57 protein-coding genes and 2 pseudogenes (1 of these 59 only partly in view) are annotated in these 115,343 nt (G+C 51.1%); 14 read left to right on the top strand and 45 right to left on the bottom strand.

Annotated features, from left to right (window positions below; translation table 11 throughout):
- Positions 1-148 precede the first annotated feature (148 nt).
- The 5 genes from BMY63_RS11515 to BMY63_RS11495 are packed head-to-tail and all read right to left on the bottom strand — an operon-like array spanning position 149 to position 10,679.
- Positions 149-2,464, bottom strand: a complete 2,316-nt coding sequence (locus tag BMY63_RS11515; protein WP_091916996.1) for a DUF6055 domain-containing protein — start codon at positions 2,462-2,464, stop codon at positions 149-151.
- Between the two features lie 7 nt (positions 2,465-2,471).
- Complete coding sequence (locus BMY63_RS11510; RefSeq protein WP_091916932.1) at positions 2,472-3,470, bottom strand: DUF4859 domain-containing protein; 999 nt, start codon at positions 3,468-3,470, stop codon at positions 2,472-2,474.
- Positions 3,471-3,506: 36 nt separating this feature from the next.
- Positions 3,507-5,177 (bottom strand): RagB/SusD family nutrient uptake outer membrane protein, encoded by a 1,671-nt coding sequence (locus BMY63_RS11505; protein ID WP_091916930.1) that lies wholly within the window; start codon positions 5,175-5,177, stop codon positions 3,507-3,509.
- 43 nt (positions 5,178-5,220) lie between these two features.
- Complete coding sequence (locus BMY63_RS11500) at positions 5,221-8,208, bottom strand: SusC/RagA family TonB-linked outer membrane protein (RefSeq protein WP_256219011.1); 2,988 nt, start codon at positions 8,206-8,208, stop codon at positions 5,221-5,223.
- 50 nt (positions 8,209-8,258) lie between these two features.
- The gene (locus tag BMY63_RS11495; RefSeq protein ID WP_091916928.1) at positions 8,259-10,679 is read right to left on the bottom strand and encodes a glycoside hydrolase family 127 protein; all 2,421 of its coding nucleotides are present in this window, start codon (positions 10,677-10,679) and stop codon (positions 8,259-8,261) included.
- A gap of 241 nt (positions 10,680-10,920) precedes the next feature.
- Here BMY63_RS11495 and BMY63_RS11490 point away from each other — a divergent pair, with 241 nt between their 5' ends.
- A complete protein-coding gene (locus tag BMY63_RS11490; RefSeq protein WP_091916926.1) occupies positions 10,921-13,350 on the top strand; it encodes a glycoside hydrolase family 127 protein in 2,430 nt (809 codons plus the stop codon).
- 14 nt (positions 13,351-13,364) lie between these two features.
- Here BMY63_RS11490 and BMY63_RS11485 read toward each other — a convergent pair whose 3' ends face one another.
- From BMY63_RS11485 to BMY63_RS11435, 11 genes are all read right to left on the bottom strand, one after another.
- On the bottom strand, positions 13,365-13,733 hold the full coding sequence (locus BMY63_RS11485) for a hypothetical protein (protein ID WP_143065786.1): 369 nt from the start codon (positions 13,731-13,733) through the stop codon (positions 13,365-13,367).
- 188 nt (positions 13,734-13,921) lie between these two features.
- Positions 13,922-15,496, bottom strand: coding sequence for a tetratricopeptide repeat protein (locus BMY63_RS11480; protein ID WP_091916922.1), 1,575 nt, complete (start codon positions 15,494-15,496; stop codon positions 13,922-13,924).
- A gap of 189 nt (positions 15,497-15,685) precedes the next feature.
- On the bottom strand, positions 15,686-16,981 hold the full coding sequence (locus BMY63_RS11475) for an HlyD family secretion protein (protein ID WP_091916921.1): 1,296 nt from the start codon (positions 16,979-16,981) through the stop codon (positions 15,686-15,688).
- Between the two features lie 4 nt (positions 16,982-16,985).
- Positions 16,986-19,193: a peptidase domain-containing ABC transporter gene (locus BMY63_RS11470; RefSeq protein WP_091916919.1), complete on the bottom strand. Its 2,208-nt coding sequence runs from the start codon at positions 19,191-19,193 to the stop codon at positions 16,986-16,988.
- Positions 19,194-20,035: 842 nt separating this feature from the next.
- Positions 20,036-21,589 carry a TolB family protein gene (locus BMY63_RS11465; RefSeq protein ID WP_091916917.1) on the bottom strand — a complete coding sequence of 518 codons (1,554 nt, stop codon included), beginning with the start codon at positions 21,587-21,589 and terminating at the stop codon, positions 20,036-20,038.
- On the bottom strand, positions 21,586-23,136 hold the full coding sequence (locus BMY63_RS11460) for a DUF6057 family protein (protein WP_091916915.1): 1,551 nt from the start codon (positions 23,134-23,136) through the stop codon (positions 21,586-21,588). Before BMY63_RS11460 ends, BMY63_RS11465 begins: the two co-directional genes overlap by 4 nt.
- 8 nt (positions 23,137-23,144) lie before the next feature.
- Positions 23,145-24,656 carry a TolB family protein gene (locus BMY63_RS11455; RefSeq protein ID WP_177178439.1) on the bottom strand — a complete coding sequence of 504 codons (1,512 nt, stop codon included), beginning with the start codon at positions 24,654-24,656 and terminating at the stop codon, positions 23,145-23,147.
- 43 nt (positions 24,657-24,699) lie between these two features.
- The gene (locus BMY63_RS11450) at positions 24,700-26,439 is read right to left on the bottom strand and encodes a DUF6057 family protein (protein WP_091900080.1); all 1,740 of its coding nucleotides are present in this window, start codon (positions 26,437-26,439) and stop codon (positions 24,700-24,702) included.
- A gap of 70 nt (positions 26,440-26,509) precedes the next feature.
- The gene (locus tag BMY63_RS11445) at positions 26,510-27,256 is read right to left on the bottom strand and encodes a hypothetical protein (RefSeq protein ID WP_091916911.1); all 747 of its coding nucleotides are present in this window, start codon (positions 27,254-27,256) and stop codon (positions 26,510-26,512) included.
- A gap of 21 nt (positions 27,257-27,277) precedes the next feature.
- Positions 27,278-29,098 (bottom strand): RagB/SusD family nutrient uptake outer membrane protein, encoded by a 1,821-nt coding sequence (locus tag BMY63_RS11440; RefSeq protein WP_218141894.1) that lies wholly within the window; start codon positions 29,096-29,098, stop codon positions 27,278-27,280.
- Between the two features lie 80 nt (positions 29,099-29,178).
- On the bottom strand, positions 29,179-32,487 hold the full coding sequence (locus tag BMY63_RS11435; protein WP_091900077.1) for a SusC/RagA family TonB-linked outer membrane protein: 3,309 nt from the start codon (positions 32,485-32,487) through the stop codon (positions 29,179-29,181).
- An 816-nt stretch (positions 32,488-33,303) separates the two neighbouring features.
- On the opposite strand from BMY63_RS11435, the gene BMY63_RS11430 reads away from it, so the two are divergent.
- The 7 genes and pseudogenes from BMY63_RS11430 to BMY63_RS11400 all read left to right on the top strand — a co-directional run bounded on the left by BMY63_RS11430 (position 33,304) and on the right by BMY63_RS11400 (position 44,178).
- Positions 33,304-36,426: a SusC/RagA family TonB-linked outer membrane protein gene (locus tag BMY63_RS11430; RefSeq protein ID WP_091900076.1), complete on the top strand. Its 3,123-nt coding sequence runs from the start codon at positions 33,304-33,306 to the stop codon at positions 36,424-36,426.
- Positions 36,427-36,442: 16 nt separating this feature from the next.
- Entirely contained in the window at positions 36,443-38,242 is a 1,800-nt protein-coding gene (locus BMY63_RS11425; protein ID WP_177178438.1) for a RagB/SusD family nutrient uptake outer membrane protein, read from the top strand.
- A 232-nt stretch (positions 38,243-38,474) separates the two neighbouring features.
- Positions 38,475-39,353, top strand: a pseudogene (locus BMY63_RS12540) (family 43 glycosylhydrolase); the annotation flags it as partial.
- A gap of 522 nt (positions 39,354-39,875) precedes the next feature.
- Complete coding sequence (locus BMY63_RS12535) at positions 39,876-40,574, top strand: acetylxylan esterase (RefSeq protein ID WP_369807709.1); 699 nt, start codon at positions 39,876-39,878, stop codon at positions 40,572-40,574.
- A gap of 1 nt (position 40,575) precedes the next feature.
- A complete protein-coding gene (locus BMY63_RS11410) occupies positions 40,576-42,027 on the top strand; it encodes a family 43 glycosylhydrolase (protein WP_091916905.1) in 1,452 nt (483 codons plus the stop codon).
- Between the two features lie 72 nt (positions 42,028-42,099).
- On the top strand, positions 42,100-43,398 hold the full coding sequence (locus tag BMY63_RS11405; protein ID WP_091900073.1) for a putative DNA modification/repair radical SAM protein: 1,299 nt from the start codon (positions 42,100-42,102) through the stop codon (positions 43,396-43,398).
- Between the two features lie 9 nt (positions 43,399-43,407).
- Positions 43,408-44,178, top strand: a complete 771-nt coding sequence (locus BMY63_RS11400; RefSeq protein WP_091900072.1) for a TIGR03915 family putative DNA repair protein — start codon at positions 43,408-43,410, stop codon at positions 44,176-44,178.
- A gap of 25 nt (positions 44,179-44,203) precedes the next feature.
- Here the strand turns inward: BMY63_RS11400 and xyl3A are convergent, their stop codons facing one another.
- The 13 genes from xyl3A to BMY63_RS11335 all read right to left on the bottom strand — a co-directional run bounded on the left by xyl3A (position 44,204) and on the right by BMY63_RS11335 (position 70,611).
- The gene (gene xyl3A / locus BMY63_RS11395; protein WP_371113589.1) at positions 44,204-46,819 is read right to left on the bottom strand and encodes a xylan 1,4-beta-xylosidase; all 2,616 of its coding nucleotides are present in this window, start codon (positions 46,817-46,819) and stop codon (positions 44,204-44,206) included.
- 103 nt (positions 46,820-46,922) lie between these two features.
- Positions 46,923-49,403, bottom strand: a complete 2,481-nt coding sequence (locus tag BMY63_RS11390) for a glycosyl hydrolase family 95 catalytic domain-containing protein (RefSeq protein WP_091916901.1) — start codon at positions 49,401-49,403, stop codon at positions 46,923-46,925.
- Between the two features lies 1 nt (position 49,404).
- Entirely contained in the window at positions 49,405-51,867 is a 2,463-nt protein-coding gene (locus tag BMY63_RS11385; protein ID WP_091916899.1) for a glycoside hydrolase family 31 protein, read from the bottom strand.
- Between the two features lie 255 nt (positions 51,868-52,122).
- Positions 52,123-54,498, bottom strand: a complete 2,376-nt coding sequence (locus BMY63_RS11380; protein ID WP_256219010.1) for a glycoside hydrolase family 9 protein — start codon at positions 54,496-54,498, stop codon at positions 52,123-52,125.
- A gap of 820 nt (positions 54,499-55,318) precedes the next feature.
- Complete coding sequence (locus BMY63_RS11375) at positions 55,319-56,203, bottom strand: carbohydrate kinase family protein (RefSeq protein ID WP_091916898.1); 885 nt, start codon at positions 56,201-56,203, stop codon at positions 55,319-55,321.
- A gap of 4 nt (positions 56,204-56,207) precedes the next feature.
- Positions 56,208-57,368, bottom strand: coding sequence for an MFS transporter (locus BMY63_RS11370; protein WP_091900066.1), 1,161 nt, complete (start codon positions 57,366-57,368; stop codon positions 56,208-56,210).
- Positions 57,369-57,387: 19 nt separating this feature from the next.
- Complete coding sequence (locus BMY63_RS11365; RefSeq protein WP_091916896.1) at positions 57,388-59,061, bottom strand: glycoside hydrolase family 32 protein; 1,674 nt, start codon at positions 59,059-59,061, stop codon at positions 57,388-57,390.
- 39 nt (positions 59,062-59,100) lie between these two features.
- Positions 59,101-60,597: a DUF4960 domain-containing protein gene (locus tag BMY63_RS11360; RefSeq protein ID WP_091900064.1), complete on the bottom strand. Its 1,497-nt coding sequence runs from the start codon at positions 60,595-60,597 to the stop codon at positions 59,101-59,103.
- A 46-nt stretch (positions 60,598-60,643) separates the two neighbouring features.
- Positions 60,644-62,386: a RagB/SusD family nutrient uptake outer membrane protein gene (locus BMY63_RS11355; RefSeq protein ID WP_091900063.1), complete on the bottom strand. Its 1,743-nt coding sequence runs from the start codon at positions 62,384-62,386 to the stop codon at positions 60,644-60,646.
- A 20-nt stretch (positions 62,387-62,406) separates the two neighbouring features.
- Positions 62,407-65,520 (bottom strand): SusC/RagA family TonB-linked outer membrane protein, encoded by a 3,114-nt coding sequence (locus BMY63_RS11350; protein ID WP_091916894.1) that lies wholly within the window; start codon positions 65,518-65,520, stop codon positions 62,407-62,409.
- A gap of 192 nt (positions 65,521-65,712) precedes the next feature.
- Positions 65,713-67,212, bottom strand: a complete 1,500-nt coding sequence (locus BMY63_RS11345) for an AraC family transcriptional regulator (protein ID WP_255397449.1) — start codon at positions 67,210-67,212, stop codon at positions 65,713-65,715.
- A gap of 183 nt (positions 67,213-67,395) precedes the next feature.
- A complete protein-coding gene (locus BMY63_RS11340) occupies positions 67,396-68,964 on the bottom strand; it encodes a carboxylesterase/lipase family protein (protein WP_091916892.1) in 1,569 nt (522 codons plus the stop codon).
- Positions 68,965-68,988: 24 nt separating this feature from the next.
- The gene (locus BMY63_RS11335) at positions 68,989-70,611 is read right to left on the bottom strand and encodes a glycoside hydrolase family 43 protein (protein WP_091916891.1); all 1,623 of its coding nucleotides are present in this window, start codon (positions 70,609-70,611) and stop codon (positions 68,989-68,991) included.
- A gap of 87 nt (positions 70,612-70,698) precedes the next feature.
- On the opposite strand from BMY63_RS11335, the gene BMY63_RS11330 reads away from it, so the two are divergent.
- On the top strand, positions 70,699-71,721 hold the full coding sequence (locus BMY63_RS11330) for a DUF3667 domain-containing protein (protein ID WP_091916889.1): 1,023 nt from the start codon (positions 70,699-70,701) through the stop codon (positions 71,719-71,721).
- A gap of 40 nt (positions 71,722-71,761) precedes the next feature.
- On the opposite strand, the gene BMY63_RS11325 is transcribed toward BMY63_RS11330, so the two are convergent.
- The 10 genes and pseudogenes from BMY63_RS11325 to BMY63_RS11280 all read right to left on the bottom strand — a co-directional run bounded on the left by BMY63_RS11325 (position 71,762) and on the right by BMY63_RS11280 (position 89,149).
- Entirely contained in the window at positions 71,762-73,249 is a 1,488-nt protein-coding gene (locus BMY63_RS11325) for a carboxylesterase/lipase family protein (RefSeq protein WP_091916887.1), read from the bottom strand.
- A 221-nt stretch (positions 73,250-73,470) separates the two neighbouring features.
- Positions 73,471-74,544: a hypothetical protein gene (locus BMY63_RS11320; protein ID WP_143065784.1), complete on the bottom strand. Its 1,074-nt coding sequence runs from the start codon at positions 74,542-74,544 to the stop codon at positions 73,471-73,473.
- A 140-nt stretch (positions 74,545-74,684) separates the two neighbouring features.
- A complete protein-coding gene (locus BMY63_RS11315) occupies positions 74,685-76,397 on the bottom strand; it encodes a helix-turn-helix domain-containing protein (RefSeq protein ID WP_091916885.1) in 1,713 nt (570 codons plus the stop codon).
- 150 nt (positions 76,398-76,547) lie between these two features.
- Positions 76,548-77,498, bottom strand: a complete 951-nt coding sequence (locus BMY63_RS11310) for an alpha/beta hydrolase (protein ID WP_255397448.1) — start codon at positions 77,496-77,498, stop codon at positions 76,548-76,550.
- A complete protein-coding gene (locus BMY63_RS11305) occupies positions 77,495-79,336 on the bottom strand; it encodes an alpha/beta hydrolase-fold protein (RefSeq protein WP_091916883.1) in 1,842 nt (613 codons plus the stop codon). The genes BMY63_RS11310 and BMY63_RS11305 overlap by 4 nt, the downstream gene beginning before the upstream one ends.
- Positions 79,337-79,351: 15 nt before the next feature.
- On the bottom strand, positions 79,352-81,508 hold the full coding sequence (locus BMY63_RS11300; RefSeq protein WP_091900053.1) for a glycoside hydrolase family 31 protein: 2,157 nt from the start codon (positions 81,506-81,508) through the stop codon (positions 79,352-79,354).
- Positions 81,509-81,514: 6 nt separating this feature from the next.
- Positions 81,515-83,167 carry a family 43 glycosylhydrolase gene (locus BMY63_RS11295; RefSeq protein WP_371113590.1) on the bottom strand — a complete coding sequence of 551 codons (1,653 nt, stop codon included), beginning with the start codon at positions 83,165-83,167 and terminating at the stop codon, positions 81,515-81,517.
- A pseudogene (locus tag BMY63_RS11290) lies at positions 83,153-84,652 on the bottom strand (glycoside hydrolase family 97 catalytic domain-containing protein); the annotation flags it as partial. The gene BMY63_RS11295 and the pseudogene BMY63_RS11290, both read right to left, overlap by 15 nt.
- Before the next feature lie 72 nt (positions 84,653-84,724).
- Positions 84,725-86,893, bottom strand: a complete 2,169-nt coding sequence (xyn10D/fae1, locus tag BMY63_RS11285) for a bifunctional endo-1,4-beta-xylanase/feruloyl esterase (RefSeq protein WP_091916881.1) — start codon at positions 86,891-86,893, stop codon at positions 84,725-84,727.
- Between the two features lie 348 nt (positions 86,894-87,241).
- A complete protein-coding gene (locus BMY63_RS11280) occupies positions 87,242-89,149 on the bottom strand; it encodes a bifunctional carbohydrate acetyl esterase/feruloyl esterase (RefSeq protein WP_256219009.1) in 1,908 nt (635 codons plus the stop codon).
- Between the two features lie 322 nt (positions 89,150-89,471).
- On the opposite strand from BMY63_RS11280, the gene BMY63_RS11275 reads away from it, so the two are divergent.
- Entirely contained in the window at positions 89,472-93,458 is a 3,987-nt protein-coding gene (locus tag BMY63_RS11275) for a hybrid sensor histidine kinase/response regulator transcription factor (protein ID WP_091916878.1), read from the top strand.
- Positions 93,459-93,470: 12 nt separating this feature from the next.
- Here the strand turns inward: BMY63_RS11275 and BMY63_RS11270 are convergent, their stop codons facing one another.
- The 6 genes from BMY63_RS11270 to BMY63_RS11245 all read right to left on the bottom strand — a co-directional run bounded on the left by BMY63_RS11270 (position 93,471) and on the right by BMY63_RS11245 (position 109,044).
- Positions 93,471-95,966: a glycosyl hydrolase 115 family protein gene (locus BMY63_RS11270; RefSeq protein ID WP_091916876.1), complete on the bottom strand. Its 2,496-nt coding sequence runs from the start codon at positions 95,964-95,966 to the stop codon at positions 93,471-93,473.
- A 130-nt stretch (positions 95,967-96,096) separates the two neighbouring features.
- Positions 96,097-97,965 (bottom strand): glycoside hydrolase family 13 protein, encoded by a 1,869-nt coding sequence (locus BMY63_RS11265; protein ID WP_091916874.1) that lies wholly within the window; start codon positions 97,963-97,965, stop codon positions 96,097-96,099.
- A gap of 1 nt (position 97,966) precedes the next feature.
- Entirely contained in the window at positions 97,967-99,868 is a 1,902-nt protein-coding gene (gene pulA, locus BMY63_RS11260; protein WP_091916872.1) for a type I pullulanase, read from the bottom strand.
- 29 nt (positions 99,869-99,897) lie between these two features.
- Positions 99,898-102,114 carry a glycoside hydrolase family 97 protein gene (locus tag BMY63_RS11255; RefSeq protein ID WP_091916870.1) on the bottom strand — a complete coding sequence of 739 codons (2,217 nt, stop codon included), beginning with the start codon at positions 102,112-102,114 and terminating at the stop codon, positions 99,898-99,900.
- Positions 102,111-104,789 (bottom strand): 4-alpha-glucanotransferase, encoded by a 2,679-nt coding sequence (locus BMY63_RS11250; protein WP_091916868.1) that lies wholly within the window; start codon positions 104,787-104,789, stop codon positions 102,111-102,113. The genes BMY63_RS11255 and BMY63_RS11250 overlap by 4 nt, the downstream gene beginning before the upstream one ends.
- Before the next feature lie 232 nt (positions 104,790-105,021).
- Complete coding sequence (locus BMY63_RS11245; RefSeq protein ID WP_091916866.1) at positions 105,022-109,044, bottom strand: hybrid sensor histidine kinase/response regulator transcription factor; 4,023 nt, start codon at positions 109,042-109,044, stop codon at positions 105,022-105,024.
- A 269-nt stretch (positions 109,045-109,313) separates the two neighbouring features.
- Between BMY63_RS11245 and BMY63_RS11240 the strand changes: the two genes are divergently transcribed.
- The 4 genes from BMY63_RS11240 to BMY63_RS11225 all read left to right on the top strand — a co-directional run.
- The gene (locus BMY63_RS11240; protein WP_256219008.1) at positions 109,314-112,358 is read left to right on the top strand and encodes a SusC/RagA family TonB-linked outer membrane protein; all 3,045 of its coding nucleotides are present in this window, start codon (positions 109,314-109,316) and stop codon (positions 112,356-112,358) included.
- A 40-nt stretch (positions 112,359-112,398) separates the two neighbouring features.
- A complete protein-coding gene (locus BMY63_RS11235) occupies positions 112,399-113,964 on the top strand; it encodes a RagB/SusD family nutrient uptake outer membrane protein (RefSeq protein WP_091916864.1) in 1,566 nt (521 codons plus the stop codon).
- Positions 113,965-114,083: 119 nt separating this feature from the next.
- Positions 114,084-115,292, top strand: a complete 1,209-nt coding sequence (locus BMY63_RS11230; protein ID WP_091916862.1) for an esterase — start codon at positions 114,084-114,086, stop codon at positions 115,290-115,292.
- A 1-nt stretch (position 115,293) separates the two neighbouring features.
- Positions 115,294-115,343 carry the 5' portion of a beta-glucosidase family protein gene (locus BMY63_RS11225; RefSeq protein WP_091916860.1) on the top strand. The gene runs 2,314 nt beyond the window's last position, so only the first 50 of its 2,364 coding nucleotides appear in the window; its start codon is at positions 115,294-115,296; the stop codon falls past the right edge of the window.

Genomic DNA, 115,343 nt, shown 5'->3' with positions numbered 1-115,343 from the left:
GAAAAAGAGAATTGTCTGCATCAGACTGACATCATATAACGATTCTCTATCACCAAAAAACGGGGGCGGCCCGATGGATTCTCCTGAAGGAATCCTATCTGCCGCCCCCAACGACCTAAAAAACAAGGTACCTAAACAATTTATTATATTAGAAGTGTAGATTCAGAGTGATGACTGCCTTGTACTCCTTGCCGTCCTTGGTATAGACGAAGGTGGGCTTCATCGTATAGGTCTTGCCGGCCTCCACAGTGCCGGGCTTGAAGCCGACGGGGAAGAGGTAGCTGGTGCCACTATACTCATAATAGAGCTGGCCCTCGCCCCAGGTGGCGGCCATGCCCTCGGCATTGATCCATGGGCCGATGGCGTTCGTGCTGCAGGCGAAGCTGATGGTACCATCGGGCTGTGTCAGACCGACAGCCACCTTGCCTTCCTCGGGCACGACCTTATCGTCGGCGCGCTGTGCCATGGCTCCGAGAATCTCTGTGGGCTGCAGTCGGAAGGCCTTGGCCATCTGTTCGATGAGACCCTCGCCGAGCAAGTCGATCTCTGCAACCTGATATCCTTCGTAGGCCGCATCAAGACCGTTCAGGTCGAAGGTGAGGGCGACATCCTCCGGATTGCCGGCAGGAATCTCGACGAAGCCCTTCACACCCGTGTTCTCGAACTTCACGTTGTAAGGCCACTGCTGGTCGTTGGTCTCGTCGTCGTCCCAACCCTGGCGCTGGTAGTCTGTCGGGGTGGCCACGACTACGAGGTAGAGCTTGTCGGTGCCGGCCGGCACCTTCATCTCTGCCACAGCATTCTTTCCCTTGGCCATCGTGCCATAGGTGGTCTTGCCGCCGCTGACGGCCACGAAGCCGATACGGTAGGCCGACGATGTGTTGGTCTGCTGGTTGTAGGTGGTCACTGTGCTGATGGCATGACCATCGCCATCGACCACCTTACCGGCATCGCCACTGACGAGCGCACTGCCTGGGGTTACAGCCTTCAGGTCGGCCTTCACCACCGTACCTGCGGCGGGGGTGTTCAGCTCGATGGCGTTGAAGCCCGTCGTACCAGGACAATTGTCGTAGGTGGGCTGGAAGCCGCCGTCTTTCGGCAGCATATGGGTCGTGTAGTTTGTTGCATTGCTGTTCTGACCGAGATACTGGTGTACGGCGTCGAAGTCGTAGTTCACGCAACGGGCGGCATAGTCGTAGTACTCATCGTAGAACTTCTCCATGTCGCTGGCACAGAACAGACGGGCGTAGGTCTGGATGGGATCCTCGGGGAAGGTGCTCTCCTGCCAGATGCGTCCGTAGGCCTCGATACCATGCTTCTGTGTCAGGTAGTAGGGCAGCCAGTAAGAGGCATAGCGCATGAACTCGTGGTTGAAGTGACGGTGGTGCGAGCGGAGCCATACCGATACGTTGGCATTCTGTGTGAAGCACTCCTCGGGATAGTCCTGGAACGACTGCCACTGGGCGCACTGCTCCCAGTAGGCGCAGCCGCCGGCACCATTGGCGCCGAAGCCATAGCGGAAACCGCCGTTCATGCCATAGGCCGTCTCCTCGGCCTGACCGTTGAGCAGCTTGTCGCAGCCTGCCTGGTACTGGAACGAATGGCCGATCTCATGGGCGATGGTCGAGCCGGCGGGCTGACAGGTAGAGGGGTTCACCCAGAGGGCACCGATCTGGTTGTCATAGCCTGAGCCGGTGGCGAGCCAGTCTTCTTGATAGAGCAGGTAGATCTGCATCTTATATTTGTCGAGGTTGCTCTTGCCCTGACCCACGGTCACCATCTTCAACTTCTCCACGTTGGTGGTATAGAACTGCTCTGCCTTCTGCAGCAGGTCGTCGATATTGACGCGCAGGGCGGCAGGCACATCGCTGCCGTTAGGGTCGTAGCCGAAGCCTGGCTCCCAGAACACGAAGAAGTGCTCACTCTGCTTCATGCGCCAGAATGACCACTTGGCATCGTCGCGCAGCATATGGTCGACACCGCGCTCGAAGCCCTCGTTCCAAGTGCCCGGACAGATGTACTTGTCGAAGTTCTCTACTTGTGAGCGGTCCATGGTGTGGACGGCGTCGGGGTTCTGGTTCTGGTGGACGTTGATCACCGAGGTCTTGTCGCCGCAGCGGATCTCTATCTGTGCGTCGCGGTAGAACTCGGAGTCGTTCTTCTTCAGACAGAACGGCATCTTCACCTCTCCGGCATTGCCCGAGTTCACGGTCAGCGTGAGCCATTCGATCTTGGTGTTGGCGGCACGGGTGGTCACGTCGCTGACGCTGGCCGTCCAACTGCTGTTGGCGGTGAACGTGATGGAGCTCTCCACCTCGTCCCACTCGACGGTCTTATTCAGTTCACTCTCCGAGATGGTGATGTTGCCGACGATCACGTCGTCATCATCGGTACAGGCGGAGAGACCGAGAGCGACGAGCGCGACGAGGGCGCTCTTGCTCATGAGTCTGGATAGATTCTTCATATGATAGTTATTCAAATGTGGCATTTAATACAAACTCTATAAATCTGGTGGCATCGCTCTTGCTTGCATAGACAAAGTGTACTTTGGTTTTCGTGCCGGAAGGTACACCGGGGGCACGACCAATGCCAACGCTCTTGTCGTCAGCGTGAGTCTCAATATAGTAGAAGTTACCAGCAGCATAGCCGTTACCACTCCAGTTACATACCTTATGGTCTACGTCAACCCAGAGACCAATACCACCTGCTGTATAGCCGGATGATGTGTCCCAATTGCCGTTGTCGTCAGCAAGGTACATGGCAATGTCGTTCTCTGTGTTTGCAATCGTCGCGATGAAGTCTGCCGATGACATACCGAAGCAGGCATTGATGGCATTCTCAATAGACGTGAGATCGAACTCGTAGCTTGCATAGTCGCCGGCGGGAATGATGATATCCTGAATGATCGTGCCGGGGTCGGTAATAGAGAAGTTGACAGTAAAACGGACATACTGGTCGTAGTCCTTGCCGTTCACAACAGCAAAACCGACGTTGGCCGCCATCGAGAGACCTGCGGCAGACCCTTCGGGCACGTTCAGGACGAGAGCCTTGGCAGCTTTGTCGAGTTCGATGCTGGCCACACCGTCGTTGCCAACGACAGCGCCATTGTTATTATACCACCAGCCTTCGCCTTTGGTCATGGCACTCATATCCCATATACTGCGAGCTGTGTTGATGCTGTGGAACGCTACCTTGCCCGACTCGATGCCAGCCAGCATATCGTCGACCGTCATCTTCATCTTGGTCTGAATCTGCTCGGCATAGTCCTTCAGATAGACGGTCTTTGGAGTGACATGTCCCTTGCGGAACTCCGCATTCAAGGAAATGGTGGCATCGGCATCCGCACGGAGATAGGGCGACTCGTCGGGGCCATAGACGTGCTTGCTGACAGCATCCTCTGGGTCGTCGCTACAGGCAGTGAAACCCAAGGCGATGCAAGCCATTGCTATATATAATATGTTCTTTTTCATAACTTTGAATTCGTGAAATTAGTGTAATTTGTGGTCTTAATTCGCAGCTGTGTAGCCGGGGTTCTGCTTCAGCTTGGGGTTGCCGTCAAGGGCATCCTGTGGGATGGGGAACATGTCGGTATGGCGGTCGGCCTCGGGATCCTTGCAGAACCACGACTTGCCGCAGTACACGTTCATATTCGTACCCTTGATCATGAAGCGGATGATGTCGTCGCGGCGGTGTGCCTCGCACACGAACTCACGAGCCAGCTCGTCGAGCAGTCCGCCCAGTTCGATATCGTCGCCACCTTGGTATTTCTCTACCCAGTGGTCCTCGCCACCGAGCTCACCAGTATTCTCACGGTGACCGTAGTTGTACTTACTGCCTCCCTTTAGTTGGGCAGCTGTCACCTTGGCTTTGGCTGGGTCTGCCTTGAAGTTACGGGCACGCACCTGAGTGACCAGAGCGGCTGCATCGTCCTCAGTCTCACCGTTGTAGCCGCCTAAGCGGAGCAGGCACTCTGCCTTCATCAGCAGGGCGTCGGCATAACGGTAGTAGGGCACGTCGTCATAGCTCGAACCGAAGTCACCGCTCTTGATCTCATACTTCACCAGTCGCCAGCTCTCCATCGGATAGCAGCCAGGGTTGTCAATGCTGTGGAGTTCACGGGTGTAGTCGAGAGGCTCACCGTCAAGCAGGATGGGACTGCCGTCGAGGGCATACTGCGGACCACCGGTCCAACAGTTTTCCAGGCGGGTGTCGCCCTCCTCATAGATGTCGAGGAATTGCGGATAGACGATACCACCGCCTGTTGCCCAACCCGAGAAGTTCCAACGGGCGCGGCCTGCGTTGTGGATCCAGAGGTTGGCCATGAAGTTACCGCTGGCATACTTATTCTCGAACACGATACCAAAGATAATCTCGGGCGAGGTAGAGATATCCTCCATGAAGTTGTCGCTGTAGTTGGGAGCCAAGGCGAACTTACCCGAGTTGATGATGATGTTCAGACAGTCGATACATTTCTGGTAGTAGGAAGGATCCTTGGCCTCGGGGAACCACGCGTCGTGGTTCAGATAAAGCTTGGCCAACTGCATATATGCCGCATATTTGCTGAGCTTACCGAGTGACACGTCCTCGCCACAGTGCTCTGCCACGTCTTTCAACTCACGCTCAATCCATTGATAGGTCACCTCGGGAGCTGCCTGTTCAGGTGTCCAACCGTCGGGATGCACGAAGGTGGTGTCGAGTGGGATATTACGGAACAGGTCGAAAAGGTTGTAGTAGTACATGGCGCGATAGGCGCGTACCTGTGCCTTGATGAGCTCACTGCCAGACACCTGTTCGTTGGCAAGAATCTGGTTGCAGGCGTTGACGCCAGCATAGTTGTTACCCCAGTTCACGGAGAAATGTCCGATACCTGAGTTGAACTCATGTTTGTGCAGGGAGATATAAAGGTCGCCCCAGCCGATACCGATACGGTTGGGAATGCCCCACACGTCGGAGCTCTCGTCCATGATGTCGGCCATACCGAACCATCCCCAGTATACGTCGCGCAGACTGCTATATACGGGGGCGATGGTGGCTTCGAGGTCGGCATCCGTGAACTCGTACTTCTCGGAGGCCATACGGGAGTATATCGTCTCGTCCAAATCTGTACATCCGGCGATGGTCAGACCTGTAGCGCCCACCATAGCGGAAACGATGATTTTATTATATATTGCTTTCATAACTATAAACTTTGAACTATAAACTTTGAACTTTATGATTACTTTAGAACGTAACATTAAGACCGAAAGTAAAGGTATGGATGGTCGGATACTTGTCGCGCTGGTCGATACCCGAGTACCGGGGATCCCAGTTGGTGAGTTCCGGATCAAGTCCGTTGTAGGAAGTGATGGTGAACACGTTGTCGGCTGATGCGTAGGCACGGATTGCCTTCACGTATTTGTTCTCCTTCAGCGGGACATTGTAGCCTATGGTGATGTTTGAAAGCTTGAAGAAGTTACCATTGCTCAGGTAGTAGCTGACGAAGGTCTGCTTCTGTGCGGGCTTCAACACATTCCCGTCGCTGTAGGGAGCCTCGGCGGCGTCCTTCATGCGGTTGTAGGTCACGGCGTTGTTCTGATAGTAGGCGCGGGCCTCGTTCAGGATCTTGAAGCCGAACTGGCCTGTGAACTGCATGTTCAGATCGAAGTCCTTATATTTGAAGGTGTTGCTCCAACCGATGTTCACCTTGGGAATGGCATTGCCCAGGTTCTGGTACCAGGTCTCCTTGTCGGTCAGCATGTTGTCGTTGAACTCAACAACCTCGCCAGTCTGCGGATTCTCAATCATCCAGAGTCCGTTCTCGCTGACGCCAACAGACTTCAGACCGTACCACTGTCCGAGGGGCTTGCCTACTTCCATGATCTGCGTAGAGAGGTTGATAGGCTCACCGAGCCATGCCTCGTAGTGGCGGTTGGCGGTCTCGTAGAGATCGTTGCTCAGACTGATCAGCTTCGTGGCGTTATGGGCGAAGGTGGCTGTGGTCTTCCACTCGAAATCCTTCGTGCGGACGGGGATGGCGTTGATAGCTACCTCGATGCCTTGGTTGCGCATCTCACCGACGTTGGCCAGTGTCTGGCTATAGAGGTTGGGGGGAACGGGCACGTCATACCAAAAGAGCATATCGACGGTTTTCTTACGATAGACATCGATGGTACCCCAGATACGTTCGCCGAGCACAGCGAAGTCGAGGCCGACATTATACTCGGTACTCTTCTCCCATTTCAGGTCGGGGTTCGGGTTCTGGTCGACCTTCAAGCCTTGCTTCCAGGTGCCGCTGTCATAATAATAGGGTGAGCCGAGAGCCCAGGTGGTCAGTGACTGGTAGCGCTGGGTTGGGATGACACCTGTCACACCGTAGCCGGCGCGTAGTTTCAGGTTGTCGAGCCACGACTTGGTGCCCTCCATGAATTTCTCGTTGGAGATGGTCCATCCGAGAGAGGCTGACGGGAAGGAACCCCACTTGTGGTTGGCACCGAATTTAGAAGATCCCTCGCGGCGGATGGAGAGCAGCACGTTGTACTTATCGCTGAAACCATAGCTGACGCGTCCGAAGAATCCAACGAGCTTGTCGTCTTCCTTATAGCTTCCCATGCCTGCCTTTCCTTCCTTCAAGTACTGACCAACACCGAGGTTGTTGTACTCGAAGAAGTCGTTCAGGAAGTTGGTATTGTTGGCATTGAAGCCCTCCACCATGTCGTATTGGTAGCTATAGCCGACGAGTGCCTCGAAACGGTGATCGCCCCATTGGTGCTTGTAGGTAGAGGTCAGCTCCAGATTGTCGGTCTTACTATAGTCGTAGCTATGTGTGGCATAGCCCGTGGTATAGCTGTTCTTCTGACCGTAGTGCTTGGAGGTAAAATAACCCTCGTCGTGCGCATTATAGCGCTCGGTGCTGAGCATCAGGTTGGTCTGCCAACCCTTGATGGGCTCGAGGGTGATGTTTCCTGTCAGACGGGTAGTTTCGGTCTTCCACTCTCCCTTTTTCTCTTTCAGGATGCCGACGGGATTGTAGTAGTAGTTGATACCGAAGTTTTCGTAGTAGTCACCATCCTCGCCGTAGATAGGCTCTGTGGGGTTACGCATCAGGGCCTGGCGGTAGACCATCTGGCCGGCTGCATCCACGGGACCGTTCTCGTGCCAGCGCTTCAGGATATTGAACTGCAGCTTCAGTATGTCGTTGAACATCCAGTGGGAGAGACCGCCGTTGAAGCGCATCTCCTTGCCATAGGTATTGATGAACACACCCTGTTGGTCGCGGAAGGTGAAGTCGGCATTGTAAGAGGTGCTCTTGTTGCCACCGCTGATGTTCACGTTGTGGTTGTGTGTCAGGGCCGTGCGTGATACGGCATCGAGCCAGTCGGTGTCGTAACCGCGGTCGGTATAGTTGGTCTTTCCGGCACGGATGTCGCTGCCGTCCATCATGTCGAGCTTCTTGCCGAAGGATGACAGGGCGAGATAACCGCTGTAGTTGGCGGTGGTACGTGCCTCACGCTTGCCGGCTTTAGTGGTGATGATAATCACACCGGCAGCACCACGGGTACCGTAGATGGCAGCAGCGGAAGCGTCTTTCAGCACGTCGATGCTTTCGATATTCTCGGGTGCCACGGTGCTGAGGCTACCCTCCAGACCGTCGACGAGCACGAGCGGGGAGTTACCGCCTTCGAGTGAGATGATACCGCGCAGACGGATACTGGAGGCCGCATTCGGGTCGCCGGAGCCGTTGGCGATGGTCAGACCGGCCACCTTACCTTTAATCAGATCACCGGCATCGCGGATATTTCCCTGTGCGAAGTCCTCACTCTTCACGCTGGTGATGGCAGAGGTGATGTCGCCCTTACGCTGGGTACCATAACCGATGACGACCACTTCGTTCAGCAGCGCGTTGTCTTCTTGGAGCGTCACGTCGCCGCCAGCCTTGACTTCCTGGGCAACGAAGCCGATGTAGGAGACCACGAGCACGGCATTGCGGCTCGACACGTTGAGTGAGTAGTTGCCGTCGAAGTCGGTGACGGTGGCGTTCTTGGTGCCTTTCTCGGTGACGGTGGCACCGATGATCGGCTCACCTTTTGCGTCCTTGACGACACCCTTCACGGTGACTCCTTGCTGAGTGACCGATCCCGAGCCGAGCTCGCCAGCCCGTGGATCTTCTGCTGCGTAGGCTGTAAGACATGCCCCGCTCAGCATGAGCAAACATAAGAAATGTTTCTTCATACTAATCTGTTTTTTAGGTTTATTGATGTTATTGTTATACATATTTTGCATTATTTGTTCACTTTCCACTCCAGGATGCCACCGGAGTTACCGGGCTGGAGCTTAACGAGGATCTTGAGGCCTGTGGTCTTCACAGGACGGAAGTCGACACTGTTATAACAGTCCTTGCTCACGGTATAGGGCGTGTGATCGCAAACCTCCTGCCACTGACCGTCGGCATCCTTGTAGTAGAGGGCCCACGACTCTGGTGTGCGGAAGTTTCCGTCGTAGTGGTCGAAATCGAGCCAGTAGACCTGTACGTTGGAAACCTCGTACTCCTGATCGAACTGGTAGGAGATAGCCTCAGTAGTACCTTGTTTCAGCCACCAGTAGTGGTAGGGCTTTGAGGTGTCGCTACTGCGCTTCGGCTCCCATTGATCGTTCACACCGCTGACCCAGTTGTCGGTGGGAGCAGTCTCTGGGGCATCGTTCTGGATGGGGCCGCGGTTTGAGAAGGTCTGTGCTTTTGAGGCGATGGTGGGGAGAGGTGTGGCGACAGCCATGGCCGGTGTGTTGGCCACCCAGATCTCCATCTGTTGCGGACCGCGGTTGTTCCATGTCGAGTAGGGGATGGCACGGAACGTCACATCTTTGACCGTACCGTCCTGTTGGAGTTCGTTGGCAGTGCCGTCAAGGACTACCACACCGTTCAGGAGGTCGCGCTCGAAGTGTGCCTGGATGTCGGCTGAGTTAAGGACATATTTATTGAACACCTTACCGTCGGCCTGATCTGATCCTTCGAGGCAATAGACGATAGGACCGCGTTCCAAGGCCACCTTGTCACGGTCGTCTTCGGCATTGTCGTTGGCTGCGATACGACGTACTTCCATCGGGAAATTCAGCTCGATGACATCGCCTTTCTTCCAGGAACGGGTGATGGTGATATAATCACGGTTTTCTGGATAGAGACTTTGTCCGTTGACGCTGACGCTGTAGGTCTTTGCTTTATCCAAATATGTGTAAAGAGAGTTGTTGGTCGGCGACTGCTTCAGCCAAGAGGGGACGCGGAGCTTCATGGCGAACTTACCGCCACCCTTCGTCACCTTGATGCGGATCTTTCCGTCCCAAGGGTAGTCGGTGGTCTGCTCTAATTCGACTTGACCGATCTTTGCCTTGCCCTGGGCATAGAGGTTGACAAAGATGTCCTTGCCTTGGCGCGCATAGATATAACCTGGCACAGAGGCGATGAAACGGGTGATATTACCCGGACAACAGGCGCAGCCGAACCATTTCTGACGCTCGTGCTCTCCGTCGCTCTCTAGTACGTTGTCGTAGAAGAACCTGTCGCCACTGAGCGAGACACCACTCAACACATTATTATATAATGCACGCTCGCAGATATCGATATACTTCGATTCGCCTGTAGCAAGGAACATACGGTAGTTCCAGTATACGTTGGCGATAGCGGCGCAGGTCTCACAATAGGCGGTATGGTTGTTAAGCTCGTAGTCGGGACCGAAGCCTTCACCCTGTGGACGTGAACCGATACCGCCGGTGATAAAGAGCTTTTTGCTCGACATGTTCTCCCAGATACGTTCCAAGGCCTCGAAATAAGCCTTGTCGCCCGTCAGGGCAGCTACGTCGGCTACACCGCTGTACAGATAACCGGCACGTACGGCGTGTCCCACGATCTCTTGCTGTTGTAGGATCGGCATGTGATCCTGGGAATACTCACTGGGACGGTGACCGTCGGTGCAACGGCCTGTCTCCTCGACAAAATACTTGGCACCGTCGAGGTATTTCTTGTTGCCTGTCACCTTGTAGAGCTTGCAGAGTGCCATTTCTATGATGGGGTGACCACCGGGACGATGGATCTGTCCCTCGTTCGGACCGAAGGTCTTACATACGAGATCGGCATTCTTGATGGCGATGTTCAGGAAAGTCTTCTTACCTGTAGCGCGGTAGTGGGCCACTGCACTCTCGATAAGATGCCCGCTGTTATAGAGCTCATGTGAGTTGATCTTCTCCCAACGATGAGTACCCCACCAGCCACTCAGGCGCGTACATTTATTAATGACACAGGTGGTCAGGTAACCGTCGGGCTCCTGAGCCTGTGCGATGATGTTGATGACGGAGTCGAGGTAGTGGTCGAGTGCGGCATCGTAGTGAACGGCGAGAGAGTAACTGGCTCCCTCAATCACCTTATAGGGGTCGGTGTCGTCGAAGGAGAAGTCGCCCCGATGCTCTCCTTGGATAAGGCCGGCGGCTATGGCGAAGTTGTCGAAGCGTCCGTTCACCTCGCACTCATGGAAGGCGGAAGGGATGCTGACCGTACGGTTGATCTCGATGCGGGGCATCCAGAAGTCGTCGTTGAGGTGTACTTGTGTAAAGGACACCTCCTGAATGGGAGCCACAGACTGCGACTTCTGAGTTGCACTCGCCGTGAGTGTCAGAGCGGTCACACCTATGAACAATACTGCTCTCTTTTTCATAAACGTCTTTTGTTGGTCTTGGTTATATTATCTGTTTATAGTTTTAAATCATGCCGCAAAATAATAAAAAAAGATGGGAATAGAATGTCAATATCGTCCAAGAAGATACAAAAATCGTCCAGCCCCGCATCAAAATAACGAATTTAGACGATTTTAGCATTGAGATTAGACGATTCTTTTATCAGGTCTCGAGGAAAGTGGTTATCTTTGCACTCATAAAGGAAAAACAATAGATAAGAAGATGAAAAGACTCATGACGATCGGGCTGGCTGCGGTGATGGTATTGCCAATGGCAGCGGTGGGGAAACAGTATCAAACGAACGGCTATCCAATTAGTCCGGTACCGTTTACGAATGTAAAGGTCGCTCCTGGCACATTCTGGGGACAGCGACTTGAGGCCAGTCGTAAGGTGACTATCCCTCTTGCCTTCTCCAAGTGTGAGGAGACGGGGCGTTATACGAATTTCTCGAATGCCGCCCGACATCTGAAGAATCCTTCGGAAGTATTTAAGGTGGGTGGACTGGCATTCGATGATACTGATCCTTACAAGACCATCGAGGGCGCCAGTTACATACTGCAGACGTATCCAGACCGGAAATTGGTGGCTTATATCGACTCTGTGCTTGATATCATCGCCTCTGCCCAAGAGCCCGACGGTTACTTGTATACCTCACGTACGCAGAATCCTCAACAGCCTCATGAGTGGGCCGGCGATAAGCGATGGAGCATGGAGGAGGATCTGAGTCATGAGTTGTATAATCTCGGTCATATGGTAGAAGGAGCCATCGCTCATTATCAGGCCACTGGCAGTAGGAAGTTCCTCGACATCGCCATCCGCTATGCCGACTGCGTGTGTCGAGAGGTAGGACCGAATCCTGGTCAGGCTTGTGTGGTGCCCGGTCATCAGATTGCTGAGATGGCATTGGCCAAACTCTATCTGGTGACAGGTGATAAGAAATACCTGGATGAGGCGAAGTTCTTTCTCGACTACCGTGGGAAGACAACAATCGTACATGACTACTCGCAGGCGCATAAGCCTGTGGTTGAGCAGGACGAGGCCGTGGGACATGCCGTCCGTGCTGCCTATATGTATGCCGGTATGGCTGATGTAGCAGCACTGACGGGCGATAAAGACTATATCAATGCCATCGATGCCATCTGGGATAATATCGTGTCGAAGAAACTCTATATTACAGGCGGTATCGGTGCGACCTCGAATGGTGAGGCTTTCGGTGCCAACTATGAACTGCCGAACATGAGTGCCTACTGTGAGACTTGTGCCGCTATTGGCAACGTGTATGTGAACTACCGTCTCTTCCTATTGCATGGCGAGTCGAAGTATTACGATGTACTTGAGCGTACCTTATATAATGGTCTGATCAGTGGTGTCAGCCTTCAAGGCGACGGATTCTTCTATCCGAACCCTCTGGAGTCAATGGGACAGCACCAGCGTCAAGCATGGTTCGGCTGTGCCTGTTGCCCAAGTAATATCTGTCGGTTTATACCGTCGTTGCCGGGCTATGTCTATGCAGTGAAGGACAGGGATGTCTATGTGAACCTCTTTCTCTCGAATAAAAGTACGCTCGCCGTAGCAGGGAAGAAGGTAACTTTAAGTCAGACGACAGACTATCCGTGGAATGGCGATGTCGCTGTGACGGTCGATCAGAATACCGTCGGATCATTCGCTCTGAAGATCCGCATCCCCGGTTGGGTGCGTAATCAGGTGGTCCCCTCTAATCTTTACCAGTATACCGACGGTAAAAGACTCGGGTATCGTGTGACTGTTAATGGTACGACAGTAGCAGATGCACAACTTACCTCCGATGGTTATTACACCATCAACCGTAAGTGGAAGAAGGGCGACCGTGTACAGATACACTTCGATATGGAGCCGCGTACCGTAAGAGCAAACAACAAGGTTGAAGCTGATCGGGGGATGATTGCCGTGGAGCGCGGTCCGTTGGTGTACTGTGCCGAACATCCTGATAATCATTTCGACATCATGGGGGCGCTTATAAATCAGGAACCACAGTTCACTGTTGGAAAGGGTGAGATTGCTGGTACTCAGATTCTGACGCTCACGACCGACGCACAGTTGCTTAATTTCAATAGACAGGGACGGTTGGAGACGATCGACCAGGTACTGACACTGATTCCTTATTATGCGTGGTGCCATCGTGGTAGTGGTAAGATGCGTGTGTGGTTGCCGCAGGATCTGAAGGCCACAAACCCGTCATTGCCAGCCACCCTTGCCTCAGAGAGTAAGGTAGGAAGTTCATGTAGCGTACCAGCCATCTCCAGTATTAATGATCGTTTGATACCGAAGGATGAAAACGACCGTAGTGTGCCGTATACTCATTGGTGGCCGAAGAAAGACTGTACCGAATGGCTTAGTTATGAGTTCCCGGAAGAGGCTACCGTGCAGAGCGCTACCGTCTATTGGTATGATGACGGTCCTTGGGGCGGCTGTCGCGTGCCTCAATCATGGCGTATCCTCTATCAGGATGCCCAAGGTGACTGGATACCTGTCGGCGGTGCCGATGGTTATCCTACAGAGAAAGGTTCTGCTTGTACTGTGAATTTCAATCCGGTGAAGACTAAAGCACTGCGACTCGAAGTGACACTGCCGGCAGATAATGCGACAGGTCTCTTCGAGTGGTCAGTGCGATAGGTTAAGGTTTGATATTAAAAGTTGTCGGCATATAGTATTTTGCCATTAACGATGACGGCAAAACTATCGGCAATCGTGTTCTCTGAAGAGACAATCAGTGCAGAGGACGCTTCTACGGAAACGTAGTTCTCAAACTTGACCAGACAACCGTTCTTATAATATTCTATTTCCACAAGCTCAAGATCCTTGTTGGGAAGGATAATGGCTCCGCCATTTCTGAAGTTGTCGACTGTAATGGCCGGCCTACGCGGGGCACGGTGGGGTCGGGGCATGTCTTTTGTACCTGCAGGATCTGTTGGGTCATCATATGGCTGGTTATCTGCATAGATGTTCATTGTCATCGCCAATCCAAAGGCGATGGTAAAAAGCTTTTTTAGTTTCATAAATCAATATAGTTTTTAGGGTTTATAATTCTCTGCTGCAAAGATAATCATTTCTTATCTAAAATAAGCAGGTTTTTTTTCTTCTTCCATGGAGTTGCAGGTGGGTGTGTAATTAACGGGTTGATGATGAGTCGATTGCGTGATGTGCAACATGTTCGTTTTACGGGAAATGAGACACCACAGACGTCTTATGAAACTTGGGTTTTCTCATTTTTGGACTTGATGCGTGATTTGATGGAACGGATAGCGCTTTTTCCGATGCCGAAAATATACTCGATGTCTTCTTCGCTCTTGCCCATATTCGTTAGGATCAAGTACAACTTGTATCTTGGCGAAAGACTATGGTATTCGGTTTCCAGTGTAACGCCGAAGGGAATGTCGATGAGACTATAGTAGTCTATCATATTGATATAATCCTGCTTGGTCCAGGTAATGATGCTCTGACCTTCGCGGACATGCTCGTAAAGCTCTTTTCCTTTTTTAAGTGCCTCCGACTGTTTTTCTTGCAGGATATTGATGCTTGTCATGAGTTCTCCCTCCTGCTTGGTAGTATTGTCGTCTGTGTCTTGAAGATTCTTGAGTTTACTGCTGTAGGTCTCAATCAGCATTTGTCGCTGAATCATATCTTTTTTATTCTTCAGATATTGATAGCGATGGTAGAAAAGGATCGATAGGATGCCGACAATAACCAGAATAAGAAGCGTCATAATCATGTGGATATAATCGGCCTGTTTCTTTTCCTTATAGAGCATGTCGTATCGCATTTGTATCCGACTCAAATCTTGTTTGATAATATTCTCGTCTTGTTCTGTTTTTCTCTTTTTCAATAATAGGTGACATACCTGTTCGTACTGCTTGTCCTCCATGTAGAGTTTGGTGAGCCTGCTGATGATATAGTAGGCGTTTTTGTCGTTACTATATACAACAGCACTGTCCAGCAGATTTTTAGCAGTCCGTCGGTTGCCGTTGTTCTTCATCTCAATATCCGCCAATATGGCATAGGCACTGGATTTGTTTCCTAAAGCGATGGCCTTATACAGGTATTTTTTTGCCAATTCTGGATCGTGAGGGGATTGGACCATGCCAATACTGGTGTAGATGTCAGCTATGGTCTCCTTGTCCAGATATTTCTCGTATTGGGGAACCTTTTTAATATAGTAAAGGGCGCTGTCGTTCATCCTCTTCTGAAAATAGGCTGTTGCAATATAGTCAATCGCATAGACATACCAGTTGTAGTTTTTCGTTTGGACAGCCTGAGTCATCGCTTTCTTAGCATATTGGAGACCAAGGTCATATAGTCCTGCAGAACAATAAATAGAACTCAACAACTCGGTAATCTTATGCTGTTGCTTTATATCTCCATCTTTTTGAGACAGTAGTTCGGCCTGTTTCAGGTTTTCAATCGCTATCTCAGTTAAACCATTCTCATATTTTAGCGCCCCTCTGTAGAAATAGGCCTCAGCCAGTTTGTTCTGGTTGTCGGCTTTGTTGAAATAATCGATACTGTATTCGATGCCGTCAAAGGACTGCATCTTTTGGTATGATCTATAACGTATAGTGGCCTCGTAAAGATAGTAGAGAGCTTTCTCGTTATCACCTAGGTCGTCTGTATGAAGAAGGTCAAAACAGGCGCTGGCCTCCATGACGGAATCATTTTGCAGATAATAGGCGATATCGTCCAGAATCTTCTGATTCTGGTTCTTGCAGCCGAAAAGAAAAAGGTTAAATAATATGAATATTAATATGCTAGTTTTTCCTCGCATTTGCTCAATTTTTCGGGCAAAGATAATACTTTTGTGCGTGAATCCCAAATAAAAGTGCATATATGAGGGATATTGATGTGTTAAAAAAGCATAAGAACAACCAATCGCACATCCATAATCGTGTTACGGACATGTGACAGTTTAAGGTTACCTTTAGGTCGTTCATACCAGCCTATGGCTGGATTTATTTTAGTCTAAGACATTCCGGTGCAGCAGATATCGGAGAGGTCCGATAAGTCTTTCAGCCACACTGAGATCCTCTGTAATAATCTCACCGACACCAGAAAGGTCGCCTGTCTTCTTGATGTGTCTGCCGTATGAGGTAACTGTGCCATCCTTCACCTCGAAGGTTGCGGTATAAGCGTTCTCGTCGGGCATGGTGGCAACAGAAACGACTTTTCCTGTTAGGAAACCGTATTCCAGGTAGGGGTAGCCGTCTAACTGGATATTGATGCGCTGGCCCGGTTTGACTTTTCCGGAGCCTGTCACAGGAATCTTAGCCTTGCCTATAGTCGTGTTTTCTTTGTTGCTGACAACAGAGAAAGCCTTGTCGCCGGCGGTGATGTTCTGATTGGCTTTCCACAGGTTGTTATATGAGACAATACCAGCGATGGGACTCTGGAGAAGATAGACTTGCTTCCATTCCCGGATGGCAGTCCGTGTGCTCTCCCATGCAGACTGTAGGGTTGTCTCTAATTGCCGTTTCTCCTGTTCCTTTTGCATCTTGAGTTCTGAGATGGTATTCCGGATCTGGGCAACTTGTATCTTGGCATTGGCTAGAGAAGAGCGCATCTGTTCCGTCGACATACTACTGCTGAGCAATCCTTGCTCTGTTGACTCCAGATCGGAGGCGGAGGTCAGCCCTTTGTCGTGCAAGTTTTTTTCACGCTGGTAATTCCCTTTGCTTAATGAGTTGATGCGTTGACTATAATCCACCTGCTTGGATACGGACTCGAGGTAGTCAGCATAGGGGCGTAGCTGAGCTTCTTCTGCGGCAATACGCTGGTCGTAGAGGTTATTGTTCACGAAACTATTGTAGTCTGTGATGGCTCTAGCAAGAGTGGTATATGTGCTTTGGATACTGCCAAGATGTGCGTCGTCAAGACTGATATTGATGCAGCCCCCTTTTTCCCATGATATGGTAGACAAAAGAGAGTCAAGAGTCAGTACATCCCGGGTGTTGGCCGGATTCTCTATGACAGCGATCACATCGTTCGTCTTGACCCTTTGGCCATCTGTGACATAGAGCTCCTGCAATCTGCCTGATGCTTTTGCAACAACCCAGACGGGAGGTTCGGTCTTCGTGATGGTCACCGCACATGAGATAGTGTCGGGGTATTTGAAGATAAAGCAGCCGATAAGCAGTATCAACAAAATACCGCCAATCACTGATGAGCCCGCACTCAGCAATGTGTGAGGGGGAGCAGATAGAATATCCTGTATCTCCTCACTCCTGATAATGCTCTCTTTCTTTTCTTTCGGCATATTCTTATATATTTAGTTGGTTCTTTACGAGTGTGTAGTAAAGCCCCTTCTTTTCAATTAATGTTTCGTGGTTACCTTGCTCGCAGATCTTACCGTCTTGCAGTACCACAATATTATCAGCATCGCGAACGGTGCTCAGACGATGGGCGATGATGATAGCTGTCCTACCTTGTATGAAACGGTTGAGGTTCTCCATGATCTGGTGCTCGTTGTTTGTATCAAGTGAGTTCGTGGCCTCATCCATGAAGATGAACTCCGGATTTTTGTAGACGGCACGGGCAATCAAGATTCGTTGCTTCTGTCCCATGCTCAGTCCGTGTCCCTCGGCTCCGATTTTGGTGTTATAGCCCAATGGCAACTCCTCTATGAAGTCTTTGATATTGGCTGTGGCAGCTGCCTCTCGCATTCTGTCTTCATCGATTCTCTCCTCTCCGGGTGCGATGTTTCGAGCAATGGAATCGGAGAAAATGAATCCATCCTGCATGACCGAACCGCATTGCTTTCGCCATTCTCGCTTGTCGTAGTTCTCAATGTCGGAGTTGCCGATAATCACCTTACCCTTGTCAGGCTTATAGAACCCAAGGATCATTTTCAACAAGGTGGTCTTACCACTCCCGCTGAGCCCAACGATGGCGGTTGTCTTACCACGAGGGATCGTCAGGTTGATGTCGTCGAGTGTTGGCTTCTCATTCAGTTTGTCATATCTGAATGTCAGGTGTTCAATCCTAATGTCGGTATTGTGAATATCTGTGATAAGAGTCTTTTCCAAGGGGCGCTCATCATCTTTCGTGTAGATATCCTGTAAACGGTCCAAACTCAGTTTGGCATCCTGATACTGGCGGGCAAAACCGATCAGTTGGTCGACAGGACTGTTCAACTGGCCGATGATATACTGGATGGCGAGCATCATACCGAGCGTAATCTCACCTTGTATCACCAGCGCAGCCACAAAGGCTGTGATGATGGCATTCTTGAGTTGATTGATGAGAATACCACCCGACAACTGATATTGTGACAGAGCTAATCCTTTCACTGTAATCTTATAGATTCTTGCTTGAATATGCTCCCATTCCCAGCGCTTCTGTTGCTCGCATGCATTCAGTTTAATTTCCTGCATGCCGCTGACCAACTGCACCATGCTACTCTGGTTGGCGGCATTCTGGGTGAACATCTTATGGTCGAGTACTGCCCTCCGTTTCATGAACAGCCATACCCATGCCACATAAAGGGCACTGCCAACAAAGAATATTAAGAATATCATCCAGTTATAGAAAAGGATGACCACTCCAAAGATAATGACGTTGACAATCGAGAAGAGGGTTGATAGACTGGTGTTGGTCAGGAACTGCTGGATACGCGTATGGTCATTAATGCGTTGCAGGATATCACCGGTCATCTTTGTGTCGAAGTAAGCAATCGGCAGGCGCATTAGCTTGGCCAGGTAATCGGAAAGCAGAGAGATGTTGACCCTAGTGCCGATATGCAACAGAATCCATCCTCGGATAAACTCGACCGATGTGCTACTGATGACGAGCATCATCTGTGCAATCAGGACAAGGTAGATATAGCTCAGATTCTGGTTTGTGATACCAAAATCGACGATAGATTGCGTGAGAAACGGCAGGAGTAGCTGTATCAGCGACCCCGTGCCGAGTCCGATAAATAGTTGAATAATTAGTTTTTTGTATGGTCGCAGATACTCGAACAGGAACAAGAAGCTCCGTCGGTTCTTATTGATATCGTCTTCATCAGAACGGTTATAGAAATCGGGTGTAGGCTCCAAGCACAAGGCGATGCCTTCGTCTTCCCCGTCATTCCTACTGCTTAACCAGCATCTCTTGAACTCCTCTTCTGTGAATGTGACCTTGCTGCCGGCAGGGTCTGCCACATAAAACAAAGCACCTTGTTTAGTCTTTTCAATCTTGTAAAGCACCACGAAATGGTTCTGATTCCAATGGATGATACAAGGTAGGGGCACATCCTCTTTCAGTTGAGAGGTTGAAATGCGTAGTCCTATGGTGTGCATTCCGATTTTCTCAGCGGCTTCGCTGATACCAAGCATGGATACGCCTAAGCGTGAGATGAAACAGTTCTCTCGGAGGTATTGTGCAGAGTATTGTTTGCCATAATAGGCAGCGACCATCCGAAGGCTGGTCGGACCGCAGTCCATGGCGTCGTGCTGGATATAGAGTGGGAATTCTTTTTTTCTCATTGTTTAATTAGGCATTTGTCGCCATCATATCCAATAATTCTTTTCAGTTTTTAGATGGAAACTTATTGCAATCGCACTGCAAACTTAATAAAAATGTATAAGAAAACAAAGAAAAAGCATTGCAAAATGACAGAAAACACATCATGTGCTCTTTACTGACTAGTGTGTTGTCAAACAACTGTTCGCGTGCTTCACAACGTTGTTGTGGAGTTTGTGATGGTAAGAAAGCCACGTCTTTTCCCATAATCTCATTTAATTAAAGCTAATGGCATTGGTTATGATAGCATAACCAACACCATTAGCGGTTAAGGTTTGGTTGTTGTTTCAACGTTTATGGTCTATTAGTCATTCCAAATGACCCCATCCTTTTGAACCTATCGAGAAGACATGTGTTGGATGTGACCTCTTTCAAATGACCGTGCCGATAAATCGGCGACGGTCATTAAATAGTTTTATGTTACCTACTCTCTAAAGCTTTTCGGTTTCTGCTCCTGTTTTCCAGTTAGGTCTGGATATAATCAAGTTGATATATATCTTGAAGTACGCTGCAAATTTAGGGAAATTAATAAAGCGAAGCAAGTAAATGACGTTGCAAAAGCGGGGTTGTGTGGCTATGTGCATTTTTGAGTATAACATGCAATATAGCAGATGATTGCAGAATGTGCAACGGTATTGCAAGTTCGTCCTATAGGATAAAAAACAGAAGATGCCGCGTCGTCACGACGCAGCACCTTCAAAATACCAAAACAATGTGTCTAATTACTAATTACTATAAAAAACTAACTTAAATAGTCTTATACTTTATTCTTCTGCTCTCCTTGGTAAGCACAGGGAGAGGTCGATTACATGGGTACTTGGCGCACACCAAAATCCTTTCGTGATTTGTCGTTGATGATCCGACTGGCCTTGTGACTATCGAACCGAGTTGGACTAATGATGAAGTCGGGCACGTTGAAGGACAGGAAGCGTTCGCGATAAAAGCGACGCGGATTTCGCTGTGGTAGCATGAATGCCTTACTGATAATCCCTTTGGCATCAACGTGACAGAAATAGAGGCGTGTAAAGAGTCCGTCGTCGCGGCGGGAACTAAATACGATCCAGCGAGAATTTGTACTCCAGTTATGAAATGATTCTGTATCTTCAGAGTTTGCCTCGGCCATGGGGCGACTCTGTCCTGTGGAGAGATCGAGTAGACAGAGATCAGCCTCATGGTGCCAGATGCTGAACTGTCCATAGTCAGCGAGCGTATAGCAAAGGAAACGTCCATCGTAGGAGGGACGAGGGAAGGATACCGACTTACGCTGAGCCTTGGCATCGACAATGGTGTCTATACGACTACCAAACTTGCCCGTTGTTGGGTCGAAGTCAATGCGACAGAGATTATAGTGAATCGAGTCAAGTTGATGACTTCCCTCATGGAGCGCCTGTGCCGCACAGAAGAAGAGTGAACGTCCGTCGGACGAGAATACGGGGAAGGTCTCATAGACCGAATCTTGCTTGAGAAGGGGTGAAAGCAACAACTCGTTTTTGTCGACATCATAGACTTGAAGGTCAGAAGCGGTATCAAAGACCTCGATACGGTTGTGGTTGGCACTATGGAATAACTGACTCGTGGCATTGGTCGAGTATGCTATATAGCGACCCGAGGGATGCCAGTAGGGATAGACACAGAAACCGAGCGTCTGATCGGTCTTGGTGTTGTAGGCCGTGATAGGACCGTTGTCCTGTCGTAGCAGCGTGGCACCATGCGGACCACGGACGTGAAGGCTCATATCGGCGGGATTGCCGCGATTGAAGCTATGGCAGTTGACACAGCCCTCGAACTGGGTGTTTTCAATCAGCGGTCGCTCATCGAAAGAGGAGAGGTCGCGTTCGTAAATACCCATCTTGCTCCATACCTCATAGCCTGGTTCAATCAAGCGGTAGCAGATACCATAGTCGATGCTATCTGGGCTAACGTAAATGGAAAAAGGATGGTAGGTGTGCCAGCCATCAGCATATTTGGCAGAAACAGTCACGCTGAGCGAGTCGCCACGGTTTTGTCCGAGTAGCGTATGCCAGTCGTCAAGGTCGAAGTCTACTGATTCTTCGCCTTGGCTATGCAGATAGTGCCCGTGGTGGTCTGCAATGACGGCATCAATACACAATGCCGTCTCATCTACCATGTTAAAGCAGAGAGGAGCGATATTCACGGGTATGGTGACACCGATATAGTCGGGATATATATGAGGTTGTTCTGCCTCCTGCTTTGCATCGCTGACGGTTTCTGTGCATGCAGCGAACAAAAGAAGGAAGAAAAACGCGAATAGGCAAGAACAAAGTCGGCATGGTTCGAACTTTGTCGAGCGTGAGCGAGTTCGATGTGAAATATCAAATATATATGAAATCTTCTTCATCGCTGTTGGGAAATGATGTGATTATAGTTTTCAAGATCACCCGTCAGCAGATAGTAGGCCAACAGATATTGATAGGCCATGCGATTATCTGTGTTCTTGGAATAGAGGCTCTCCAGCATCTCGGGGGTAACATGGTCACTGAAGTAGAAATCCTCCTCGTAGTTCGACTGACGTAGGCGTCCGTATTCGGGATGTTTGGCTATCGCCTTCTCATTCCCCAAAAGCGAAAGAGTCTCGTTAGCCCATTCGCGATAGAAAAGGGTTTTCTGTAGAGCCATGAGATATTTGCGAGCCACTTCGTAGTTCCCGTTGATGAGATTGGTTTGAGCCAACCGCTTGTAGCATCGGGCACTTTTCTGGAAGTCGAGAATAGCTTCTTGAGCCTCGAACACCGTTCGCTGAGCGACATTGATCATCCCCAGATGATAGAATGCCTCGGCAGTTGGCATAGGACTTGTCGCATCTGTCTTTACATCGGGCAGAAGACCATGGATGCTGTTCTGGTTATATTCGAACATGTGGTCCAAGAGCATACCATGCATCGCCAGGGCAAGATTCTGTACCGTCACGCCAATCTGGTTGTTAGGTTTCTTGTCGTTGATGGTCTCAAGGATGCGGTTCCATTGCTGGTGACAGGCCATGAAGTCATATTGCATCACCTTTTCTGCTTTGAGATTGCTGTTTCTCCAGACGAGATACCCCATACTGACAGCTACCAGTAAAAAGGAACAAAGCGTTACTATCATGTGGCTTGAAGTGTTGACCCACCGTTGGAATGCACGGACAATAAGCATGAGGAAGAAAACAGATAGGGTGGCAGCCCATAGTAGAACAGGAATCTCTGTCGGGTAGCGATGGTAATGTATGCCGAACCATAATTTAGTGGCAGGTACTGGGAGATAGTTTGACAGCATGACAAGCATGAAAGCCATCAGAATGAATACTCCGTAATACCTTATGGAACGCTTAGGGTGTGGGGCCTGCAGGAGGAAGAATATCACGCAGACAGGGCCCGCCATCCAATAGAGTACAGGAATGGCAGCAAGAAGTAGGATGCGTCGCACCCTACCATTTAACTTTTCGACGCCCCAAGAAGCAAGAAGTGTGAGTAATACAGCCCAAGCTCCCCCCAGCAACGCATTCTCGTCAAGCAGGAAGAGCCAGAGCAGGAACGACGGCACAAAACTCAAACCATAAAGTATCCCCCCGTTCGGCTCAGCCGTCATCCCCGTGTTGCGCATGCTTTCCTGTAGCTCTGGGCTTGTCCGTGAATAGGCCAAGTGGAGCGTCAGGATCTGCACCAGTGACAGCAGAACAGCTATGATAAACGCTCCCACCCAGGCATAAAGGAAGAACTGTGTGCAGAAGCGACCCAGCAGATCGGCTATGCCACCTGGCAGCCTGACGATCTCCCAGATGTAGGTGCTGTCAAAGAGAAACAGCTGATACTGCTCCTGATAATGCAGATGGTGTGGGTAGACCAGCCCGAAGAAAAGGAGGACTGCCACACCGAACAGGAGAGTGTATATGGAGAGGAGATGCTTCATTTATACTACTAATCAAATACCCGACTGAACTCGTTGACACTGATTTTAACAGGTTCAACCATGAACTCCGGACGGTTATAGCTCTTCAGAAGGCTGGTATGCAGTTCTGGGTCTTCCTGAGGCAAAAGGAAGGCTTTCTCTACTTTCCCGTTGTTGAAATAGGCAAAATAGACACGGCTGTAGTTGTCATCGTCACGACGACTGGCACACATGATCCAATGCCCGTTGCTCGACCATGAGGGGTAACTGTCAGAATAGCCGTCGCTGTTTAGCTTCGAAAGATCGATAGCCGTCGAGGTCTCTCTGGTGAGGGCAATGCCAGCATACTGATCCATCGGGATACAGACAATGTCGGCATCATGGTGCCTGCTATGGAAACAGCCATACTGGCCCAAGGCAAACAGCAGATAGCGACCGTCGGGACTGATGCGTGGCAAGGTAACACTCTTGTCAGCGGAGGCGGCGTCGTAGACGAGTTCCTCATCGCCAAACTCGTGCGATGTCAGATCGAACGCACGGCGATAGAGGTTGTATTGTATCTTCGGGTAGGTGGATCTGATATCTTTGTCGCGTAACTCCTCAGGAAGCGGAACAGACTTGCAGTAATAGAGATATTTGCCGTCTGGCGACCATGTTGGATACACTTCCAAAAGGTCGGGGTCGTTGCTGACAATGCTCACAGAGTCGGTCTCCACATCGTAAAGAATCATGTCGCTGGCGAGATCGTAAACTTCAATCTTATTGGGGTTTAACGTATGGAATCCTTGCCGAGTCTGGTTGGTCGAAAAGGCTATCAACTTGGCCGTAGGGTGCCAAGCCGGATAGACACCCGAAGAGATGGTGTAGTCGCGCTTCAGATCTACTTTTGAGATCTTACCATCGTTTACAATCACAGTGCCACTATTGGAGAGACGCACATGGAAGAGCATGTTGTCGGTCTTGTAGTTTTGATAGCTGTGGCAATTGATGCACTGGCCTTTCTCCTTATCATTGCACGTAATCTCGTTATTGAAGATCTGTGTCTCTTCGAATGAAGTAAGGTTGCGCTGGGCTATCTCCATGAAACTCCAAGCGACATACGATGGCTCGATGAGGCGATACGATAAATAATCGTCGATGGGGTCTTTGGCGACATGAATTTCGAACGGACTGAACGATAGCCATTCGTCCTTTTTCTGTCCCCAAACCTCTACTTTTATGCTCTTACCCTTTGAGGCTTGAAGCATATCGTGCCATTCCGACTCGGGAATCTGTACCTTCACGCCACTGCCATAGGTCTGTTGCTGGCCATCGGGAGTAGTAAGACGTGCGATACATGCTTCGTACTCGCCAGCCGGGAGCATGAAGTTGAGTGGCGCAATATTGCATGGCACGGTGACATCGCAGTAATCGGGGAATATGGTTGGCTGGCACTTGACCTCTTTGGATGAGGAAGGTACTGCAGGGTGATTCACACACGATGATAAGAGTAGTACAGCAACAGCCAGAAACTGAAGATAAGAGTGAATATATCTTTTCATGATTTTCTTGGGTTTAATTACGTTTCCATTCCAGATAAACATATTAGTAAATCTTTCTTCCGAAGATGTTATACCACCAGTAGGTATCTCCCCATTCTTCGCGCATCATTTCTCCAGCCTCTTCAAATTTCATGCCAGGCTTTGCAAGTTTTTCTAAGGATCCCCAGAACTGTTTGTAGTGGTCGTATATAGATTGCTCTACAGGAAGTATCATGCGTTTTTCTTCAGGTGATTTGTCCATATACATGATATAAGCTTCTTGTGCATGTAAAGGGAATTTCTCATTCATGTGTAGCTTTACATAGTTGCGCATTGATGCCCAAAAGCGACGAGAGTCGCAGCGTAACATGGCATAGAGTAATGCTTGTTCTGAAGCCACTTTACTATCGGATTCGTACCATAGACTGATACCATTGACAATATAGCTATCGCTGTTCTCAACACCAGTAAGTTCATCAGGATAGCATTTTTGCAGTTCCTTTATCTTTTCAGTGACCGGAACTGGTTGCCAGTTGCTGTAAAACGGGTGATGATGCAATAGGGTAGTATAACGTTCTACTAGTTTCTGATCTCCGGTGGCCAGAGCACATCGGGAGAGCATTTTCAGGTAGAAAGGTGAAAAGCCTGCCTGTATGGCATTTTCAAAACTCAGACGGATGGCTTCATTCATCATGCCGTAGTTGTAATAGACTAGAGGCGAGGCGATGTCCAGAAGGCTGACGTGGAGCGAATCAGGGTTGGTGATATTCTCACCATCATTGCCTAATTTGAATGAACGGTCGAGTAAGCCGCCCTCGTTCATCAGGGCAATATTCTTGAGAAAGACCATCGTGCGGGTTGGCTTCTTGGTCTCTTCTGCCATGCGAAGAACCTCCTTCCAGTTGTCACCGGAAGCATAGCGCACCATGCGCATTTCATCAATATAGTTCCGATCATGGAACATGAGTGACGAAGTAAAGATGATGCCAGCAACAGCACACAACACAGGCGTGAGCTTCTTAGCCAAGAGGCGGCCACACAGCGGTATAAGTATAGAGATAGCGCCAAGTGCCCAGAATGGGATTGAGAGTCGCGCGCTACTGTCGAGTGGCGTTACGAAGCGAGGCATGCCTGCCAGCATGACATTGTCGAACTTGAGATTGGAATAGAACTGTGTGTGCCAAATGCTGGCGGTAAAGACAAGTAATACGATGCCAACCAACTCACGCCAGGTGGGTTTTTCGCTAAGCGCTAAACATAGTATGAATAGCAGGGCAAACCATCCAAGCACAGGATAGATGCAGAAAGCTAGCAGATACCAGACAATATGCCATTTACGTGGGGTACTGCGTGCTGCCCACAAGAACAGCAACATGATCAGATAACCTATCGACTGTGAGAACCAATAGCCCCTGATAGGGAGGATATAAATCCAATAGCCTAAATCGACAATTGACGTGAGCAGACAGGCTACAGGCAAGAGCATCAGCGCGGAGGCGCTTCCCTGTAACCGGAAAGCCTTGGCTCCCACATAGAAAATGAGCGTCCAAATAGCAACTAGCACACCAGCACCCAAGGCAGGATGGCAGAATAGTTGTGTAAACCATGCTCCCACATACTGTATCAGTCCAAAGGGCTTTTGCATGAGCGTGTGGAAGAAAGGGGTGCCGAAAAGGAATTCGGAACGGTCGTGTACCGTATAGAATACCTCTTGATTGATGTATAATATATATACAACAAATGAAATGAAAGCCAATAGACTTACATAGAGGATGGCACTAGATACATTGTTTTTTTTCATCATCTTTTTTGCTATAAAAGGCTGACTCAATTAAATGAGTCAGCCTATTATTAATTATACCACTTAGGAATGATTATTCCTCATAGTAAACTGAATTGATGGTACATGAACCAGAAACGATCATGAACTGAAGGTCTCTAGCTTCGCCACCGTTACCCTTAGCACAATGCTTTGCAATCTCTTCGGTGAGAGGAATCTCCAGCAAACCATTGGGAACTGGCATCGGGTGATCGTTGGTGTCATAATAGAAAGCACTCCACCAACCATTCATAATCTTCATTGTACAATCGTCACTAGCATCTGAGACATCCATGATAAGTGTCTTGAAGCCCCAATACACATCATCAGAAAGATATGGGAAATGCTGACCCTCGCTATCACTGAAACGCATAGCAGATGCATCCCAAGAACCAGGGCTGAATGGCTTCTGCTCTTCATTGGCAGGATCACCATAGATGTAGAACTTCTGGAGCGGATCAGTGATCTCATCACATGTTACAGGGAAATCAGCTGTAAGCTCGGTGCCATCAGGACAAAGAGCAAAAAGCTTGACGGTATATGAACCAAGCTTCATCTTCTTAGAAGCAAAGTTACTGGTATAATCTTTTCCACCAATATTCCACTTTGCATTGACTGGCGCTGAGGTCCAGCAAGAAATTACATTGCCGTTCTTGCCACTGGCAGCCTTGTCAACAGTGACACTGGTCTTTGCCAGAAGCTCGTCAACAGTGATGTGACCGCCATTGCTGATATCTTCCTGGACAGGATCGCAGGCTACAAGCGCACATACTGCGGCAAAAAGCATAAATATCTTTTTCATATTGATTACTTATTTAAAACATTAATAAAGTACTTTATATTGAGTCTTAGGATCAGAAGCATCCCAACCAGGATTCTGAGTAAGCTTACCATCCATGAGGTTAATCTGCTTCTGAGGCTTTGCAACGAAACCGTTGGTCGCAATGTAACGCTCTGCCCAAGAGCAGGTCATGTGCTCCATGGTGCGCTTGTTACCCTTCTGCCCAAGGCAGACAATCTGCTTACCCTTCTGAGCCTGCAGAGCCTTAGGAGCGTATGAACTCTCGGTAGGATTGTTACCAGTCCAACGACGCATATCGTTGAAGCGGATACCCTCGAAAGCGAATTCCCAACGACGCTCGTCCTGAACAGCCTTCAGTGAGTAAGCTGTCTCAGGTACACCGGCGCGCTTCTGAACCTGGTTCATATATTGAGCATCACCAGTGAGCTCGGTCAGCATCAGAAGAACGTCAGAATAGCGCATCAGGTAGAAGTCCTCGAAGTGGTCACCCTGCATCTTGTTGGCGAGTGAACTGCTGTTATAACCTGGACACTTGGACCACCATGTATCGTTGTTTGCTTCGCAAGCGTCAAGATTGACCTCGGCATACTTCTTAACAGAATAGCCAGACTCCTCACAGTCATCCTTCTCATAGGTGTATCCTACAAGTTCATTATCCAAGTCAATCAGAGATGCCTTCTTGCGGAGATCCTCGTAATTGCCAGCTTTCTCAGCTGCAGTCCAGTCGTCCCAGATATTACATGAAGGAGTACCCTGGCCCCAACCTTGGTTGAATGGATAAGTCAGATTACGGTCACCATTCTGGTTGCTGGCACCATTGCGCAGTCCCCAGAATACTGAGATGTAGTTTGAATACATACGCTGAGCGTTATATGCACCACCGATATCCCAGCTAGAGGCATTCATAAACTGGATCTGGAAGATTTCCTCGGTGTTGCCGTTACCCATACCAGGCATATCGAAGCAGTTCTCACGCTTCATATCCTTGATGAACGCATAAGCATGGCCTTCACCGTCCTGAGCCTCATCCCAGAGCAGACTGTTAGAGTACTGCCAGAGTGAACGGAAGTCCTCACAGAGCTTGTAACCACCATTGGCAACAACGTCCTTCAGGTAGTTGACAACGTCGGCCTGAGAAAGAGAAGCTGCGGTGCAACCCTCCTGTTCTACAAGACTGATAGCAGGAGCAGAGCCAGAAGCCAGTTCGCTGACATTCTTATAGAAACCTGCCCAGAACATATAGGCACGAGCAATGAAAGACTCGGCCACGAATTTGTTGGCATGACCAGAACTCTTCTCTGTGCTCATCAAGTTCATACCAGAAACCATGTCTGAAAGAATCTGTGGGTAGATGACCTCCTCGGCACTTACCTCTTGCTCCATCTCCTCAGTAACAGTAGTAGAGGTAATCAGGGGGACATCACCAAACAACTGGGTGAGCCAGAGGTTATAGAGACCGCGCATGAAGTATGCTTCGCCGAGAAGTTGATTACGTCGAGTCTTCTCATTCTCTTTCCAGGGCACGTTGTCAATGGTCTCAATTGTGTTGTTGGCACGTTGAATACCACCATAAAGAAGTTTGAAAGGCTCTTCATACTGATCGACGCTCATCTCTACAAGATGATGGAGCGACTTTACCTTGTTGTCCTGCAGACCACCGCTACCGAAGCAGTTGTCTGACATTACCTCCCACCAGAAGAAAGGATTCTGGTTATCAGAGTCGCCGCCACCCATTACATTCATAATGCTATAGGTCGCTGCATTCAAGGCCTCAACATCTGCAGGCTTACCAGGGAAGGTTGCCTGAGTCATCTCTGTCACACGTGGATCTGTGTCCAGCATGTCGTTACAAGATGTAAACACAGTTGCTGACAAAACAGCTAACGATGATATAATATATTTCTTCATAACTTGTTGTCGAATTAGAATTTAATACTTGCACCAACCAAGAAAGTACGAGCTGGTGGGTATAGACCGAGGTCAATACCAGATGCCCAGTCTGATACATAAGCCGCATTACCAGATGAACCTACTTCTGGGTCGAGACCGGTGTAACCGGTGAATGTGTAGAGGTTCTGAGCCTGGACGTAGAATCGGAGCTGCTGGAACGGACAAGACTTCCAGATGTTCTTGAAGTCATAACCGAATGTTACAGTCTTGATCTTGAAGTAGTCGGCATCCTCCATGTAACGGATAGAGTTCCAGATAGTGTTCGAGTGACCATTACCAGAAATACGCGGCAGGAAGTTTGATGTGCCCTCACCATGCCAACGATTCAGGATGGTTGTATCGTAGTTCTGGTCGGGGTCATCACCGTATGAACGGTAAGAACGCATGATCTGCATGCCAAATGCACCGGCACCGTTTACAGCGAAATCAAAGCCCTTGTAGCTCAGACCGAGGTTGACACCAAGAAGGAAATTTGGGTTAGGATCACCAATCTCATGACGGTCACAAATGTCACCTTCTGCATAGGTAATCTTGCCATCACCATTCCAGTCGTCCCAGATGCAGTCACCAGGCTGTGCACCATCCCATGTCGGTTTGTCAAGTCCTGGATGACGCTGAAGTGACTCTGCGTTAGCGGCATTAATCTGCTCTTGATTCTGCCAGATACCGCTGTATGACATACCGTAGAAGTAACCCATGGGGTGACCTTCCTCCACACGGGAGATGAACTCTGTTCCCTGAGAGAGCACATTGGCAGGACCATTGAAATATCCGACATTATTATTGATCTTGGTTACCTCGTTCTTGTTGTATGCAAGGTTTACACCGACATTATAGCTGAAATCTTTGCCGAGCCTGTCATTCCAAGAGAGTGCGAGCTCAACACCAGTATTCTCAATTTGACCACCATTGATGGCTGCAGGAGGAGTTCCTAAGACGTACTTTCCAGTAGGTGTGACAAGCCAGTCCTTTGTCGACTTCTTATACCAGTCGAAGTTTACACCCAGACGGTTGTTGAGGAAGCGGGCATCGAAACCGAAGTCGAGCTGCTCAGAAGTCTCCCAAGTGAGGTTAGGATTGGGGGAGATGTTTGCATAAGCACCGACATTTGGTGTGCCGGCAACAGAAGAAGCCATGTCATTAGCGAATTTGTAACCACTATCGTTTGCTTTGCCAGACAAGGCAATTGTTGCAAGATGCATGTACTTGCCGACGCGGTTGTTACCATTCTGACCCCAAGATGCGCGGATTTTCAAGAAGTCTATCCAGCTCTTGGTACCCTCCATGAATTTCTCATTGGAAATTACCCAACCTGCAGATACAGACGGGAAGATACCCCAGCGCTTACCATCATTAAAGATACTTGAGCCATCATAACGCAAGGTCGCGGTGGCCATATAGGTCTCGTTGTAGTCCCAAGTAGCACGTCCGAACCAAGAAGCGAGATACTCTTCATCATCAGGTTTGCCAATCAGAGAAGAAGTAGGAGCACCACTGTCAAGTTTGATGTTGCTCAGCCATGCAGAATCCCAACCTCTCAGTGTTGCGAGCTGCTTGCCGTATTCCACCTGATTAGATCCCTCAATCCTGTTACTCCAAGCAGTGCTCTCGAAACTCTGACCTGCCATCACGCTGATCTTATGTCCATTCAGAATGGGGAGATCGTAAGTCAGAGTGTTTTCAATGGAGAAATGGCTGTTCATCCAACTGCTCTGGTTGACATTATAAGTGTTAACGATAGCAGAACCCTCTGCCGGAGCGCGTGGTATACCAAAGCCACGGTATGCGCCAGCTCCCCAGTTGTAGTTGAACTGAGAACGGAATCTCAGACCCTTGATAGGCTGAATGGTGATGAAAGCTGTGGCGCTGGCATTGAGGTTACGGCTCTCTGACATAGAGTTGAATCCACCCTTAGAGAGGTTCTCCCAGGGGTTGTTGAACATAGAAGGATTCCAACCTTGGCCATAAGAGGGGGTGCCGTCAGGGTTCTGATAAGCATAGATGTCACCGTTGTCAGCAAACTGCGGCATAAGTGGAGAAGTCTGAAGCAGGCTGTGGATATAGCTCCAATACATGCCATCTTCTGCCAAGGAATGATCCTTGGTGTAGCCGATAGAGATGTTCTCACCAATGGTGATGGCATCAAAATCCTTGGCCTTCAGAAGCACGTGGTCGCTATTGATACGGATGGTGTGGCGGTTGTAGTAAGAGGCTTTGTCGGCACCCATGATACCGTCATTACCAGTATAGGTGTAAGACATAGCGAACTTAGAACGATCTGTACCACCGGTCAAAGTTACAGAATGATTCTGCTGAATGGCATTCTTGTTGGTGAATACATCCCACCAGTCGGTGCCTTCCCAACCGCCTTTAACCTTGTCGAGAATTGCCTGTGGCACATAATCTGCCCAATTAAGTTTGGCACCTGACACATTGAAGTTGTACTCGTCATAGATGGTCATGTACTGCTGAGCATTGAGAAGCTGTGGGCGCTTGTAAACATTAGACCAACCCATAGCACCATTGTAGGTGAGCTCCACCTTGCCTGCCTTACCCTGCTTGGTTGTCACGAGGATAACGCCGTTGGCAGCACGAGAACCGTAGATGGCAGCCGATGCAGCATCCTTCAGGACGTCGATGCTCTCGATGTCGTTCGGGTTAATGCCGTCAAGGTTACCTCCTGCGACACCATCAATCACGTAAAGAGGTTTTGAATCACCATTGGTACCGATACCACGGATGTAAACCTTGTAGCCCTTACCAGGCTGTGTAGATGACTGGGTGATCTGCACACCAGGCGTGCTTGACTGCATAGCCTCGAGTGCGTTGGTGGTGTTCAGTTTGGCGATGTCTTCACCTTTGACCTGAACGGTAGCACCAGTCACCAATTTTTTCTTCATTGTACCGTAACCTACGACAACCACTTCGTCAAGCAGAGCGTTGTCGTCCTTCAGTGTGATCTGGAAGTTGTCCTGATTGCCAACTTTGATCTCCTGAGTCTCGTAACCGACGTACGAAATGACGATCGTAGCGCCAGGCGTTACACTGAGAGTAAAGTTTCCGTCGAAATCGGTAATCACACCGTTTCCGGTCTTACCTTTTTCAACTACGCTAGCTCCGATAACGGGGCCCTGAGCGTCGACTACAGTACCTGTAATCTTCTTCGTTGCCTGCTGAATCTCCTGAGGAGCTCCTGCGGCGTAGGCATTCGAAGAGTAACCAAGACCAAACATAGCCATGGCACTCATCAGCAGCGCTGTCTTTCTAAATTTTCGATTCATACTTAAGTATTTTCAATATGTTAAATTGGTTTGTAATGAATACAAATAGGTTTTGAGCGGAAGCAATTGCTTCCTGGTAATATATTGCCTACTCGGCGGATGTCCAGTTCGGCGCTATAAACGGCCAGAATAGTGAATTTCCGTTGAGATCGGTGATGGCACCATTGTCGGAGCCCTGCATTCTAGTGATTTAAAATTCCACATAATTAATTAATTAGTTAGGTAATTGTTATGATAATGTAGATTGGAAATATCTTCTCTTGCGTCAAACCCGTCACGGTGCCCGCTAAGCGAATGCAAATATATTATAAAATTAACACTGTGACTTTGTGATTTGTAACGCGGACTTTGCAGATGTCGTGTTAAGGGGCAAAATGTTACACCAGACAAAGTTTCTGCTACATATGCGGATAATAATCCCTTCTCGGACGTAGTGCGCGACAAGGCATTTCTTATATTATATAATAAATAAGGTGTAAAATGGTCTTTTTGCTTGTTTCTTTTGATGGGATTTGTTACATGACATTTCATGGGTGAAATAGACTTTAATGTTAATTGGCTTGTTTTAGTATGTGATAGTCTGCCAAGAGTGTAAATAGGTTTAAATATTCTCTGTTTTCAAGACTTATCCCCAAAAAATGGGCCGTCGTCGTGAAAAAAAAGGGGAAAAAGTTCATGTTACCAGATGTAAAAAACATGCAACACTTTACAAATGAAAGTTAAATAAATAGGGTTACCTTTGCAAGCAACCTGAAACGAATAAAACGAGAGATAGTATTATCTTATTAACAACAATCAATTATCTAATTAACTATTATGTGGAAATTTAAATCACTACAAAAGCCGTTAGTGTTTCTGTTCCTGCTCTGTTTGTTCCCTCTGGGAGCTATGGCTCAGAGCGTCATTAAGGGAACGGTGAATGATGAAACAGGTGAGCCGATTATTGGTGCTAGTGTGAGAGTACAGGGAACCAAGGTTGGCGGTATCACAGACCTTGATGGTAAATTCAGCGTTCAGGCTGACAAGAACGCCACATTGGTCGTCTCTTACATCGGTTACACCACTGAGACTGTGAAGTTGGCAGGTCGTAACAACATTACAGTAACACTTAAAGTAGATGCTCAGACATTGAACGACATCGTGGTTATCGGTTACGGTGTTCAGAGAAAGAGCGACTTGACCGGTTCTGTAGGCTCTGTGAAGGGCGAAGATCTGAAGAACCTGTCGACCAACGATGCTGCCGCAGCCCTTCAGGGTAAGGTTGCTGGTGTGAACGTTATCACAAACGGTTCTCCTGGAAGTGGCGCCGATATCCGCATCCGTGGTATATCGTCTAATTCAGGAGACCTTAGCCCATTGTATATCGTTGACGGACTTAAGGTGACCAGCATCCAGTATCTGGATCCTCAGGTGATCGAGTCTATCGAAGTCCTGAAAGATGGTGCTTCTGCAGCTATCTATGGAGCCGAGGCAGGTAATGGTGTCGTTCTCGTTACCACCAAGAAGGGTGAAGAGGGCAAGGTGTCTGTCAACTACACAGCTCGTGCTACTTTGCAGAACTACACCAGACGTCCTTTGATGGGACGCGACGACTTCCTGAAGTACATGACCTATGAGTATGGTGCTGAAGATGTCAGTGCAAGACTTAAGGACAATGACTACAGTCATCCAGATTACGCTGGCGGTGTCATCGATCAGGACTGGATCGACGCTTATATCGAGCCCACATGGAGCACGCAACATACGGTGAGCGTCTCTGGTGGTAATACGAAAGGACATTTCTTTACTGCCCTTAATTTTGTACATCAGAATGGTGTTGTAAGGGGTGACAAAGACGTTTATAAGCGTGCTTCTGCCCAGATCAACGCCGATTACAATGTTTATAAGTGGTTGCAGGTAGGTACAAACACGAGCATCGAGAAGTGGGACACCAAGAGCGTGTCGCAGCGTTCGTATGGTTCTTCGTTCGAGCAGATGATCCAGATGGATCCTCTGACTCCTGTCTATTGGACAGAGATTTCTCAGATGCCTGATAAATTCAGGACACAGTTGGAGGCTTATGAGAATGGAACTTCTAATCAAAAGCTTTTCCGTGACAGTCATGGATGGTTCGCTAACACCATGTATTCCGATATGGAGGGTAGCCCCTTTGCTAAGCGTGACGCGACCGATGGTACCAATGGTGGTTTCAACGTCAATGGAAACTTCTTTGCAAACTTGACGCCTCTTAAGGGATTGACTATTACATCACGCTTCGGTTATCGCCTCAACTATAGCAACCAGCATACGTATAGCGCTCCTTTCTATGTGGGTGACCGTGGTAGTCAGGCAACCTATTCGATGGCTGCTAACACCAATACTGGTTGGTACTATCAGTGGGAGAACTTTGCCAACTATAATAAGACTATTGGCAAACATAACCTTACTCTGATGGCCGGTATGGCTTATTATGAGAGACACAAGGACGACTCGTCTATCAGTGTTTCAGGTTCAGACATTCTTCCGTCGTACGAGCCCAACTTCCGCTATATTGGATATGCGAAAGATGATGTTCCTCGGAAAACCGACAATAAGCCAAGCGTACACACCAATATGGCTTACTATGGTCGTCTGACTTATAACTACGACAACCGCTACCTCTTCCAGGCCAATTTCCGTGCCGATGCTTTTGATACGTCAAAGCTTCCGAAGGGCGATAACCGTTGGGGTTACTTCCCCTCATTCTCTGTAGGTTGGACCATCAGCAATGAGAAGTTCTTCAAGGATAATGTCTCGTCTGATGTCGTTTCTTTCTTGAAGCTCCGTGCTTCTTGGGGACGTAATGGTAATATCAACGTGTTGAATAATTACCCCTATACCGCAGGTATTTCGAAAGGTGGCAGCTGGTACCAGTATCATGTCGATCAGGTTGGTACCACGTACGGATCTAAGCCCGACAAACTGGCGAACCCCGACCTGAAATGGGAGGTGTCTGAGCAGACCGACCTGGGTGTCGATGCCCGTTTCCTGAGAAACAGACTGTCTCTTGCTGCTGTTTTCTATAACAAACGCACCAGGGATCAGCTTCATAGCGTGAATGTTCCTTCTGAGTTGGGCTTCACATCAGTGACAGCTAACCGCGGTGAGGTACTGAACAGAGGTCTCGAGCTTGAACTTGGTTGGAAGGACCGCATTGGTGATTTCAGTTACTCTATTAATGCTAACCTTACAACAGTTCACAACGATGTGCTCTCTATGGGAGGTGCAACCCCAGAATATAAATCAGATGCCAGCTCAACCAACTACCAGATTCAGACGGTCTTCGAGGAAGGACACACCGTTTGGCACTTCTATGGTTATATTTATGAGGGTGTTGACGCTGACGGAGCTCCTAAATTCAAGGATCTGAGCGGTGATGGTAATCTCGGAACCGATGATATGACTGATATCGGTCGGACATCGCCGTCATTCCTGTACGGCTTGAATATCAATCTGGCTTGGAAGGGCTTCGACTTTATGCTTAATGGTTATGGACAGGGTGGTAACAAGATTATTCCGGTACTCCACCGCACTGGTTACAAGAACGGCCTGAAGTACTATCTTGAGAATGCCAGGACACCGGAGAATCCGGGTGGTTCTCTTCCGCATCCTGAGAAGATCCTCAGTCCTGATAAGGAGTTCTGGTCTTCTACCGGTAATATGTTCAAGGGCGACTACTTCCGTATCAAGCAGTTGCAGTTAGGTTATACGATTCCTTCTAAGATTACGAAGAAAGCGTTGATCAATAACCTCCGTGTGTATGTATCACTCGACGACTTCTTCACCATCACCAGCTATCCTGGTCTGGATCCAGAGACGGCTACATCAGCTACGACAATAGCTCCTTCTGCTGTTGGTCTCGACTGGGGCTCATATCCAACCATGAAGAAGATGATTCTGGGTGTAAATGTGACATTCTAATTTAATGCAAAACAAAATGAAAAAGATAATAATCCCTACATTGTTCGTGTTCGCGCTGGGCTTGGTCTCCTGCGAAGACAAACTTGATATTGCTCAGAAGGGTACAGTCAGTACCCTGAACTACTATGCCTCCGATGCGGATGCAGAAGAGTGCCTTGCCAATATGTACGCCAGCTTCGTTCAGAACGTGGCAGGCTCTGAAGGTATTGATAACCCGGAGCAGGTCATCATCAACTACGCGGCCGACGATATCCTGGCGGCTGGTGGTAACAAGGCCGACCATATCGCATTCCGTGTATTCGATGAGTTCACATACAACCCGACCAACGGAACCCTGAAGGAGTGCTACAACCGTTATGTCACTGCTATCTACAGCGCTAACCTTGTGATCTCTAATTTCACCACAGAGAACCGTGATGGTGCAGAGCCTAAATATACCAGCAAAGTCACGGAAAGATGTGTGGCCGAGGCTCGTGTCATGCGTGCATACATCCACATGATGATGGCCATCCTGTGGAACCGTCCTGCAATCCTTGACCATCTGTTGCAGCCCGATGAACTGCCTAAGCAGGCTGAGAGTCAGGAACAGGTGTTTGAATGGGTTATTGCTGAGTGTGAGAAAGCCATCAGCTCCGGTTTCCTGCCCAAGCGTAATGGTATTGAAGATAAGGACGCCACGGCTCGTATGTCCGTTGGTTTCGCGCAGTTCGTAGCCGGTAAGGCTGCTATGTTCGCCAACGATCCCGCTACCGCTCGCAAGTATCTGGGTGACCTCATCAAGTCTGGTGACTACAAACTCGTTCCTACCGATGAGTATTGGACTAACTTCCATGTAGCCGGCGACGGTAACAGTGAGAAGATCTTCGAGCCCAACTTCATCTATGACAATGCGGCTTCATTCTGGGATCAGGTATGGCGTAGCCGTTGGATGGTGGCCGACGTATTCTGCTGGCGTACCGATGCTCTGGCTTCTATGCCTGATGCTTGTTCGGCTGCAGGTTGGAATGGCGGTGCTATTCAGGAGGATTTCGCCAAGAAGTTCGTCGAGCATGACGGTAACTCTCCCCGTCGTCGTGCCTGCTTCCTGACCGAGGATGAGTGGCTCTACGAGATGGAGTGGAGCGGTTCAGAGTTTAACGACGGTACACTTGCTCAGAAGAAGACTGATCCCAACCGTGGTATCAAGGCTTCTACAGGTCTCTACAGTCATGGTCCATATTTCGAGTGGAAGCATATGTCATACAAAGTTCCACCAAGAATCCTGACTGGTGGTAAGGAGTATCCGAAAGACAGCGAGCCAGAGATTATGAGCAGCGCTTCGAACACGAAGAACTTCAATGTCGCTCGTTATGCAGAGGCTCTTCTGCTCTATGCAGAGGCTTGCATCGGTGCCGATGAGGCCGAAGGTCTGAAGGCTCTCAACGAGGTACAGGCTCGTTCTGGTTCTGGTAAGATCAGTTCTTCGCTCACTTTCGAGAATGTCATGGAAGAGAAGCAGTATGAGATGTGGTTCGAGAACTGCCGTTTCCCCGACCTCGTTCGCTGGGGTAAGCAGGGCAAGGTGAACCTCGATGATATCTTCAACAAGAGATACGGTGGCATCCACAAGCGTATACCTACTGTTTACGACGAGTTCTTTACCGAAGGTAAGAGCGAGCACAAGTTGTATACTAAGTATACCGAGGCCGACTATTATGACTTCTCAGATAAGTATATGTATCTGCCGTTCCCGCGCGACTGCCGTCTGGCCAATGGTATGAAGGAAGTTCTTGGTTGGGAATACCTGAACGAAGAAACCGAGGAGTCTGCAGAATAAAACATACTATTCAGAAATAGTATTCTGATTAGACACATTGTTTTGGTATTTTGGAGATGCCGCGTCGAGAGGACGCGGCATCTTTTTTCGTGTTCTTTTTTGCAAACAATTGCTAATTGTAACACGGTTTATTTTGAATGTAACAATTATTGACCCTTTCGTCGAAAGCTTTTGGACTATTTGGGAAAAATAAGTATTTTTGTGACTCAAAATTCTAACTTCTAACAAACAGATGAAGAAAAAACTTACTATTCTATTTCTGGGAGTGCCGCTATTGATGCAGGCACAGAATCCCGTCATCCGTGACCAATTTTCCGCAGACCCGACAGCGCGGGTGTTTAATAACAAGGTGTATCTTTACCCTTCGCACGACATCGTTCCTCCTGAAGGACAAAGGCAGGACTGGTTCTGTATGGCCGACTATCATGTGTTCTCTTCCGAGAACCTGACCGACTGGACAGACCATGGTGTCATTGTCACCCAGAACAAAGTTCCCTGGGTGAGACCTGACTCTTATTCGATGTGGGCGCCCGACTGCGTATACAGAAACGGCAAGTACTATTTCTATTTCCCATCTGCTCCTGCTGAAGGAAAGGGTTTTGGCTTTGGCATCGGTGTTGCGATAGCCGACAATCCGGAAGGCCCGTTCATTCCTGAACCAGAGCCCATCAAGGGCATCAACGGTATCGATCCGTGTGTTCTCCTGGCCTCTGACGGTAACGCTTATATATTCTGGGGTGCCGGCCGTTGTGCCAAGCTCAAGGACAATATGAAGGAACTGGCCGACGATACGCCTACAGAAAAGGTAAAGTGGGGCGACCGTGAGTTTGAGATGAAAGGCGTCAACTGTCTGAAAGGTCTGCCAAGTCGTCAGGCTGAAGGTCCGTTCGCTTTCGAATACAACGGCAACTATTATCTGACCTATCCTTATGTAAGAGAGAATACGGAGGTTCTCGGATATGCCATGAGTAAGAATCCGATGGGACCGTACGAGTACAAAGGACTTATCATGGCTGAGCACGACAACGGCTGTTGGACCAACCATCATAGCATCATCAACTATAAAGGTCAGTGGTACCTGTTCTACCATCGCAACCACCTCTCTCCGAATGACGATAAGCGCCGTTCTGTATGTATTGAGAAACTGTCTTTCAACGCCGACGGAACCATTCAGGAGGTGAAGCCGACCTTGCGTGGCGTCGGTATCAATCAGGCTACGGAGAAAATCGATGTAGACCGCTATAGTGCTGCCAGTGCTGATGTGACCGCACAACTCATTGATACGGTTAACACATTCCGTGGCTTTGAGGCTACGCTTCCGGTTAAGGGCAGCTGGATCAAGTATAATGATGTGAACTTCGACTGTATTGCCGACGGTTATGTGATTGTCAATGCCAAGGCAGCCGGGAATACCAAATTCTTTATCCGTGAGAAAACCGCCAACGGCAAGGTGATTGCTGAGGTGGACATGACTGTGAAGCCCGAGACACCTGCCGGAATGCCGGCCATGTTCCGTCGCGACTTCAGTAACCAGTGGCTTACGCTGACTGCTCCGCTGAACTACACACCGAAGGGCGTTACCGATCTGGTGATTACCTGTGAGGGTGAGGCTGGTGTCAGTGTCGACTGGGTTCTGTTCAAGAATCGTCCGAAGTATTTCTCGCCGGTGACGACTGCCGCTGCTCAGCCTGATGATGAGGGCTTCATCCGTCGTTGGATGCTCCTGGAGCCTATCGACAAGCCCAATAGTGGCAATACGGTCTTTACCGACAGCTATCTGCGTAAGCACTTCGGCATGGAGTACTTCAAGGGTCAGCAGACCATCGTACCGAAGAATGGTCAGAAGGTAAAGGTATCGTTTAAGCGCGAGGAGGTTCCCGCAGGCTTCGGTCGTGGCTTCGGTCAGCAGCAGGCTCCCGCAGAGCCAGTGATTAAGACCGTTAACCAGACGCTGACCTGGCACGCTCTCGACAGTGAGAACATGAACGTCAAGCTCTTCCGCTTTGCAGAGAAGTGGGGACAGCAGGTCTATGGCGTGCTCTTCTGGGCAGTCACCATCATCGACTGCGATGAGGATATCGAGAATGTCCGTCTGGCTGTAGGTTCCAACTCTGCCTCTATGTGGTGGCTCAATGGTGAGGAGGCTCTCCTGCTCTCTGGCGACCGTCGTATGGTGAAAGACGATGCCATGTCACCACGTCTTACCCTTAAGAAGGGTCGTAACATCCTGCGTGGTGCCATCATCAACGGCCCTGGCATGAGCGACTTCTGTGTTCGCTTCCTCGACGAAAAAGGTAACCCAGTAAAGAACTATTCAATCAAAGCACAATAAAATGAAAAAACTACATACACTTCTGGCGGCACTTGCCGTGACTGCTGCCGCCAATGCGCAGATAGGCGCTCCCTATATCCACGACCCCTCAACCATCGCAGAGTGCGAAGGCAAATACTACACCTTCGGCACTGGTGGCGGCGGTCTGATCTCTGAAGACGGCTGGACTTGGAACAGCGGTGCAGAGCGCCCTGGTGGCGGAGCAGCTCCCGATATCATCAAGATTGGTGACCGTTACCTCTGTATCTATGGTGCCACAGGTGGTGGCCTCGGTGGCGGTCACGCCGGTCGCATCCTTACCATGTGGAACAAGACACTTGATCCTAAGTCGCCCGACTTCAAATGGTCGGAGGCTGTCGAGGTCTGTGCTTCCGACGGTATGGAGGATCAGGACGCGATCGACCCGGGTATCTTACTCGATCCTACGACGGGTCGTCTATGGGTCAGCTATGGCACCTACTTCGGTACAATCCGTCTGATTGAGCTCGATCCGAAGACCGGTTTCCGTGTGAAGGGTAATAAGGAGAAGGATATCGCCATCGACTGTGAGGCTTCCGACCTGATCTACCGTGATGGTTGGTACTATCTGCTGGGTACCCACGGCACTTGCTGTGACGGCACGAACTCCACCTATAATATTGTGGTGGGGCGTTCACGCAGTGTGGAGGGACCGTATCTCGACAACGTAGGCCGTGACATGTATCATGGTGGTGGTAGAATGGTGATTGCCGCAGGCGACCGTAAGACTGGTGCCGGCCACTTTGGACGTACCATCATCGACGAGGGTGTCGAGGTGATGTCGTTCCACTGGGAGGCCGACTTCGACTTGAGCGGACGCTCTACACTGGCTATCCGTCCTCTGCTTTGGAAAAACGGCTGGCCCTATGGCGGCGATCAGTTCAAGGGCGGCACCTTCGAGATTGAGTCTGAACGTCGTGGCTATGCGCTGGAGCTTGCTGTCGATTTCGTCAGAATGCAGCAGGAACGTCAGGGTTGGTTCAATCGCAACCAGATGGAGCAGCCCGTCAAGCCTGTTGCTAACCAGACCTTGGAAGATGTGATCGGCACCTGGCCGGAGGGTGACATCCCCGCACGCATCGGCGACTATATGTTCCGTCCCCACCAGCGTTGGACCATCTCGCCTGTCGAGGGTAAGGGCGCCTACCTTGGAAATACCTACTTCAAGATTGTCATCGAGGGTACCGACCGTGCGCTGACTGCCACCGCCGACAAGGAGGTGACCACTGTTCCCGCCTATACTGGTGCCGACGAGCAGCTCTGGCGCATCGAACAGCTCACCGATGGTACTTTCCGTATCATGCCGAAGGTGATACCTGGTCAGGAGGGCATCAACAAGCGCTACTGTCTCTACTCTGCAGGTGATTCCACACCGACGCTTGCCGAGTACGACTTCAATAGTGATAATTCAAAGTGGAACTTCCGTAACCACTAAATGCAGGAAAAACGAAAAACGAGAGAGGGTGTCCCGACTTTTGGGACACCTTTTTTTTATCTTTGCATCCGTATGCTGACAGAAAAGACGATGGAAAAGCTGCGGATTCTCGCAGAGTCGGCGAAGTACGACGTCTCGTGCTCGTCGAGCGGCACCGTGCGCAAGGGCAAGCAGGGCATGGTGGGATCGACCGTCGGGGGTATCGGTATCTGCCACTCGTTTGCCGACGACGGCCGTTGTATCTCTCTGTTGAAGGTGATGCTGACCAACTACTGCATGTACGACTGTGCTTACTGTATCAACCGTCGCTCGAACGATATCCGTCGGGCCACGCTCTCCGTCAGCGAACTGGAGGAGATCACGATGGAGTTCTATCGTCGTAACTACATCGAGGGCTTGTTTCTTAGCAGTGGGATTGTGCGTAATCCCGACTATACGATGGAGCGGTTGACGGCCATCGCACGAGATCTGCGTACGGTACATCGCTTCAATGGCTATATCCACCTGAAGGCCATCCCCGGTGCCAGTCACGATCTGCTTGCCGAGGCCGGACGCTATGCCGACCGCATGAGTGTGAACATCGAGATTGCAGAGGAACGGTCGCTGAAGTTGCTCGCACCGGAGAAAGATCACCAGAGTGTGTTCCAGCCCATGCGCCTGATACAACAGGGGGTGCTGGAGAACAGGGAGGATCGTCGCCGTTTCCGTCATGTGCCCCGCTTCGTGCCAGCTGGACAATCGACACAGATGATCGTGGGAGCTACACAGGATACCGATCGTGACATCCTCACGATGTCGTCGGCACTCTACGGGCAACCGTCTATGCGACGTGTGTATTATTCGGGCTATGTCAGCGTAAACACCTATGACCCGCGACTGCCTAACCTCAAACAGCCACCGCTGGTACGAGAGAACCGTCTGTATCAGGCCGACTGGCTGTTACGCTTCTACCATTTCAAGGTCGAGGAGATTGTCGACGAGTGCCATGCGAACCTCGACTTGGAGGTTGACCCTAAGCTGGGCTGGGCATTGCGCCATCCTGAGGCGTTCCCCATCGACATCAACACGGCCGACTATGAGCAGTTGCTACGGGTGCCGGGACTGGGCACGAAATCCGCATGGCTCATCGTGAACTCCCGACGTTTCAACCGACTTACGTCGTACGACCTTAGGAAGATGGGAGTGGTGATGAAAAAGGCGAAGTATTTCATCACCTGTCATGAGCTGACCAGTGGCTATGCGATGCCTATCGTCGGTATTAACGAACTGCACCCAGAGCGGCTCCGTCCCTTGCTCATCTCCAAGACCCAACAGAAACGGGCGGCCGAGGAACGACAGTTGGAGCTGCCTTTTGAAGAAAACCCTCATTAAAAACCATCTATGACTTGTTATGTGATTGACGGAACGATCGACGGGCTTCTGACTGCGGTGTTCGATGCCTTTGCGTTGCATGACCAACCGGACCGGTTGCTGATGCAGGGGGAAACGGTGCCGCTGTTCTGCGATCATCTCTATCAGGTGACGACCGACGACGAGAAGGCACGCCGGGTGTGGGCCGGGTTGGAGAAACGACTGCCGCATGAGGTCATGAGAATGATTTCCGTCAGTTGGCTGTCAGAACTGCCAGAGCTGCCAACGCCCTTATTCCTCTATATCTGTAAGGTGTTCAGACAAGGGGATATCTCTAGATATTTTGCCGATCCCGATGTGCAAGCTGTGACGAACATCGCACGGAAGGTGGCCCATGAGGAGTTGCGTATGAAACAGTTTATTCGTTTCCAGAAAGCCAAAGACGGCACCTACCTCGCTGTGGTATCACCCGATCATGATGTGCTTCCGTTGATAATCACCCATTTCGCCGACCGTTTCAATGACCAGTCGTGGCTCATCTATGATGCCAAGCGGCACTATGGTTTCTATTATGACGGGCATCAGACCATCCGTATCACGTTTGAGGATGAAGTCGCTGTGCCCTTTAGTCTTTCCGATGGAAAACTGGATGGCAACTTGCTCAGCAGTGACGACCAACTGATGCAGGACCTGTGGCGTACGTATTTCAAGGCTATCTGTATCAAGGAGCGCATGAATCCCCGGAAGCAGTTGAAGGACATGCCCCGCCGTTACTGGAAATACATGACAGAAAAACAATAAAGCCTCCCCAAGGGAGGCTTTATTGTTATAAGGTGATGGTGAGCTTCTTCAGATCCTTGTCCTGCGAACTGTTGCCGTAGAGGATCTCGTAGGTGCCTGACTTGGTTCGCATGGTGTTTGTCTCGGCATCCCAGAACTCAAAACTCTTCTCGTTGAGCGTCAGCGTGACAGTCGCAGTCTTGCCGACCTTCACGTCGGCACGCTGGAAGGCCCGGAGCGACTTCGACGGTCCCTCGGTATCGGCGAGGTTGCGGATGTATAACTGTACAATCTCTGTGCCGTCGCGCTTGCCGGTGTTCGTGACAGGGATGCTGATGGTATAGTCGGGCTTTCCGGCTTCTCCGGAAATCTTAGCTTCACCAACCTCAAAGCTGGTATAACTCTGCCCATAGCCGAAGGCGAACAGCGGATCGTCGAAGTAACGATAGGTGCGCCCCTTCATCGAGTAGTCCTCGTAATCGGGCAACTGCTGGGTATTCTTATAGAAGGTCACGGGCAACTTACCGCTGGGGTTATAGTCACCGAAGAGCACGTCGGCCACGGCAGTGCCTCCCTCCTGACCGGCATACCAGGCCTGGACGATCGCCTCACAGGTCTCGGTCTCAGGCAGCAGGGCGATGGCAGAACCGGAGCAGTTGACGAAGATGACCTGCTTACCGGCTTCCTTCAGGGCCTTCAGGAACTCGCGCTGTACCTTCGGCAGTTCGATATCCGTGCGGTCGCCGCCCTTGAAGCCCTCGATGTTCACGGGCATCTCCTCTCCCTCCAGACTCGGAGCGATACCACCAACGAAGATCACCTTGTCAATGCCCTTCAGTTGGGCGATGGTCTGCTGGTAGTCGATGGGCAGCTCACGGGCCACGTCGATCTTCATCGACGCCCCCCACGTCTTCACGGTCTGGAAGCGCACTTCAATCTGGAACGACTGTCCCTTTTCGGCCTTCAGTACGGTACGAGTCGGTGTGGCGCGCCAGATATGCTGCATGATTTTTCTTTCACCATTGACAAAGACCTCGAAGTGACCCGTTGCCTCTACATTCAGGACATACTCACCGGCCTCCTTCGGAGTGAAGGTCGTCTCATATTTGGCAGAGAAGTCCTCCACGGGCAGGTTGGCGGCGAAGACATGCATGCCGGCCGTGGTTACGTTGACGGGCTTCGTATAGTATTCGGTGGTGAACGACTTACCTTCCATCTTCGTGTTGGTCCAGAAGGTGCCCTTCAGTCCTTTCTTGCCGTCGGGACTTGTGCATTCTGTTGCCAGACGACTCTCCATCACGCGGTCGTTGGTCAGGTCGCAACCGGGTATATACACCAGCTTCTTCTGCTTGGCCTTGATGCCATTGAGGATGGTGATGGTATGGTTGGGCGTACCGTTGTAGTTACCCCACATCATCGGTTCATTGTTGGCATTGGGACCGATGACCGCAATTTTCTCGGCATTCTTCTTCAAAGGTAGGATGTCGTGGTTGTTCTGCAACAGCACGATCGACTGGCGCGCCATGTCAAGGGCAATCTTGGCGGAAGCCTTGGTCGACATGGCCGAATAGGGGATCTTCGACCACTCCACAAGCGATGGGTCGTCCATCTCACCGAGATCGAAGCGACCTTCGAGCAGACGGATGATGTGCTTGTCGACCTCTGCCTCACTGATCAGACCGCGTCGCACAGCCTCGGGGATGCTCCTGTAGGCGTAGCCATAGCCGCACTCCACATCTGTTCCGGCCAGTGTGGCCTTGGCAGAGGCTGTGATCGGAGAGGACGAGCTCTTATGTGAGGTATAGAAATCGCTGATGGCACCGCAGTCGCTGACGACGAGGTACTGGAAGCCCCACTCATCACGGAGGATCTGCTGAAGCAGTCGGTTACTGCCGCAGCAGGGGTCGTCGTCGAGCCGCTGGTAGGCGCACATGACCTCACGTACCTTACTATCTTGAACGAGGGTCTTAAAGGCCGGCATATAAGTCTCCCAGAAGTCACGTACCGGTACATTGGTGAGGTTGGCGGAGTGACGGGTGTATTCCGGACCGCTGTGTACGGCATAGTGCTTGGCACAGGCCCACAACTTACGGTATTTCGATGACTCCGGTCCCTGTAGACCACGAACGACGGCATCGCCCATCACGGAGGTCAGATAGGGATCCTCACCGTAGGTCTCCTGACCGCGGCCCCAGCGTGGGTCACGGAAGATGTTCACGTTCGGTGTCCATACCGACAGACTGCGCATCTTCATGTCCTCGCCGCCCAGGTCGTATATCCGGTGGTTGTACTGGGCACGGAACTCGGTGCTGGCCACGTCGAACACATCGAACAGTAAGGTAGGGTTGAACGATGACGCCATGGCCACCGGCTCGGGGAAGTTCGTCACGTTACCCATGTTGGCGGCACCGTGCAGGGCCTCGCTCCACCAGAAGAACTTCTTGATGCCGAGGCGTGGGATGGCCGGACTCTCGTCGAGCATGAGCATGGCTTTCTCCTCCAGCGTCAGTCTGCTGCAGAGATCCACGGCACGCTCCCTGGCACTCAGGTCAGGGTTCTGATAAGGCAAGGTCTGTGCCGATGCAGACGATACGGCACAGACCATGAGCATAAATAATGTTGATAATAAGAGGTTATTTCTTTTGGATAATTGTAGTAGCATATCTCGTTATGTTTTCGTTGCAAAGATAAATAAAATGTGTGATATGTACAATACTTCATGTCACATAAACTTTCTGTCAAGTAACATCAAGTGGGCCGAACGTCTATATCTTCAGCCGGTATGTCTGACCGGGCTTGGTGTCCAAATCGTATTCGTAGACATTTTTCACCTGAAGCAAGGGAAAATCTGACAGTTCAGCCGATTGTAGCGGCTGTTGGATCACGGCCGGTGCGAACAGCGGGTTGGGGCACTCGCCGGTGGCCGGTCTCAGATGCGCTCCATGAAGGGGCACGTAGGAGCGTACGCGGAGCGTGCCGCCGATGGTCGACTTGATGACGGTCTCCTGTATGGCACCGTCCTTCCAACGCATGTCAACGATGAAGCCACCTCGTGCACGAAGACCGGTGACCTGTCCCTCCGACCATGCGTCGGGCAGGGCGGGCAACAGGTGTACGGCACCGTCATGACTCTGCAGCAGCATCTCACAGATGCCAGCGGCACAACCGAAGTTCCCGTCGATCTGGAAGGGCGGATGGGCATCGAAAAGGTTCGGGTAGGTACCGCCTCGGGGCCCCCATTCTGTCGTGGCAGGTATCACCGTCAGCAGGTTCTTGAAGATCTGGTAGGCATGGTTGCCGTCGAGCATCCGCGCCCAGAAGTTGATCTTCCACCCCAGACTCCAGCCCGTCGCCATGTCACCACGTTGGTTCAGTGTGTTGGCGGCGGCGGTGAAGAGCTCCGGATGGGAGTAAGGCGATATCTGGTTGGAGGGATAGAGTCCGTAGAGGTGAGAGATATGACGGTGCTCATCCTTCGGGTCGTCGCCGTCGATGAGCCACTCCTGCAGTTGACCGTAGCGCCCGATCTGCATGGGCGCCAGCTTCGACAGCGCCTTCTGATAGACGCGGAGGGAGCCCTCGTCTTTGCCAAGAACCTTGGCTGCCTGTATCAGTTGTGAGAGCACATCGAAGACAATCTGGTTGTCCATCGTCGAACCGGCGGTGACGGTGGTGCTCTTACCCTTCGGACCGTGTTCCGGTGAGACGGTGGGCACGGTGACGAGCCATCCTGCGGCTCCCTTCACCTCGCCCGCCTCGGGATACGGCTCCATATAACTGAGTAGGAAGTCGGCAGCTCCTTTCATGATGGGATAGTACTCCGTCAGGAACTGCTTGTCGCCAGTGAAGAGATAGTGCTGCCAGAGGTGTGTCGTCAGCCATGCACCGCCTGTGGGGAACATACCCCAGGTTGTGCCGTCTACCGGACCGGCGATGCGCCAGAGGTCGGTATTGTGATGGGCCACCCAACCGTCGCATCCGTACATCGTCTGGGCGGTCTTGGTACCTGTCTTGCTCAGGTCGCGGATCATCGAGAACAATGGCTGCTGGGTCTCGGCGAGGTTTCCCACGAGGGCAGGCCAGTAATTCATCTCTGCGTTGATGTTAATGGTGTATTTCGAGTCCCATGGGGCATCCATCTTGTCGTTCCACACACCTTGCAGGTTGGCTGGCTGTCCGCCTGGTTGCGAGGAGGATATCAGCAGGTAACGACCGTATTGCATCATCAGCGACACCATGTCGAGGTCGGTGCCGCCGTTCTTGGCGAAGGCGGCGAGACGCTGGTCGGTGGGGAGGCGCGTTGTGCCGTTTGCCGAAGCAGCCGACTGTCCCAGCGTCAGCGACACACGGTCGTACTGCGCTTGGTATGCCTTGATGTGCCGGTCGCGCAACTGCTCATAGCTCTTCCCCTTCAGTGAGGTCATCGTCTGGAGGTTCTTGACTGTCGGGTCACCACTGATGTTCTGGTAGTCGATGAAGTTGGTGGCGGCCACGATATAGATGGTTGCTGTCGTCGCGTTGCAGACAGTGATAGACTTGCTGCCGTCCACCGTCTCACCTTCGGTGCTCACGATGATGCACGCCTCGGCCGTCAGTTGTCCGGGAATGCCTTCCTGCTCCACGTTCTTGACGACGGCCGTCAGCTGATGGTTGCTGACATGCTGCTCCGCCTGCAGTTGACTGTCAAAGCCGAGGTTAAAGGCCAGCGTACCTTCCTTGTCCACTTTCAGATGCACGACGATGGCGTTGTCGGCCTGTGAGGCAAAGACCGTGCGCTCATACTTGATTCCGTTCGCCTCGTAGGTGGTGGTGCAGAGTGCGTCGGCGAGACTCAGCTCACGACGGTAGTCCACCGGCACGGTCTGCCCTTGGTAGTCGAAAGATAGCTTCACGCTGCCCAACGGTAGGAAGCGCATGCCATGAGGTCCCTTGAAGAAGTGCTTGTCGATGATCTCGTGCGCCTCCATCTCCTTGCCTGCGAAGATCAGGTCTCTGACCTCCTGCAGATGAGTCTTGGCTTCTTCACTGTTGTTATGATGGGGCGACCCGCTCCAGAAGGTCTCCTCGTTGAGTTGGATCTCCTCGCTGTCGGTACCGCCATAGACCATCGCCCCGAGATGGGAGTTGCCGATGGGCAGAGCCTCCAGCCAGTGGGTGGCGGGCTTGTCGTACCATAGCTTGTGCTGTTGTGCTGTGGCCGAGAGTGCTGTCAGGCAGACGGCCAGCATCATGAGTGCTTTCTTCATCTTATTGGCTGATATTGATTTCCTGTCCTTGATAGTCGACGGTCTTCGTGGTGCCGTCGGGCCACACCACCGTGAAGGTCCTGACAGAGAGCATGCCCGGGAAGGAGCCTTGTCGCTGACCGATGGTCAACACCCCCTTGGCATCGTCCCAACGGAACGGGATGGTGCTGTAGATACCCTTCTCGTAGTTGTAGTTGTCGCCTTCATCCTCATAGAGCGTGAAGGTACCGTCGGCACCCGGATAGATACGGAGCTCGAGGTGGTCCCATGCCTTCTCACCTACATACTGCATCTCCGGACCGAGTGGGAGGATGCTACCGGCACGGACGAACATCGGCACACGGTCGAAGCTGGTGGTGAGAACGACCGTCTGTCCGCCCTTATACCACTTATTCGTCCAGAAGTCATACCACGTGGTTCCCTTCGGCAGATATTTCGTGGCTGTCTTGCTCACACTCCAATCCACTCCCGTCTCCTGACTCCTGTCGCCCGGCTGTTCTTTCTTCTCCCATCCAGTCATAGCGTCCTCGTGGATGATCTTCTCCTCCGTGTACTGGGCCTCCACGATGGGGGCGGCAAGGATGCTGCGACCGAACATGAACTCATCGGTCATGTTCCACACCTTCTTGTCCTGGACGAAGTCGCTGAACAACGGTCGCAGATAACTGTCGTTGTTGCTGGTGACCTGCCAGGCTGTACTATATATATAAGGTATAAGACGGTAGCGCAGACGGATGGACTTCTCTATCGCGTCGTACACGGGCTCTCCTTTCCGACCGAACTGCCAGATCTCACGGGGCGCGTCGGCACCGTGACTGCGGAAGACTGGACAGAACAGACCATACTGCATCCATCGCACATAGAGCTCCTGGAACTGTGGGTTCCGTGGTGCAGAACCGCTACCCTTGGTATTGTAGGAACCACAGAAGAAACCGCCGATGTCGGTATTGAAGTTAGGATTACCCGTCAGCGAGAAACTCAGTCCGGCGGGCAACTGCTTCCTGAGCATATCCCATGACGAGGCCACATCACCGCTCCACATGTTTGAGCCGTAGTGCTGCTGTCCGGCGAAGGCCGAGCGTGTCATGATGAACACCCGCTTTTCCTCTCCCGATCCTTCCGAAGGAGCAGCGCTGCTGCGCTGTGCCTCATAGACACCACGCACGGTAGCCAAGGGGAAGGCATTGCGCATGGCTCGCCATGTCATCCCCGTCTTACTTCCCTCTGTTGCCGGGGATTTGCAATCCCCGACGATATAGGCATAGTCGCTTTCCCTCGGATTGAAGAAGTCGGGATCCGTCGAGTCCATCCACCAGGCATCGGTGCCATAGTCGTAGAGCCTCTTCAGGTATTTCCAGTAGATATCACGTGCCTCGGCATTGAAGGCATCATACACCTTCACCCCTGAGGGATAGTCCATGCGTGGCGGCCAGATATGAGAGAGTCCGCTCTGTGGCCATGTCTCGATGGGCAACAGGAGTCCTTTCTCATTGAGTTCGCGGAACTGCTGGGTCTGTGGACCGAAGCTGGCCCAGATGCTGATCATGAAGTGAGCGTGCTTCTGGTGCACGTTCTTGATGAGCTGAGGCCCGTTGCTGAACTCCTCCGAGAGAAAGTTCATCGCGTTCCACAGGTAGTTCGAGCCCCAGTACTGCCAGTCTTGTATGATACCGTCGAGCGGTACCTGCAGCTCACGGTACTTGTCGACGATGCTCTCTGTCTCGGCGGCACTCTTGTAGCGCTCCTTCGACTGCCAGAAGCCGTAGGTCCATAAAGGGAACATCGGTACCTGTCCCGACAGGTGTCGCATCTGTGCGATGACCCCGTCGGCAGAGCCGCCGTACATGAAGTAGTAGTCGGCACAGTCGCCCACCTCCGAGGAGAAGCGCATGCCCTGCTGGTCGTCATCAAACTGTGTCGGAGCGTAGTTGTCCCAGTACAGGCCCCAGCCCTTGACCGACTGCAGCACGTTCTGGTAGTCCTCGAGGTTCGACTGCTCCATCCGCTGGTGGGTGCCACGACGGTTCATGCGCCCGTTCTGTATGGTACCCAGTCCGTAGATGGCCTCATTCTTATCGAGGGCGAAGCACTGTGTCACACGGAAGGTGCCGGCATCGGGCCCTTCTGTCCATGGGTCAAAGACACAGCTTGTCTCTCTGAGTAGTGTGCGTTTTTTGTTGTCCTGAAAAGTGATGGCACCGGAACGCGGGTCCACCTTGACGGTCAACTGTCCGCTGGCGACGGTGTTCCCGTTCCTGACCACCTCGACCTCCTCGGGCTGTGCGGTGACCACCATGCTCTTCTTCATGTAGCTGTGACTGAGGGGTGTTTTCACCACATGGACGATCGATGGGGTGAAGAACTCGACCTTGATGTCGGTCTTTTCTGTCTGCCATTGTAGTTGGGTTTGTGCCATGGCTGTGCCGAACACAGTCAGTAGTGCGCACAAGATAGTTTTTCTCATTGTTTCATTATTAGTTGAAGTATGAATAATTAAAAACCTCGGGGCAAGAAACGCTTTTCTTGGGCCCCGAGGAAGGAAAAACTACTAACTACTAATATAACTAAAACAATTTTAACCATGTTTGTGATTCTGTGTGCAAAGTTAAGGGAAAAAACAATATCCCTGTTTCTTTCATGTTACAGATAGTTTTCTTTTTGTTTCATATATCAGAAAATAGTAGCTTTTCCTTCCCTTTTCGTGAATATTTATAAGATATTACTGATAAATGCTATACAAATAGCCAAGCAGGGCCATTTTGCCGCGCATGGTCTCTCGGGGCGTAAACTCACCGTTCACCCAGAGGTAACGCTGGTTGAAATACGACTCCTGACGGGGCCAGCCGCCTTCGTTCCATGACGGGTAGCAGCGATTCAGGAGGATACGTGCGTCGCCGCCGTTGTTGGGCGACCATGTCTCTGTACCGTTGAACGGGGTCTGTCCGGGATGTGTACCTACCTCACCGTCGTTGCGTCCTGTGGAGTACACATCGGTGATATGGCGCTCTCCCAGACCGGTCATCTCCACGATATTACCCGGGTTACGACCCATGGCCCAGCCGGCTTCGGTGTACATGACGTGCTCCAGCTCCTGGCGACGTGCCTTCTGGGGCTCGATATAATGGGCGAGCATCACCAGTTGCAGGTTCTGCGACACCTGCCAGCGACTGTCGTTGGCACTGCGGCGCGAGGGGCGCTGGGCCATATGACTGATGTTATAGGCCTCGGCATGACTCTTCACGCTCGCCTTCAGGTTCTGATAGAGAGCCTCGAAATGGCGCGGCTGCGGAGTGGTCAGGTAGGCTGCAGCCGCCCAGAGTTGACAGAAGGGGATATCTTTCTCCTCGTACTGGTTGGTCACGCCGATGCCGAAGAATCCCTGCTTGCCCTTGTTGAAGAGCAGTGAGTTGCCGTCCTTGATCATGCTCTCCTCGGCGAAGATCTTCTCCCAGGCCTCGTCGCCGGTGAGGTTGTAGAGGAAGGCGGCGGCCAACTGACGGAAGTCACGGCCACGCATGCTCATGCTACCGATGTCCTGTAGCTCGTCGAGCTGCAGGTCGTCCTGACGACTGGCAAAGCGGAAGGCCTTGATGGCCTCGTCGGTATAGTACTGGCGCAGGGAGTCGTTCTGCTGGATGCGGAAGGCCTCGGCGAGGACGGCACAGTTGGCGGCGTTCGCCCAGGCGGCCATCGTCGTGCAACCGGCCTGGAACATCACGCTCCAGTCGGCACAGGGGTTCGTGACTCCCTGTGAGTAGGCCTCACCATCGCGGATAGAGAGGAAGAAGTCCACCTCGTTGCGGGCCTCGTCGATGATGTCGGGGATGCCGTTGCCACTCTCGCGGATGCCGAGGTTATCATCGGTCAGTCGTCCGCCGGAGAGGAGATAGGGCAGCAGCATGTCGTAGATATTACTGACGTGAGCGAGATGACGGTCCCAGTCGAAGGCATCGGAGTGACCGCCCCTGACCTCTGTGTTCACGGGGTTGCCCGGCAGACGGTGCTGCCAGAAGATCGACTCGAAGAGCTTCTTGAAGTGGGGCTCGTCCCATACGTCCATCCGTAGCTTCCGCCACTCGGGATGCCAGGGCTGCAGATCGGTCTTGTAGACGGTGAAGCCCTTGGGGTCGGTCTCGGGGATGAACTGCGGCTGTCGTGGCACGGGGAACACATGCTCGGGGTCTTTCGGTTCGCCGAGACGCATGTAGTAGTAGCCGCGCACAGAGTAGCGGTAGGGCTGGAAATAGACGTTGGCGGCGATGTCGAAGTCCATGCTGCAGCCCACATCCTCGACCACCAGACGGTAACGGCCCGGAGTCGCGCCCTTGAAGTCGATGTTCCACACGTCGGTGCCGATGAGGCTCTTCTGTCCGGCCTCTTCCTTCGCGTCGGCCATCGTCTTCCAGAAGGCCACCGTACCGGCAGCCGTCTTCTTCTTGGTGTTCACGTTATAGAGATAGACCTTCCGTCCCTCCCATGCCTTGTAGTCGCGCTGACCGCCGTCGCCCAACCACTGGTAGAGGTCGGCGGCATGCCGTGTCTCGTTCGGTGCATAACCGATGATGTTCACATGCACGGCTTCCGACGGGGTGTTCCACACGTCGAAGCGGATGGTGGCTGTCGTCTGGTCGGCGCCGATACCGTCGGGGATGCTGACCGTATAGCTGCATCCCTGTCTCATCGACTGCGGCAGTTGGATGAACAGCCAGTGGTCGAGCTCGCTCGACAGCGTGTTATCGGTGTTCATCGGCTTCGACTTCCGCCAGATGTTCACGGGCTGTGCCGCGGCGAAGGCCTTGTCGTCGGCCGAGCTGACGCGCCAGAGTGCGGCCTGCTGCGCCTCGCCCACCTTCAGTCGCTCGCCGAACACGAGCAGGGTGTCGTCGCCCTCGGCGAACGAATGCCCCAGATAGGCGCTCGGTCCGGTGCCGTTGTCACGGTAGTGCACCTCACCGTCACGGAAATGCACCATCAGGTAGTCTTTGTCGATGATATGGATGCCAAGGAACTTGGTCGCCATCGCCGACGGTGCTGTCAGGAGCAGCATGCCCGTCAGCATCATAAAGAACGTTGCTTTCTTCTTAAGGGTTTTCATTTATTGGTTGTTTTTATGTTTGGGTACAAAGATACGAAAAAATCTAGAGCAAAACAAAAATAATGCGTTCTTTTTTTTGCCGAGATGGCGTATCTTCGACGAAGCCAAATAAAGAACGAGTGCGTTCTGTGGTGCCCCTGTTGCCGTCTCGTCGTTCAAGAATTGCTTGAGCGATGGCGGCGGCCGACTGACAGAATAAGCCAGAGGTGTCCCCCTCTATACTTGCCCCCTCTAGGGGGCTAAAAGTATATGAGGGGGCCTCCGCGTTTCTGTCAGTCGGAAATCCCCCCCTTCCTACGGTCCACTACGTCCCTCTGCGGTCCCTGAGCCTGTCGAAGGGAATACCGCAGCATCAAAGCGCAGCCGAAAAAACACGCCAGACAATTCAATTGCGATTTATTTTTACAAACGCCCCCTCATAACTCGCGTATTAACCAGAAACAACGCAATAAGGACGTAGACGTAAGTTTTAAGCAATTTTTATATTTGCTTGATAATAAGTAAGTTATATACTATCAATGTAGAGCCAGGATCTTTCCCTCAGAGAGATAGGCTCCAAGAGTTGTGGAGATAGGGCTTACGAGTGAAAGAGATAATCCCTTATAGGGTATAGAGATGATCCCTTTCTCTCGTAGATGCCATTCCTTACAGTCATAGAGATAATCCCTTTGACTGTTAGAAGGCACCCCCACCCGGTGTAGCCTCGTTCTCCACTCCGAATAGGGCAAAAAGGGAGTAAAAAGCCCCCTCGGTTTTTCTGGTTTGTAACTTCAGCCGAACACTTTTTTAGGCATTTTTTTAGGACAAACGGCGACCTTCCTTATTGCAGCAGTTCTTCTGGGTAGCTGGGCATGGCTCCGTTTTGGGTACAGACGTAGGCAGAGACCTGAACGGCGGTGCGATGAGCCTCGGGCACAGACTTGCCATTAAGGATACTACCCACGAATGAGCCGGTGAAGGAGTCGCCTGCGCCTACCGTATCGGCCACATTGACCTTAGGCGTTTCCTGGAAGGAAATGTGACCTGGGGTGAATACATAGCTACCGTTAGTGCCGCATGTGAGTACAAGCATGTCGAGATTGTACTTGCCCAGGATGAGCCAGCATTTGTTCTCGATGTCGAGGCCAGGATAACCGAACATGCGGCCGATGAGCACCAGTTCCTCATCGTTTATCTTCAGGATGTTGCAGCGCTGGAACGACTCACGCAGAATCTCCTGCGTATAGAACTGCTGGCGCAGGTTGATGTCAAAGATCTTTATGCAGTCATCGGGCGTGGCATCAAGGAATTTTTGAATGGTCTCACGGCTCACCACGTTGCGCTGGGCTAATGAGCCGAAACAAACGGCCCGACAGTTGCGGGCTATTTGTTGGATGTCGTCATCGAAAGGGATATTGTCCCATGCGACGTTCTCTTTGATGTCATATGTGGGGATGCCCTGTTCGTCGAGCTGCACCTGTACTGTTCCAGTAGGATAAGGTACACGGGGCAGCAGATTGTTCAGACCATGCTCCTTCAGAGCCTCAATGGTCTCGTCGGCCAGTTTGTCCTTTCCCAGCGCACTGATAGCGATCGTGTAGTCACTACCCAGGAATTGTCCTGCATGATAGGCGAAATTGGCAGGGGCACCACCTAGTTTCTTGCCTTCGGGCAGTACGTCCCACAGGACCTCACCGAGTCCTACTACATAACGTTTCTGATTCATAGTTTTATGTGGTCTTTATTTGTTTGATATACGTAAAGAGGTAGAGGACACCGACAGCCATCACCAGCACGGCTCCGGCCTGTCCCATGGCGTCGCTCATGAAACCCATGAGCAGGGGGAAGATCGTGCCGCCGAATAAGCCCATGATCATGAGGCCCGAGACCTCGTTCTGCTTCTCGGGCATCGATTCGAGGGCAGTGGCGAAGCACATGGAGAAGATGTTCGAATTGCCGTAGCCCACCAATGCGATAGCGATGTAGAGCATCCATTGCTGCGTGCCGAAGAACAGACCACACATCGATAGCGCCATCATCACCGCCGAGATGATGAAGAACGTTCGCATCTTGAGTACGCGGAGAAAGAACGAACCCGTCAGACAGCCGATGGTACGGAAGATGAAGTAGAGGCTCGTGGCAAAGGCTGCCTCGTTGAGCGTCATACTTAGTCGTTCCATGAGGATCTTCGGCGCCGTCGTGTTCGTACCCACGTCGATGCCCACATGGCACATGATGCCAAAGAACGACAGCAGCACGATGGGGGTGCCCAGGAGTTTGAAACACTCCACAAACGTGGAAGGCTTGCCCTCAATGGCTGGTTCGTCAATAGACGTGATGAGGAGCAGAATCGATGACAATATTCCAACGATCAAGAAGATTCCGAACAGCACACGCCAGTTCAGTCCGAATTCAGGAATGACCATCGTGGCACCCCACATGGCGAGATAGGGAGCAGAGAACGAGGCGATGGCCTTGATGAACTGTCCAAAAGTGAGCGTAGAAGCCAGGTTACCGCCGCCCATCACGGTCGATACTAACGGGTTGAGCGATGTCTGCATCAGAGCGTTGCCGATGCCTAGCAGTGAGAAGGCCACAAGCATGATGCCGAACGACTCATCAAACAGCGGCAAAAGCAGAGACACGACTGTCACCACAAGCGAGAGCAGCACAGTCTTCTTACGGCCAATCCTGTTCATCAGCATGCCCGTGGGAACACTGAAGATGAGGAACCAGAAGAATACTAACGAGGGGAATACGTTGGCCACGGAGTCGCTCAGGGCCAGGTCGGCCTTCACATAGTTGGAGGCGATGCCCACCAAGTCCACGAAGCCCATGCAGAAGAAGCAGAGCATCACGGGGATGAGGGCGAGTTTACTAGTTTTATTCATAATGAACGATGGTCTGTTTTTATTTATCAAGTTGGTAGATGGTTGTCTTACCGCCCTTTACCTTTATGGTGTTGTAGGGCTCTGAGGGGAATACAAGGTTGGTCATCACCATCTTTCCTTCTGCGTCGAAGGCCTCGATGGAACAGCGGTCGATGAAAAGACGCAACTGCTTGATGCTACCGAAGGTGGGAGCAGCGGTCTCACAAGGGAAAGCCTCACTGAAGCTCACGTCGCCGCTCTTCGTGCGATCCATCTTGAACTCCTGCTTCTGGGCATCGTAGTGCATCGTGACCTGCTCACCCTTGGCATTAGACAGGACGATGTCGGTCGAGCTTTTCATGTCGATGACGATCTCGCAGGCCTCCGTCGGCTGCTTTACTTTCTTGCCACGCAGGGCCATCACCTCTTTCGAGGGGATGCAGGTCAGGATGGTCTCGCCGCCAATGGTCTTTATACCCAAGTCACGGGGCAATCCATTGGCTGAGCGGAACTGCTGGGTGGGCACTTGGTTGGCATACTGCCAGTTGCTCATCCAGGGCAGTGCTACGATGCGGCCTTCGGGAGCATTGTGGAAGGTGACGGTAGCATAATGATCCTTGCCGTAATCCATCCATTTCGTCTCTGAGGGATTGTCCTCGCACGTAAAGGTGTGGCCGTCGAACCGCCCAACGAAGTACTGCGTAGCCGAGCCACCGAAAGGTCCACCGGGATTGATGTTGAGCAGCAGTACCCACTTTTCGCCGAAGCAAAGCATATCGGGACATTCCCATACGCCATCGTGGTTGCCGTATTCACGACCAAATGAACTCTCGTACTTCCATTCTTTCAAGTTCTTGGAACTGTAGAACTGCACTTCCTGTCCCACTGCCAGCACCACCATCCATTTGCTTGTAGGCTCGTGCCAGAATACTTTGGGGTCGCGGAAGTCAGGGGCGTTGAAGGTAATGACAGGATTACCGGCATACTTAGTGAATGTCTGTCCGCCGTCGGTACTGTAGGCGATGCTCTGCGTCTGAGCGGCTCCAGCCGACGTGTACATAGCTACGACCGCATTGCGGCCGAATCCTGTCGTATGGTCCTTGTCAACGATGGCACTGCCCGAGAAGATGGCTCCCAGCCAGTCGCTCTCGATGGCCAGCGGCTGAGCATCCCAGTGAATCAGGTCGCGCGAGGTGGAGTGCCCCCAACTCATGTTCTCCCACTGTGAGCCATAGGGGTTATACTGATAGTACAGGTGCCACACGCCATCCTTATAGAACATACCGTTCGGATCATTCATCCAGCCATACAACGGCGTGTGGTGATATCGTGGACGGAAGCGTTCGCGGTTTGTCGTGTCGAAGGTGTCCGAGTACTTCATCTCCTTCCAACACACGAAATCCTTCATGGCTCCTGTCGTCCTCTTGTCAGCATGAAAGGTGATATCTAACAGTTGTCCGTTCCTGATTTCGAAAGGAACGAAATAATCCACTTTGTCCACGGCCAGACGGACGTTCAGCCGTTGTACCATCTCGTTACGTATGTCGAGCACGGCAATGTTCGCATTCTCTTCCTTCTCCTGCACGGGCAGCAGCAGATACTTTGTTCCCTGCTTCACCCGTAGCATGGCATGATTATCTCCCAGGATCATTGGACCTTGGGCCTTCACTGTCACCGCCATCAGTAGGGCAGTCATCATCATGAGTCTCTTCATATTCGTTTGTTTTAAGTTTCTGCTGCAAATTTACATATTTTATCGTGTTTTCAGATACTCCAAGGAGTTTTTCGCGAGGGTGAGGATATTGTCCTGATAGATGTTATTCTTCGGGTGGGCACTCTTGTCGGGCGTGCCATCGGCATTCTTCATCGAGAACTCGCAGCCACCGTTACCGATGCAGAGTAGCGTACCCTGGAAGTCTGTGTTGCCCTGTTGGGCTTCCCAGACGTTCATCTGACTGATCCACCATATCTGACCATCCCATGTGCCGAGCGGATAGATACCATAGGTCTGGGTACACTGGGTGTAGCAGGCCTCTTCGCTATTGCCGATACCTGTCAAGAGACTGGGAAGATTGAAGTAGAGGCAGTTGTGGTCTTCCGTCCAGCCTGGTCCCTTGAAGGCGATAAGCTTCGTATCGGCGGTTGTCTCCACCTCCAGACCCTTGTAGATGGGGTGCGAGGAGTGATCTTTCTTGAACTTATGGTCGGGATACAGTTCGACAGCCATCTTCCAAACGTCATTGTTAATGCCGCCGAAGCCGAAACCGAAGGCATGGTCGTTGTTTTTCATGTCGTCGAGATTGAGGCGTCCGAGATGACCAGCATAGACGGTGGCGTGACTCCAGAGCAGGAGGCTACCGCCAGCCTTGTACCACTCGCGGATGATGGGCGTGGCGGCCTCTACGTCGGTGGGTATATTCCAAACGTCGCTCTCGCTGACACCCTCTAGGTCGCGAAGCCAGAAGAGCACGCGATAGGGTTCGATGACATCAGCAGAGTTGATGCTGGTGAAAGGCACGAACTGAGCCGTCGGATAGGTCTCGTGGAGCCAGAGCCAGGCCGAGGCCTCGTCGTCATCACCATTGGCAACCAGTTCTTCAGGCGAGGCATAGACACTCAGGAAGCCGATGGCAGTCTTACCGATGCGAAGTGATGAGCGGGTCGAGAGGGCTGTACCCTTATCGTTCACAGCAGTCAGGGTGACTTCCCAAGTGTCGCCAGTCTTTACGTCGGAGATCGTATAGGAAGTGGCTGTGCCAGGGAGAGTCTCATTGATGGTCTGTTTGCCATTGGTAGCGGAGAACTTGATGCCGGTGGCATCGGCAGTCTTGTTCCACTCTACGAGGGCATCGTAGCCGCCAGCCTTATCCACCTGCGACATCTGCACACCGCTGATGCTGGTGGCACCTTCACGCAGATAGTTTTTGATAACGCCAGTAGAGAAATTGGTGCCGTCGGTAAGTTTGAAGACATACTCAAATGGCACGTTCGTTGGCACGTCCTTCTGTGTATAGCTGTTGCCGCTGACGGTCTCGCTGACTGAGAGCGTGCCGTTGCGATAGATGCTGACCTGCATCTGCTCTGTCTGGGCAGACCATGTCCAGGTGTAGTCATCGCCATTCAAGGCACCGGTGATTTGTGCGGCATCGGGAGCCGAGAGGATCATGGTCTTGCGGTCGATGTCCTTATCCTGACAAGCGGTCAGGATAAGTGCGCACATCGCCATTATAATGATAGATATCTTTTTCATAACTCTTAATTCTTAATACTTAATTCTTAACTCTTAACTCCCCACTTTAATTATATCCTTTATTCTGAGTATAGAGCCCTGGCACGTAGTAGAGCTGGATGTAGGGCAGGGGGAAGTACTCGTTCTTTGCGGGCGTATAGTGGGCGTCCTTATAATACTGGGCGTAAGTCTGACCGTCGTAGATGGCATCCTTCTCCTTGTCAAAGAACTTGTTAAGCGTCTGCGAGGCGATGCCCCAGCGGCGCAGGTCGAAGTAGCGGCCGTTCTCCATGGCCAGTTCTAAGCGTCGTTCCCACTGCAGGCACTTGCGGGCCTGTTCCTTATTAGAGAAATAGCTGGCAGGATAGAGGGCAATGTCGCACTGGTTGGCGGCATATTGGATATGCTTGGCGATGCTGTTCTTGGCACGCTGGCGGATGTCGTTGATAATGGTACGGGCTTCCTCCAGTTGTCCTGTCTCAATGAGGGCTTCAGCACGCATCAGCATCACATCGGTGTAGCGCAGCACATAGTCGTTCATGGCGAAGGCCTGCCAGGGATTGTCGAAGGTCTCTCCTTTCGAACGCTGCGGCACCTCCTTCAGTGAGGTATAGTAGCCGTAAGTGTTCGGTGTGCGACTGTTGTCCTTGGTCATGGTGTACTCGGCTTCGTACTTGTAGGGGAAAGTGGGCATACCGACGGTATGGAAAAGGCGCGGATCCCATTTCTGGGCAGTAGGCACACCGTTGATAGGATAGGCAATCTCATCGTTGTAGTCGTCAAACATGGGCAGTCCGTCACGGGTCTTGAAGGCGTTGACGAGGTTCTGCGTGGGCTTGTGGAAGTCCCATCCGCACGACCATATCTGCCAGCAGCCATTGAGCATGTTGCTCCAGTTGGCGCGTCCGTAAAGGGTATTATCGTCCTGATAGTCGCTGTGCTGTACGGCGAAGACACTCTCCTTCGAGTTTTTGTACTCCGGCAGGAAGATATCTCCGAAATCCTCCAGGTAGCCGTATGGTGAGTTTTTCACATCGTTAGTGTACTTTATCACCTCCTGCATGTACTGGCTGTTGATGTGGCCGGCACCGGTCGAAGCCTCATAGCCATCGCCCCAGGCCATAGTCAGGTAGCACTTGGCCAGATAGGCTGCGGCGGCAATCTTGTTGGCGCGACCGCCTTCGCTCTGCTGTACGGGTAGCACATCATAGGCAAACTTGAAGTCAGCCACGATCTTGTCCATCAGCTCCTCATGGGTGAACTGGGTGTTGGGTGTCTGCTCCTCGGTGTGGTTCTTATATACCTCCTCGTCGATCCAGGGCACCTGGTACCACATCTGGACGAGTTTGAAGTAGAAGTGAGCGCGGAGGAAGCGCACCTCGCCCTCGCGGATTTTGGTTTTCTCCTCACCCAGTTTGGCATTCCCGTATTCGGCCAGCGAGACCAGCGCGCGGTTGCAGCGTGAGATGCTACAGTAGAAGTGATACCACTGCTCGTCCATGTGGTCGGGCGTCGAGGCTGTCAGCGTCGACCATACTTCCACAGGATGATAGTTGGTATCGGTGGTGCCCGATCCGCCCTTCATGGCATCGTCAGAGGAGACGTCGCCATAAGGCCAGAGATTAAACGGATAGGTGTACCAGTCGTCGCCCAGTTTGGCATAAGCTGAAGTTACCATTTCATTAGGCTGGCTCATGGCGAGATCTTCACTGATGACGCCCTGTGGTTCTACGTCGATGAAATCGTTGCATGATGTCAACGTACCACAGACGATCAGTCCTGCACAGATTGTTTTATATATTGCTTTCATAATCTTTACCTTATTATATATTAGAATGATGTTTGAATACCAATCGAGAAACTCGTGCTGTTAGGATACATCCAACGAGGGTTCTCGGGGTCGCTGCAGGTCAGAGAGCTGCTCTTCAGGGTGAGCAGGTTGTGCCCAGAGATGTAGACGCGTGCACTGCTCATGCGCACCTTCTTCAAGAGGTTGTCAGACAGGTTGTAGCCTATCTGCACTTGGCGCAGCTTAGCGTAGGAGCCGTTTTCCACGAAATAGGTAGAGGTGCGGTTCTCGTTGCCCACGTTGTTGGTGGTCAGAGCGGGAATGTTGCTGCCTGTGTTGGCTGTTGTCCAGGCATCGAGCATACGGTTGCCCTTGTTCGAACCGGCATCGGTGATGCTATAGAAATCGGTCTGGAACTTCTGGTCGTTATACACATCCTGTCCAGCGACACCCTGCCAGAACATCGAGAAGTCGAAGTCCTTGTAGCCCAGCTCGAAGTTCAAGCCCCATGAGAAATCGGGTACAGGATTGAAGATCCAGGTCTGGTCCTGCTCGTTGATGATGCCATTGCCGTCGAGGTCGGCATATTTCAGACCACCCACGCGGGCGTTCTCCTGACCGCCAGCCAGCACCTCTTCACGATTCTGGAACAGACCGTCGACCACATAACCTACAATCGAGCCATAGGGCTTCTTAGCCTCCACCAGGTTCTCCTTGGCGGTGTGAACGTATGAGCCTGTGGTCGTCTCGGGCAGGTAGGTCACGCACTGACGGAAGAAGTCGAGGTTGCCGTTTACGTTGTATTTCAGACCGAAATCGGTGGTGCCGCGATAACCCAGAGCGAACTCCATACCCCAGTTGCGCAGACTGGGCCCGTTGAGCCACGAGGCGCCGCCCTCACCCACCGATCCGAGGTAGGCAGGGTTGATGAGCATGTCCTTCACATTCTTGATATAAGCATCCATTGTACCATAGACGGAGCTGCCGAAGAGGGTGAAGTCGATACCGAGGTTATACTGTTCGGTCGTTTCCCACTTCAGGTTGTTGTTCTGCGACTGTGTGGCGCGGAAGCCAGAAGGGAAGATACCGCTGCCGGCAAGCGCCAGATCATAGGCTGTCGACTCGTTGCGGCCACCGCCGTATGTGGCAGCATAGAGACCGTAGCGAGCGTAGTTGGAGATAGCCTGGTTACCGGTCTCACCCCATGAGGCGCGGAGCTTCAGGTCATTGATCCACTCCTGCTTCAAGTTCTCGGAGAGACGGTAGCCCAGCGTAAAGGCGGGGAAGGTACCATAGCGGTTGTTCTCACCGAAGCGTGAAGAACCGTCGCGGCGGATGGTGAACGAAGCGAGTACCAAGTCTTTCCAGTTGTAGTCCAGCTTGCCGAAGAACGATACCAGGTTATAGCCCTCGCGGATACCGCCGGCACGCTGGGTGCCCGTGGCGGCATCAGGCCACATGTAGTCGTAGTTCTCCAGTGCGTACATCTGTGCGTAAGCCGATGAGCGCTCTTCCACGTCGCGGTGCAGCTCCATACCGGCCAGCACGATGAAGTTGTGGTCGGCACCGATGTTGAATTTATAATTGGCTGTGTTCGACCAGGTCCACTTCACGGAGTTCTTAGTGCCCAGATTGGCAGAGGGCGTAGAGTTGTTCACCACGTCAGAGTGCCAGGTATAGGTAACGCTGTGGATAAACTCCGACCAGTAGTCAAGGCCAAAGTTAGAGCGCAGCGTCAGGCCCTTGACCGGCTGCAGGTTGACATAGGCATTGCCGAAGATGCGCCACATCTTCAGACGGTTGTCGCGGTTATGGTAGAGCTCACGTAGGGGGTTCTGGCGATCGCTCATACCACCTACAGGGCCTGAGAAGGTCTTGCCGTCTTCTTCATATACGGGTAGTGTAGGCGACATCTTCAGGGCATTCTCTAGAGGCTGGCAGTCCACCTGGTTACTGTAGGTGATAGTGGCGTTCTCACCCACGCTCACGATCTTGTTCACCTTGTAGCTGGTGTTGATGCGACCAGAGAAGCTCTCGAAATCGGTGTATTTCAGGATACCGTTGTTCTTCTTATAACCGAAAGAGAGGAGTGCCGATGATTTCTCTGTAGCGTTCGAGAGACTGAGATCGTAACTCTGCAAGAAACCCGTGCGACTGATTGCGTCGAGCCAGTCGGTGTCGCTGAAACGCATGGTCTTCTTAGAGTTCATGAAGCCGTCGTAAAGGCCGTTCACAATGAACTGGCGCATTTGTCCCGTGGCGGGGTCGTAGGCTTGAATATGCTTACCGTTGGCAGCGTTGAGTGTCAGCCCGTAGTTGTTGGCATACTGCTCGGGGTCCAAGCCGTCGTTCATGGCAGCCTGTGCCATGGCAGTAGCATATTCCGATGTGTTGGCCAACTTCATCATGGTCTGCTTATTGTAGAACTGGGTGGTGAGATTGGCCGAGAAGTCTACCTTCACCTTGTCACCCTTCTTGCCGTTTCGGGTGGTGATGATAATCACACCGTTGGCAGCGCGGCTACCGTAGATAGAGGCCGAGGCGGCATCCTTCAATACCTGCATCGACTCGATGTCGTTCATGTTCAGGGTGTTCAGGCTCGTGGTCGTGGGCACCCCGTCAATAATAAAGAGGGGATCCTGTGACGAGTTGAACGAGCCACCGCCACGGATGCGGATGGTGCCAGTGCCTACAGGCGAGCCGTTCGAGGTGATGGTCATGCCCGGCACCTTACCTTGTAAGGCTCGCATGGGATCGGTATCACTCGACGTCTTCATATCGTTGGTCTTCACCACGGCTACAGAACCCGTGAGGTCGGCCTTACGCTGGCTCTGGTAACCCGTCACCACGACCTCTGCCAGTTCGCTGGCGTTCTCTTTCAGTTGCACCTTCATGCCTGGGGCGGCAGCCACTTCCACATTGTCATAGCCAATGTAGCTCACCACGAGCATGGTGCCCGCCTCAACCTTTAGTTTGAAGTTCCCGTCGAAGTCGGTAACAGTACCGCTCGTCGTTCCTTTCTCCTTTACGGTGGCACCGATGACGCCTTCTCCGTTCTCATCGACGACAGAACCCGTCAGTTCCGTTTGCGCGTATATTATTGTACTCGCAAAGATGAGCAGCGTGCTCGTTAGGAATCTCCTTAGTCTTTCCATTTGTCTTTTTTTGTTTTAAGTTAATACTCTGTCTGTTTGAAAATCTGCTGTGAAAGTACTAACTATTTGTTCTTGGGCATTAAAAATATCGTTCATCCCATGCGAAATATGTTGCAATGAAACATTTTTGCAATGGAATGAACGATATTTCTTAGCTTTTACTCGTGAGCCGGCAGCAGATTATTCACTTTTTCACTTCCTTACGTCTCCCGGCACCATGCCATACTCCTCCTTGAAACATTTCGTGAAATAGCTGGGAGCGGTAAAGCCGACGGCATACGCAACCTCAGAGACGCTCTTGTCGGTAGTAAGCAGCAACTGGTAGGCGCAGCTCAGGCGAGCAGTTCGTAGCAATTCCACAGGCGACGAGCCTGTCACAGCCTTCACCTTGCGGTAGAGTTGCACGCGACTGAGGTTCATGTCTTCTGCCAGATCTTCCACACTGGTATTACTGTCTGTCAGACGAGCTTCCACGACTTCCTTAAAACGCGTGATAAACAAAGAGACGGCAGAAGCGTCGCTTTCCTCTGGGATAACAGAGCTTCCTGATGCCTCTGAAATCTCGGACGTCTTCTGGGACTCAGAGGGTTCCGAGATCACTGTGACATCCTCTGGCTTAAGGTTCCATAAAGTGTTAACCACGCGCGCTCTTTGCATACTGATTTTCCGTAAATGATAGAGGTAGAACAATACGAAGACGACGATAAGTAACGCGATGATGCCGATGGCGAGCCAATTCACGACACGCTGGGTGTCAAGTTCATGCAGGTAGTTGTCGGCTTTATTATGTAACTGATCCAGATGGTCGGCCTGTCGCATCAATTCCTCGCTCTGCATGAGTAGTACCTTGGCATTGTCACTTGTTACAAGGGCAGACATCAACATGGTCTCTTTTTTATAGGGCTTGCCCTCAAGTATGCTAACGGCCAATTCTATGATCTGATCACCATGCGTGGGATAGATGTATGAAGCATCAAGCAAGGAGTCGCGCACCAGCTGGATACCACCGTTCTCGCCAGGCAGACCATCGATGCCGCAGAAAAGGGGAACGTGAATAGTTGCAAGTGAAGACTTGGCTATTGCTGTACGTGCTCCCATCGCCATGCGGTCGTTGTGACCAAAAACACAATCAACACGATTATCAGGATTGTCTGCCAACCATTGCTTCATAGCCTCGACTGCGCTCTCTTCTGTCCAGTCGCCCTGTAGCGAGCCAACGATCTTGATACCTGGTGTATCCTTCAGGGCGTTCATGAAACCATTATGGCGCTCGATGGCAGACGACGAGCCTTCTAATCCTTTTATCTCCAACACCGTTCCCTGTCCATGAAGTCGAGAGGCGATGTATTCGCCCATCATACGGCCCATCTCGTAGTTGTCGGCACCGATAAAGGCGGTATATTTCCGTGAACTGGTCTTGCGCTCGAACACAATCACAGGGATGCCTTTTTCGTATGCACGATCGATAGCAGGCGAGATGGTCTGCACCTGATTTGGTGCCACAATCATCAAGTCGATGCCATCATTCACAAGACTGTCAATCTGCTGCACCTGCCGCTCGTCGCTATCGTAGGCCGCCGCGAACTTCAGTTCCACGTTATCATGGAAATAAGCACCCATGCGCAACTCTGCATTCTGCTTGTTACGCCATATGTCATCCGAACACTGCGATATTCCGATACGATACTTCACTTTGTCTCCAGAGCAGGAGGCAAGTACCGCGGCCAATACAAGTAAATAAAAGAATCTTTGTCGCATATATCAAATTATGAACAAGACGAGAATGCTTAGGGCAACTTAATTGCTGCCCTAAGATTCGTTATACAGGTGGTTTACGTCTATTTTCAAGTCGTTATATTCTTACGTTTGTTATACTTATCTCTTCCTCTGGCTTTCTGTCTCTTCGCGCTTGGCCTTGTAGTATCGGTCGACGAAGTCGATCTGTTCGCGGTTGGGGCGCATGATGAGTGAGGCTCCGTTGGAGAACTGCATCGTGGTGGGCTTGCTGTCGTCGAACGACGGCCAGTAGGGCAGGCCCTTGCCATTCGGGTTGCCCGTCTTGGCGAAGTTCACCCAGTACTGTTGGATGATCTCTGCCACGGCCGACTCGGCAGGGTACTTGTCAGGCTGGTTGAGGAACTCACCGTTGAGGTAGAGGATATCATCGGCGTGAGCCACACCACGACGGCGCGGGTCTGGCGAGAAGCTGCGTGTGGAGGGCTGGGCCAGGAAGGCGGCATAGGCCGGACTCTTGCCGGTCTTGGCCTGCAGACTGACCCATGCGTAGGAAGGCCAGGCAAAGCCCATGTCGCGGAAGGCGTCGCCGAAGCCATGGAACGCCTCGTCGACCGTGCTGCCCGGATAGGTCTTCAGGGCCTCGTCGGCATAGGAGCCGAAGATGCCACGGATCTGCTTCTCGTAGTCCTCGGGCTTGATGGAGTGGGAGAACAGGGCGCCCTCGTCGCTGTTGGTCATCACGATGACAGGCACGTCGTTATACTCGCCACGCTCGTAGAGGCGGTACTGGTCGTCGCAGATCACATAGCCGTCGACACAGGGCCAGAAGCCGCCGAAGCCGACATCCTTGCCACAGAGTGCCTGACTGTCCATCTTACGTAGCTCTTTCAACGACTTCTTTTTCAGATGCTTCTGGAAGGCGAGACCTTGGGCCTCGGCACCTTTCTGTGAGGCATCCAGACCCAGTGAGCGCGGCTGGTCGCTCCAAGGGGCGAACGAGCCACCGCTCTGACTGATGCAGCGATGGAAGAGGCCCTTAGCCAACGGTGAGGCGCAGAGGATGCTACAGCTGATGGCGCCGGCCGACTCGCCGAAGATGGTGACATTGGAGGGGTCGCCGCCGAAGTTGGCGATGTTACGCTGCACCCACTGCAGGGCGAAGATTTGATCGAGCAGACCGTAGTTGCCGGAGTGGCCTTCGCCGTTCTCCTTGGTCAGCTCGGGATGGGCCATGAAGCCGAGGGCACCAGTGCGATACTCCACGCTGACGATGACCACACCGCGCAGGGCGAGGTATTTCCACAGATCGCCGCCATAGTGCTCAGTCTGGAAGCCGCCGCCATGGATCCATACCATCACTGGCAGACGGTCGTCAGCCGAGGTGGCAGGGGTAGCGATACCGAGGTAGAGACAGTCTTCACTCATCATGTCGGGGGTCAGACCCTGACGAACGGGCTGGGGCGGCCAAGGGCCGAACGTGTCGCATACCCTCACTCCCTGCCAAGGCTTGGCGGGCTGTGGTGCCTTCCAACGGAGGTTGCCCATAGGAGGGGCGGCATAGGGAATGGCCTTGTAGACAGCCAGGGTGGTACCGTCGGCAACACCTTCCACGTCGCCGGTCTCTACGTGTGTCTTAAGTAACGGCTGACTCTGTGCAGCAGTCATGCCCAGTAGTCCGAAGACCAGGATGAATAAATACTTTCTCATGTTGTTGGCTTTAATTGTTGGTGGTTATTGTTTCGAATATACGAAGTTGTCGACGTCGACATAGCCGCCGGCTTTCTTCGTGGCATAGCAGAAGATGGCGAACTTAGAGCCCATGAAGAACCGGCGCCAGTCGAACGTCATCTTATAGTCGTTGCCGATCTTCGTCCACTGCTCGCCGTCAAGACTGTAGTAGAAGGTGGCGAGGTCGCGGCCGGGACTGAACCCGCCGCTCGTCTTCGAATCACCGGCACGGAAGTCGCCGTCGATGCGCAGCCAGATCTTCGTCTGCTTCAGTGGCACCTGTGCGATGATCTTCTCCGTGTGGTTCTCTACGGCCTTCTCGCGGTCGGTGAGGCTGACGGTCTGCTCGCTCATCTCCAGCGTCAGCTTCTTACCCTGGCGCTTTACCGTCAGTATGCCGGAGTCGCTGTTGAAGGCGGCCAGACCGGCGCAGTCGCCGTCCTTCAGGTGCGAGAGGTCGAGCAGCACAGCACCGCTGCATGTCGGACCTTCCATGCGCTGGGTCAGGGTGTTGGGCGCCAGATAGAGGTTGGGCACGACACGGTTGGTCTTCAGGCGCAGGAAGCCAGGACGCTCCGTGAGCGACCAGGCCTTGTCGATGGGGTTGTGGTTCCACTGCCAGTGGAGACCGAGTTTCGCATCACCGAACTCGTCGCTTTTCACGATGGCAGTCTCGGGTTGTCCGCTCTTCAGCGGGCGCATCGTCTCGGGCACCTTCCCGTTCTCGTCGCCGATCTGCGGCCAACCGTCGATCCAACGACAGGGGGAAAGTGTGAGTACACGTCCCACACCGCCACGGTCCTGGAAGATGATGCCATACCAGTCGCCGTCCTGTGTGTCGACGATGGTGCCTTGTCCCACGTAGGGGAATCCGCCGAAGTCGGACTCCAGGATCACGTTCTTCTCATACGGACCGTGGATATCGTCGGCACGGTAGCACACCTCCCGACGATGTCGTCCGGGGGCATAGGCCTGCGAGATCATCAGCAGGTAGTATCTGCCGTTATGCTTGATCATACGTGAGCCCTCCAACAGTCCTGTCTCGTCGGCCTCGCGCTCGAAGATCTGCTGGTGAGTACCCTCGATGACATCTGAGAGGTCTGGTTTCAGCTCCATCATCTCGCCAGTGCCATAGACCACATACACACGGTCGTCGTCGTCGAAGAACAACGAGCAGTCGTGGAAATGGCGCATCCTTGATACGATGGTCCACGGCCCTTCGGCCTTCTCGGCTGAGAAGATATAGGTGTCACCCATAGCGCCCTCCTCGTTGGGCGCCAACAGCGCATAGAACTTACCCTTGTGGTATTTCAGGGAGGTGGCCCACTGACCGCGCCCGTAGGCCGTTCCTTCCTGCAGGTCGTATTTCGGCGAGTCGGTCAGACGGTCGAAGATATAACCGACAGTTTCCCAGTTCTTCAGATCCTTCGAGGCCATTACCGGCGCTCCTGGCATCAGGTGCATGGTGGTGGACACAAGGTAGAAGGTGTCGCCCACGCGGATCACGTCGGGGTCGGGCACGTCGGCCCACAGCATCGGGTTCTGGATCTTTTCATTACAAGTACTCTGTGCCGTCATGTTCAACGTGGCACAGATCATCAGGATCATGGTCAGCATTCTCTTCATATTCTTTCTCTCGTTTTAGGATTCGCATGCAAAGATACAACAAGTAGGTGAAAAAACTCACAGATTGAAAGAGAAATAAGAAAAAAGATGTTATCTTTGCAGAGACAAACCATTATCATCATGTATCGGATAGAATACCTCTTTGACAAAGAGCGGCGTAAGATGTGGTACAGGGCTTTCCGTATGTGGCAACGTAGGCCTCACGAGGTGAAGCCGCTCTCTGAGAATCAGCATGCTTGTGCCTCCTGTGGCACGCTCTATCAGGGAAACTACTGCCCTCGTTGCGGACAGTCGGCTGTCGTCGGCCGTTTCTCATTTAAGAAGGCCTTGTTGCTTTTCTTGGATGTGTGGGGCATCGGAAACCGCGGTATGTTCCGGAGTATCCGTGACCTGATGTTCCGTCCGGGATATATGATCCATGACTATCTCGGAGGAATGCAATCGGCCTATTTCCCGCCATTTAAGATGTTTTTCCTACTGACAGCTCTCTCATTACTCATCGAGCATGGCGTCGACTTCGGAGTGGAGGAGAAAGAGGCGGATGCCAAGCAGAATCTGGTTGAGACCGTCAAAGAGAAGAAAGGTCTATCGGATGCGAAAGCTGATTCTATCGCTTCATTGCTTCAGAAGAAAATCGCTGAAAAGGAAAGTCATGACAGCGGGGTCTACAAGAATGGGAAGAAGGTGGACAACCAGTATGTCAACGACGGACTGAGTTTCATGAAGTTTATGAATGGATTAAGAAAGAAGAATCCGGCCATCTTCTCGCTATTCACGCTTCTGTTAGTCTCTGTACCGCTTTATTTCCTCTTCTTCCGACGGAGTCCGGCCGTACAGGATTTGCGCTATTCCGAGTTCTTTGTGGCATTGGTGTATGTGTCAAATGTGTATACCCTATATGCCATCATCGGGAAATTGATATGGCCAGTCAGTATTATCGCATACTGGATGGTCTTTGTGGCTCTCAAGCAGTTCTCGGGATTCACGAAACGTAGGGTGCTTGCTTATTTTGCGCTGACCTTCGTCGCGGTCTTACTCGCACTGATTTTTGTGGGTGTGGTCTTTAGTCTCTGTGCCGGTTTATTAAGTAACTTAAAGACGGCAGCGTGATGACGCCGCCGTCTTTATATACCATATAGGGTGTCTGTCGTTATTCGGGACGGATGGGGGCACCCATCTCTGATGCCTCTGCATCCTGAGCATCGAGCTTGAAGAGCATGAACTGCGGGTTCTCAGCCGTACAGGGTGTCCATGAGAGTCCCTCGCTACCTTCTGCACCATTCGGATTGGCATATTTCACGAAGTTCGTCCAGGCAGTCAGCATCTTCTCAGAGAGATCCCAGTCACCCTGTGTCCAAGGACGCCAGCAGTGCTGTAGTGACTTGAAGACATACCACAGATCGCTGGAGTGGAAAGCACCTTTCAGACGACTCGTAATCTCGGGATGATGACCGTCGTCGGGCAACGGACGGGCAAACTCATAGGCCCAAGCCTTACCCCCCTGACTCTCACGTACCTTACAGAACTCAGCGATGCCGGGTGCCATCGAGCCCATGTCGTTAAGGGTGTATCCAATCATATAGGGTACATCGGCAATTGTTCCGCCACGGGTTGCCTCGTCGAAGTTCTTCAGTGATACGTAGCCGTCGATGATGGGACGCTCCATGATCATGACGTCACTTTTGTTGACCATATTATAAAGTGTTCCGACTGTGTAGAGCAATTCTGTTGAAGCGGCGCGCAGCTTGGTCAGGTCGGTGAGTCCGGCCCAGTCCATCACTTTCTTGGTCTCGGCCTCGGCCTCTTTGAGCGTCGGGTTGTAGGTGAAGAACTTCACCATCGGGGTAGCCGGCATGGCTTCCTCACCCTCTTTCGCTGGCACGTTGATACCACCGCCACTCATGATGACTGCCTTGTTGAAGAGACCACGGGCCAGGGGAGACTCACAGAGTGTCTTCACACTACCAGCACCTGCACTCTGTCCGAAGATCGTGACATTATCGGGATCGCCACCAAACTGCGCAATATTCTGCTTAATCCATTTCAACGACTGGATCTGATCGAGGATGCCATAGTTGCCAGAGACCTGATGGGGACTCTCTGCCGACAGCTCTGGATAGGGCATAAAACCGAAAATGCCGAGACGGTAATTGATCGTGACGAGCACTACATCCTTTGAGGCCCACTCCTGACCGTCGAACTCAGGCTCCGAGCCCCAGCCCTCGCGGTAACCACCACCGTGAATCCAAAGAGCTACCGGCAGTTTCTTCTCGACCTGACCGGGTGCCTTCGTCCATACATTCAGATAGAGGCAGTCCTCACTGTAAGGTGCTTCATCGCCATAACCCCATTCAGAGGTGTAGTAACCAGGATAGTGGACGGACTGATAACCGGGATGACCGAATTTATCGCAAATTCGGATGCTGTCCCACGCTTCCACTGGCTGTGGCTCTTTCCAGCGCAGGTCGCCGATAGGGGGAGCGGCATAGGGGATACCGCGATAGACATACACGCCAGTATTCTCGGCTAGCACACCCTGTATCCTGCCACCATCAACGGTAAGGACGGGTGTCTCGACTTCGGGCATCGTACAGCCCAACAATGCCAACAATGGCAAAAGAAGCAAAGATTTTTTCATAAAATGTTATTTGGTTTTAGGTCCTTAATTATTGGATTTCCTGTTGCAAAAATACGAAAAACCTTAAAACGCTTCCCCTTTCATTGTATCACATAGTTTGGAAAATGTATCATTTCCAGATAGATAGCTGATAATGAGCGATTTGGTGAATAAAATGACAGAGACCGAAAATAAGTCGGTCTCTGTCGTTATAGATTAACAACAAAAATGATGAGAGACAGTTATTCTATACCTTCTTCCCTGTCCATCTGTTTGGCCATATCCGTTGCTGTGGGCTTATAAATGCACTTGATCTTTGGAGCTGCGTTGGATCTCGTAGACTCCTTGATCTTGAAGTCCATGACATATTTCTGGGTTCTGCCAGCATGATTATAGGGATAGCGACCCCAGACGGGATTGTTGGGCGAGACACCAGTACTCTCAAGCGTGGTGGCACCGTCGGTGAAAGCCATCGAGTTGTCGCCAGGACCAGGCATCGTTATGAGGTTCTTGACCCTATTGCCCTTGTAGCGGACTGTCAGCTGCCAGTTAAGATCGGTACCGATGCTCTTGTCGCAGTTCTTATACATCTCAATGTATACCTGATATACACCAGGCTCGATAGCTTCCTCGGGGATAACGATATTCTCATTGTTCAAACCATCGATACGGCAGTCTGCATTTGAGTCGTGGTCCAGACCGTAGGTGATGGTAGAGCCGTCGGCGGCCTCTACCGTCCATTCACGTGCATTGTAGTAGATGTGCTTGCCACTGGGGGTCAACAGATGGAGGTCCAGATCCTTCTTCCTGTCGAATGTCAGGTTGATGGTCAACTCTCCTTCTTCACTCTCCACGAAGGTAACTGTCTTACGGAAACCCTGTGTGATATCTCCGGCGGTGGTACGAGCCTTGATGACCATGACGAGATTACTGTTCATTCCTTGTCCGTAGACAATCGGGATCATGTAGTAGTGACTGGCGTCACGTGTCCTTGTGGTCATGTTAGCAGGTATCTCCATATAACCGTTCTGACCATCTACGCCAACGTAGAAACGATCGTATTCCTGGTTGGAGTTCACGGAGATGAAGTTAAAGCCGCCAGTCAGTGCATAGTCGTTCATCTCTACACCACTGATGGTCGCTTCGGTTGTGGATTCTGGCATGCCCTCACTATGGAAAGTACCATTTTCGATAGAGAAGAATTTCTCTGCGTACTTCGACTCGGAGCCAGAAGAATCGTCGTCCTTTTCACATGATAAGAACAAACATGTCAGTGATGCTACCAGCATCAGACAGGGTAAATACAATTTTTTCATAATGCTTAATATTTTATTGTTAGTACTGTTATAGGATTCGCCGATGAGTCACAACGATTATTCTATAACGCAAATATAAGGAAGAAAAGCAACGGGGGTACTAACAAAAAAAGAAAATCGACTGATAATTTCTGAAATTGTCAGTCGATTTTTTCCATCCATTCTTTCGGCGTCATATCCGTCAAGGCTTTAAAGGTGCGGAAGAAAGATGTCTCATTACTGAAGCCTGCTTCCATATACACCGTTGAGATTTTCCTTTCCGGATGATGTCGCATGATCTCCTGGACATAGTTGATGCGATAACGATTGATGAAATTGGAGAACGTACATCCCTCGCATGAGTTGATACAGTCGGAGATATAGCGACTGTTTGTGCCTAACATAGTCGCGATGTCAGAAACTTTCAGGTCACTTTTCCGATAGAGTTCCTGGCTCTCAACCAACTTACGGATATTCTGTATCAGCGTGGCTCTGGAATAAGGCTTGTCATCAGTATCATCCGTGAACTCTTGCTCTAATAATGCCCGATGATGCTTCCTTCTATGTAGAATCAGATAGATAATCAGGAAAGCTGCAATCAGGATGGTCGAGATGAGTAGTGTCAAAAGCCACTGCCAGTTGTTCCCCGCCTTGATCGTCGTTGGACTTTGAGCGATGCGTAGTAGATAGGCGGCAGCAGAGGGGGTGAAATTACTGTGGTCGAGCAGACCGCCAGCCATCAGTAGGTTACCTTCATGGTCAAAGACCGGTACGTTGTCTGGACAGAAAGACAGCGTGTCGGTGTAGTAGAGTGTCAATGGCGCAGGCTTACTTTCGGTGGCATGAGCATAATCGATACAAAGAAGGTAGAAGCGATGGGCTTTTTCTTGGTTGGAATGGTCATCACGGCTGCTTCCCATGATATAGCCTCGTCCGGCTTTCTGATCGACAAAGACAGGTGTGTAATACTCGATATTCTCCCATTGGCTTCGCATCGGTATAGGACAGACGGTGGGCAAGAGTGAGAAGTTCCCGTTCTCCGCTTTTGCGATGGCCACTTGTCCGGTACTGTCCTGAACCGGTATCAGATAGGCATAGAGATTCTTCGTCTCGTCACCGATAAAGCTCTCAGCAGGGCGATGGTGACTGACAGGCAACAGACGCCATGACTCAAACAGTGGAAGGTGTATGGTGTCACCTTCCAGACGGTCGGCCACGGCGCAGGAAATCGTGTCACCTCTAATGCCAGACATGCCGAAGATGATGACGTCGCTTTTGGAGGTGCGGAGGATATAAGGATGGGAGCGTTCAACAGTCGCGTCTTTGATATAGGTGAATTTCTTCTGACCATTGAACACCTCGATACCGTCCTTGTGGTACCAGTTGCCTGCGATGACCACTTGTCCATTATCCATCTCCAAACCAGCGGCAAGCGTCCGTTTCAGGTCCATGCTACTAAAGCCGTCGAAGGTGTGGGTGACGGGATCGTAAAGTTCTGCCAGATGAGTCTGGCCGATGCCGATAGGCTGATCACAGCCTCCAGCCAGCAGCACCTTTCCCGATTTCAATACAACGGAGAAACCGACATCATGGTTGTAGACCATCTGCAACTGATTCCATTTGCCATTGCGATAGTATTCTGCTGTGGGGGTTGGCACGAAGCCATTGGTATGACCGCCAGCCACGACGAGCTCACCGTTGACATAGAATAACTCATGTCCTGCACGGGGGATGTTCAGGTCAGGAAGTCGTTCAATCTCAATCTGGATCATCGGACATTTCTCTCTCGACTGATTGGGCGATGAGGCCTTCTGTGCCATGAGTGACGGCGCAGAAATGAGACTTAAGAGAAGTAGGCCGAGTATTCTTTTCATAAACGCACTAACGGGCTAGTAGACTGATTGTTGTTGCAAATATACGAAATAAATCAGAAATATGGAACGTTTTTCTTCGTTTTTTGAAGAAAAAGATGATGTAAGAGTAAAAAAAGAGATGACACTTCCGAGTGTCATCTCTTTGAACTGTTATTTTGCTGCCCTTACAGCATTGAGGAAGTTGACCATCTTCTGGAGGTTCTCTTCGGCATACATGCCCATGCCATGACCGCCCTCAGGAACGAATGTAGCCTCGGTTTTCACACCAGCGGCCTTCAGAGTCTCGAACAACTTCTTTCCCTGACAGCAGGGAACGACATTGTCTTTTTCGCCATGGAAGATGATGAGGGGAGGATCGTTCTTGTCGACATACGTGGTGGCACTCAGACTCAGGTATTTGTCAGGTTCCTTGTCGAGTTTGGCATTCAGCAGCACATCCTCGGGGCTGTTCTCGCCCATCTGCATATGCTCGCCGCAGTCCATGGCTGTCAGGTCAATAGGACCAGACCAGTCGCAGGCGGCGTTGACAGCACTACTCTCACTGGTATAATTGCCGATCTGACCCTCCAGATCGATGTCGACCGTACCGACGGTCTCTTGCTTTGTTCCGCTGGTGGTGGCTGCGACAGATGACAGATGGCCGCCGGAAGAGAAACCGGAGGTGGCGATGAACGAGGTGTCGAACTTATATGTCTGTGCCTCTCCCCGTACAAAACGGATGACAGCCTTGATGTCATGGATCTGTGCTGGCCATTTGGCATCCATGCTGGAGCGATGGTTGGGACATACCACAGCATACCCAGCCTCTAACAGTGCCTTGACGATGGTGCCGAGATCGGCCATGCCTTTGCTGTTGTTGCTGAACCATGCACTGCCGTAGATATGGATAACGACGGGGTAAGATGCCTGTTCCTTCTTAGGCAGATAGATGTCGCAGGTATGGTAGGCCTGATCGTCGCCGGCGTAGTTCACGTCTTTCCACTCCTGTGATGTCTCCAGTTTTACCTGTGGTACTTGGAAGCCTCCGAAGCCTCCTTGGGGCTGTGCCATGGCTACGGATGTCAGGCACAGCATCATTGTTGAGAATAGTATCTTTTTCATTTCTGTTTGAGTAATAGTGATTCTAATGCCTGACGGCGCTCGGCCCATGTCTTGTAATCATCGGCCCGGAGTGTCTGTATCTGAGGAGCATTGTCGCCGGCTTGTTTCATAAAGTCCAGCGAACTGGTGGTCAGAATGCATGGTTTGATCTTTTTGTCGGCGATCAGCTTATCGGCAACGGCATCGGCACCACCAATCTTGAACCAGCTCTCCATGGTGTCGTCTTTGCCAGGAACCAGTTGGATGAGTTTCGGCATACTCTCCCTCATATCCGTGCCGGGAACGTACCATGCCTCGTTCAGATCCAGATTGTAGCTGACCATGCCATGCTGGATGGCCCCCATCCCGGCAAAGTGATAAGGTGAAGCGGGATGGTCGGCAATGCTGGGCTTGAAACCCTTAGATGGTGCCAGATACATATCGTTCGGGTCGGCTGTCTGCATACCGTCGACCAAGAAATAATAGGTGAAGGGCTGCATGATCTGATCCGTCAGTTCTATGCTCCATACTCCGTCGTCGTCTTTCTGCATAGGCAGAGGCTCGCTCAACAGTTCTGTGACGAGTGACACCTGTTTAGCGTCGGCAGCCTTGAAACGGAAGGCGATGCTGTTGTCCTTGTATTCGGGTGAGACGATAGGCTTGGGGAATAGTCGTGCCATCACACCTGCGGTGAACTGCTGTTCCTGACCAGTAGCTGCTGGCGCAGGTTTCCCGTTCTTCATGGCTTCCTCAGCGACATCTGGCTTGAAGAGCAGACGCAGGGTCTTGTCGAGGAAATATTTGGCATTCATCCAGGTATGTCCGAACTTGTCGGTTGTAAACTCCTTCACAGAACGGATACCCTTCTTATCAAGAAACTCCATGTAATCGCGTGCGTTACCGAAGAGGAAATCATCGGTGCCTACGCCGAGCCAGAAGAGATGAAGCTTGCTGTTTGTGTCGGCAGCATTATCGTATACTCCAGGAATGTCTGTCGAGGTGAACGAACTGTAGCTACACAGATATGAGAACTTGTCGAGATGATGCAGACCGTTTGACAGACCTTGGTTACCACCACGTGAGAAACCACCGATGGCGCGGTGGTCGCGGTCGTTGATGGTGCGGAAGTGCTGTTCGACATACGGCATCAGGTCGTTGATCAGGTCAAGACTGAAGACGTCGCGTCCAAACTGCATCTGCGGCATGCCACCCATACCGGGTTTGGCAGGTAACAGCTTATAGGGGTTGCCGTAAGGCATGACGATGATCATCTCCTCTGCCGCTCCTTCGGCCAACAGATTGTCGAGGATATAATTGGCGCGTCCTACTTTATAGTATACCTCTTCGGTGTCGGTGGTTCCACTGATCAAGTAGAAGACGGGATACTTCTTGTCGCGGTTTCTTTGGTAGCCGGGTGGCAGGTAAACCACAGCTTGATTGGTAGCGCCGAGACTCGTGGAGAAGTAATGGATATACATTACAGATCCATGGGGAACCGGTCTGATGTCGTGTGCCAAAGAACCTTCCCGGCTGGGAATCTCCAACAGACTGTTCTTGAACCCTTCGTTGGGGAAATACAGATCGCACTGGGGATCCATGATGCTTACCCCGTCGACAACGAAGCAATAGGGATACATGTCTGGTGCAGCAGGCCCTAGGGTCACTGTCCACAGACCGGTCTGCTCATCGCGCACCATGGGGACACGTCCGGCAAACTGCACATCTACCAAGACCTCCTTGGCCTGATTGTTCTTGTACTGGAATGTCACCGTACCATCATCGTTGCAGATGGTCCCGGCACTGGCCTGCATACAACAAGCCAAAAAGCACATGAGAATAAGAATAGTTTTTGTTTTCATAAGATAATAGTTATGTTAATGAATAGTGTATCCTGCACGGATAAATACAGGGATATATGCTTTACTGACGGGTGTCGTGACATATTGCCCGCCGTCGTAGTGCTTGCCAGAGTGATAGTCGTTCCACCCATCTGGGTTCTGGGGTAGATAGGTCTGCCATGTCGTTACCCCAGGTTCCGTGACAGGACTTATCAGAAGTGCTTTGCCGAACATATATTCATATTTCTGTTTCAGAGCCTCTGGATCATTGGCAAAGTCGAATACCAGCGGGCGCATCAGCGTACTACCCTCTTCGGCGACGGCCTTGGCCTGGCGCTTGATATAAGGCAGCAGCCTGTATCGTTCCTTTAGGCATTCTGCGATGATCGTCTGCGCTTCCTCGCCGTAGTTCCAGGGCTCGGTGTTGCTCATATATCCATGGACTCTCATCAATGGTAGATAGACCGACGTTTCAATCCAACGTAGCATACGCTCTATATAAGCACTGTCAGTATATTGGTTCTGAGGACGGAAGAAACCGCCAGCATCATAGGTCCACCAAGGGATGCCTGCTGCCTGCATCCCCAGTCCTGCTGTGATCTGTCGACGGAAGGTCTCCCAATCGTTACCCACATCACCGCTCCACATGGCAGAACCATATCGTTGGATACCAGCAAAGCCGCAACGTGTTAGGATCATGGGAGCCTTGCCTGCTTGCAGCAGACCTTCGTAAACGGTCTTGTTGACTAACAGCGGATATACATTGCGCACCTGCTCGCCCGTCCATTGACCATGATTCACCTTCCTGCCCAGCAGATCGTCGTTTTCTGGTTCGGTAGCATCCTGCCACCAAGCATCTATGCCCAGAGGTAGCAGCCTCTCCTTGAAATGCTTCCAGTAGGCTGCTGCAGCATCAGGGTTAAAGAAGTCTATCCAGTCGGTTCCGGGGATATAGTGACCAGCGGCCTCCATCTGCTTTCCTACTTCTGAGTTCTTGTCGATCTTCGACCATACGCTTAACATCAGCTTGATTCCCATCTTGTGCAGGCTGTCGGTCAGGGCTTTGGGGTCGGGGTAGTTATCTTCGTCGAACTGCATGGAGTTCCAACCATGCTTGCCCCAGTACTGCCAGTCCTGAACGATCACGCTTACCGGCAGCTGCTCGCTGCGGAAGTGGTTGGCCGTCTGAAGGATCTCTTCTGACGAATGGAAACGTTCGCGACAATGGATATAGCCTAAAGCCCAATCCGGCATTTGCGGACATTCGCCTGTCAGTTCACGATAGGTGGCGATGATCTCGTCGGGTGTACCAATAAAGATTGTGTAGTCAACGGCTTCGGCTGCAGGCGAGCGGAACGTCGTTTCGTCTTTCACCTTTTGATAGTAAAGCACAGGTTGATCGTCCTTGGTTAACTCTGCTGATAGTTGATGACGCCCTTTGGCCAGATATACGATTCGCGACGCTGTCGGTGGCAGCCAGAGGTTCTGCATCTCTATCACCGGTTGTCCGTCAATGCAGAGGTTGTGACGGCGGGCCATCTTCTGACCAACATCCAACAGTAGGCTATAGTCGCCATCTTCTAAGATGTCAACTGTAGCGTCGAAGATATGACGCTCGCGTACTTCGCGCTTTCCACCTTCGGTCGATGTCACATTCACGACCTCACGTTCGCCGATTCCTGTGCGTTTTAGGAGTTTCACGCTCTTCTCGCAGGGGTTAAACTCGGTCAGACCGTAGTTGTTCCATAATACACCGTAACCCTTGCTTGACAATAGCATGGGGATGCTGATTTGTGTGTTGACCTGTGTGAGGCGTCGTGACAGTCCCCTGACGTTGCTATAGCCGTCCTGAAACTGCCCCAGTCCGTATAGGTACTCATCTTTCGGTGAGGAGAAGGTCAGCGTGGCCTCGCCAGCCTGAAGTTGATGGGTGATGGCATTGAAAACGACGTTCCCTGTCTGATCCTTTATCGTCAGTCTGTTCCCTTCCACTTCAGCCGAGACATCTGCCGTCTTCAACTCATCGTGCTTGACATATAACCAATCGGGTAAGGAGGAGATGGCCTGAGAGGTAGCATATCTCACACGTACGGCATTCTTAGCTACATAGCTTACTATCAGTTTTTCCTGTGCCGTGGTTGGTGCAGTTATCACGCATAGCCATATAACCGAAAGAAACACTCTTCTATTCATACCTTTTTATTTAAACTGCCACCAGTCTAGGCGGACATCACCGCTGACTTTATCAAAACAGATGTAGAGGTCGTGCACACCAGCTGCATTTTTAACGATGCCACTGAATGAGCGATAGGTCTCTATTCTACCGGTCTTGCCGATGATAACCGAACCGATCGCAGGTCCTTTGTTGCTATCTAGTCGCAGGGTCACAGTAACACCGCCTGTTGATGCCGCAGTCATCATGAAACGCTTGGCGCCCTTGGCAAAGTCTACACCGCGAAGTTTGATATACTCACCATCGTTGATGTCGTAGATATACAGATTCCTTTTTCCTGTGGATGATGGCATATCAGCCACAACACCCGTATTCTCTATTCCTATCTTGGCACTCTTCAGTCCGTAGCCCCAGGCCATCGTCTCGGCTTCTACACGCTGATAGGGATTGAGCCAACATAGTTGTTTCATCGGCTTCTGATCCAACCAATAGGGTACTTCCAGAATCGTACCGTCGGCATTGTAGGTGATCTCCGTAGCTGAGACGCTGCGGCGCTCGTGATGCACGAAGGTGTCCAGGTGCATCAGATCATAGTTTTGTCCGAACACGTACGAATGCCCCTTATAGTCGATGATGCCGGGATGATTGCCGCGGTTACGTTCTGTTGGGCGCATGATATAACCTTTCCACTCCCAGGGACCTGTCGGTGAGTCGCTCATGGCATAACCCAGAGCCTCGGGGCAGCAGGTGGATGCAAATCCAAGATAATAATGCCCATTGCGCTTATAGAACCATGGCCCCTCCTGATAGTTGGGAATATGCGACAATTTGGACACTTCGCTGGTCAGGGAGGTCATGTCGTTACCGAGTTTTGCCCAAAATGTATAGGGATTCCCCCAATACATGTACGCCTGGCCGTCGTCGTCGGTATAGACCGAAGGATCGATGTCGTACCAGTTGCTCTGATCCCATACCAGAGGCTTACCCAGTGGATCCTTGAACGGTCCGTAGGGAGAGTCGGCCTCCAGCACACCGATGCCATGTCCGTGCAGTGGGGCATAGAGGTAGTATTTCCCGTTACGCTCAACGGTCTGGATGGCCCAAGCACCGTTCTCGCGTGACCGCCAAGGGAAATCTTTTAGTGAGGCTACGGCTCCGTGCTCGGTCCAGTTTACCATATCGGTGGTCGACCACAGCAACCAATCATACATGAAGAATCCTGCGGATCCTTCCTCGTTCTCATCAGGAATATCCTCGGGTGAGGCATCGTGTGAGGTATAGAGGAAGAGGGTGTCGCCTACGACAAGCGGTGATGGGTCGGCGGTGTATTTCGTTTGGAAGAGCGGCATATTCACTTCGTCGAGTTGAAGGGTCTCGATGATGGCAACGAAACCACCTCTTGGCAGACAGGTGATATCATCGGGCAGACGGTCTATGGTTTCCACATTCCACAGACTCTCCGTCTTCGGCTCATCCAGGTAAAGTGTCGTGCGATGAATTCCTTTCCCGATGAAGTCTAGGTCAAGGGCGAAGGTCTTCTCCTGTTCCGTACCATTGATGCCTGCTACATACCAAATATTGCCGCTTCTGCGGGCAAGCACGACAGACTCACCAGGGTAGCCGCTGACGAAACGGGTGTCGTCCCATACGGCTGGGAGCTGACTCAAGAATTCCTGCACCTCTTTTGGTTGTGCCAGATAGCTCTCGGGTCTGTCGGCAAGATGTTGTAGGCCAGACTCATAGAGAATTGTCAATGCCAACTCATGTCCGTTTGTGGTGATATGCGGATGCTGGGAGTCACTGAACGTGCATGGGGTATAGTCCATCGGACCGATGACATTGCGGGTGAAGGGGAGTGTGGCATTATGAGAAGCGGCCTTGTCGGTGAAGGTCGGTACATTGTTATACCATTCCGCACCATAGACCCCTTCGGTGCTAAGCAGGTTCGGATAAGTGCGTTGCCAACCTCTGGGGATAGTGGCACCGTGGAAGTTCACAAGGAGGTGATGCTTGGCAGCGCACTCCAGCAAGTCCTGACAGTAATCCATGTTCATCTGGTTGTCACCGGAGAAGAAATCAATCTTTACGCCTGCCACACCGATGCGTTCGCACCAGGCGAATGCTTCCTCTCGATCTTCTGGCTTGTTCAGTCGGAATTTCGGTCCGGGAGCACCATCGATCCAGCCCACAGATGAATTGTACCAGATCATCGGCCTGATTCCCTGTGACTTGGCATATTCGACAGCATCTTCGATGGTCTTACCATCCTTCATCTCGTCCCATTCGGCATCGATAAGCACGTAAGGCAGATGCAGGGTGACGGCCATGTCCACGTATTTCTTGATGATATTGTAGTCGTTGCTTCCATGGTTATAGGCCCAATAGATCCACGATACCACACCGGGATGGATCCAGTTCGTATCATCAATCCGGCATGGCTCGCTAACATCCGTGATCAGTGTGGACTGTACGATGTCGGACAGTTGACCGATGATGGCCACACGCCAAGGTGTGTGCCAGCTGCCATTTACCTTCACCTCGTTCTCATCGGGAACTACACGGTAGTCGCCGTCAGCACCATAGAGGCAAGAAGCACTTTGTTTTCGTTCGATGTTCGCCTCACTGATCAGGACAAAGAGACCATCTTGGGGCTCCAACAAGGCGGGGTAGCCCCATCGATTGTTATATCCGTCTGGAGTGACGGATGGACGATTGAAGCTCGGTATTGGTTTTGCCTTGGCTGTTGTGGAGAGGGGAAAGAAACCTTCGTAGGCCTCAGTCCACTGTTGTATCCAACGACGTGTCCCCTCGGGTATATGATAGATAGTCTGCTCTTCCCATGGTTTTTGGTCTTGCAGGTTGTCGTATTCATAACGGAATGCGATGCCGTCGTTGTACAGTCTGACAACCAAGCGTCCATGCTTGTCGCGCAAAGGGACCTGGTACTCGTTGGCTTCGTTGGTGCAGTGGAGACGTTTGCCAGCTATCATGCGGTAGTCGTCTTTGACCTGTCTGACAAATGATAGTGCGGACTCCGTTGTAGAATACTGAAAAGCCGTTGGTGTCAACTCCAGAGCCTGTTGCTGTTTATAACAAACAATCAGTCGGTCGTCATGAACCTTTACCGATATATGCCCATTCGGCGATAGCACATTCTGTGCCATCGCCGAAAGAGACAGTATGCTCGTCAGAACGAGCATGATTTTTATAATCTTCATCGTCAGGTGTTCTGATTCTTATTTGAAGAGCAGGGGAGCCATCTCACGAAGGCTACGACGCCAGGTCAGGAACTCATGGGCGGTGCCTTCCGACACAAATCCTACAGCATTGTAACCTGCGGCTTTGAGTGCCTCAACCGACTTGTTGATGCCGTCGGGGAACTCCTTTGAACCACAGCTCTCGAAGATCAGACGTACCTGTTTCGTGTCATTGATCTCCTCGGGAGCATACTGACCACCGCTGAGCAGACCCCAGTAGCCGAATACCTCCGGACGGCGCAGTGTGATGAGTTTCGTCTCAACACCACCCATTGACAGACCGGCCATGGCACGATTCCATTTATCAGCTTTGGTGAGGTAGTTTTTGTCAATGAAAGGTACGAGCTCATCGACAAGCAGGGTCTCAAACTCTTTGGCATCGAACTTGCCGATGGTACCAAACTTGATGTCATTGGTCAGACCATAGGCCATCACGATGATGAAGGGCTTAATCTTGCCTTCTGCGATCAGGTTGTCCATGATCAGACCGGCACAACCCTGTACGGGCCAACTGGTCTCGTTCTCACCCCATCCGTGCTGCAGGTAGAGAACAGGATAGCGTTCCTGCTTGCCCTTCACGAGCTTGCCGTATCCATTGGGCAGATATACGGTTGCCTCCTGCATCTTGCCAAGACTCTTTGAATAGAAAAGGATCTTCTGGATGTTCCCGTGAGGAATATCGGTACGACAGGCGTAGAAATCTTGGTCGGGTGCGGGAATCTCGATACCACTCTCCCAACGGCAAGAGCCAAAGTAGTTGCCGGTACCGGGATCGTTTACTACGCCACCATCAATCGTCAGGTGATAGTAGTGGAAACCAGGATCCATCGGTCCCTCTGTAGTACCAGTCCATACACCGTCTTTGTCCTTGCGGAGCACTGTACCGCCACGGCCACCAAGACCGAGACTGACGATGACAGACTTGGCATCGGGCGCCTCTATGCGGAAACGAGCATAACCCTCGCTGTTAACCTGTGGGTACTCCTGTCCGGGTTGGTTCCACTTGTTGGGAACGAAGTCCTCTTTTGGTGCGAAGTTATCGCTGGCTGTATCGAAATCTCTAATCACTCTATAGGAAGCCTTTGGCTTGTAGTTCTCATCGAAAGGCAGCGGGTGGTTGTTCAGACCGAGCCAAGAGTCCTTATCGCCAAGATTCCAGAATGTTACATTGTCGATGACATCCTTGTGCTTTCTGAAAACACGGAAGATACGGTTGTACTGGTCTTCTTGGAGGGTGGCGATGTAGGGCGCCTGTGGCTTAGCCGCACCACGGGCAAATATTAACTGTCCACCGCTCTCTGTGTTGGTACGCAGGTCGAGCTCTGTGATGTGGATGTGCTTTACCAACTCACTGAAACGGGTGATGGTCTTGTCGAGTTCTTTTTCGTCGGGAGTATAGATGTTATAGTGGCCTTGCATACCGATACCGTCGATGGGTACGCCAGCATCCAACATCTTCTTTACCATGTTATATATGCGCTCACGCTTGCCGGGATCCACGCAACTGTAGTCGTTGTAGAACAGCAGCACGTCGGGGTCAGCCTCGCGGGCGAATTCGAAGGCTTTTGCAATGAACTCGTCGCCGCAGAGCTTGAATAGCTGACTCTGGCGATAAGGGCTAGCTTTGGGCCAGAACATCTGAGGACCGTCGTCGGCCATGGCTTCGTTGACAACGTCCCATGCATAGATGATGTCCTTATAGCGATTTACCACTGTGTGGATATGCTTGCGCAGACGCTCGTAGAATACCTCTTTCTTGACGGGCTTGCCCTTCTTGTCCTTGAACATCCAGTCGGCAAACTGAGAATGCCAGCAGAGGTTATGTCCACGCAGTTTGATACCGTTCTGACGGCAGAAATTGGCAATGCTGTCGGCAGCACCGAAGTTCCAAACACCTTCCTTGGGCTGCATCATTCCCACTTTCATGTCATTTTCTGCAGTGATGCTGTTGAAGTTCTTCTTGATGAGTGCAATCTGGTCAGAATCCTGAATGTTTCTCTTGTTCACTGCGACACCAATGGTGAAATAGTCTTTGTAGGCATCTTTCAGTCCAATTCCCGCATTTGGATCAACTGGCTGCGGCCATTGTGCGAATGTGGACATGCTACCTGCTACAAGCAGGGTCAGTCCGAGTAATAGTCTTTTCATTTGAAGAATTTGTTTTATGTTATAATATCTTTATTCAGCCGCAAAGGTACGACAATTCCTCTAGAAATATTATTTCGAGCGTATCATATACTTTACTATTTGTATCATAGCGGACGCAATCGTAACATCCGAGAATTGTATGATGCTACGCGATAAGATGATCCTTGTGCTCAAAAAGAATCAAAAAAAGTAAATAATAACCGAAAAACATATAGAACAGACATGGATTTTGTATCTTCGTAGTCAAAAACAACCGAAAAACAGCACCCTTTTCACACGAGGAAGAGATAAAAAAAGGCGAAATCTAACCAGATAGGTAGATTTCGCCTGTGTTGTTATATCTCTAGTTTACTTCTTGAACAAATGTGGGATGAACTGGTTGAGACCACGGCGCCAGGTAAGCCATTCGTGGGCTGTACCCGTCGATTCGTAGTAGTGGGCGTTCACACCCAGATCGTTGAGGCTCTTGACAAGTTTCTCTGTACCAAACATCTTGTCCATGCCCTCCGTACCACTCATCATGAAGAAGTAGTGGATCTGCTTGTTCAGCTCGTCAGCCTTGGTGAATACTCCATCGTAGGCGGTCTTCACATCGAGGTTGAAGATGGCACCACTGAAGGTTCCCAGATAAGAGAACTTGTCGAGATTGTTAAGCACGATATCGAAGGTCTGGTGACCACCCCAGGATAAACCTGCCATGGCACGGTTATCACGGTCGCTCTTCGTGCGGAAATTGTTGTCGATGTAGGGGATGAGATCGTTCAAAAGAACTGGATAGAAGGAGTTTCCATAAGTCTCCATGGTCTGTCCTTGTCCGAACGGAGCTTTGATGTCGCCACTCTCCATAACCACGATCATCGGTACGGCCTCGCCCTTGGCGATGGCGTTGTCCATGATGTGTTGCATGTGACCCTGCTTGCTCCAGCCAGTCTCGTCCTCACCCATGCCGTGCTGCAGATAAAGCACAGGGTAGCGCTTCTTGACATTTTTCTTCAGGTCGTATTCGGCAGGGGTGTAGACCATGGCGTGACGCCATACCTGTTGTTCATTGCTGAAATAGTAGATGCTGCGAACCTGTCCAGCGGGTACACCCTGCTGTGGGCGGTAGTAGTCGCCTTCGCTGCCCTCGGGCACCTCGATACCACCTGCTTCGCGGTTGCAGCCGAAGAACGTCTCAGTGGCTGGGTCGATGAAGTTCACACCGCCAATGTTCATGAAGTAGTAGTGGAAACCCTCTACCAGCGGATCGGTGATGGCGGTCCAACCACCCTCGCCGTCGCTCTGCATGTTGTATTTCTTGTCACAGATGTCGAGTACTACGTTCTTGGCTTCAGGAGCCTTCAGGTAGAAGTAGCCGCGGCGTTCCTTGTCGAGTTTGGGGAATTGATTGCCTGGAACGGTGGTCTCCGCGATGAAAGCATCGGCGGGCACCTCCATCTTCTTGATGCTTGATTCTATCTTAGGACGTATTGGCTCGTATCCCAAGAAACGGGCTACGGCCTCGCCATAACGGCAACCCAGCTCACGATAGCCTGCTGCATCGAAATGCAGTTTGTCGGGACCGTTGGTGCAGTCGTCTGAGGAAATCACCTGTGAGGTATGCAGGGTCTTTGGTAGATCGTCAATCTGTTTTTTGCACCCGATGCATACGCCCTCGCCGTTGGCCTGTACGATATTTCCGGCATAAAGGGGCACATCTTCTGGCTTCAACTGTAAGTCGCCACACAGGTTGTCGTATACCTGCTTCACCATGCCTGCCCACTTCGGGTCACCCGTGTTCGTCTCACCCTGATGCATCAGAATGCCTTTGATAACACCGTCCTTCTGGGCCTTCTTGGCTAATGTGACCAAACGCTCGTAGGGGTTGTTGTCGTAGGCGGCAAGCATGCCCTTCATCCATTGTGGAGCCTTCTTGATGTAGCTCTGGATGCTGTCGGGGAGGAATCCCTTGATGTCAATACCGCCGATGGCCACATGGATGACACCAATTTTTATATTCTCAGGCAGTGAAGTTACAAGGGTACGGCCAAACCAGTCGACAGGTGTCAGTCCGGTATTAGGACGACAGAGGGGGGCAGAAGCCTCACACCATTCGCCCATCTTACGACCTTTCTCAGGAAAGTCGACTGCAGGCATCAGCAGGAATCGCGGACCAGGACTAGCAAGGTCCTGAGCCTCTGGGCGTGCAGCTCCCTCCATGTTTGATTGCCCGAAACAAAGGAAAATGTAGAAATTAGGGTCTACGGCTGCTGTCATCCTTGAAAACGGCAACGCTAAAAGTGCTATTGTTAGCACGGTTCTCATTGATTTTTTCATCTCGTTATTGGTTTATTGAAGTCTTCCTTGTCTGAAGGAAAAGTGGGTGCAAAGTTACATAGTTTTTTTGAGGTGCCCTTTTCTGTATGTTACAACTTCTTTTTGTTGTGTTTCATTTCGCAAAAAGGGAGCAAAAGGTGAACAGGTTCTCTCTATCGGCGGGGAAATGTGGGCCATAAACATAATTATATATAACATTTCCTTGGTGGTTTTTGAAAAATACATTATCTTTGCCCAAGAAATCATAAACATGCCAATACATATGGATAGGAAGATTCTACTAACTTTCTTTACTTTTTGGACACTTTCAATATCAGCGCAGATGGGTCGATTGTTTGACGCTAACCACCAGTTGTCGAGCAATTTTACCAGTCAGGTTTACCTTGACAATGACGGCTTCATCTGGTTGGCAACCCGCAATGGTTTGAATAAGTATGACGGCTACCAGTTCCATATCTACAAGAAAGAGAAAGGTGGTGTTTTGGGCATGGCCAGTAATTACGTAAACTGTATTGTTCAAGATCATCAGGGGCTATTCTATCTGGGTATGTGGGGTATTCTTCAGACGTATGACGGCAATCGCTTTCAGACGGTAGAGGTAAAGGACCTAGGAGGTAAACATATCGATTGTTTTATTACCTGCTTCCTGAAAAGACGTAATGGTGAAATACTGGTCGGAACGTCAGGCTTTGGCGTGCTGAAGATCGACAATGCCAAGAATGCTCATCAGGTGGGTGGCGCTTTGAAAGGTGTCCATACTGTTGAGCAGATGATGGAGGACAAGAAAGGAAACTTGTGGGTCGTGACCCGTAATCAGGGTCTGATCTGTGATAACGGGAAGTCGTCGCGTGTTTACTTCAAGGATGCTCCGATGAACGCATCTCTCCGTAAAGTCTGCGAAGGTTCTAATGGTATGATTTACCTTGGAACATCGAAGGCAGGCCTGTTCCAGTTGAAAGGCAACGACTTCGTTCGTGTGGAGCAGGTGGGGACAAAGCCTATTGAGGAACTCTATTTTAACCGGAGGGGCGAGTTGTTATTGGGCTATGACGGTGAGGGACTTGGAGTCTATCATCCTCAGACAGGAGTGCTGACTGATAATCCGTATTATAGTACGGAGGTCGATCTGTCGAAGAGCAAGGTTACTTCAATCACGGAGGACCATAGTGGTAATATTTGGCTGGGACTTCTACAAAAGGGACTATACATGCAGTCGGGTGCTTCGATGGGCTTTAACTATATGGGTTATAAACAAGGCTCCCGTAATATGATTGGCTCGGCCTGTGTCATCAGTACCTGTGTTGATAGTCAGAAACGCCTATGGGTTGGAACGGATAAGGATGGCCTTTATTGTTTTAGTAGTGACAGACAACAGGTCAGGCACTACAAAGATAACTTCCCCGCTTCGGTCATGACGATTGCTGAAGACCTTCAAGGGCGAATATGGATTGGCTCATATAACGATGGTGGTGGATGGATTGATCCTCATGGTGGACAGTATCATAAGTACAATTTCCCCTTCCCGGATAATTTCAGTATCTTTGATATTGAGGTTGATAATAAGAACCGTCTATGGATAGGAACTTTGGGAGACGGCATGTTAATGCTGGATCAGCAGACTGGCAAGACCGTCATCTATCCAGTGAAAGGAAATGCGGAAAGTAACAGGAACGTCAACAGTCTGACCAATGCCTATGTCTCGCAACTGTCTATCTCACCAGACCAGAGGCGTATCTATGTGGCAACAACAATGGGTGTCTGTTGTTTGGATGTTGAGAAAGGTAGTTGGCTTAGTACCTTTGGCAAAAACTGTCTGAATTATGGAACTCCAGTGCGTGTAGCCCGTGAGTTTATGGGGAAACTCTGGATTGGTACAAATGATGGCCTCTGCTGTTACGACCTGGAGAAGAGAACGCTGACGCAGTTTGCGGAGGAAAAAGGACTTGGTGATAATGGTATCGCTTCTATTGAGCAGGATCTGCGTGGAAAACTCTGGGTGGCCACAGACCATGGTCTCTATTGCTATGACCCGAAAACGGAACTCATACAGAGTTATTTTATTGACAATGGACTGCAGTCTAATGAGTTCTCCGATGGCGCGTCGTGGATGACGAACACGGGAACCTTGTATTTTGGTGGCGTCGGTGGACTCACGTGGTTTAATCCTGTGGATATCGCACAGAGTAAATGGGAGGCGACGGTGCAGTTGACGGGATTCACCATCAATGGTGAGGTCGTTAATAATACGACAAAATCTGGCCGGTTCCATGTGACGGATACGACGGTTATCGCCAGTCGGAATTTTGAGTTAGGTTATCATGATAACTCGTTTGCCATCCAGATGTCGACACTGACCTACGATAATCCTGAGCATATCACATATCTGTATAGTATTAACGGTGAGGCCTTCGTTCGTTTGCAGCCAGGTGTTAATGAGATTACTTTCTCGCATCTGTCACCAGGCACCTATCGCTTCCGTGTGAAGGCAGAACGGAATAATATTGAGACCCCGGAGCGCATGTTCACGGTGGTTGTGCATGCTCCTTGGTACCGATCGGCATGGGCTTGTTTCTTCTACCTGCTTGCGTTGGGAGCAGGAACCTGGTATTATGTTGTTAACCGTCGACGGAAGGAGCAAGATCGGTTACGCTTGCAAGAGCATATCCATGCGGAGGAGTTGGGTGAGGCGAAGTTACGCTTCTTTATGAATATCAGTCATGAGATTCGGACTCCGATGACACTGATTATGACTCCATTGCTGTCTTTGCTGAAAGAGGAAACTGATCTCAGAAAGAAAGGTGTCTATGAGACGATCAAACGAAATGCGGAACGTATTCTCCATCTGATTAACCAGATGATGGATCTGCGTAAGATCGATAAGGGACAGATGCAGATGCGTATGAAGGAAATTAATCTCGTGGGTTTTGTCGGAGATATCTACGCACTTTTTGAGCATCAGGCGAAGGTGAAGGGAATCACCCTGACGTATGAGCATGATACGCCTTCCCTGCCGGTATGGTTAGATCGGCAGAATTTTGACAAGGTGATTATGAATATCCTTTCAAATGCCTTTAAATTCACCCCGACAGGAGGAAAAATAGATATCCGTGTCACGCATGATGAGAAGAATGCAACCATTTCTGTCAGTGACAATGGTGAGAAGATCCCAGACGAGAAGATTGACAAGATTTTCGAGCGATTCTATCAGGTGGCTTCAACAGCCAATGACCGGAATGTGGGAACGGGTATCGGTCTTGATCTGACGCGCTCACTTGTGGAGTTGCATCATGGCACGATCTCTGCACATAATCTAGAACAGGGTTGTGAGTTTATTGTCTCTATTCCATTGGGTAATGCCCACCTGAAACCAGAGGAGATGGATGTGGAGATGGACGACAATATGGCAGAGAGTATTTCTATTGAGATTGAAGATCTGGAACAGATGGATGATGACTCGGCTATTGCTCAGAAGAGCGGTAGGAGACACACGTTGGTGGTGGCGGAAGATGATGATGAGATCCGTGACTATCTTGTCAGTGAACTGAGTCGTGACTATGATGTGTGCGCTTGCACCAATGGTGTGGAAGCATTGAAGGAAGTACTGCGTGTGCGACCTGATCTGGTTCTCAGTGATGTGATGATGCCTGAGATGGATGGAAGCATGCTCTGCTCAAAGTTAAAAGCCAACCCGTCTACGAATATCATGCCTGTTGTGCTTCTGACTGCCAAGAACCGTGATGAGGATCGCTTGGAAGGTCTGGAGACGGGTGCCGATGCCTATATCGTTAAACCGTTCAATATGGATATCCTGCGACGTACCATCATCAACCTGATCAATAGTCATCAGCTTCTCCGTTTGAAGTATGAGCGTAACGATCAGTTAGAGGAGAAACTTGACGAGGTGAAGTTGAAGTCACCGGATGAGAAGTTGCTGGAGCGAGTGATGGCAACGATTAACGCCCGTATTGATGATTCCGACCTAAGTGTAGATATGATTGCCGACGAGGTGGGTATCAGTCGTGTCCACCTGCATCGTAAGATGAAAGAACTGACAGGACAGACTCCTCATGACTTTATCCGTAACATACGTCTGAAGCGAGCCGCTTATCTGCTGGCTAACCAAGGCGTGAACGTCACGGAGGTTATGTATGCCTGTGGCTTCTCTAATTCGGCTTCGTTCTCTACTCTTTTCAAGAAGTTCTATGGTGTTTCGCCAAGAGACTACATGAGGGAGCACGGAAACCGTTAATAGTCTTATCTTCTACTTCTTGTAGCTCTTGGGTGACTCTTTCCCAAAGAGATACTGTGGCTGGTAGCCACCGAAGTCGATGACAATTTTCTCAAAGACAATACCGGGATCCTGTGGGTGTAGTGTTAGGGTGTGTGTATCAAGACTGTCATCAAGAGGCAGTTCTATAGTCTGTTCTACCACACGACGAGCTACGGTAGGATAGTAGACGGTGTAGATGTTTTCTGGTTTCTCGTTCAGGTTGCTGTTGAAGTTCACACTTACTGGTTGGTTGTTGTCGAAGGATACGTCGTAGATGAGACCACCCTTGTCCAGGAAGTCGAGGGTCGACTTGGTGATGATGTGTACCTTGGCAGTCTTTTGTCCTTTGACTTTGAAACGGTAAATCAGTCTCGCCTCGTCGGTGGTTGCTGTATAAGGCATCAGGGCGATACCACTGAGTGTGCGCCCCATGTGGGGAATAACAGTCCACTCTGAACCTTCCTTTTGTGTCCTCAGGAAAGTGTGCTCGGCCTCGATGCTGATGTAGCCGTCACGTGCGCAGAATGTCGGTCCTTGCTCCGGGCTGGGCACCTCTTTGAGCTTCGGACATTCGTCGGCAGGGAACCAGTCGTTCCAATCCGTGTAACTGATGTGCTTCTGTGTCATCATTCCATCCCATTTGCCATTAGCGATTTCCTTGTTGTATTGGAGGTTAAGAATGGAGTCGCGTCGGAAAGCCTGACGGCAACGCTCTGCCCAGATGTTGGCATCGGGATCATCCAATGCTGCCAACTGGTAATTCATGGCCTGTGCATAATACATGTCATAGATATTGCCCATGGCTTGCACAGGGAAGAGAATAATCTGGCGGTAGGTGTCACGATATTCGGGTTTGAGGGTGATGAATTGTCGTAATGCACGGACCTCTAGTGCCTGATAATCGTTCACCACTTGTGCGAACTCGTCGGTGGTGTAGGTCGAGGCGTCAAGCATCTCTGAGGTGATGCGGCCGTTGTATTTACTGACAAGGTTCAGGATTGATGCGGCTTCCTCAGCCTGGTCCTCACCGAAACTCTTTACACAGAAATCGCGGGTGTGGTCGAGCAGATTATCTGCTTTATATTTGCTGGGATTCCATGCCATATCCATGAACAACTGGATAGGATACTCCATCGGCTTCAGATCGCCTACGTTCAGAATCCAGAGCTTCTGGATACCGCCGTTGTAGGCTAGTTGCAGCTGTTCCCACATATTCTGTATAGGAGTGACGTTAATCCACTTTGAGTTGCGGGGAGCACCAACATAGTCCACGTGGTAGTAGAGTCCCCAGCCGCCTTTGCGTTTCTTTTCCTCTGCAGTAGGTAATCGGCGTACGTTACCCCAGTTGTCATCGCAAAGTAGTACGGTCACGTCGTCGGGTACTCGCAGACCTGCATCGTAGTAGTCTTGTACCTCTTTATATAATGCCCATATCTGTGGGGTCTCCTTAGCGGGACGCTTAGTGACCTCCTTGATAATGCGACGCTGGTTGTCGATGATAGTCTCCAGTAACTTGGTATCGGTGCTATTACCCATCGCTTCGTCCCCGTCGCCACGCATTCCGATGGTGATGATATCGTCGGTGCCCTTCATGCGCTCAATGCCTTCACGGAAGAATCGGTCGAGGTTCTGTTTGTTGGTGGTATAGTTCCATGCACCCCATCCCTTACGGTCACGTGCGTATTCCTGATGGTTACGTGCCATCGGCTCGTGGTGTGAGGTTCCCATCATAATGCCCATGGCATCGGCAGTTTTCAGGTTTTCCGGATCGTCAGCATAGAAAGCCCAATTCCACATGGCCGGCCACAGGTAGTTCCCCTTTAGTCGCAGAATCAGTTCAAAGACCTTCTCATAAAAATGGTGATTACCATAGTCGGTGCCGAATGTGTTCTTTACCCATGAAGTGAGACACGGGGCCTCGTCGTTAAGGAACAGACCGCGATAGCGAACGGCAGGCTCTCCGTCGGAGTATTCTCCATTTCTTACATACAGATCGTCATGTTTTTCCACGGGGACATCTGCCCAGTAGTACCATGGCGAAACACCGATTTGCCGTGACAATTCGTAGATGCCATATACCGTACCGCGCTTGTCACTACCGGCAATGATAACCTGACCGTCAATGGTTTTGATGATATATTTCTCGGTCTTTCCTTTAAGATCACGGAGCAGTCCTTGCTTTACCCATTGGTCAATCTTCGGGTGAGTACCAACAGTTCCAATAAGAATCGTTGGAGAATTGGCCTGGATTGAAGCCGTTCTTCCTGTGACCCGTTCAAGGTCTATTGTCAGGTTCTTGACAGCCAGTTGTACGCAACTATGTTCCCGACTATCTACACCGATGGTTAGGTCTTGTAGGTGTATGGCCCCTTTGATGGGACTATAGGAAATAAATTGCTCAGCAGCCTGTATAGGGAGCGAAAGAATAAGAGCAAGACTGTATACAAGTATTCTTTTCTTTCTTAAACCAGATTTTATCCTTTTCATTATCTTTCGTTATTTTTAGCTGCAAAGATATGGGAAAATAACAAAAAGGATATCTTGATATGTATCAGATGTTTTAAGATTCGTATCAAATCAAAAGAAAGCAGGGGCCGAAACGACCCCTGCTGTGATATCAGAATTCGAGAATCAAACTTTCTCGTGGCCTGAGTTCCAGATTCTTGGAGATATCATACTGTCGGTAGGTTAGGATATCCTTTGCCTGAGTAGCCTTGCCGATAGCTTCAGCGTAACGGCTGACATCCATTGTGGCGGGCTTCGATGTGCCATTGAGAACAGTGAGCACCGTCTTGCCTTGGTATTGGCGAGCTATCACATATATGCCGTTGAAGGGGATGAACTGTGTTTGCTTGCCTTTTGAGATGACCTCATTGCCTTGTCGCCAGTGAAGCAGACGACTCAGCCATGTGAACATGCTCTGTTCTGCTTCGGTACGTCCTTCTGGTGTAAAGGCATTATGCTCGTCGCCTGGGAATCCGCCAGGGAAGTCTTGGCGTACATAGCCATCTGAGATCTTCTTTGTACCGTTCATAAGTATCTCGGTGCCATAGTAGAGCTGTGGGATACGGTTCACGGTGAGTAGTAGCGCCAGAGCCTGTTTGAGGGCTAAAGTATCTTTACCTTCACCTAGGAATCTGTCGGTGTCGTGGTTCTCGATAAAAGCCATGACACTCGACGGGTTGGGGTAGAGGTAATCGTATACAAACGAGTAGTAAAGACGGTTCAGTCCTTTCTCAAAGCCGTCGGTTTCCTCATCCTTCGCTTGACTGAGCTTGTTGTAGAAAGAGAAGTCCATCACCGTTTTCAAGTAAGAGTTAGTCTTGGCGAGTTTTGAGTCTTTCTGCCAGGTAGCTGTATAAGCTGGCTCTGTGACCCATGTCTCGCCAACAGTGTTGAAGTTGGGATACTCTTCATTAATTTCTTTCATCCATTGAGCCATGGCATCTGCATAAGCGTATGGATAGGTGTCCATGCGGATGCCATCGATTCCAACAGTCTCTATCCACCACATACTGTTCTGGATAAGATAGCGGAGGAGGTGTGGATTGTGCTGATTCAGGTCTGGCATGGAAGGCACGAACCATCCCTTTGTCGTTTCCTTGATATCAATCTCTGAAGCGTAGGGATCTACAATTGGCGTGAGTTTATAACTGGTCTGCAGATATTTGTCTTGCATCCCGTTGAGCCATTCAGGTGTGTTGAGCCAGTCTTTAGACGGCATGTCCTTGACCCAAGGATGCTCAAAACCACTGTGATTGAAAATCATGTCCATCACAATCTTCAGTCCCTTGGCATGAGCCTCATCGCAAAAACGCTTATAGTCCTCGTTAGAACCGAAACGCGGATCAACTTTATAATAATTGGTGGTGGCATAGCCGTGGTAGGTGGAGAAACCGTCTTCGCTATCGGGAGAGTCGTTCTCCAAAACAGGGGTGAACCAAAGAGCAGTGACACCAAGTTCATTGAAGTAGTCGAGATGCTCACGGATACCATTCAGGTCGCCACCATGACGGAGCGATGGTTTCGTGCGATCTTCTATGTAGGTGTTCATGCCTTTAATCTGCTTGGGGTGGTTAGCACCTTGCGCAAATCGGTCGGGCATGAGCATGTAAAGCACATCGGCATTGGTGAATCCCATGTGCTTGTCACCGCTCATGGCGCGCTGTTTCAACTGGTATGGCACCTTTGTCTTGCCAAAGTTCAACGTCATAGTGCCTGGCTGAGCATCGCGCAGGTTCATATAGACAAGCAGGTAGTTTGGTGAGTCGAGACGCACGATGCTATCGATGGTGACACCCGGATAGTCGGTGGTAACGCTGATTACATCGCGGATACCCTGTCCATATACCATCAGCTGTACCGTGGGGTTTTTCATCCCGATATACCAGTCGGTTGGCTCAATGCGGTCAACCACTGTTTTCTTAGCAGCCATCATGGTGATAGCCGCGTTAACAATCAAGCCGAAGAGAATGATTCGTTTCATATCAGTCGTGTAAGATAATTGCAGATTGTGGGTCGACGATGACTTTGTTTCCCTTAAGAGAGCCAAGACCTTGTTCGTTGATGATGCCGTCGCAGCATACCACGGTGTAGTTACCTTCGGGGATAAGCACCTCGGCAGGCGACTTGCTGGCATTGAGAATGACAATAATGTTACGCCATTCATCGCGACCAGCGTAGTTCTTCAGACGGTAGGCTATGGTGCCCTCAGGGGCATCGATAAACTGCAGGTGCTTGCGCACAAGGTCGGCATTGCCCAGGCGGAAGGCTGGATGGTTCTTGCGCAGTTGGATAAGGTTCTTGTAATACTCAAAAACCTGCGGATACTTGACTTTGTTGGTCCAGTCGAGCTGATTGATGCTATCCGGTGACTCGAAGCTGTTGTGTACGCCCTTCTTGCTGCGCAGGAGTTCTTCTCCGCTGAGTATGAAAGGAACGCCCTGCGAGGTGAATACGGCCGTCTGAGCCAGTAGGTTGAGGCGTATGAGTTCGTCGTCGGCAATGCCAGGGATACTGGCGCGCAGACGATCAACCAGACACATGTCGTCGTGGCAGCTCACATAGCTAATCATCTGAGTAGGCTCAAGCGCCCAAGGTGTCTGTGAGTAGTTTACCTTAGCCATGTCAACCTGAGGATGCTGTATAGCACCCACGATACCGTATTTGATGCTCTCTTCGCAGCCAGGCTCACCGGCCAGGAATCCGCCCTTGGTATCGTCAGAGAACGGGCCACGGAGGGCATCGCGGATCTCATCAGAGAAGGCAGCAATGCCAGGCATCTTCGTGATGTTGGCCTTCATGCCGAGTTGCTCGTTAGGCAGTACGCAGTTGCCTGCGCTCCACCCCTCACCATAGATATAGATCGTGGGATCGATGTTGTCCACCATCTGGCGAATCTCATTCATGGTCTCAATATCGTGAACCCCCATCAGATCGAAACGGAATCCGTCGATATGGTATTCATTGATCCAGTACTTCACGCTTTCAAGCATGAACTTCCGCATCATGGGCTGCTCAGAGGCCGTCTCGTTGCCGCATCCGCTACCATTTGAATACTGTCCGTCGGCAGTCTTGCGATAGTAATAGTCGGGGTAGGTGCGCTGGAAGTTTGAATGTTCGATGTCATAGGTATGGTTATACACCACGTCGAGGATGACGCGGATGCCAGCGTTATGGAGCGCCTGGACCATCTGCTTGAACTCACGGATACGCACTTCGGGCTGATAAGGATCGGTTGAGTAGCCACCTTCTGGCACGTTGTAGTTCACTGGATCGTAGCCCCAGTTATACTGAGGCTCATTAAGACGCGTCTCGTCAACGGAACCATAGTCATAGCTCGGTAGGATATGGATGGCGTTCACACCCAACTGCTTCAGGTGCTCGATGGCCCATGGTTCGGTAAGAGCCAGGAACTTGCCAGGATACTTGGCATCGGCACGGTTGATGGAGAAGTCGCGATGGTGCATCTCGTATATCACGAGGTCGGCAGGCGACTTGGTGACTGGGCGCTTGTCGCAGCACCAGTGCTCAGGGTTGGTCTGCTTCATGTCGATGATGGCACCGCGCTTGCTGTTCACGCCGACGGCTTTTGCGAAGACGCCAGCACATTCACCGCGGCCGACGTCGAAGGTATAGAACTTACCCATGAGGTCTCCCTTGACGGTGGCTGTAAACTGCTCTTTTCCCGTCTTCTGCATCTTCACGGTCTTGATGGCTTTGCCATCCTTGCCTTGCTGGTAGATGCGTACAATGGCCTTTGCATGGTCCGGTGCAAAGAGTTTGAACGTGGTGGCCTGTGGGGTGTAGGTCATCTCTTGAAAAGCCTGAGCTGCAACCTTATTGGTCAGCATCATAGACAATAGTCCTGCAATAATCAATTTCTTCATTGGTCTTTAATTATGGTTGGCCGTTAATACTATTTGGCAATCAAGGAAACGGCAAAACCGCCACCAGGAGCCTCTTTGAGTTTCAGGATGTCGCCCGCTTTGACCACACGCTTGCTGATGGTGTAAGCCTGCGGATTCGTCTCGTAATGTGCCCCCTTCGCGTCTGCGTAGATGGTACACTCATACTTACGACCTTTATCGAGGAAGTCGAGTTTAATGACAGAGGTGTGACCGTTTTCGTCGCATTTTCCACCGATGAACCAGTTGTCGGTTCCCTTGGCCTTACGGGCTACGGTGATATAGTCGCCTGGTTCTGCTTCCAGATATTTCGAGTCATCCCAGTCGCAAGCCACGTCGCGGATGAACTGGAAGGCATCGTCGAACTTCTCGTAGTTCTCAGGCAGGTCGGCTGCCATCTGAAGTGGGGAATACATCGTCAGATAGAGTGCCAGAGAACCAGCGAGGGTGATACGAGCCCAAGAGGGGTTGTCGCTCCACTCAGAGAGTTTGGTCACGAAGATTCCAGGTGTGTAGTCCATCGGCCCTCCCTGCAGACGAGTGAATGGCAGGATGCAGGTATGGTCAGGGTTTGAACCTCCGAAAGCCTCATACTCTGTACCACGTGCCGACTCGTTGCCTACAAGGTTAGGCCATGTGCGGCAGAGACCAGTAGGACGTGTCGCTTCGTGGGCGTTGATCATGATATGATGCTTGGCAGCCTCCTTTACCACGTAGAGATAGTGGTTGTTCATCGACTGCGAGTAGTGATGGTCGCCGCGCGGAATGATGTCACCCACATAGCCTGTCTTTACTGCGTCGTAGCCGTATTTGTTCATCAGCTCAAATGCTTCCTTGATGTGGCGCTCATAGTTCTGGGAACTAGATGATGTCTCGTGATGCATAAGAATCTTTACGCCTTTAGAGTGAGCATATTCGTTGAGCATCTTGATGTCGAAGTCGGGGTAGGGGGTTACAAAATCGAATACGTCGCGTTTCCACATGTTTGCCCAGTCTTCCCAACCGACATTCCATCCTTCGACCAATACTTCATCAAGCCCGTTCTTGGCAGCGAAGTCAATGTAGCGTTTCACCTTTTCATTATTGGCAGCATGACGGCCGTTGGGTTTCACGCTGTTCCAGTCTATCTTGTCGAGCTTGATGCTGGGGAAATCGTCCGTGTAGTTCCATGAGCTCTTGCCGACAATCATCTCCCACCACACACCGCAGTATTTTGTAGGGTGAATCCATGAGGTGTCCTCAATCTTACAAGGCTCGTTCAAGTTTAGGATGAGGTTGTTGGCCAGCATGTCGCGGGCATCGTCGCTCACCATCACCGTGCGCCATGGCGTCTCACAAGGTGTCTGCATGGCACCTTTCAAACCAGTTGCATCAGGCGTGAGATGACTGACAAAGGTGAAAGGTTGTGGCAGCGGATAGGCCGAAGGCTTGGGGCTTGGCGTATAGGCATTGCTGCCGCCTCCGAGTTTAGTAGTGAAGGCCTTTGTCTGGTCGTCGACCAGCTCGAGGTGCATCGTCGCGTAGTCCTGACACGCGGCCTCGTGTATGTTGATGTAGAGACCATCCTGTGACTTCATCTGCAGTGAGGTCTGTACGCCTGTCTCTGAGAAGATGGCTACCGAGCTGTTGTTCCAGTTCACCGCTTTCTTCATGCACTCACGGATTTCCGAGAGTCTGGTCTCCTGAGTCTCCTGCTCCTGAGTGTCATAATCGCCAGGCAGCCACCACGCCTTGTGGTCGCCAGCCATGGCAAACTCAGTGCGCTCTTCCTGAATCAGGAAGTAGTTTAGCGCCTGTTGCTGAGGGAACTCATAGCGGAATCCGACACCATCGTCATAGACGCGGAAGCGAATCAGTATTTCGCGCTTAGTGTCGGCCTGCAACAGTGTGGCGGCCAACTCGTTGTAGTGGTTGCGTATGGTGGCAGTCTCACCCCATACAGGTCTCCATGTCTCGTCGAAGGTTGAGGTCTCCTCCTTGGCAATGCTGAAACCGTCTATGAGGTTGGTCTCATCCATACCCTTCGAGGCATGCTTGTCCTTAGCCAGTTCAAGGCCGAGGTGCGAGGGCTTGATCACCTCACGCCCCTTGTAGGTCATCTCGTAGACAGGACGCCCTGTATTATCCACAGAAAACTTCACCTCAATGTTGCCGTTGGGCGATTTGATATTTCCGGCCAGTGCTATCATCGGCAAGGCGAGCATTACAAATATTAGAATTCTTTTCATTTTCTTCCGCTTTGTATGATTAGTGTACTGATTTCGTTGTTCAGATCATCGGCAGCCAACAGTTGTTCAATGGTCATGTGCATACGATAACGCCAATAGTGACGGGGGTTGGCAGGAATGTTGATTCGCTCGGCATTGGCATCTGGCAGACGACGGTTCTCGTCGATGCTCATCCAGTCCTGGAAGGAGAGCAGGCAGAGCATTGAGGGTGATGTGAGATGCCGACTGACGATATCCTTGGCCAGCCAACCAGGTAGTGGGTGGGGGGCCGCACCGCCACGATAGAGCATGGAGTTGAAATAATCCTGAGTCTGACCCTCGTCCTCGTCCCACCACTGGCGAAGTGTCGACATGTCGTGGGTAGAGATGGTGCACACACTACGATAGGGGTTGCGTGACAAATGACCAAAGCGTACGGTATTGTCCTTCGGCATCGATTGAATCTCAAGGCTGAGGATGCGTAACTCGTTCATGACCCAGGGCACGCAGTCGGGTACCATGCCCAGATCCTCTGCACAGACGAGCATTCTGGTGGCTTGTGTCAGTCTGGGCAGTTTCTTCATGGCCTCGGTATACCAGAACTGGTTATTGCGGCGATAGAAATAGTCGTTGTAGAGCTTGTTGAACACAAACTTATCATGATCCCAAAGAGTTTGGTATATGAAGTCGTTCTGCACCCCGATTCTCGGATGGAACTTGTCGTTGTTTTTCCGGTCTCTGACGAACAACACATCACTGATGAGAGCATAGAGACCATCACGGAGATCCGTATCCTCTTTCTCGGTCTTCCCTTTGAAGGCCGCTTCTACCTTCCGTTGGGTATCGAACTCAGGCTTCATCTCCCAGATGTCGTCGTGAGTATGGTTGAGGAAGGTGTCTTTGACGTACTGTGCTTTTTGGCCGAACATCCTCTCCAGTGTCCAGTCAGCGATAAATGGTTTTGTAAAAAGTTCCTCCTGGAATTGCAGACCATAAGCCTCAATTTCCTCACGGGTCATGCCGAGCGAGGGAGAGAACTGTCCCAGCAGACCGTGCACGGCATCGATGGGAATCTCCCAGATACGGAAGAATCCAAGTACATGGTCAATACGATAGGCATCGAAATATTCCGACATCTTTTTGAAACGGCGTACCCACCAAGAGCAACCGTCCTCAAGCATCGCATCCCAGTTGTAGGTAGGGAATCCCCAGTTTTGTCCGTTTACGGAGAAAGCGTCGGGGGGTGCTCCGGCCTGACCGTTCAGGTTGAAGTATTTGGGCTCGACCCATGCCTCCACACCGTCGCGACTGATGCCGATGGGGATATCGCCCTTCAGGATGACCCTTTGCTCACGTGCATGGTGATGAGCTGCATGCATCTGCTGGTCAAGGATAAACTGAACGAAATACCAGAATGCGACTTGTTTATATAGTTTTGTCGTCGATTTCGACATGGACTCGCGTTCCTTGGCGGGTAGAGTATGATGATCGGGCCACTCTGAGAAGGTGGCTGTGCCATAGAGGTCACGATAATAGCAGAAGGCTGCATACGGAACAAGCCATTCCTTGTTTTGCTCGAAGAAAGATTTGAAGGCAGTTGTCTTCATCATCTTGTCACCCTCCTGAGCGTAGACCTCACGTAGATATTCCATCTTCGCATTGTTCACACGCTCATAGTCAATCTGAGGCAGCGCATTCAGTTCTTGGCGCAGCTTTTCAAAATAAGTCTTCCGTTTCCGGTCTTTCAGATCTGGCAACTGTCGGAAGTCTGTGTACTGCGGGTGGAGGGCATAGATGCTGATGCTGTTATAGGGATAGGAGTCCTGCCATGTATGAGTGATGTTCGTATCATTGATAGGCAGCACCTGAAGGATACGTTGCTTCGTCTTGGCGCACCAGTCGATCATCATCTTCAGGTCGCCAAAGTCGCCAACACCGAAGCTACCCTCACTTCTCAGTGAGAAGATGGGTATCACGGTGCCTGCTCCTTTCCACGGATAGGCCGGGAAATAAGCCTGCGGCAGTTCGTAGACCACCACCTCGCCCATATCCAGATCTGGCATTGTGACGACACGGTTCATGCCGTTCTCCCACAGCGGCGTCACGTCACTATCCTCGTTGAGGGCGATGAACTTGAACTCAATGGTCTGTGGCAGTTTATCGGCATCAAGACTGATAACCCATTCGTTACTTTCATGTTCTGCCATAGCGATGGCACGCTTGGTATCCCAGTTGCCAAGTGTTTCTCCACTACCGATGATGGCTAATCGTTCGTTGTTGCGCAACTGTGGAGCACGGACTTTCAGTCTGACGGTCTTGGCATATTCCGTCAGTCGACTCATCTGATGTTTTCTGGCGGCAACGCACTCTGTGAACGCAGAGGAGTACATATAGGAATCTTCCGGTATGTCCAGCCAATGGTCGTAGATGATATAACGTGCCCCTTTCTTTGCGGCAAATTCCAGCCGGTGGGGAGCTACCAGCCATTCATGGCGTGTCTGCTGCTCTCCTCTTACAACACTATAGAAATAGTCGATGTGTGCACTAGCCTTTACGGTCTTGCTCAGCTCGCATGTCCAATGGAGTCCGTCAACAGTCTTCATCTGATGCTGTTCCGTCTTTCCTTCTGCGATAATGTTCAACATCAGTTCCTCGCCGAAAGTCGTCTGATACTCAAGATTAAATGCTACTCTCATATTTGTCTTTAGTTATTTTAAACGGAATATGTCAACAGTTTCTCTCTTATTCCGGGTCAAAATTACAAAATATTCTGTATCAGTGTTTTATTTGGGCTGAGTTATTGGCCCTGCAAATGCGCAAACGTTTGCATCCGCAAGGCATAGGACTTCCCGATCTGGAACGATGCCGTGCCACCATTCTGAGAGGGTGATGGAAGGTGCCGATCTCTGTGCTATAATTCAGAAAGACCTATGGCGTGTTCTTGTACTCGCTTGGACTGACACCAAACTGTTTCTTGAACAGAGACGAGAAATGGGAGAGGGTACTGAACCCTGTCAGGTCGGCCACTTCAGAGATGGTGTGCCTGCCCTCCTTGATGAGTTGTGCCGCACGGTTCAGTTTGTACATCCGGAAGAAACTGCTGGGTGTCTCACCGGTCAGTCCTTTAATCTTATAGTATAGTTTGGTGCGTGAGATATAAAGCATTTCTGTGATGCGTGTCACGTCAAGTTCAGAGTTGGCCAACTCATCTTCCATGAGTTTGTAGAGTTCGTCCATGAATGCTTTATCTTGTGGCGACAAAGCCTCTTCCACGCCCTTCTCCTCGGTGGTGGTCTTGGTACTGAGGATATGTTGGATGCGAAGTCTGTTGCTGAGCAACGATTTGATCTGTGCCAACAGAACATTGGGATCGAAGGGTTTCGTGACGTAAGCATCAGCACCGGTGTCTAGTCCTTCTATCTGATTCTCCGCCGTAGCCTTGGCTGTTACAAGGATGACAGGGATATGACACAGTTGTAGGTCGTTCTTAATCTCCCGACAGAAGTCGTAGCCACTTCTGCCAGGCATGACCACATCGCTGAGTATGATGTCAGGTTCCTTCTCACGGATGGAGCGTAGACTGTCATCAGCGTTGAAATGGCTGATGACATTATAGTGCTGCTGCAACAGGACTTGCAGATAATTGACGACCTCAGAGTCGTCATCGACCACGAGGATGGTCGGACGGTCATCTCTGGTCTCTGCCGTGACGGTATGTTGCTCAGGAACCTGTTCATACGGATAGTCTTGCTCATCCTGTTCTAACGGTCTTTTCTCCGCATCACTGTATGCGTCCTCATGCATCGGCAATAGCAGAGTGAATACGGCACCAGTCTGTCCATTCTTGGCATTGCTGGCGGTGAGTTGTCCGTGGTGAAGTTCTGCCAGTCTACGTGCATAGTAAAGTCCGATGCCTGTTCCCCAGTTGATGGTACCTTTGGTCTGATTGTCCAGTTGGTAGTAACGTTTAAAGATATTCTCCAGTTGATCGTCAGGGATGCCCTTACCTGTATCGGTCACCATGACCTTCAGTTGTTGAGCGTCCGTATCGACCGTGAGGGTCACCTGTCCGCCGCGCGGTGTGAACTTGATGGCATTCGATAGGAGATTAACAAGAATCTTCTCGACCTTGTCTGCATCCACCCACATCTGCATGGTATCCTCCATACCGATGACCTTGAAGGTAATATCCTTCTCTTTCATGTTGAGAAGGAAGATATCACAGATATGTTGAACGAGAGGAATGACATCCTGCATACTGACGGCGAGTCTTAATGTATCGTTCTCCAGTTTGTTAAAGTCCATCAACTGGTTGACGAGCCGTAGCATCCTTCTTACACTCCGTTGCACGATTAAAAGCATATTACGGTCCTCGCCTTTGAGGTTGCTGCTCTTGGACAACAGGTCTACCGGTCCTTTTATCATTGTCAGGGGGGTACGGAACTCATGGGAGATATTAGCAAAGAAACTCATGTTCATGGCATTGACACGTTTCTCCTGTTCCTTCTCCTGCTCCGCCAGTCGGGCAGCTTCCTTTTCCTGACGGATTCTCCGGCGCAGTCTATAGATAAACCGTACGATGAGCATGAATGCCAATAGGTAGAGCAACCATGCCCACCAGGTGTTTGCTGGTGCTGGATCAACGATCACGCTTATGGTACGTTCGTCGCTGCCGGCCTCATCACTGGCACTGTCGGTGGTGCGCACCCGGAAGGTATAATGTCCGGCGGGAAGATTGGCATAACTGGCCGAGTGACTATTGCCTGCATCGATCCAGTCGTCGTCTATCCCGTCTAACATATAATAATAATGTACGCGCTCGTATTCGCCGAAGTCGAGAGCCGTGAACGAGATGCTGAAACTATTCTCCCTGTGACTCAGATGAATGCTCTGACAACTGTCAAGGACAGCCTCGATGGGACCACCTTCGGCTGGGTGTATGAGTTGGTTGTGTATCTTCAGGTCGCAGAGCCTCAAAGGAATCTTTCTTAGGGTGTCGATGTCGGCAGGATTGAACATGGTGATGCCGTCCGTACTGCCGAAGACCAGACTGCCATTAGGCAGCTGGCATGAGGCGCGGTCGCAGAACTCGTCACCGCCGATGCCGTCGGCCTTGTAGAGTGAGGTGATGCGTCCGGTCTTGGCATCCAGACGGTTCAGTCCTTTCATCGTGCTGATCCAGAGATTACCCTGACGATCTTCCTCGATGCTACCCACGTCGGAACAGGAGAGGCCTGCGATGCGAGTCATGGTATTTGTCTTGGGATTATAACGCAGCAGACCGTTGCTCACGGTACCTATCCATACGTCGCCTCGTGTGTCTTGATGCATGTCGGTGGGTATATATACACTACGACGGATGCACTGTTGCATGTCGGGGATATCAAGTAGCGTCAGTTTTCCCGTCTTGGGATCCATCTTCAGAATCTTCTGGTAGAAGGCGGATATCAGCATGGAGCCATCATTTATCTTTAGCAGTGACGGGATAAAGGTGAAATCCACGTTAAAGACCTGCTTCCGTTCCGGTTCATTGTTACCAGGGTGAAAGGCGAAGATATCCGTTGAACTGGTCGATACCCATACTGTGCCGTCATCGGTCTGCTCGAAATCCATGGTCATGAAGATTGGCCACTGATTAAGTATGTTCAGGCGCTCTCCGTTATAGCGGCATTTCATCACGACATTGCTTGTTGAGAGCCAGAGCAGTCCGTCGCGGTCACAGAAGATATGGGTTACGGTATTGTTCTTCTCACCGGCAGCCAGTCCTTCTATCTCAATCTGCTCAGCCTTCTGGCTACGACAGTGATATACATAGACCCCTTTCAGGAGGGTTGAGATCCAGAGGTTCTCTTGCTGGTCCATCGCTACGGCGAAGACCGACGAGTTCTCGATGACACGGTTCAGGTAGTTGTCACTGCCACCGAACTTCTCCTTGTAATAGTAGTTGGCAAAAAGTCCTTTGTCGTAGGTTCCCATCCAGATGTTCTTGCGAGAGTCTTGGAAGATCTGTGTCACGTAGGCATCGGGTACTGGCACTGAGAATCCCGCATCGCCTTCGCCGGTAAGTGTATGGGTTAGCAGGTTCAGTTCGAAGATGCCGTTGTGCGAGGTGCTCAGCAGAATGGTATTGTTGTTCAAGAGACAAGCAGCCTGAACCACGTTGTTGTGTGCCAGCAGCCTTGTCTCCATCTCCGGACTGAGAGGAATCCTCTGACGTGCCTTTGTGTCGAAGATCATCAGCGTGCCGTTACCCGACGATAGCATCAGCCCGTTTGATAACAGGTCGAAATAGTAGAAGTTCGTCCCGACAGGATGTCTGAGTTCCATGCGCTGTTTGAAGTCCTCGCCACTATATATCAGCAGATTCTCCGGTCCGACCAGCAGGATATCGTCGGCGGCATCGATGAAACAGTCGCCCCACGACTGGTTGGTCATCGTCCTGTTGATACGCGACAAGAAGATATGTTGCACCTCGTCGTACATCAGCAGTTCTGTACCGTTGTATACGAAGATACGTCCCCGACTGTCTGTCAACAGTTTACGGGCATTGCAATTGCCCGTCTGCATCGGGATGCGCTCAAAGTTGTCTTTTCTTGTATAGCGACATACACCGTTCACCGTAGCCACCCACAGTCGTCCCTGTTTGTCGCAGAGCAGTCCTTGAACATTGTTGTCGGGCAGCCCCATCGAGTCGTCGGTACAGAAGTACTGGTGATACTCATGACCGTCGTAACGGTTCAGTCCGCGGAAGGTGGCTATCCACAGTTGTCCCGTCTTGTCCTCCTCGATACATTGCACCCGACTATTCGATAACTCCTGTGCCACGACAAGACCATGTGCCTCGTCCTTATCCCCTTCAGAGTCTTTCCGCCCTTCCTGATGACAGGCGCCGATGACGATTGCCCCAAGGATACAGATAACAGTCCTACCGATGTCTTTACGATGAATCATAGATTGTATTTTGTTGCAAAGATACAAAAAAATGTGATATGTCACAGAACGTCAGTTGTTCTTTTGAACGAATACGATAGTTTTTGAACGAATAGGAAAACGGCAGAGTTGATTTGAACAAAGAGGATAATCGAAAAACAGAATGAGGAAGTGAGATATGTGCTTTCCTCTTATCTTTGCAGCCGAAAAACGATATAGGGTCGATTACCTAAACATAAATAACGAAACAATTTATTCCTAACAATTAACTCAAAACAATTAAAGACTCAATGAAAAAGAACAGTATTCTATTGATGTTGATGGCATTGTTTATGTCAGTGACATCTTTCGCCCAAGGACTGATGGGAACTGTGATTGACGAAAACGGCGAACCTGTTATCGGTGCCACCGTTACCGACAAGAGTAACGCAAAGAATGCAGCCATCACAGATTTCGATGGTCGCTTTACGATGAACGTCAATGTGGGACAGATCATCGTCATCTCCTATATCGGCTACGATACACAGGAGTTGGCTGCTAAGAATGGCATGGTCGTCAGACTGCAGCCCGACAATAAGGTGCTCGATGAGGTGGTTGTGGTTGGCTATGGTGTACAGAAGAAGAGTTCTGTGACAGGAGCTATCTCACAAGTGAAGCCCGAGGATATGGAGAACCGAACCATCTCCAATGCCCAGCAGGCCTTGCAGGGTAAGACCTCCGGTGTGCAGATCATCTCGACATCGGCAGCTCCTGGCTCATCACCGACCGTACGTGTACGTGGATACTCTTCTAATAAGAGCTCCGAACCCCTCTATGTGGTCGATGGCGTACGCCTGAGTGATATCAGCGGTATCGACCCCGCCACCATCGCCTCGATGGAGATCCTGAAGGATGCCGCATCGGCCGCCATCTATGGTGCTGAGGCAGGTAATGGTGTCGTACTCATCACCACCAAGAAGGGTAAGGCAGGACAAGGTAGGATCGCCTATGATTTCATGTGGACGGACGAGAGCCTCGCTCGTATTCCGAAGATGCTGAATGCCGAGGAGTACAAGCAGTACATGACCGAGGGCAACCTCTTCACGAAAGACTATATGGATGCCAACTGGGACGGAAAGACTGATACCAGGTGGACTGATGTCGCCTTCAACCACGGGCATATGCAGAAGCATAACCTGTCGTTCACTGGCGGTAATGATCGCGGTAACTATTACCTGGCTCTCTCGTACCTTAATAATAATGGTATCGTTAAGGGCGATGCCGACACCTACAAGCGACTGACCGCCACCATCAACGGCGAGTATAATATCAAGGATTGGCTGAAGGTAGGTACGACCAACCAGATAGAAAAGTACGATGTTCGTCAGGTATCATCGAACAACGAGTATGGCTCACTGCTGACCGCCGTGCTGATGATGGATCCTCTGACGCCCAATACCTATGGCAGTACACTGCCATCTAACTATCAAGTCTATCAGGCCATGGGCAAGACCTTCATGCAGGATGAGAATGGCAACTACTACGGTATCTCTCCGTTCTACAACGGTGAGCAGTATCACCCGATGATCATGCGTGACAATGGCCTGAGTAAGAACGGGGGCTTCAACGTGACGGGATCTATCTATGGCGACTTCACGCTGATTCCTAACCTGACGGTCACTTCGCGTTTCGGCTATCGCCTGAACGGTGCCCGCTCTTCCTCTACGAGTCTGCCTTTCTATGGCAATGCCGTACAGAGTCGCGACTATGTGAGTCAGAACAACACGTCTTCTACCACGATCTACTATCAGTGGGAGAACTTCGCCAACTACATGCAGACCTTCGGCAACCACACCGTGACAGCCATGGTCGGTGTATCCTTCCAGGATTCATCTTACGACTATGTGACTGGCGGCCTCGAGGCCAACGGCGAGGATGCCCTGAAGAAGAATCATCCGCTGTTCTACTATCTGAACTATGCCAATCCCTCGGCCACGAAGAGTGTCAGTGGTGAGACCACCAGCAGTACAAAGTTCTCCTACTTCGGTCGTCTGGGCTACGACTTCCTCGGCCGTTATATGCTGAACGCGTCGCTCCGTGCTGATGCTGCCGACCTCTCGAAGCTCTCTCCGAAGAAGCGCTGGGGTTACTTCCCCGCCGTGTCAGTAGGATGGACCATCAGTGAGGAGAAATTCTTCCAACCTCTGAGGAAGGCCTTCGACAGCTTGAAGTTCCGAGCCAGTTGGGGACAGAACGGTAGTCTCTCCGCACTCAGCGGCTACAGCTACAGCACAGACATCGCCTTGGGCGGTCTCTATGCCTTCACACCTGGTATCCAGTATACGCAGGCCGCAGCTCCCTCGACCATGGGTAACGAGGACCTGAAGTGGGAGACCTCCGAGCAGCTGAACTTCGGCTTCGACGGCATCCTGCTGGGCGGTCGCATGACCTTCGGTGTCGACTACTACATCAAGAAGACCAAGGACCTGTTGGTATGGAACACCACCCCCTCACTGATTATCGGTGGTGCCACATCGCCTATCAACGCAGGTAACGTGGAGAATAAAGGCTTCGAGTTCGAACTGGGATGGAGAGACCGTATCGGCGACTTCAGCTATGGCATCCGTGCGAACCTCTCTACGCTCTCCAACAAGGTGACCTATATCGACCCCTCTATCACCCGTCTGGCTGGTAGCACCTTCCATACCTATACCATTACCTATTTCGAGCAGGGCTATCCCGTGTACTATTTCCGTGGCTTCGAGTTCGATAAGATCAATCCTGAGACGGGCGACCCGATGTTCAAGGATATCACAGGCGATGGTGTGGTTAACAACGACGACCTGACCGATATCGGCAATGCCATCCCCGACATCACTTATGGTGTCACTCTCACGGCTGCCTACAAGGGCCTCGACCTGACGGTCTTCGGCACTGGTTCGCATGGTAATAAGATCTTCAACTGTATCAACCGTCCTGACTATGCCACCTCGAATAAGATGAAGAAGGTGATGTATGATGACCGTTGGACGCCCTCGAACACCAATGGTACCAAGCCCCGTGCTGGTGCCAACGACCTCGACAAGTACGTAGACTCCAGTGCCATGATCTACGATGGAAGCTACTTTAAGATCAAACAGATACAGCTCGGCTATACACTGCCCAAGAGTCTGCTCGGTAAGGTGGGTGTCAGCCATGTCCGTGTATATGGATCTCTCGACGATTTCTTCACCTTCTCAGGCTATCCAGGCTTCGATCCTGAAGCCGCAACCAACGCCACCACTGGTATGGGTGTGGATAAGGGTGCCTATCCGACATCTAAGAAGGTAGTCCTCGGCTTTAACATCGAGTTCTAAGAAAAGGCAAAAAAGGAAATAAGTAAAAAGGAAAATAGTTATGAAAAAGAACATTTTATATATCGCGTTGCTGGGCGGCTTGTCGCTGATGAACGTCAGTTGCGAGAGCGAGCTCGACATCGAGAAGCACGGCAATATGGGTAGCATGGACACATACTATACCACAGACGAGAACATAAATACCGCTACTGCCTCCCTGTATCTGGAGGCGAAATCGAACTACTACAACTGGTTCTTCGTAAAGAACCTGCTCTCCGACGATATATGGTGCGGCGGCGGCCAGCGAGGTGACAACGGTGAGATGGAGAAACTCAACGAGTATAGCTTCGACTCCAACCACGGCATGATCGAGAGTCTCTACTCTGGTCTCTATGGCATCATCTACAAGGCCAACCTCATCATCGATAAGACCGAGGGCGACACCCCAGTCATGAAACGCGCCATCAACGAGGCCAAGGTGTTCCGTGCCCTCGGGCACTTCGAACTCGTCACCCTCTGGGGTACGGCTCCGAAGGTGGACCATCTGCTCGCTGCCGATGAGTATCGTCAGGCTAACGGTATTGCTGCCGACACCTGGGCCTTTATTGAGCAGGATCTCACGGAGGCCATCAACTCAGGAACCCTACCATCCAAGAGCGATGCGAATGATCAGGAGACAGGTATCCGTGTCACCAAGGAACTGGCTCAGGCTCTTCTAGGTAAGGCTTATCTCTTCCAAGGTAAGAACAGTGAGGCGGCTATCATGCTCGACAACGTGATCAGCTCTAACAAGTATGCCCTGTTCGCTGGCGAGTACGATGACCAGTTCCATGCAGCCGCCAACAACAACTGTGAGTCGCTCTTCGAACTGCAGAAGCGCAACGACCCCGAGCAGTTGTGGAACTCCTTCGATATGGTGTACATCATGCAGGGCTGGCGCACCAGCGAGCTCTCCTATGGTGGTGAGTCCATCATGAAGCTTGCCATCGGTAACTATGGCTTCAGCAATCCCCGTAAGTCGCTCTACGAAGCCTTTGTGGCATGGGAGGGTGCCGACGGCTACCGCCTCGGCAAGACCATCATGAACTACGACCAGCTCAAGGCCTTTGGAGTGCAGGTACAGTCAGGCAAGTCTGTCTATGGCAACGAGGGATACTTCTTCTGGAAGAACCAGGCATTCAGAGAGGACTGTATCATGGATATGTCGTACTTCCAGATCGGACAGTACATCGACCTCAAGGTGATGCGCTATGCCGAGGTGCTGCTGTTGGCAGCCGAGGCTAATCTGCAGGCCGGCAACACAAGCAAGGCTCTTGAGTATATCAATATGGTCCGTGCCCGCGCCAAGGAGACGCCTCTGACAACGGTCACCCTCAACGATATCAAGACCGAGAAGCGTCTGGAGCTCTGCAACGAGGGTGTGCGCTATCAGGACCTTGTGCGCTGGGGCGATGCCAAGACGGCGCTGGGCGAGCAGGGCAAGCAGGTACCGGCCTTCACGGTCAGCGGTGTGCAATGGAACTGGCAGAACACCAAGTATGGCTTCCAGGATAAGAACATGCTCCTGCCCATTCCTCTGAAAGAGCTCGAACTGAATCCGAACATGCATCAGAACACAGGCTGGTAAATGAATCGTCAGACACAGAGATACGGGGATGCAGAGAAAAAACTCTGTTGCTCTGTACCTCTGTGTTGAAATTATTTGTATATTTGCGCCAATCAATATCTTAAAGAAATCATCTCATCATGAAAAAGTTATTCTTTCTCGCTGCCTTCTGCCTGATGGGCATGGCAGCCAAAGCTCAGCAGAACCTAAGTTGGGGACAGGGACCGCAGGTGGCCTCGCCCGTGGTGAATGCTGACAACTCCGTGACCTTCAATCTGATTGCCCCCGAGGCCCAGAAGGTGCAGATCACGGGCGACTTCCTGCCTGCAAAGAAAGTGGAATTCGGCGGTAACTCCTACGAGACGCCTGGTGTTGTCGATCTGGTGAAGGACGACAAGGGTGTGTGGAGCTTCACCTCTGAGCCCTTGAAGCCGGAACTCTACACCTATAATATGTTGGTCGACGGTGTGAAGATCATCGATCCGCTGAACGTCTACAACATCCGCGACATCAACAACCTGTTCAGTGTGCTGCTCATTGGTGGAGAAGGCCGCGCCGATCTGTATAAGGTCAACAAGGTGGCTCACGGCACTGTGAGCAAGGTGTGGTACGAGAGTCCTACAGCCAGACTGACGCGCCGCCTCACGGTCTACACCCCTGCCGGCTACGAGACCAGCGGCAAGGAGTATCCCGTACTCTACCTGTTGCATGGCATCGGTGGCGACGAGAACGCCTGGAGCGAACTGGGGCGTGCCACCCAGATACTCGACAACCTCATCGCCCAGGGCAAGGCCGAGCCGATGCTCGTGGTGATGACCAACGGTAACATCTCGCAGGAGGCTTGTCCTGGTGAGACCTCTGAGGGCTTCCGTGTGCCTACGATGATGCTCCCCAAGACGATGGAGGGCTCGTTCGAGACGGCCTTTCCTGATGTGGTGAACTTCATCGAGAAGACCTACCGTGTGAAGAAGGACAAGTCTCACCGTGCCATCGCTGGTCTGTCGATGGGTGGTTTCCATAGTCTCTTCGTCTCGATCAACAATCCCGATATGTTTGGTTATATCGGCCTGTTCTCTGCTGCCGTGGATCAGCAGCAGAACGGTCAGGGCGGCTTCCCTAATATCTATGCCGACCGCAACCAGAAGATCGACAACCTCTTCAGCAAGAAGCCCAACCTCTTCTGGATCGGTATCGGTAAGACCGACTTCCTGATCAAGAACAACAACGACCTGCGTGCCTATCTCGACTCGAAAGGGCATAAGTACACCTACCTCGAGACCGATGGTGGTCATATCTGGCGCAACTGGCGTATCTATCTTTCAGAATTCACTCCCTTATTGTTTAAGTAACATGAAGAAAACCGCTTTATTTCTCGCCACAGCCATCGTCGCAGTGGGCTG

Source organism: Prevotella aff. ruminicola Tc2-24 (assembly GCF_900110895.1).
GTDB lineage: Bacteria > Bacteroidota > Bacteroidia > Bacteroidales > Bacteroidaceae > Prevotella.
Note: the sequence above shows the minus strand (reverse complement) of the source record. Positions and strands in the feature narration are given on the sequence as shown.

Coding starts and splice junctions, on each gene's coding strand:
- BMY63_RS11515 (WP_091916996.1), bottom strand. CDS start 2,464: ATGAAGAATCTATCCAGACTCATGAGCAAGAGCGCCCTCGTCGCGCTC.
- BMY63_RS11510 (WP_091916932.1), bottom strand. CDS start 3,470: ATGAAAAAGAACATATTATATATAGCAATGGCTTGCATCGCCTTGGGT.
- BMY63_RS11505 (WP_091916930.1), bottom strand. CDS start 5,177: ATGAAAGCAATATATAATAAAATCATCGTTTCCGCTATGGTGGGCGCT.
- BMY63_RS11500 (WP_256219011.1), bottom strand. CDS start 8,208: ATGAAGAAACATTTCTTATGTTTGCTCATGCTGAGCGGGGCATGTCTT.
- BMY63_RS11495 (WP_091916928.1), bottom strand. CDS start 10,679: ATGAAAAAGAGAGCAGTATTGTTCATAGGTGTGACCGCTCTGACACTC.
- BMY63_RS11490 (WP_091916926.1), top strand. CDS start 10,921: ATGAAAAGACTCATGACGATCGGGCTGGCTGCGGTGATGGTATTGCCA.
- BMY63_RS11485 (WP_143065786.1), bottom strand. CDS start 13,733: ATGAAACTAAAAAAGCTTTTTACCATCGCCTTTGGATTGGCGATGACA.
- BMY63_RS11480 (WP_091916922.1), bottom strand. CDS start 15,496: ATGCGAGGAAAAACTAGCATATTAATATTCATATTATTTAACCTTTTT.
- BMY63_RS11475 (WP_091916921.1), bottom strand. CDS start 16,981: ATGCCGAAAGAAAAGAAAGAGAGCATTATCAGGAGTGAGGAGATACAG.
- BMY63_RS11470 (WP_091916919.1), bottom strand. CDS start 19,193: ATGAGAAAAAAAGAATTCCCACTCTATATCCAGCACGACGCCATGGAC.
- BMY63_RS11465 (WP_091916917.1), bottom strand. CDS start 21,589: ATGAAGAAGATTTCATATATATTTGATATTTCACATCGAACTCGCTCA.
- BMY63_RS11460 (WP_091916915.1), bottom strand. CDS start 23,136: ATGAAGCATCTCCTCTCCATATACACTCTCCTGTTCGGTGTGGCAGTC.
- BMY63_RS11455 (WP_177178439.1), bottom strand. CDS start 24,656: ATGAAAAGATATATTCACTCTTATCTTCAGTTTCTGGCTGTTGCTGTA.
- BMY63_RS11450 (WP_091900080.1), bottom strand. CDS start 26,439: ATGATGAAAAAAAACAATGTATCTAGTGCCATCCTCTATGTAAGTCTA.
- BMY63_RS11445 (WP_091916911.1), bottom strand. CDS start 27,256: ATGAAAAAGATATTTATGCTTTTTGCCGCAGTATGTGCGCTTGTAGCC.
- BMY63_RS11440 (WP_218141894.1), bottom strand. CDS start 29,098: ATGCTGGACACAGATCCACGTGTGACAGAGATGACTCAGGCAACCTTC.
- BMY63_RS11435 (WP_091900077.1), bottom strand. CDS start 32,487: ATGAATCGAAAATTTAGAAAGACAGCGCTGCTGATGAGTGCCATGGCT.
- BMY63_RS11430 (WP_091900076.1), top strand. CDS start 33,304: ATGTGGAAATTTAAATCACTACAAAAGCCGTTAGTGTTTCTGTTCCTG.
- BMY63_RS11425 (WP_177178438.1), top strand. CDS start 36,443: ATGAAAAAGATAATAATCCCTACATTGTTCGTGTTCGCGCTGGGCTTG.
- BMY63_RS11410 (WP_091916905.1), top strand. CDS start 40,576: ATGAAAAAACTACATACACTTCTGGCGGCACTTGCCGTGACTGCTGCC.
- BMY63_RS11405 (WP_091900073.1), top strand. CDS start 42,100: ATGCTGACAGAAAAGACGATGGAAAAGCTGCGGATTCTCGCAGAGTCG.
- BMY63_RS11400 (WP_091900072.1), top strand. CDS start 43,408: ATGACTTGTTATGTGATTGACGGAACGATCGACGGGCTTCTGACTGCG.
- xyl3A (WP_371113589.1), bottom strand. CDS start 46,819: ATGCTACTACAATTATCCAAAAGAAATAACCTCTTATTATCAACATTA.
- BMY63_RS11390 (WP_091916901.1), bottom strand. CDS start 49,403: ATGAAGAAAGCACTCATGATGCTGGCCGTCTGCCTGACAGCACTCTCG.
- BMY63_RS11385 (WP_091916899.1), bottom strand. CDS start 51,867: ATGAGAAAAACTATCTTGTGCGCACTACTGACTGTGTTCGGCACAGCC.
- BMY63_RS11380 (WP_256219010.1), bottom strand. CDS start 54,498: ATGAAAACCCTTAAGAAGAAAGCAACGTTCTTTATGATGCTGACGGGC.
- BMY63_RS11375 (WP_091916898.1), bottom strand. CDS start 56,203: ATGAATCAGAAACGTTATGTAGTAGGACTCGGTGAGGTCCTGTGGGAC.
- BMY63_RS11370 (WP_091900066.1), bottom strand. CDS start 57,368: ATGAATAAAACTAGTAAACTCGCCCTCATCCCCGTGATGCTCTGCTTC.
- BMY63_RS11365 (WP_091916896.1), bottom strand. CDS start 59,061: ATGAAGAGACTCATGATGATGACTGCCCTACTGATGGCGGTGACAGTG.
- BMY63_RS11360 (WP_091900064.1), bottom strand. CDS start 60,597: ATGAAAAAGATATCTATCATTATAATGGCGATGTGCGCACTTATCCTG.
- BMY63_RS11355 (WP_091900063.1), bottom strand. CDS start 62,386: ATGAAAGCAATATATAAAACAATCTGTGCAGGACTGATCGTCTGTGGT.
- BMY63_RS11350 (WP_091916894.1), bottom strand. CDS start 65,520: ATGGAAAGACTAAGGAGATTCCTAACGAGCACGCTGCTCATCTTTGCG.
- BMY63_RS11340 (WP_091916892.1), bottom strand. CDS start 68,964: ATGAGAAAGTATTTATTCATCCTGGTCTTCGGACTACTGGGCATGACT.
- BMY63_RS11335 (WP_091916891.1), bottom strand. CDS start 70,611: ATGAAGAGAATGCTGACCATGATCCTGATGATCTGTGCCACGTTGAAC.
- BMY63_RS11330 (WP_091916889.1), top strand. CDS start 70,699: ATGTTATCTTTGCAGAGACAAACCATTATCATCATGTATCGGATAGAA.
- BMY63_RS11325 (WP_091916887.1), bottom strand. CDS start 73,249: ATGAAAAAATCTTTGCTTCTTTTGCCATTGTTGGCATTGTTGGGCTGT.
- BMY63_RS11320 (WP_143065784.1), bottom strand. CDS start 74,544: ATGAAAAAATTGTATTTACCCTGTCTGATGCTGGTAGCATCACTGACA.
- BMY63_RS11315 (WP_091916885.1), bottom strand. CDS start 76,397: ATGAAAAGAATACTCGGCCTACTTCTCTTAAGTCTCATTTCTGCGCCG.
- BMY63_RS11310 (WP_255397448.1), bottom strand. CDS start 77,498: ATGAAAAAGATACTATTCTCAACAATGATGCTGTGCCTGACATCCGTA.
- BMY63_RS11305 (WP_091916883.1), bottom strand. CDS start 79,336: ATGAAAACAAAAACTATTCTTATTCTCATGTGCTTTTTGGCTTGTTGT.
- BMY63_RS11300 (WP_091900053.1), bottom strand. CDS start 81,508: ATGAATAGAAGAGTGTTTCTTTCGGTTATATGGCTATGCGTGATAACT.
- xyn10D/fae1 (WP_091916881.1), bottom strand. CDS start 86,893: ATGAAAAGACTATTACTCGGACTGACCCTGCTTGTAGCAGGTAGCATG.
- BMY63_RS11280 (WP_256219009.1), bottom strand. CDS start 89,149: ATGACAGCAGCCGTAGACCCTAATTTCTACATTTTCCTTTGTTTCGGG.
- BMY63_RS11275 (WP_091916878.1), top strand. CDS start 89,472: ATGGATAGGAAGATTCTACTAACTTTCTTTACTTTTTGGACACTTTCA.
- BMY63_RS11270 (WP_091916876.1), bottom strand. CDS start 95,966: ATGAAAAGGATAAAATCTGGTTTAAGAAAGAAAAGAATACTTGTATAC.
- BMY63_RS11265 (WP_091916874.1), bottom strand. CDS start 97,965: ATGAAACGAATCATTCTCTTCGGCTTGATTGTTAACGCGGCTATCACC.
- pulA (WP_091916872.1), bottom strand. CDS start 99,868: ATGAAGAAATTGATTATTGCAGGACTATTGTCTATGATGCTGACCAAT.
- BMY63_RS11255 (WP_091916870.1), bottom strand. CDS start 102,114: ATGAAAAGAATTCTAATATTTGTAATGCTCGCCTTGCCGATGATAGCA.
- BMY63_RS11250 (WP_091916868.1), bottom strand. CDS start 104,789: ATGAGAGTAGCATTTAATCTTGAGTATCAGACGACTTTCGGCGAGGAA.
- BMY63_RS11245 (WP_091916866.1), bottom strand. CDS start 109,044: ATGATTCATCGTAAAGACATCGGTAGGACTGTTATCTGTATCCTTGGG.
- BMY63_RS11240 (WP_256219008.1), top strand. CDS start 109,314: ATGAAAAAGAACAGTATTCTATTGATGTTGATGGCATTGTTTATGTCA.
- BMY63_RS11235 (WP_091916864.1), top strand. CDS start 112,399: ATGAAAAAGAACATTTTATATATCGCGTTGCTGGGCGGCTTGTCGCTG.
- BMY63_RS11230 (WP_091916862.1), top strand. CDS start 114,084: ATGAAAAAGTTATTCTTTCTCGCTGCCTTCTGCCTGATGGGCATGGCA.